This window comes from Rhodanobacter soli (assembly GCF_039523495.1).
GTDB classification, from domain to species: domain Bacteria; phylum Pseudomonadota; class Gammaproteobacteria; order Xanthomonadales; family Rhodanobacteraceae; genus Rhodanobacter; species Rhodanobacter soli.
Map to the genome: position 1 here is coordinate 2,647,116 of NZ_BAAAFK010000001.1, position 112,025 is coordinate 2,759,140.

A 112,025-nucleotide genomic window follows, 5' to 3' on the forward strand; every position below is an offset into this window, starting at 1 on the left:
CATCTTGCTGTCCGGCGCGTTCTTCAGGTGGAACTCCACCGTGTCGCCCTGGCGCACCCGGATGAAGCTGCCCGGCACGGTGCCGCCGAAGGTCCAGAACGTGTAGCTCACGCCCTCGGAGATCGGCATCTCCTTCTCGATCACTTCCAGCTCGACGATCACCTTCGCCGGGTAGTTGCGGTTGACCGGCGGCGGCACGTGCGGCGGGCTGGTCAGCACCGCGTGGATCGGCTCGCCCTGCGGCGGACCGAAGTCGCCGTGGGTGGCGGCGATCGCGGCGGGACTGGCGTCAGCCTGCCCCACCGGCGACATCGCGGATGGCTTGCCGGAGCAACCAGCGAGCGCCAGCGCGCCGGCCGTGGCCAGGACAATGAACAACGAACGTGACATGGGTTTCTCCCTGTGGTTTCTGCGTGCAAGCCTAGGGAGACGTCAGGAAGCGCGCTTGACGTACGTCATTCCTGTCGATGGAAAACGGCGAGTGCGTCAAGCCGCCGCAGCTGCCGCGAAGGCGTTCAGTGCGACAGCAGATTCCTGCCGATCTGGCGCAACCCCTCGGGGTCGCGCAACAGCATTTCGCGCCCCTCGAGTTCGATCAGACCCTGCTGGCGGAAACGGCTGAGCACGCGGCTCACCGTCTCGGCCGCCAGCCGCAGGTAGTTGGCAATGTCGCCACGCGACATGCTGAGATGGAAGCGCGTACCGGAAAAGCCGCGCTCCTCGTAGCGTGCCGCCAGATCGGCAAGGAAAGCGGCCATGCGCATGTCGGCATTGTGGTCGCCGGCGAGCAAGGTGGCCATGCCCAGTTCCTTGCTGATCAGCCGGAACAGTCGCTGCTGTACCGCTGGCATGCGCGTGGCCAGCGCGCTCATCGCGGGAAACGAGAAGCGGCAGAAATAGGCGGTATCCAGCGCGACCGCGTCGCACGGAAACTGGTCTGGGTAGATCGCGTTGAGCCCGATCACCTCGCCGGGCAAGTAGAAGCCGAGCACCTGTTCGTGTCCCTCGGGGTCGACCATGCTGGTCTTCACCGTGCCGGCGCGCACCGCGAAGATCGAGCGGAACGGGTCGCCGGTACGGAAAATGTGCTCGCCGGCATGGAACGGCCCGACATGCTCGACCAGGCAGTGCAACTCGAGCAGCTCCGGCTTGCCGTAGCCTTCCGCGATGCATGCCCCGGAGAACGCGCAGGTGCGACAGAAGTGGGTCTCGTCACCATCGTCGGCTATCGGATTGGGTGGCTCGGGCAGGCGGCCTGCCGGGTTGTTGCGGCGCATGGGGGACCTGTGGGCATCGCGCGGATCAAATCAGGCATGGTTGGCACCGGCCATGGCCGGTACGCCAACGCACGGCGAAATATATCGCGATGATACGCAATGGCGGTGACCGTCGTGGGGCGACCTGCGTGCCATGACGCCGCACCAGGGCATTCGTGCCTGTTTGCACGGCACAAAAAGAACAAGGGCCGGCATTGCTGCCGACCCTTGCTTGCATTTGGCGCCCGAAGCTGGACTCGAACCAGCGACCCCCTGATTAACAGTCAAGTGCTCTAACCAGCTGAGCTATTCGGGCGTGAGCTGCGTAGTTTGCTGAGCGTGCGGCGAACTGTCAAGCCGTCGCGGAACGGTCGCCGCACTTTTTTTCAGGCGTTCAGTACCCGGTAGCACGGCTCGTACGCGGTGCCGCCGGGAAGCTTCATCCGATGCTGTTCGACGAACGCCTGCAGCAGCTTGTCCAGCGCCCGCATGATGTCCGCATCGCCGTCGATGACGAATGGGCCGTGCTGCTCGATCGCCTGCACGCCCTCCTCCTTCACGTTGCCGGCGACGATGCCGGAAAACGCCCGGCGCAGATCCGCTGCCAACTCGTGCCGCGGACGTTCGTGGTGGATCTGCAGCGCGCGCATCGCCTCATGGGTGGGGCGGAACGGTTGCTGGAATTCCAGCGGGATCTGCAGCGCCCAGTTGAAAAAGAATGCGTCCTTGGTGTCCAGCCGGTTGTGACGCACCTTCTCGAGGCCCTTGATCATGGTCCGCGCCACCGTCTCCGCATCGTCCATGATGATCTGGTAGTGCCGGGCCACCTCGTCGCCCAGGCTGAGCCGCAGGAAGCGGTCGATCTGCTCGAAATAGGCGGCCGACTGGCGCGGCCCGGTGAAGATCAGCGGGAACGGCGTACCGGCGTTGTCCGGATGCAGCAGGATGCCGAGCAGGTAGAGGATTTCCTCGGCCGTGCCGACGCCGCCGGGGAACACGATGATGCCGTGGCCCAGGCGCACGAAGGCCTCCAGCCGCTTCTCGATGTCCGGCATGATCACCAGGTGGTTGACGATCGGGTTCGGCGATTCGGCCGCGATGATGCCCGGCTCGGTGACGCCGATGTAGCGGTTGTGCCGGCGCCGCTGCTTGGCATGCGAAATGGTCGCGCCTTTCATCGGCCCCTTCATCGCCCCCGGGCCGCAGCCGGTGCAGATATCCAGCCCGCGCAGGCCGAGCTGGTAACCGACCAGCTTGGTGTAGTCGTACTCCTGGCGCGAGATCGAGTGGCCGCCCCAGCACACCACCAGGTTCGGGTCGACCTGCGGCTTGAGGATGCGCGCGTTGCGCAGGATCTCGAACACGCTCTGGGTCAGCGCGGCGGAGGCATCCAGGTCGTAGCCGATCTGTTCCAGCTGGGTCGACACGTAGACGATGTCACGCACCACCGCGACCAGCAGCTCGTTGATGCCGCGGATGATCTGGCCGTCCACGAACGCCTGCGCCGGCGCGTTCGACAGCTCGATCTTCATCCCGCGATCCTGCTGCAGCACCTGGATGTCGAAATCCGGATACTGCTCCAGGATCGCCCGCGGGTCGTCGCCGATGTTGCCGGAAGTCAGCACCGCCAGCGCACAGCGCCGCAGCAGCGCATGCAGGCCCGAGCCGCTGGCGCCGCGCAGGCGCGCCACCTCGTTGCGGGAAAGAACATCCAGGCCGCCGATCGGCGAGATACGCGCGCTGACGGTGCCGGGCTTTGCCGGCGCGCCGGAATGTGTGTCATTCATTCGAATTGTTCTCCTTGGCCGCTCTTCGCGGATCGTGCGCCTGCGCCGAGCGGGACAGGCCGCGTAGCTTCCCGCGCCGATCGCACATGGTCAAGCGTACGCACAAAAAAACCGGTGCCCGCAAGGGCACCGGCTCCAGGTTTCAAACCACCGATGCGCTCAGAACGTGTAGCGCAGCGTGACCATCGCCGACCAGCGCGACACCACATTGGTCTTGGTGTTGCGACCGGCGTCGTAAATGATCTTCTGGCCTGGCTGGTAGTTGCCGTTCTTGTCGGTGGGCAGCGAGTAGATGTACTTGCCGTCCGCATCCACGCCTTCGTAGCTGGCCAGCGTACGGGTGTACGGGAAGCCCACATAGCTCTGCTGACCCCAGTCGTTGTTCAGCAGGTTCATGAAGTTGTAGATGTCCAGGCGCAATTCGCCCTTGTTGCCCTTGAAGATGCCGGGCACTTCCTGGCGGAAGCTCAGATCCACCTGGTTCACCCAAGCCGAGGTCGCACGGTTGCGGCCCGCAATGGCACCTTGGTGATCCTTCAGGTAGGAATCGCTCTGGATGAAGTTGAAGAACTGATCGATCACGGCCTGGCTGGTATTGGCCTTGAAGCTCACTTCGCCCGCGCGCGGGATATAGACCAGATCGGTGCTGTAGGAGTCGCCGTTGGCATCGTTGCCGAACGTCCAGCTGTACGGCTGGCTGCTGTGACCGTCATAGAACGCGCTGACGCTGGTCACGTAGTCGCCGAAGAAGCGGTGCTGCCAGGTCAACGAGGCATTCAGGCGCTGCTTGATCGCATAGTTCGACGTCGAAGCCACGTCCTCGTTCGGGTTCACCCAGGCACTGTTGGAGTAGTTCGAACTCGCCTGGCTGGAGGTACCCGGGTTCACCTCGGTTGCATTGCCGAAGGTCACGCCCACGCTGCCGAACCAGCTCTCCGAGAACGGCTTTTTCAGCGACAGCGTCAATGCTTCGGCGCGGCCCTTGTGAGTGTTGGTCAGCAGGGTCGACGTGCCGGAGAATGCCGGGTTGGCATTCGTGCGCGCATCGCCCGACTTCGGCGCCTGGCCCAGCATCTTGTAGTAATTATTGCGGCCGTCCGGCAGCGTGCCGTTCGGATCGCCGATGTTGATGTTCTGGTAGAGGATGCCGTTGCGCGTGATGATCCGCTGGTATTCGGCCGAGAAAATCGTGCCCAACCACGGCAGCTCGCGATCGAACGCCAGGCTCACCTTCCACACGGACGGCAGCTGGAAGTTCGGGTCGACCGTGTCGACGTTCATCTTCGAGCTGGCCGGCGGCGGCAGGTTCTGCGCGAACGGATTCGGGCTAAACATCGGCAGATCATTGCCTACGCCCGGCTGCAGGCTGTCGTCATTGAACACCTGGTAGGTAGCCGTGGTCATGCCGTTGTTCTGGTACGGATTGGTCATCCACACGGTCGGCGGGTTGGACTGGAACAGGCCCACGCCACCACGGATCTGCATCATCCGCTCGCTGTCGAAGTTGTAGTTGAACGACAGGCGTGGCTCGATCAATTTCATGCCGTCGATGGTGTTGTCGTTGCGATAGCCGAAGGCGTTGGTGAACGTCGGATTGTAGACAGGCTTGTCACCCGTCTTGTTGAGGTTGACGCGCACGCCGTACTGCACCGACAGGTTGCTCGTCGGTTGCCAGGTGTCCTGCAGAAAGAACCCATACTGGCGCAACGTCCAGGCGGCGGCCACATCGTCCAGCGTGTAGCCCGAGGCCGGCTGGTAGATGTTGTACGAGTTGTAGATACCCTTCTCGAAGTTGTCGATGCCCCAGAATGTGTAGGCGCCAAACTGGGTACGGCCGAACAGGTTGTAGATCTTGTTCTGCTGGAAGTCGACGCCACCCTTGATGGTGTGCTCATCCAGATACAGTGTGCCGGCGAACAGCGCCTTCCAAGTCTTGATGTCCAGCACGTTGTAATGGCTGAACTGGTCCTCGCCCAGATCCACGAACGGCGCCTTGCCGCCAGCACCCAGATTGACAAAGACCTGCGGCTGCTGGGTATCGACCGTCCGCACCTGCGAGAACTGCGAATAGCCGATTTTGGCTTCGGTGGAGAAGTTGCCGGTCCAGTCGTCGAACACCTGCAGCACGGTGTTCTTGGTGTCGCTGTTCTTGGTGTACCAGTAGCTGGTCAGGCCGATGGAGGTGGACGAGTTACCCTGCACGATCGGCTGGGTTTCCTTCGTACGCTGATAGGACAGGCTCGCGCGATGGTTGTCGGCGATGTTCCAGTCCAGCTTCATCAGGTAACGCTTGTCCTCCAGGTCGACGTTGCCACCGCTGAAGGTGCCCGGGGTCAGGCCGAGACTCTTGGCCGTGTCGATGATGCGGTTCAAGTCGCTGGGCGAGACCTTGTTCGATGTCGACGCGCCGGTCAGCGACGGATCCAGGCCGTTGGCCGAGTCGGCACCCAGGCCGACGGTCTTTTCCTTCTCGAAGTTCGCGAAGAAGAACAGCTTGTCCTTGATGATCGGACCGCCCAGCGTCGCGCCGGCGGTCCAGTCGCTCTTGTAACCCTTGTAGCCGCGATCCTTGTCGAGCCAGCCGGCGTTGCCGACCAGCTTGTCGGCATTGCGGTACGCGTAATACACCGAGCCGTGGAACTCGTTTGTGCCGCTCTTGGTCACCGCGTTGATGTTGGCGCCGACGGTGTCGGAAGCCACGTCGAAGTTCGCGGTCGAGATGTTGTATTCCTCGATGGTGTCTGTGGACACTGGCGAGCCGATGTACGGCATGCCATTCGAGTTCAGGCCGAACGGGTCGCCGACGGAGACGCCGTCGACGCTGATGTTGTTGTAACGGCTGTTCTGGCCCATCGTCGACATCGAGCCGTCACCGCGATCGGTGATGACGATGCGCGGATCGAGGCGGGCAATATCCTGGATCGAACGACCCGGCGTCGGTGCGGCTTGCAACTCGCGCTGCGACACGTTGGTCGAGAGACCCTTGTTGTCCGGCGTGAAGGTCTGCGCCAACGCACTGGCCGAAACGGTCACGCCTTCCAGATTCTTCGCTTCCACCGCGCCCATGGTCAGGTTCACCGCGGTGCTCTGCGACAACTGCAGGTAGACCTTGTCCTGCTCGGCCTGGGTCAGACCAGCCTTGGATGCCGTCACGTCGAAGGGACCGCCCACGCGCAGACCCTGCGCCGAGTAACGACCATCCGCATCGGTGGTGGTGATCTTGGTCGTGCCCGACGGCTCATGCACGATCTGCACGGTGGCGCCGGCGACCGGCTGGCCGTTCGCGTCAAGCACGCGGCCGCTGATCGAGGAGGAGGTGTCCTGCGCGAGGGCAGGCACCGACGCCGCCAGCAATGAAGCAATGGCAAATGGCAGGAGTTTGGCGCGAATTCGGCTGTTCATTCTTGATCGACCCTCAGGCTCGCAACGAAAAAAACTCTTGTTTGAGGGCCAAAAACGTGACCTCGCCCGGCGCAAGCCAGGCGCAACATCGACACGATCCGTGACCCCGGTTGTGGTGTTGCAGCGAGTCCATGGAGCCATGGATCCGCAAGACTTCAACTCGCCGGACCTTCCCGCCTGCGGCGATTGTTAAGCCATTTTAACGGCATTGTATGACATTTTTGTAACGTTTACACGTCAACTGGGGTTGCCTACATCCCCCAAAACCACGATACAAACCGTTTGAAATCAGCCGGATGGATGCAAAACAGCCACTTCCATGGCTGCCCCGCTACACCAGATCCGGCACGCCGCCTGATACCGGATCAACCATTCTTGCCGAGATAGCGCGCACGTTTCGCCGGCTTCAGGTTTGCCAGGTCCAGCATCACCAGGCCGTCCACACAACCGGAAAAACCTGGGTCTTCGCCGAAGTCGAGGAACTGCACGCCAGCGGGCTCGACCAGGTCGACATACTGGCGATACAGCACTGGCATGCTGACGCCCAACGCATCCAGATGGTGTTTCAGCTTGCCCAGGCCGGCGGTGGCGTCGAGCCCCTCCAGCGCCGCGCGCACACCTTGCACCACTTCAGGCGAGACCACGAAAGGCTGGCGTGCGGCTGCCAGGCCCGGCGCACCGAAATAATGCTGGTGCGCCGCGGCGATCCACTCGCGCGCCTCGCGCGGCAGGCTCATCGACATGCTGACCGGACCGAACAGGTAACGCAGTTCGGGATGCCGTTGCAGGTACAGGCCGATGCCCTGCCACAGTTGGTCCAGCGCGCGCGAACGCCAGTAGGCCGGCGCGATGAAACTGCGCCCCAGTTCCAGACCCTGCGCCAGCCGTGATTCCAGCGCCGGCGAGTAGTTGAACAGGCTGGAGGTATACAGGCTGGTCATGCCGCGCTCGGCAATCAGCCGTCCGCCGTGGCCAAAGCGGTAGGAGCCGACGATGCGCAAGACCTGCGGATCCCACAGCACCAGGTGCTCGTAATGCTGATCGTAGGCATCCAGGTCACGCCGCGCGTTGGTGCCCTCGCCGACCTTGCGGAAGGTCAGCTCGCGCAACCGGCCGATTTCGCGCATCACCGCGCTGTCGGGCGTGCCCCTGAACAGCCAGGCCTGCTTGCCGTCGCCGAGATCGGCCAGTTTCTCGCAGCGCGCCAGTTCCGCAGCAACCTGATCGGCCGGCTCGGGCAGTGCCAGCGGCGCCTGGCCGCCAAAGACCAGGCCGCGATGCTGGCCGACCCGGTAGACATGCCGGCGCATCAGCTTCGCCGCCTGTGCCGGCGAATCGCCGCTGCGCCGAGCAAGCTCCTGGGCGCCGACCAGCGCGCCGATGCTGAAACCGATTCGCCGCTTGCCCGGCGCCACCGCCTCGCGCGGCAGCATCGCCGTACTCAACGGCCGGGCCAGCATCGACAGGCCATAGAACATCGCCGAATTGCGCGCCGAAATATGCACCGGCAGCACGGGTACCTTGCTGCGCAACGATAGCCGGGCGAAACCGTCCGACCAGTGGCCATCGCGCACACCGTCGGGGCGCACGCGCGAGACCTCGCCGGCAGGAAACACGATCAGCGCCTCGCCATTCTGCAGTGCACGATAGATGCCGCGCAGGCTTGAGGCGGCGCCCTTGCCGAACACGTCCACCGGCAGCAGCAGTTTGCCCAGTTGCGGCACCGTGGCCAGCCAGTCATTGCCGAGGATGCGCACGTCGCGGCGCACCGAACCGATCATCTGCAGCATCGCCAGCGCGTCCTGCATGCCCAGCGGATGGTTGGCCACCACCAGCAGCGAGCCATCGACGGGAATGTTTTCGAGATCGCGCGGATTGACGTGATGGCTGGTGCCGAGCACGTCCAGCACGCGATCGACGAAATCGAAGCCCTCGGCGGTACCGACCCGGTCCAGTACGCGGTTGAAACCGTCTTCGTCGGCCAGGCGCCCGAGCATGCCCGCCATCGGCCGGCGGATGCGCGGGTACTGCGCCAGCCATGGCAATCGTTCGACAAGGGACTGTTCGATACTCAGCATGTCTGCCTCCTCGGATTCCCCCCATCCTGGCGGCCGATTATGACAGCAGCACGATCACCCGAAGCGACGCTTGCGACAATTCGACGACGTCGCCGTTTCAAATGCTCATGTGCAGGAACGACGCCACGCCGGCCATGAACATCTGCACCGACAGCGCGATCAGCAGCATGCCCATCACACGCTCCAGCGCAGTCAGCACGCTCTCGCCGAGCCAGCGGAACAGGTAGGTCGCACTGAGCAGGATCACCGAACTGGCCAGCCACGCCAGCAGCAGCGCGATCGTCCAGTCGGCGGTGCGGCCGGGTTGGGTGTTCGTCAGCAGCAGCAGCGCCGCCATCGCCGAGGGGCCGGCCACGCCGGGTATCGCCATCGGCACGATGAACGGTTCGCCGCCGCCGGACTTGCCGAAGATGCCGCTGCCGTCGGCCGGCGGAAACACCATGCGGATGCCGATCAGGAACAGCACGATGCCACCGGCGATGCTGATCGACTCCTGCTTCAGCTGCAGCAGCTTGAGGATGTACTGGCCGCCGAACAGGAACGCCAGCAACACGCCTAACGCGATCAGCAGTTCGCGCACCATGACATGGCGACGACGCTTCGGCGGCACGTCCTTCAGCAGGCTCAGGAACAGCGGGATATTGCCCAGCGGGTCCATGATCAGGAACAGCAGGATGCCCGCCGACAATGTGGTCATCTGCGATTCCATCTCAACTCCTTTTTAGTTGGGCGGACGCCACGCCGGCGCCGCCGGGCAACCGTTCAGCCGACCCGCAAATCCAGCATCGCGCCACGTGCCGCCGCACCTTGCGCACTGAGCAGATAGACCGCCGCCGTGGCTGCCGCATCCGGCAACGGCCGCTGCAGGATGTCTTCGCCGAAATACGCCAACTGTCGCAGCGCCGTGCGCATCGGCCCGGGCAGCATCGCATGGGTACGCAGCGGGCCGCTATCGGTTTCCTCGTGCAGGATCGACACGAACCGCTCCAGCGCCGCCTTCGACGCGCCGTATGCGCCCCAGTGCGCACGCTGCAGCAGTTCGGGATCGTCCAGCACGAATACCACGGCGCTGTCGCCGGCCTGGGTCAGCAGCGGCAGGCAGGCCTGGGTCAGCGCGAATGGCGCGTTCACGTTGACGTGCATCGCGCGCAGCCAGGCATCGGGCTTGTGCATGCTGATCGGGGTCAAGCCGCCGAAACTGACGGCCGCGTGCACGATGCCGTCGAGCCGGCCGAAGTCGCGCTCCAGCCCCTCGGCCAGCGCGACGTATTCGCGCGGCGTAGCCACCTCCATGTCCAGCGGATGGATCACCGGCTCGGCCAGACCTTCGGCCAGCATCGCGTCGTACAGTTGTTCGAGCTGGCGCTTGCGCTTGCCGGTGACCACCACGGTGGCGCCGGCGCGCGACGCCGCGCGCGCCACCGCGCCGCCAAGCCCGCCGTAGGCGCCGGTCACCAGCACCACGCGATCGGCCAAGGTAGCGGCGGTCGGCTGCCAACCGGCCGGCAGTCGGGCAACCGGCAGCGTCGTCAAGGCGCCACCCCGGCCACGTCGCTGGCCATGCGCGACAACTCGCCGGAGGAGTTCAGGTCCTCGATGATATCGCAGCCGCCGATCAGCTCGCCCTGGATGAACAACTGCGGGAAGGTCGGCCAGTTCGAGAAGTGCGGCAGCGCGGCGCGGATCTGCGGATCGGCCAGCACATTCACCGCGTGGAACGCGGCGCCGGCTTCGGTCAGCGCTTGGGCCGCGCGGCTGGAAAAGCCGCACATCGGAAATTCGGGCGTGCCTTTCATGAAAAGCACGATGGGATGCGCGGCCAGCATCGCCTTGATTTGCTCGTTGATGTCCATAGCTTGGTGATTCATCTTTACAATGCAGGCAGACCGATATTGTATCAGTCACCCGTCGGCTGCCGTCCGCTGCGCCGACACATCTCCCCCAGCCACCGCTAAGGAGCCTCATCATGGCGATCGAACTTCCCCCGCTTCCGTACGAAAAAAACGCACTGGAGCCGCACATTTCCGCCGAAACGCTGGAGTACCACTACGGCAAGCATCACCAGGCGTACGTGACCAACCTCAACAAGCTGATCGAAGGCACCGAGTTCGCGAACGCGCCGCTCGAGGAAATCATCAGGAAGTCGTCCGGCGGCGTGTTCAACAACGCCGCGCAGATCTGGAACCATACGTTCTACTGGAATTCGATGAGCCCGAAGGGCGGCGGTGCACCGAGCGGCAAGCTGGCCGACGCGATCAACAAGGCGTTCGGCTCGTTCGACAAGTTCAAGGAGGAATTCAGCAAGTCCGCCGCCGGCAACTTCGGCTCCGGCTGGACCTGGCTGGTGCAGCGCCCGGACGGCTCGCTCGGCATCGTCAACACCTCGAACGCGGCGACCCCGATCACCGGCAGCGACAAGCCGCTGTTCACCACCGACGTGTGGGAACACGCCTATTACATCGACTACCGCAACGCGCGCCCGAAGTACGTCGAAGCGTTCTGGAACCTGGTGAACTGGGAATTCGCGGCCAGCAACCTGGCCTGATTCTCCGACATCCATGCAAAAAAAACGGAGCCGGCGACGGCTCCGTTTTTTTATCGGCTCTTCAATGCACCACGGCGGGCGCTACTACAGCAGATCCAGCACCTGCAGCACCGGCGCCACCTGCGCCTCGCGCCCGAGGGCACGGGCAATTCCGCCCAATCGCGCTGCCAGCTGGCCGGCATCGGGCGTGCACACGGTGGCATGACCTACCTTGCGGCCCGGCCGGGCCTGCTTGCCGTAGTCGTGCCAGTGCGCGTCGACCGCCTGCAGCACTGCCGAGGTGTCAGGCAGATCACCGATCCAGTTGAACATCGCCGACATGCCGCGCGCACCGGTGTCGCCCAGCGGCAGGCCGAGCACCGCGCGCACGTGGTTCTCGAACTGACTGGTGTGCGCGCCCTCGATGGTCCAGTGGCCGGAGTTGTGCACCCGCGGCGCCATCTCGTTGCCCAATAGCTCCCCGTCCCTGACGAACAGCTCCAGCGCGAACACGCCGACGTAGCCCAGCCGCTCGGCCAAGGTGCGGGCCAGTTCGGTGGCGCGCGGCTGCAGCAGCTCGATGTCCGGCGCCGGCGCCAGGCTCATCGACAGCACGCCGTCGACGTGCCAGTTGCGGGTCAACGGCCAGGTGCGGAAATCGCCGTCGCGACCGCGTACGGCGAGTACCGACAGTTCCCGCTCGAACGGCACGAACGCTTCCAGGATCAGGCCATGCTTCGACGCCTGCACACCGAGCGCAGCCCATGCCGCATCCGCATCCGCCAACTCGCGCAGCCGGAACTGGCCCTTGCCGTCGTAGCCGAGCCGGCGCGTCTTCAGGATCGCCGGCGCGCCGACCGTGGCCAGCGCCAGGTCCAGTTGCTCGCGCGTGTCCACCGTCATGAAGTCCGGGGTGGGCAGGCCGCACTCACGGAACAGGGTCTTCTCGGCCAGGCGATCCTGCGTCACCGCCAAAGCATGCGGTGCGGGGAACACCGCCACCCGTTCGGCCAGCCAGTGCGCCGTCTCGGCCGGCACGTTCTCGAAATCGAAGGTGACCACGTCGACCCGGGCGGCGAATGCCTCCAGCGCGGCATAGTCGGTCCAGTCGGCCACCACCAGCGGCGCCACCTGGCCCGCACAGGCGTCGGCGGAACTGTCCACCGCCAGGGTCTTCACACCCAGCGGTGCCGCCGCCAGCGCCAGCATGCGCGCCAGCTGCCCACCACCGAGCACGCCCAGCACGGGCTGTCGCCGTTCGCTCATCGGCGCGGGTCCGGCTGCTCGATCACGGCCTGGGTCTGGCGTGCGCGCCAATTGTCCAGCGCCGCAGCCAGCGCCGGATCGTGCAACGCCAGCACCGCCACGGCCAGCAGGCCGGCATTCACCGCGCCGGCACGGCCGATCGCCAGGGTGCCGACCGGGATGCCGGCCGGCATCTGCGCGATCGACAGCAGCGAATCCATCCCGTTCAACGCCTGCGACTGCACCGGCACGCCGAACACGGGCAGGCGGGTCTTCGCCGCCAGCATGCCGGGCAGGTGAGCGGCGCCACCGGCACCGGCGATGATCACCTGGATGCCGCGCGCCGGAGCCTGCTCGGCGTAGCTGAACAGCAAATCCGGCGTGCGATGGGCGGAAACCACCCGCACTTCATGCGCCACGCTCAGCTCGGTCAGCACGTTCGCAGTGTGCTGCATGGTTTCCCAATCCGAACGCGAGCCCATCACGACGCCGATGCGCGGTCTGCTTGTTCCAGTCATGGCCGGACCGTCCAAAAACGGCTATTGTACGGGCTTTCCCTGCCCTAGCACACCCAAGCGATCCATGGACAAGCGCCTACTCGATATCCTGTGCTGCCCGGTCAGCAAAATGCCGTTGCGCCCGCTGGGCAAGCGCGAACTCGATGCGCTGAACGATGCGATCGGCGCCGGCAAGGTCGATACCGTGGCCGGCGTCGCCGTGCGCGAACGGATCAGCGAGGGCCTGATCACCACTGACCACAAGGTGATCTACCGGGTCGAGGACGGCATCCCGGTGATGCTGCCCGAGGAAGGCATCGGCACCATCCAGCTGACCGATTTTCCCGCGGCCTGAAGCCGCGCCGGCGGTGGCGGAAGCCCACGCATGACACGGACACCCGCTTTGCCTTATCGTCAACACCTGCGCGGCCCGTCCTGGGTTCAGCTGCGCATCGCAATGTTTCAGGGGTTTGGCGATGAACGAAGCCAGTGATCCATCCCGCGTCATCAACCTGAGCCAGCGCCTGGACCCGACCAGCGAGCGCGTCGGCGAATTGCTGGGTGCCGTGCGCGACATCGCCAGCAAGCGCTTGCAGCAATGGGTCGGCAACGCCTTCGAACGCGTCGATGACGCACTGTTCGACCTGGCCGAGAAGGCCGAGAACAACGCCGCCCAGATGCACTACTTCGACGGCATGCGCGAAGTGCGCAAGCGTCGCCCGGCGGTGGAACGCAGTTTCCTGGGTGCGATCAGTCGCCACATCGGCGAACTGGCCCACCCGCCGCAGCAGGCGGCTGGCCCGTCGATGTCGTTTGGCACTGTCGAGCTGACGCTGGTGGCCGACAACGAGCTGGAAGAGTCGCTGGCGATCACCAGCATGATCGGCAAGAACGAATCGCGGCTGTCGCGCGACCTGTTCGCGGTCAACCAGCGGCTGTCGGTGATCTGCGGCGGCCGCAAGGTCGAGGACGCCAGCAACCCGGTGGCGCCGGCGATCCTGGCACAGGCGTTCCGCCAGGCGCTGCATGAGCTCAGCGCCGACATGCGGGTCAAGCTGATCATCTACAAACTGTTCGACCGCTACGTACTGTCGTCGCTGGAAGAGCTCTACCAGGAGATCAATACCGAACTGGTGCGCGCCGGCGTGCTGCCGCAGCTGCGCCACGAAGTGCTGCGTGGCGACGCGAAGGCCGCAGGCGCCGCCAGCCAGGCGACCGGAACGACGGACGAGGCGGCCAGCGACATCCCCAGCGACCTGTTGCAGACCCTGCATGCGCTGTTCAGCGCGCGCCGCGGTCCTGCCGTCGGTGGCAACGTCGGCATGCACGCGCTGCAAAGCGGCCCACTGCCGTCGGCGAACGAATTGCTGGGCGCGCTCAGCGTGCTGCAGAGCCAGATCGCCAGCGCCGGCCCGCTGCCGTACGCACAGCCGGACGACGCCGCAGCGCTCAGCCGCGAGGTGCTGCAGCTGAAGGGCCAGCTGCTGACCCAGCTTGGTGCGCTGCGCGGCGAGCGGCCCAGCCACGTCGCCACCATCGATGAGGACACCATCGACCTGGTCGGCATGCTGTTCGAATTCATCCTGGAAGATCGCAACCTGCCGGCCACGATGCAGGTGATGCTGGCTCGGCTGCAGATCCCCTACCTCAAGGCAGCGATCCTCGACCGCAAGCTGTTCGCACACCGCCAGCATCCGGCGCGCCGGCTGCTGGACTGTCTGGCCGAACAGGCCAAGAGCTGGTCGGAGGAGTCCGACCGCGACCGCCGCCTGCACGACAAGGTGAAGTCGACCGTCGACCAGTTGCTGCACGACTTCGACGACGACATGGGCATCTTCGAGCGCCTGCTGGTCGACCTGCAGCAGTTCCAGGACGTCAACAAGCGCCGCTCCGAACTGGCCGAGCAGCGCGTGGCCGAATCCACCCGCGGCCGCGAGAAACTCGAGCAGGCGCGCCGCCGCGCCGCCCGCGAGATCCTCGACCGCATCGGCGAACACAAGCTGCCGCCGCTGGTGCACGGCGTGCTGGCCCGAGCCTGGGCCAACCATCTGGTACTTACCCTGCTGCGCCAGGGCGAAACCTCGCCCGAGTTCAAGAGCGCGCTGCGTTTCATCGATGAGTTCATCGCCAGCACCAAGCCAGCGGCCACTTCGGAAAGCCGGCAGGTACTGCGGCAAATGCTGCCCGGAATCGAGCGTGCGCTGCGCCAAGGCCTGGCAAACGTGGCATTTCAGGAACAGGACATCGAGCGCTTGCTGGGTCAGTTGCACACCTATTACCGGCAGCAGCTCGGCGAGACGCTGGATGCCACCGAAGTGGTCACCGTCGACGAAGACGCCGCCATGCTGGCGATCCCCGACAGTATCCAGCCGGTCATCGACCAGAACACCACGCCGCAGGACAGCGTCGAGGAAGACCTCGTCGAAGTGCCGCTGGACAGTCCGGAATGGCACCAGGTACAGGCACTGCAGCCGGGCACCTGGCTGGAGTTCTGCCTGCCTGACGAGCCGATGACCCGCGCCAAGCTCTCATGGATCAGCCCGATGAGCGGCCGCTACCTATTCGTCAATCGGCGCGGCCTGAAGGTGGCCGACTACTCGCCGCAGGAACTGACGACGCTGCTCACCGACGGCCAGGCGCGCGTGCTCGCCGCCAACGCGCTGTTCGACCGCGCGATGAGCGCGATCGTCGACAAGTTGAGCCAGCCAGGCACGGTGCCCGCCGCGAATACAGCCGCCGAATGAGCCCGCCTCCATCGTTCGCGGCGCCGGACGCCGCCCAGATCGCCGTCGATATCGAACGCGCCCTCGCCGAAGACCTCGGCCAGGGCGACGCCACCGCGGGATTGCTGCCAATCGACGCCCAGGCCCATGCCGAGCTGACCTGCCGCGATGCGGCGGTGATCGCCGGCACGGCATGGTTCGACGCCTGCTTCCGCTGGTTCGACCCGGCCGTGCGGATCGACTGGCAGGTCCGCGACGGCGACCGGGTCGCTCCCGGTTCGGTGATCTGCCGTCTGTCCGGACACGCCCGTTCGCTGGTGACCGCGGAACGCTCGGCGCTGAATTTCCTGCAACTGCTGTCCGCCACCGCCACGACGACCGCGGACTATGTCGCTGCCGTTGCCGGCACCGCGGTACGCGTGCTGGACACCCGCAAGACTATCCCCGGCCTGCGCCTGGCGCAGAAGTATGCGGTGCGCTGCGGCGGTGGACACAACCAGCGCATGGGCCTGTACGACGCGATCCTGATCAAGGAAAACCACATCATCGCCGCCGGCAGCATCGCCGCCGCGGTGCAGGCGGCGCGTCGGCTGCACCCGGACCTGCTGATCGAGGTCGAGGTGGAGAGCCTCGACGAATTGGAGCAGGCGCTGCAGGCCGGCGTGGACCGGATCATGCTGGACAACTTCGAACTGGCGCAGATGCGCGAAGCAGTGCAGCACGCCGCCGGCCGCGTGCCGCTGGAAGTGTCCGGCAACGTCGGCCTGCGCACGATCGGCGAATACGCACGCACCGGCGTCGACTTCATCTCGGTCGGCGCGCTGACCAAGCACGTGCACGCCATCGACCTGTCGCTGCGCCTGCAGCTGGACTGAACACCAGCTTGCACCCGGTCGCTTGCGCCCACACACTGCGGGTATGAGCGACCTCTCCAACCTGTTGCTGCTGCTGGCGCTTGGCGCCATCGTGGGGCTGTGGCTGAAGCTCAGCGTGGCGCGCGAACGCGCCGTGCAGGAAGCACGCCAGCAATGCCAGCAGCACGGCCTGCAACTGCTCGACGAAACCGTAGGCTTGCGCGCTGTGCGCCTGCGCCGTGTCAACGGCCTGCGCATGATCGAGCGCTGCTACGGTTTCGAGGTGAGCATCGACGGCCACGACCGCGAACCCGGTCGACTGTGGATGATCGGCAGCGCGCTCAGCAGCCTGAGCCTGCCCACGATCGAGTTGCTGCCGCACGAGGAGGTCGCCGCACGGAACGCCCTGCCCTCGCCGCCCGGCAACGTCGTGCCGCTGCGCCCGCGTCCGCGCGACCGGTTGAACTGAGCACCGCCGGCGTCCGCCGGACCCGGCGGACGCGGCAGCCGACTGCTACTTGACCACCCGCAGATGCGGCGTGCTGCGCTTCGGCTTGTCGCCGCCAGCGTCAGCGGCGCCTGGCGCCGGTGTGGTGCCATCGGGTTCGGGAGCGGACGGCGGTGTGTCGCCCCCCTCCTCCTCGGCCGGAAACATCATGCCCTGCCCGTTTTCCTGCGCGTACAGCGCCAGCACCGCCTGCACCGGGATCTGGATCGCCTGGCTGACCCCGGAAAAACGCGCCTGGAAACTGATCCACTCATTGCCGAGATCGAGGTTCGCCACCGCGCGCATTGCCAGGTTGAGCACCACCTGGCCGTTCTTGACCACCTGCGGCGGCACCCGCACGCCGGCGAACCCGGCGTCGACCAGCACGTACGGGGTCAGGTTGTTGTCGCTGATCCAGTCATAGATCGCCCGCAGCAGGTACGGGCGGTTGGTGGTCATCGGTACTGCTTCATTCTTGCTCATGGACTTGCCGCATCGCCTTTTCCTGATCGGTCATGCTGCGCGCAAAACCCTGACTATGAAACAAACGCTCGCCGTAATCGATCACCGGCTTGCCCTCACGCCCCAGCTCCACGCCCAGCCAGGGCAGTCGCCAGATCACCGGTGCCACCAGGCAGTCGGCCAGACTCATTTCCGGATTGAGGAAGAACTTCGCGGCCTTGAACAGCGGCACCGAGGACAGCAGGTGCCCGCGCAGGCGCTTGCGCGCCGCATCCGCGGGACGGCCGCCGGCGCGGATGATGTCCACCTCGGTCAACCAGTCCTTCTCGATGCGCACCGCGGCCACCCGCAGGCGCGCGCGCGATTGCGGATCGATCGGCATCAGGGGCGGATGCGGATAGCGCTCGTCGAGATACTCGCAGACCACCGAGGTATCGAACAGGGTCAGGTCGCGATCGACCAGAGTCGGCGTACTGGCGTACGGGTTCAGGTCGACCAGATCTTCCGGCGGCCTGGCCGGATCCACCAGTACCCGTTCGTAGCTGACCCCCTTGGCGGCCAGCACCAGCCGGGCGCGATGACATTGCACGTCGTCGGCGGTGGTGTAGAGCGTCAGTACGCTACGCGAGCGAGCGCTTGGGACCATGCGCAATTCCCCATCGGTGAGACGACTGCGGCGGCTCGTGGCCGCCGCAGTCGGATAATGCCATCCGGGCTCAGTGGACGTCCTTCCAGTATTCCTTCTTCAGCATGGCGGCCAGGAAGGTGAAGAACACCAGGAACAGCAGCACCCAGATGCCGTAGTGATGACGCTGCAGGGCAGCCGGTTCGGAAGCGTATTCCAGGAAGGTCGTCAGGTCGCGACTGGCCTGCTGGAATTGCGCCGGGGTCAGCTTGCCCGGCTGCGACAGCACCAGCTTCTCCACCGCCGGATCTTCGCCAGCCTTGGCCGGCTTCATTTCCGCAGTCTGCAGGCCCTGCAGTTCCCACAGCGGGAACGGCATCGACGCGTTCGGGAACACCGTGTTGTTCCAGCCCACCGGGCGGCTTGGGTCCAGATAGAACGAGTTGAGATAGGCGTAGACCCAGTCGGCGCCCTTCGCGCGCACTTCCAGCGACAGGTCCGGCGGAGCCTTGCCGAACCACTTGGCGGCCGACTCTTCGGGCATGTGCGAAACCACGGTCTCACCGAACTTGGCGCCGGTGAAATTGAGGTTTTGCATCACGTCCTGCTCGGTCAGCCCCAGGTCGGTGGCGATCCGCTCGTAACGCATGTACTTCAGTGAGTGGCAGCCGACGCAGTAGTTGAAGAACAGCTTGGCGCCGCGCTGCAGCGAGGCCTGATCCTGCACGTTGGTGCCGGCCTCGGGCAGCCCGCCGCCCTCCGCCGCATGCACCGACACACTGCCGACGATCAGACTGAACGCCAACGCCACCGGGAAGATGTATCGCTTCATTAGCAGCTGCCGCTTAGTCATGCGTCGTCACCCGTTCCGGAACCGGCTTGGTCTTTTCCCAGCCGAAGTATGTGTAGGCCCAAAGGAATGCGAAGAACCCGAAGTAGATTGCCGTCATTACGCGGCCGAACAGGTTCTCCCAGAACGTCACGTCGATGTCGCCGAACCAGACCGGCATCACTTCGGCGGTTATGCCCGCACCCACAGCACCGAGCATGAAGAACGACAGCACGAACAAGCCCAGCGCCACCTTGAAGCCGGTACCGCGATAGCGGATCGACTTGACCTTGCCGCGATCCAGCCACGGCATCGCGAACAGCACGCCGATCGAGCCGAACATCGCGATCACACCCCATACGGCCGAACCGAGGAACGACGGGATCATGCGCACGATCGCGTAGAACGGGGTGAAGTACCACACCGGCTTGATGTGCAACGGCGTCGCCAGGTTGTTCGCCGGAATGAAATTGTCGTGTTCCAGGAACCAGCCACCGAAGGTCGGCGCGAAGAAGATGATGAACGCGGCGATCAGCAGGAAGAAGCCCACGCCGACCAGGTCCTTCACCGTGTAGTACGGGTGGAACGGAATGCCGTCGGTCGGCTTCAGCGCATCCCAGCGGTTGCCCTTGGGCCCCTTCTTGATCTCCACGCCGTCCGGGTTGTTCGAGCCCACTTCGTGCAGCGCGGCCAGATGCAGCACCACCAGCAGCAGCAACACGATCGGCAGCGCGATCACGTGCAGCGCGAAGAAGCGGTTGAGGGTGGCGTCAGCCGGCAGGAAGTCGCCCATGATCCACTCCACCAGCGCATCGCCGATGTAGGGGATCGTGCCGAACAGCGAGATGATCACCTTGGCGCCCCAGAACGACATGTTGCCCCACGGCAACACGTAACCCATGAAGGCTTCGGCCATCAGCGCCAGGAAGATCAGCATGCCGAGCAGCCACACCAGCTCGCGCGGCTTCTTGTACGAGCCGTACATGATGCCGCGGAACATGTGCAGGAACACCACCACGAAGAACAGCGAGGCGCCGGTGGAGTGCATGTAGCGGATCAGCCAGCCCCACTCCACGTCACGCATGATGTACTCGACCGACGCGAAGGCTCCCGCCGCGGTCGGGTTGTAGTTCATGGTGAGGAAGATGCCGGTGACGATCTGGTTGACCAGCACCAGCAACGCCAGCGAGCCGAAGTAATACCAGAGGTTGAAGTTCTTCGGCGCGTAGTACTCGGTCATGTGCTTGCGGTACGCCGGCATCATGCTGGGCGCGCGCTCGTTGACCCAGTCACCGATGCTCGTGAATACGTTGGCCATTAGCCAGCCTCCTTCGGATCCACGCCAATCTGGATGGTGCTGTCATCAATGAAGTGGTACGGCGGCACCGGCAGGTTCTTCGGCGCCGGCACGCCGGCGTAGACGCGGCCGGCCAGGTCGTAACGCGACTTGTGGCAGGGGCAGTAGAAGCCGCCCTTCCAGTCCGGATCGAACGGCTCGGGCTTGATCTCGGGCACGAAGTCGGGCACGCAGCCCAGGTGCGTGCAGATACCGATGATCACCAGCCACTCCGGCTTGATCGAGCGCACTTCGTTCTGCGCGTATTTCGGCTGCTGACTGGAAGATGCGCCGTCGGACTTGGGATCCACCAGGCGCGAGTCCACCATCGGCAGCGTATCGAGCTGCGCCTTGGTGCGGTTGAGCACGAACACCGGCAGGCTGCGCCACGATACGGTCAGCATCTGCCCCGCCTCGATCTTGGCCAGCGACTGGGTAACCGGAGCACCAGCGGCCTTGGCGCGCGCGCTGGGTTCCCACGACTTGATGAAGGGCACAGCCGCCGACACGATTCCGATACCACCAACCACCGCGGTGGTTGCTGTCAGGAAGCGGCGGCGGCCATGATCGACGACTTCGTTCGCCATCAGGCTCTCCGGTACTTGCAATGTCATGCCAGTGGGGTTTGGGGCCCCGCAAAAATCGCGTTAGTGTAGCGTCAGGCCCCGCCCCGTACAATAAACCGCATCGCGGCGAAGTCTAGCCGCCGCTACACTCGCCACGATTGCCGGGACCTCATCGTTCGACATGAAACATGCCGCCGGCACGCTCCTCTTCATCGCGCGCTTCGCCGTCCTCGGCCTGGCCGTGGCCTTCGTGGTCGGGTTGTTCTGGCCAGGTAGCGGCGAACGCCTGCGCGAACGCTTCGGCCTGGCCACGCCGCCGGCGCAGCCCGCCAGTCAGAGCCACGTCGGCAACGGCCCGGTCTCGTACGCCGACGCGGTGGCTGCTGCAGCGCCGTCGGTGGTCAACATCTACGCGAACAAGATCGTCACCGAGCAGGCCGTGCGGATGTACGACAACCCGGTGCTGCAGCAGTTGTTCGGCGGCCAGCCCACCACCTTCCAGCACCGCGAGCAGACTCTCGGTTCCGGCGTGATCGTCAGCGCCCAGGGCCAGGGCTACGTGCTGACCAACAACCACGTGATCGCGCACGCCGCGGACATCCAGGTGCTGCTGTACGACGGCCGCATCGCCAAGGCCAGCCTGGTCGGCGCGGACGAGGAGTCCGACCTGGCGGTGCTGAAGATCGAAGCCAGCAACCTGCCGGTGATCCACATCGCCGAACAGCAGCTGCGTCCCGGCGACGTGGTGCTGGCGATCGGCAACCCGCTCGGCCTCAACCAGACCGTCACCATGGGCATCGTCAGCGCGATCGGCCGCCAGCTCAATGGCTCCAGCGCCGAGGATTTCATCCAGACCGACGCGGCCATCAACCTGGGCAATTCCGGCGGCGCGCTGGTCAACGCCGAAGGCGAACTGGTCGGCATCAATACCTTGCTGATCGGCAAGGCCGCCGGCGCCGAAGGCATCGGCTTCGCCATTCCGGTCACCACCGCCAAGAAAGTGCTGGACCAGATCATTGCCACCGGCCACGTGGTGCGCGGCTGGCTCGGCGCCGACTATGCGTTCGTGCCGGTGGCCGCCAACGGCGGCCTGCCGGCGGCGGCGCGCGGCGCCCTGGTCACCATGGTCTATCCCGGCAGCCCGGCCGCGCTGGCCGGCATCCGGCCGCGCGACATCCTGTTGCGCATCGGCACCGACGATATCCTCGATCCGGCCGACCTGCGCCGCCGCGAAGCCGCGTTCAAGCCCGGCAGCACGGTCGAGGTCTCCGGCCTGCGCAACGGCAGCCCGTTCCACGTCGAGGTCACCCTGACGCAGCGGCCATTGATGAGCGCCAACGCCGCGCTGGACGACTGACTCAACCCGGTCCGCGCGATGCCAGCGGCGGATGGATCGCCGCGCCGTAGCGTTTGCGCAGGGTATCCACCCGTTCCACATAGACCTGGGTCTCGGCGTACGGCGGCACGCCCTTGTAGCGCTGCACCGCGCCGGGACCGGCGTTGTAGGCGGCGGCAGCCAGCCGTTCATTGCCGTCGAAATTGTGCAGCAGCAGGCCCAGATAACGCGCGCCGCCACGGATGTTCTGATCGGAATTGAACGCATCCAGCACGCCCATGTCGCTGGCCGTGCCCGGCATCAGCTGCATCAGTCCCTGCGCGCCCTTGAGCGACAGCGCGCGCGGATTGAACGCGCTTTCGGCGTGGATGATCGCGCGCAGGAACGCCTCGTCGACGCCGTACTCGACGCTGGCGGCGCGAATCGTCTCCGCATATGCGGTGAGGTTGAGCGACACGCTGCCCCAGCGGATCGTCGAGTGCAGGTTGCACGCGGCGCAGGTGGCGATATAGGTGAACAGCATGGTCACCGCATGGCCCTGGCGGCCGGCCGGGCGCAGGTTGGTGTACTCCACACTGCCGTCCGCGCGCACGATGCGATACACCGCGCCGCGCAGGACCTTGTCCGTCGAGTCACCCGCCACTGGCGCCGCCGTTGCCGCGACCGTGTGCGATTCGCGATAGCTCCATTGTCCGGGCACACCGGCAGCAGCCACGGGAAGTTTCTTACGGGTCTCGGCCGAGCCCAGCACCGCCGCCAGCGACGTTTGTTCTGCCTGGGCTTCACCGATGCGCCGCGCACTGGTCTCGACCGTCCCGCGCACGCCGGTCAACGAAATCGATTCGGTACCGCCCGCCGAGAGGTTGCGCGCCGTGGTCGCGACCGAGCTGGTCACCCCGGTCAGCGATACCCGCGGCGGTGGCTCCCGGCGTCGTGGCGTGGGCGCGGCATAGCTGCTGATCGCCTTGCAACCGCGATACCCGACTTTGCTGCTGCTGAATACCGTCTCGCCGCTGGCGCCGGTGCATTGATACAAGACGCCGGCCCGTGCCGCCGGCCACCACAGCAGCGCGCAGCCGAACGCGACCCCGCAGAGGATCGAACGTAATGGGAAGCCCCCGACAGGCCGATCGACGCTTCCCCCATGGCTTGCGACGCCGAACATGGGCGCAGTGTGCCGCCATGTGCCGCCAACGCCAAGTGTGCACTGGTCATTTCGTGCGCCGCGCAACGTTCCGTAGCCACCATGGTCATGGGACGGGTCGCGATCCAGCGCGTTCCCGAGCCGCGTTGACCGCTCTCCTGCTTCCGCGTCGCCGACCGGCGCAAGTCCTTGATCCGTCGCGCATCAGCTGGCGGCCTCGGGGCCGCGCGGGTAGACTGCGCGGTTCAGCGGATTCCGCACGAACCACGGTACCCCACGCCATGAGCGGCAAGCTTTTCATCAAGACCCACGGCTGCCAGATGAACGAGTACGACTCGGCCAAGATGGCCGACGTGCTGAAGGCCTCGCACGGCCTGGAGCTGACCCAGGACGAGTCCGAGGCGGACGTGATCCTGATCAACACCTGCTCGATCCGCGAGAAGGCGCAGGAAAAAGTCTTCAGCCAGCTTGGTCGCTGGAAGCAGCACAAGAAGGACGGCAAGCCCGTACTCATTGGTGTGGGAGGCTGCGTGGCTTCGCAGGAAGGCGCGGCGATCGTCAAGCGCGCGCCCTACGTCGACCTGGTGTTTGGCCCGCAGACCCTGCATCGGCTGCCGCAATTGATCGAGGCGCAGCGGGCCAGCGGCCTGCCGCAGGTCGACATCAGCTTCCCCGAGATCGAGAAATTCGACTGCCTGCCCGAGCCGCGCGCCGAAGGCCCGACCGCCTTCGTCTCGATCATGGAAGGCTGCTCCAAGTACTGCAGCTACTGCGTGGTGCCGTACACCCGCGGCGAGGAGATCAGCCGCCCGTTCGACGACGTGCTGGTGGAAGTGGCCAAGCTTGCCGCGCAGGGCGTGCGCGAAGTGAACCTGCTCGGCCAGAACGTCAACGCCTACCGCGGCCCCACCCACGACGGTGGCATCGCGGATCTCGCCGTGCTGATCCACGCGATCGCGCAGATCGAGGGCATCGGCCGCATCCGCTTCACTACCTCGCATCCGCTGGAGTTCTCCGACTCGCTGATCGAGGCCTACGCCAACGTGCCGCAGCTGGCGAACTACCTGCACCTGCCGGTGCAGGCCGGCTCCGATCGCATCCTCAGCGCGATGAAGCGCGGCTACACCACGCTGGAATTCAAGCAGAAGATCCGCAAGCTGCGCGCGGTGCGCCCGGACATCTGCGTGTCGTCGGATTTCATCGTGGGCTTCCCCGGCGAGACCGACGAGGATTTCGAGAAGACCATGAAGCTGATCGACGACGTCGGTTTCGACCAGAGCTTCTCCTTCATCTTCTCCGCCCGCCCCGGCACGCCGGCGGCAAAACTCGCCGACGACACCCCGATGGCGGTGAAACACGAGCGGCTGGCGCGCCTGCAGGCCGCGATCAACGCGAACGCGAAGAAGATCAACCAGGCGATGGTCGGCAGCGTGCAGCGCGTGCTGGTGGAAAAGCCCAGCACCCGCGACCCCAACGAACTCAGCGGTCGCACCGAGAACATGCGCTACGTGAACTTCGCCGGCCATCCGCGCCTGATCGGCCAGTTCGTCGACGTGGTGATCACCGACGCGATGAGCAACTCGCTGCGTGGCCGCGTGAAACTGGCCGACGAGCCGGTGGTGCCGGCTTCGTGAGTGACTCGGTGATCAGGGAAATCGGCGCGGACGAGTTCGCGCGGGTATGACCACTGTTCCAAGCGGTTCTCGCCGGCGGCGATACCTACATGTACCCACTCGATCTAGGCATCGATCAGGCGTGCGCGATGTGGACCACGTCGCCGTCGCGATGTTTCGTCTGCGAACGCGATGGCGAGGTGCTGGGTTGCTACCGGCTGGCGCCGAACCAGATCGGCCTGGGTGATCACGTGGCCAATGGCAGCTACATGGTGGCGCCGCAAGCGCGCGGCCAGGGCATCGCCTCGGCCATGTGCGAACACTCGCTGGAACAGGCGCGCCAGGCCAGCTTCAGCGCGATGCAGTTCAACTGCGTGGTGGCCAGCAATACCACCGCCGTGCGGCTGTGGCTGCGCCATGGCTTCCGTATCGTGGGCACCGTGCCCGGCGCGTTCCGCCACGCGCAACTCGGCCCGACCGATATCTACGTGATGCACCGCATGCTGTGACCGCAGGACTGCACGCGGTGCGACGGATCAGTCCAGCCGCTTGCGGAAGCGCAATATCGCCAGCGCCATCATCAGCAGCGTGAACACCGCCAGCGCGAGCACGTCGCCCCACATTTCCCCCAGCCCCGCGCCGCGCAGCATCACGCCACGGATCAGGCGCAGGAAATGGGTCAGCGGCAGCACCTCGGCAAGCCATTGCACCAGCTTCGGCATGCCGGCGAACGGGAACATGAAACCCGACAGCAGGATCGACGGCAGGAACACGAAGAAGGTCATCTGCATTGCCTGGAACTGCGACTGTGCGCGCGTGGAGATCAGCAGGCCAAGCGCGAGGTTGGCCAGGATCAGCAGGCCCGAGGCCAGGTAGACATCGAGCACGCTGCCGCGGATCGGCACCTCGAACAGCCACGTTCCCAGCGCCAGGATCACGCTGGTCTGCACCAGCCCGATCACCACATACGGCAAGACCTTGCCGACCATCAGCTCGGCGCTGGTCAGCGGCGTGGCGATCAGCAGCTCCATGTTGCCGCGCTCGCGTTCGCGCACGATCGCGATGGCGGTGAACAGCACCATCGTCATGGTCAGGATCACGCCGATCAGGCCGGGCACGATGTTGACCGCCGAACGCCGTTGCGGGTTGTAGAAGCCGACCACGCTGATCCGCCCGTCGGTCGGCGTGCTGGTCAGCGGCGCGCGCGTGTCGGGCACGGCGCTGTCGATCGGCACCTGCATCAGTTGCGCGGCGGCGGCCTGCACCGCCGTGTCGCTGCCGTCGACCAGGATCTGCGCCACCACGCGACCATCGATGCGGCGGCGTTCGAAATCCGGCGGCACCACGATGCCGATGCTGATCCGGCCGCGCCGGATCATCGCCATCAACTCCTGCGGCGTCTCCGCCCTGGCCACCGGCGCCACCACGCCGGTGGCCAGCATGTCCATGACCAGCGCGCGCGATCCGGCGGTATTGGCCTGGTCGACGATGCCGGCGTCGAGCCCACGCAGGTTGGTGTTGATCGCATAGCCGAACAGCACCAGCTGGATCACCGGAATGCCCACGATCATCGCCAGCGTGATGCGGTCGCGGCGCAGCTGGCGCAGCTCCTTGATCACGATCGCCCACAGCCGGCGCCAGTTCATGCGACGCACACCTCGTCGCCGTCGCCCCTGCGGGTGGCGGCAACAAACACGTCTTCGAGATTCGGTGGCGCCGGGGCGACCTCGGCCTTTTGTCCAGCCTCGGCCAGCGCCTGCCCCATGCGTTGGGTCACCTCGCCAGCGTCGGCGGCGGTCAGCACGCGCAAGGTATTGCCGACCTGGGCCACGCCGAGCACGCCGGACACACTGCCCAGCGCGCGCTGGGCTCGACGCGGATCAACCGTCTCGACGGTGAAGGTGTGCCCTTCCAGCTGTGCGGTCAGCTCATGCGGCGTGCCGTCGGCCACCAGTGCGCCGCGACCCAGGATCGCCAGTCGATGGCAGCGCTCGGCCTCGTCCATCAGGTGGGTGGAGACCAGCAGCGTGGTGCCGGCATCGGCCAGCTCGAACAACTTCTCCCAGAAGTCACGGCGCGATTCCGGATCGACCGCGCTGGTCGGCTCGTCCAGGAACAGCAGCTCCGGTTCGTGGATCACCGCGCAGGCCAGTGCCAGTCGCTGCTTCTGGCCGCCGCTCAGGGTGCCGGCCAGCTGTTTCTGCCGATCGCCGAAGTGGTATTGCCCGATCAGCTCGTCGATGCGGCGTTTCGTCTTCGCCTTCGGCACACCCTGGATCGCGGCGAGGAACTCCAGGTTCTCGCGCACGCTGAGGTCCTCGAACAGCGAGAACTTCTGGGTCATGTAGCCGATGTGCGGACGCAGCGCGTCGGCCTGCGCCGGAATGCGCAGGCCGAGCACCTCGATCTCCCCGGCGGTCGGCGTCAGCAGCCCGCACAGCATGCGGATGGTGGTCGACTTGCCCGAGCCGTTCGGGCCGAGGAAGCCATAGACGCGTCTGGCCGGTACTTCGAGGTCGACATGATCGACCGCCACCAGCTTGCCGAAGCACCGGGTCAGGCCGCGTGCGCGGATGGCGACAGTGTCGGCGCCGGTTGTCACTTCGCGGACTCGTGGAACTCGACGCGTACCGGCAGGCCGGCAGGCAGTTCCGCCGCGTCCGCGCCCAGTGTGATTTCGGCCAGATAGCTCAGTCGCGCCGCGTCATCGCCGATCAGCGCGTAGTACGGAGTGAAGTCGGGCTCGCTGCGGATCATGCGCACCTTGCCGGCATACGGCTGGCCGCGACCGCCCACGAAGACCTGGATCGCGTCGCCGACACGCACCCTGGCGCGCTGCTGCTCGGGCACGTAGATGCGCGCATACGGCGCGTCGCCGGCCAGCAGGATCGCCACCGGCGCACCAATCGGCGCCTGGTCACCCAGCTTGTACGGCAGGCTGTCGATGCGTCCGGCGCGCGGCGCCACGATGGCCAGCTTGCCCAGCAGCACCTGCTGCGCGCCGGCCTGCGCGGTAGCCGCTGCAACGGCAGCCTGCGCCTGGGCGATCTGTTCCGGGCGGGTACCGTGCAGCAGCTCGTCGAGCGCAGCCCGCGCCGCGGCCACCTGGCCCCCTGCATTGCCCGCCGCGGCGCGGGCACGATCGAGATCGGCCGCGGCCACATAACCGTTGCCCTTCAACGGAACCAGACGGTCGTAATAGGCACGCGCCTCGCGCACCTGCGCCTGCGCGGCAGCCAGGTTTGCGCGCGCCCGTTCGATGTCCTCGCCGCGTGGTCCGGCCTGAAGCTCGGCCAGCACCTCGCGTTGCTGCTGCGCCTGCGCCTCGGCGGCAGCGAGCTCGGACTGCGTATGCGTGGGATCCAGTTGCAGTAATGCTTGCCCGGCCTTGACCCGTTCGCCCTCGCGCACGTCGATCGCCACGACGCGTTCGGCGGCCGGCGCCGGCAAGGTGATGCGATCGTATTCGAGCGTGCCCAGCGCCTGCGGCGGTGGCTTGCTGCAGGCGGCGAGACCGGCCACGGCGAGCAGGACGAGCGGCGACAGGCGGCGCAACGTGCGTGCAACCTTCATGCGATTTCTCCTGATCCTGCCGTGCCCACGCCCCGGCCCAGCAGCGCAAGCGTGTGTTGCAGCATGTCCTCGGGCCCCAGCGCCTCGGCACCAAGCGCACGCCGCCAGATCGGCGCACCGGCGGCGGGAAACAGGGTCAGGCCGACCAGCGAGACGACCAGCAGGCGCGGGTCCAGGCCGGCGCCCAGCCGTCCATCCGCCTGTGCCGACATGAAGCGCTGCGCCAGCATTTGCGGCAGGTTGGGAACGCCCTGCCGGAACAGCACCTCGCGCAACGCGCCACCTTCGCACAGCACCTCGCGCACCCACAGCGACGGCAGCCAGGGATGGCACGCCACCACCGCGCTGATGCCGCGCACGAAGCCTTCGATCAACACCGCAGGGTCGTCGCCGGCGTGCTCCAGTTGCGCGCGCAGCGGCCCGAACACGGGCAGCAACCGCTCGTCGATCATCGCCTGGACCAGCCGCTCCTTGTCGCCGAAGTAGTAGTGCAGCATCGCCGGCGTGACCTGCGCTTCGGCGGCAATCGCCCGCAGCGAGGTCGCGCCGATCCCCACCCGCGCAAACTGCACGATCGCGGCATCCAGCAAATGCGTGCGCAGGTCCAGATCGTCGCCGCTGGGGCGTCCGGCACGGCGCCCGGCTTTCGCATGCTTGTTCGAGGTAGCCATGCAGATAAATTAATTCAACATTTAATTATGTGCAAGCGGGGAATCGCGATCGTCGCACCGGCCGCCACCATGGCTCTTCCAGCAGCGGCGCGCTACTCTCGCGCACCTATGAGCGACCTCAATCAACGCGACTTCACCCTCGACCCCGAAGACAACGCCCGCCTTGCCAACCTGTGCGGGCCGTTCGACGAACACCTGCGCCAGGTCGAGCTGCGCCTCGGCGTGGAGATCAATCACCGCGGCAGCATCTTCCAGGTGATCGGCGAGGACGCTCCCGCCAAGGCCACCGAGAAGGTACTGCGCGCGCTGTACGCCACCACCAACGACGAGGCGCTGACCGGCGCGAGGATCAACCTGCAACTGGCCGAATCCGGCATCGACGCGATCACCGAGGCGGCCGCCGAAGGCGCCCAGGAAGTGGTGATCAAGGTCAAGCGCGGCGTGATCAAGGGCCGCGGTCCGAACCAGGCGCGCTACCTGCACGCGATCGCCAGCCACGACATCAACTTCGGCGTGGGTCCGGCCGGCACCGGCAAGACCTACCTGGCTGTCGCCAGCGCGGTCGAGGCGCTGGAGGCGAACCGGGTGCAGCGACTGATCCTGGTGCGCCCGGCGGTGGAGGCCGGCGAGAAGCTGGGCTTCCTGCCCGGCGATCTCAGCCAGAAAGTCGACCCCTACCTGCGCCCGCTGTACGACGCGCTGTACGAGATGCTCGGCTTCGAGAAAGTGGCCAAGCTGATCGAGCGCAACGTGATCGAGATCGCCCCGCTGGCCTACATGCGCGGGCGCACCCTGAACGATTCCTACGTGATCCTCGACGAGGCGCAGAACACCACGGTCGAGCAGATGAAGATGTTCCTCACCCGCATCGGCTTCGGCACGGTGGCGGTGATCACCGGCGACGTCACCCAGGTCGACCTGCCGCGCACCACCCGTTCGGGCCTGCGCCAGGCGGTGGAAGTATTGCGCGGCGTCGGCGGCATCAGCTTCACCTTCTTCACCTCGCGCGACGTGGTGCGCCACCCGTTGGTGGCGAAGATCGTGCGCGCCTACGAGGCGTTCGAACAGAAGGACGAGGACGGCGAATGAGCGGCCCGGTGACGCTCGCCGTCGGCTATGCCGTGCCGCGCGCCGGCCTGCCCGCACCAGCCAGCTTCCGCCGCTGGGTCGAGGCGGCGCTGCGCGGGGCGAAACGGCGCAAGAGCGCCGAACTGGCGATCCGCATCGTCGACGCCGACGAAGGCCGCGCGCTCAACCGCGACTACCGCGGCAAGGACTACGCCACCAACGTGCTGTCGTTCCCCGTCGAACTGCCGCCCGGGGTGGCCCTGCCGCTGATCGGCGACCTGGCGATCTGCGCCCCGGTGGTGCTGCGCGAGGCCGCCGAACAGGGCAAATCGCCGCGCGACCACTGGGCTCACCTGACCATCCACGGCGTGCTGCACCTGCTCGGCTACGACCATAGCGAAGACGCCGAGGCCGAAGCGATGGAAGCGCTGGAAACCCGCATCCTGGCCGGCCTGGGCATCGCCGATCCGTACCGGTAGGGGTGTTTGTGCCCTGAACCGTCACGATTTTTCCGCTAGAATCGGCCTTCCGCCCGGTTTCGGGCAGAATCCCAACGAGTAATGAGCGACGACCCTGGCAGTACCAGCGGCCCGGCCCACCGAACCTGGTGGGATCGACTGGGCCACATGTTTTCCGGCGAACCGCGCAACCGCGACGAACTGATCGAGGAGTTGCGTTCCGCCCAGAGCAACGGACTGCTGTCCGTGAACACCCTCACCATGGTCGAGGGTGCGATCAAGGTCACCGAACTGAGCGTGGACGACGTAATGGTTCCGCGCGCGCAGATCGTGATGCTGGCGGCCGAGTCGCCACTGACCGACATTCTCGCTGCGGTGGTCGAATCCGGCCACTCGCGCTTTCCCGTACACGGCGAAGACAAGGACGAGATCCTCGGCATCCTGCTGGCCAAGGACCTGCTGAAATTCTTCGGCGCCGCCGAGCACTTCGATATCCGCGCGATCATGCGCCCGGCCGTGCTGATTCCCGAGTCGATGCGCCTGAATGTGCTGCTGGAGGAATTCCGGCTCAGCCGCAATCACATGGCGCTGGTGGTCAACGAGTACGGCGGCGTCGCCGGCCTGATCACCATCGAGGACGTGCTGGAACAGATCGTCGGCGAGATCGACGACGAGCACGACGACGGGGAGGAACCCGAGTTGATGCACGAACAGCCCGGCGGCGACTGGCTGGTCAGCGCGCTGACTCCGATCGAGGATTTCAACGAGCAGACCGGCGCCGATTTCTCCGACGAGGAATACGACACCGTGGGCGGCATGGTCACCTCCGAATTCGGCCACCTGCCCGAGGTCGGCGAAGAGGTCGGCATCGGCGACTACCTGTTCCACGTCACCGAGGCCGACGACCGCCGCGTGCAGGCATTCCGCGTGGTCAAGCAGTAAGGCGGCATGAACCTGATCAGTCGCAACCTCCTGCTGCTCGCGCTGCTGATGCTGGCCCTGCTCCCGCCCGCCCATGCCAGCGTCGCCAACGCCCCGGGCGCCAACCTCGAAGTCTCGCTGGTTACCTATGGCCCCGGCGAAACCTATTGGGAGCGCTTCGGCCACGACGCGATCGAACTGCGCGACACGGCCTCGGGCGAGGCGATCAACTTCAACTACGGCGTGTTCGATTTCAGCGAGAAGAACTTCCTGCTGAACTTCGCCCGCGGCCGCATGCATTACCTGATGGACGCAGCACCGAGTGACCTCGACGAGCGCTACTACGTTGAGGCCGGCCGCTCGATCATCCGCCAGCGGCTGGCGATGACCGCCGACCAGGCCGCCGCGCTGCGTGACTTTCTGCTGTGGAACCTGCGCCCGGAAAACGCCGGCTACGTCTACGACTACTACGTCGACAACTGCACCACCCGCGTGCGCGATGCGCTGGACAAGGCACTCGGCGGCGTACTGGAAAGCCGCCTTGAGGCGCGCACCGGCGGCATGACCTACCGCCAGCAGACCGACCGGTTGATGAGCGCACAGCCCTGGCTGATGCTGGTGCTCGACCTGGGCCTGGGGACGTATGCCGACCGGCCGCTGGATGCCTGGCAGGAAAGCTTCCTGCCCGAGGTGCTGCAGGCGCAACTGCGCGAGGTGCACGTCGACGACGGCCACGGCGGCCTGCGTCCGCTGCTGCAGGCCGAGCAACTCGTCTCGCCGAACCGGCTCGAGGCACCCCCCACAGCCGCGCCCGACCTGCGCCTGCCGCTGGCTCTGGCCGGGCTGCTGCTGGCCGCGCTGATCGTGCTCGCCCGCCGCTGGTGGCCCGCCGGTTACGCCGTGTTCGGCACGCTGTACCTGCTCGCGGCCGGCCTGGTCGGTCTGTTGCTGCTGGTGCTGTGGACGCTGACCACCCACCACTCGGCGTGGGCCAACGCGAACCTGTTGTTGTTCAATCCACTGGCCTTCCTGCTGCTGCCGACGCTGTGGCGCTCGCGCCGCGGCTACGCCGCCTCACGCTTCATCGACGGCGTGATTGCAGTACAACTGCTCGCCTGCATGATTGCCGTGCTGCTGCACCTGCTGCCCGGCACCGTGCAGCAGAACCAGCCGTGGCTGCTGTTCGCCCTGCCGTGCTGGCTGGCGCTGGCCTGGAGCGTGCGTCGCCATCGCTGATGCCTTGCCACGCGCAATTGCCGCGCCCCTCGGCGCGGGGCATGATGCGCGCATGAATCCGATCACGCCGTCGAGCGCACTGTCGACCAGCGACCAGCCCATGGTGGTCAACTGCATCGCCTACCGAAAGGACGGCAGCCGGGTCGGCGACGTCACCATCGACGCGATCAGCGACGTGCTGGCCGAACCGGACACCTTCGTCTGGGTCGGCCTGTACGAACCGGACGAGGAACTGCTGGAAAAGATCCAGGGCGAATTCGGCCTGCACGACCTGGCCATCGAGGATGCGCACGCCGCGCACCAGCGCACCAAGCTGGAAGCCTATGGCGACTCGCTGTTCCTGGTGGTGCAGACCGCGCAGCTGATCGGCGGCGAACTGGCGTTCGGCGAAACGCACATCTTCTTCGGCCCGCGCTACCTGGTCACCGTGCGCCACGGCGCTTCGCAGTCCTACGCGCCGGCGCGGCGCACCTGCGAACACGCGCCGGAACTGCTGGCGAACGGCCCCAGTTACGGGTTGTACGGCGTACTCGATTTCATCGTCGACAACTTGTTGCCGATCGTGCGCGACTTCCGCGAGGAGGTGCAGCAGCTCGAACACGACATCTTCGGCGAGACCTTCAAGAGCAGCACGATACGCCGCCTGTATGACATGCAGCGCGACCTGATGACGCTGCGCCTGGCGGTGGCGCCACTGCAGGACATCATCAACCAGCTGATCCGGTTGCACCCGAACCTGATCCCCGAGGTGCTGCACGCATACTTCCGCGACGTCTACGACCACGCCTTCCGCGTCAACGAGGCGATCGGCGCGATGCGCGAGATGCTCACCGCCGCGATCAACGTGAACCTCTCGCTGGTCAGCCTGCGCCAGAACGAGGTGATGAAAAAACTCGCCGGCTGGGCCGCCATGCTCGCCGCGCCGACCCTGCTCACCAGCTGGTACGGCATGAACTTCGCCCACATGCCCGAGCTCAGCCGCCCCTGGGCTTATCCCGCGATCATCGTGGTGATGGCCAGCGTCGTCAGCGGCATCTACATCGGGCTCAAGCGCGCGCGGTGGCTGTAGGACCACGCGCCCCGGCACGACCGACCGGTTGTCGCTGCCGCCGGGAACGGTCAACATGTCGGTGGGTTTTCCCTGCACGCGATGACCGATGAACGACTCCGCAAGGCACATCCCCACCGACGCCGACGCGCCGGTGGAAACCCTGCATGAAGGCCGCTGGCTGAGCCTGCGCAAGCGCGGCCGCTGGGAGTACGCCGAACGCAACAATCCCGGCGGCGCGGTGATCATCCTGGCGGTGACGCCTGCGGACAAGGTGCTGTTCGTCGAGCAGTACCGCGTGTCGATCCTGCAGAACACCATCGAGATGCCGGCCGGCCTGGTCGGCGACCTGGCCGGACAAGCCGACGAAAGCGCGCTGTTGGCCGCCCGGCGCGAACTGGAGGAGGAAACCGGCTGGCGCTGCCAGCGGGTGGAATTCGTCCATCGCGGCCCGTCGTCGTCGGGCATGAGCACCGAGATGATCACCTTTGTGCGCGCGTGGGAATTGCAAAAGGTCGGTCCCGGCGGCGGCGACGAAACCGAAAACATCGTGGTGCACGAGGTCCCGCGCCGTGAGGCGGGCGCCTGGCTGTTCGCGCGCGCCGCGGATGGCTACTCGATCGACCCGAAACTGTTCGCCGGGCTGTGGTTCATCGAGCACACCAACCGGTAGCCTCCCGCCGCGCAACAGGCGGTGCGTTGTCGTGCACCGCCCGGCACGAACGGGCCTTCCTGGCGAAGCCTAAAGATTCCGGAGTCCCCGCCGACATCTGAGGGTGTGGATCGTTGTCGCTCCCCGGCCGATCCCCAATCTGGCCTCCCTGGACCTACGGATTCGTGCCCATGAAAACGCTACTTCTCTCCGCCTCGCTGATCTTCCTCCCGATGGCCGCCCAAGCCGCCTGCGCGCCCACCGATTTCGCCATCAGGGACTTCAAGCCCGCTGCCAGCCGTTTCGGTTCGGAAGCTCGACTAAGCTTGAGCGGCGAGCTGGTCAACAACTGTGCCGAACCCGCCGCCGCGCAGATCAGCATCGAAGCCAAGGATGCCGACGGCAAGGTGATCCAGGCCAAACAGGGCTGGCCGGCCGGCACCACCAACATCGCCCCGGGCGCGGCAGCAAAGTTCGACCTTGGCAGGCGGTTCCGCTATCAGTCGGATATGGCCAGTTACACCGTCTCCGTGATTGCCGTGCGCGCCTGGTAATCCCGGCGGCCGCGACTGCTGCACCAGGAAAGGCCCCGCGAGGGGCCTTCTTGTTGTCTGGCTTTCGGGACCGTCGACCCCGCGGCACCTTCAATGCAGGACGAACAACTTGTCGAAGCCGGCCACGCGCAGCGTATTGCGCAATTCGTTGCCGGCATTGACGATGCGGATCTCGGCGCGGTCGGCGCCGGCATGCTCGCGCAGCAGCAGCAGCATGCCCAGCGCCGAGCTGTCCATGCTGGTCACCTCGCCCAGATCGATGACATAGCTGCGGGCCGCCTTGCCGCTGTCCAGGCAGGCCTCGTGGAAATCGCGATGGATACTGAAGTCGAAGCGCTGGCCCAGCTGCAGGGTCAGGCAATCGTGCTCGCTGTCGTGATGGACGATCATGCTGTGCTCCTCAAAACAATTCGATTTCGCCGGCGTCCATCGAGCTCTGCAAGGCCGGCCCGCGTGAACGCAGGCGCGCCTTTTCGCGCTGGATCGCCAGCCGGCTACGCACCCGTTGAGCGCGTCCTGCCAGCGTGTCGGCATCGACCGGGCCACAGGCCAGTTCCTCGATGTCGCGCGTGCACTCGCCCACGACTTCCTGCAGCTCGACCAGCCGGGTGCGGGTCTGCCGCAGCAACTGGCTGAGGATGTCCTCGAACTGCAGCGAGCGGATGGTGGTGGAAACATCGCTGCCGAGGCCACGGTTGATCTCGACCACCTGGTCGGCGACCGCGCTGGTGCGTGCGTCGCTCTCGGTGACGTGGGCCATCATCGCGTCGATGCCGCCCTTGGCCGACAGCGCCACGTTGAGATCCTGCGAGGCCATGGCGCCGACCAGGCCGCGCAACTGCTCCATCGCCGCACGGGCACGCTCGACGTGGCTGCCGATCTGTTCGTTGAACTGGTTGGAGTTGCTGGCCAGGCTGCGGATCTCGCCGGCCACCACGGCGAAGCCGCGGCCGGATTCACCCGCGCGGGCCGCCTCGATCGCGGCGTTGAGCGCCAGCAGGTTGGTTTCCTCGGCGATCGTGCTGACGTTCTTCAGCAGGCCGAACACCGCGTCCATTTCCTTCGCCATGCCGTCGATGCGGTAGACGATACGCAGGCTTTCGCGCGACATCTGCACGACCATGCCCACGAAATGCTGCAACAAGTCGCTGGTGCGGGAGGCAAAGTCCTGCACCGACACGCCGCCATTCTGCACGTCGATGATCTGTTTCAGCAGCGACTGCTGCAGCCCCGTCTTGTGCGACAGGCCGTCAAAACCGCCACCCAGTTCGGACACTGCATCGCGCAACAGGTCGAGTCCCTGGTGCAGCTCGCGGGTGGCATGGCCGAGTTCGTCCACCAGCGCGCCGCGGACGTCTTCCAGTGCCTCGCGCACGGGCGCGTTGTTGCTGGGCGCGACTGCCGGCGGCGGCGCCTCCCGCTGGTGCCGGCTCTCGACAATCCACACGGCGGTGACCGCGGCGATCAGCAAAGGTGCCAGCCACCCCGGATGCCAGAGCAGCGCCAGCACCAGGGCCAGCGTGCTGGCGAGCCAGCCGTAGGGCGGACGTTGGGCGAAATGCCGGGCCAATTGAGACAGGACAGCCATGAGCCGATATCCGTAGGTCAGGTGCGCGAAGCGCCGTCGCGAGGTTGGCGCGCCAGCGTGAGCAGGCGCGCCGCCATGTGATCCAGCGGCAGCATCTCGGCTGCCGCATCGAGTTTCCAGGCGGCACCGGGCATGCCCCATACCACCGAGCTGGCTTCGTCCTGCACCAGGGTCGCGGCGCCGGCCTGGCGCAGCTCGAGCAGGCCGCGCGCGCCGTCGTCGCCCATGCCGGTCAGCAGGGCGGCAATGGTGCCGGCCCCCGCACTGGCCGCCATGGAACGGAACAGCACATCCACGCTGGGCTTGTGCCGGTTCACCGGCGGGCCATCATGCAAACGGCACACGTACTTGGCGCCATCCCACATCACCAGCAGATGCTGGCTCCCCGGAGCGATGTAGGCGTGCCCGGTCTGGATCGGCTGGCCATCCTGGGCTTCGCATACCCGCATCGCCGAACACCGGTCCATCCGTTCCGCGAACGGGCCGCTGAATGCGGCGGGGATATGCTGGGTCACCAGGATCGGCGGCGCGTCGGGGGGCATCGCTTCCAGCACCACGCGGACCGCTTCGGTACCACCGGTCGAGGCACCGATCACGATGAGCGGGCTGCCGCCGCGCGTGCCCACCGTCTGCGCGCGAGGCAACACCGCATCGGCCGAAAGACGCGGCGCCACTTCCAGCTTGCGCACCGCCGTGCGCGCACGCGGCCGGGCCTTCGCAGCAAGCTTCACCTTGGCACAGATCTCCTGCGCCTTCTCGCCGAAACTGCTGGCCAGGTCACTGCTGGGCTTGGCCAGAAAATCCACCGCGCCCAGCTCAAGGGCGCGCAGCGTCACCTCGGCACCCTGCACGGTCAGCGACGACACCATCACCACCGGCATCGGCCGCAGGCGCATCAGGTTTTCCAGGAACGTCAGGCCGTCCATGCGTGGCATCTCGACGTCCAGCGTCAGCACGTCCGGGTTGAGCTGCTTGATCTTTTCGCGCGCGATCAGCGGGTCGGCAGCGGTGCCGACCACTTCGATCCCGGGATCGCAGGCAAGCATCGTCGTCATCAGCTTGCGCACCAACGCCGAATCGTCGATCACCAGAACACGCACTTTTTCCATTGCCATCCATCTCACCTGCCAGAAAACTCAAGCCGCGCCGTAGCGACGGCGGCTCCGTCGGACTTCCGTGGAGCCGAAGCCGCCACTAGAAAAGCTCGACCTCACCCTTTATCGGGTCATTTGCCAAACGCTTGAGGTAAATGCGTTCGTCGGCCACCAGCGCCACGTCGTCATGGCGGCGCAGCATGCGCACGCGCACACGGCCGCTGGTGGGGAAGAACTGCAGTTGCCGGGGGTACACGTCGCCGAGGTCCGATGCGCACAGGTTCAGCTTTTCGGCGGCGATATAGCGCTGCACGAAGTCGATATTGCGCTGGCCGATGTCGGTCAGCTGGGACAGCACGCGACCACCGCCGAATATCTTGACCTGCATGTCGACGCGCTGGCCGCCGGCAACAAGGATGGCGTTGATCAACTGCTCCATCGCGTCGCTGCCATAGCGTGCCGCGCGGCCGGCGGTGGACGTCCAGCTGTCGCGCTCGCCGCGCGGCTCGGGCAGCATGAAGTGGTTCATGCCGCCGATGCCGCGGCGCACGTCGTGGATGCAGGCCGACACGCACGAGCCAAGCACGGTGGTGACCAGCTCGTCCTGGGCGCTGACATAGAATTCGCCCGGCAGCACCTTCACGGTCACCCGCGATTGCACCGGATCCCAGTACCGATGCAGGTGCTCGAAACCCGGCAGTACCGCGGCCTCGCCCAGCCTCCTGTCGGTCACCGCGGCCATCAACCAAGTTTCCGGTAGACGGTGCGCCCGATCAGTTCGAATTCGTCGTTGACGCCATGCAGCGATTCGGAATGGCCAAGGAACAGATAACCGCCCGTCGGCAGCAACTCCGCGTAGCGATGGAACAGGCGCCGCTTGGTCGGCTGGTCGAAGTAGATCACCACGTTGCGGCAGAAGATCGCATCGAACGGTCCGCGCATCGGCCACGGGTGCAGCAGATTCAGCGGTTCGATGGTGACCAGCTCGCGCAGACGTGGATGGACGCAGGCCAGCCCTTCGTACGCGCCGTCGCCGCGCAGCATCCAGCGCCGGCAGCGCTCCGGACTGATGCCGGCGATGCGCTCCAGCGAATACACGCCCTTGCGCGCGGTTTCCAGCGCCTGCGGCGACAGGTCGGTGGCCAGGATCTTCGCATCCAGCCGGCTGCCACTCTGCTCGATCGCCTCGGCCAACACCATCGCCAGCGCGTAGGGTTCCTCGCCGGTGGAACAGCCCGCCGACCAGATCCGCAGGCGGTCGCCATCGCGACGCTTCTCGCCAAGCCAGCGCGGCAACAGTTCATTGGCCAGCAGGTCGTAGTGATGCACCTCGCGGAAGAACGCCGTCACATTGGTGCTGATCGCGCTGGCCAGTTCGCCCAGCTCACCGTGCGGATCGCGCCGCAACAACTCGCAGTAACTGCTGAAGTTCGACAAGCCCAGCGCACGCAGTCGCCGGAACAGACGGCCCTGCACCAGCTGCCGCTTGTGCTCGCCCAGCGCGATGCCGCAGTGCTCAAGAACGAACGCACGCAGGTACTGGAAGTCGGCATCACCCAGCTGCGGGCCGCCGTCGCCCAGGGCAGTGGCGTTGTGGTCGAACGTGCCGGGCACCGCGCTCACTTCAGAATTCCTTCCATCCGCCCGCTTCGCTGCTGACCTCAGCGGCCGCGCGCGACGGGCGGGCCGGTGCCGGCGCCGTGCTGCGCACGGCAGCGAACACCGCTTCGGCTTCGGCCGCCGCGGTCTTCGCCCGCGCCGACGCGGACGGCGCAACCGGCGCCGCGCCGCTGTCGTTCAACTGGAAAAAGCCCACCTGCTGGGTCAGTTCGCCGGCCTGCTCGTGCATGGCGCGGGCTGCCGCTGCGGCTTCCTCGACCAGCGCGGCGTTCTGCTGGGTCATCTCGTCCATCTGCATCACCGCGTTGTTGACCTGGTCGATGCCGGCGGATTGCTCGTGGCTGGCTGCGGCGATCTCGGCCACGATATCGGTGACCTTCTTCACGCTCTCGACGATTTCCGCCAGCGCCTTGCCCGACTGGTTCACCAGCTCCGAGCCGCAGCGCACTTTCTCGGCGCTGTCGTTGATCAGCTCCTTGATCTCCTTCGCGGCGCCGGCACTGCGCTGGGCCAGGCTGCGCACCTCGGTGGCCACCACGGCGAAGCCGCGACCCTGCTCGCCGGCTCGCGCCGCTTCCACGGCCGCGTTCAGCGCCAGCAAATTGGTCTGGAAGGCGATCTCCTGGATCAACCCCACGATGTCGGCGATCTTGCCGCTGGACGCGTTGATCTCGCTCATCGCGACGATCGCCTTGCCGGCCACCTCGCCGCCGCGCTCGGCCTGTTCGCGGGCACCCCGCGCGAGCTGGTTGGCATGGCTGGCGTTTTCCGCATTCTGCTTGACGGTGGAAGTCATCTGCTCCATCGACGAGGCGGTTTCCTCCAGACTCGATGCCTGCTCCTGCGTACGCTGGCTGAGGTCATCGTTGCCGTGGGCAATCTGCTGTGCCGCCGTGCTGACCGCATCGGAGCCGCGGCGCACTTCGCCGACGGTCAGGGTGAGCCGCTCGTCCATCAGCCGGAACGCCTCCAGCAGGCGGCCCAGCTCGTCCTTGCGGTGGGTGACGATGTTGTGCCCCAGCTGCCCCTGCGAGATGGCGTTTGCCACGCGCACCGCCCGATTGAGCGTGCCGACGATCGAACGGATCATGAAGAACGCCATCAATACGGCCAGCAGCATGCCGGCGCCGAGCGCACCGAACGTCATGACACGGATGCGCTGGTAGCTGTTCACGGCCGATTCGTATTGCTGCCGGCTTTCGTCGACCTGCATGGCGATGAGCTTGTTCATCTCCGCGCTCATGATCGTCACGTTCGGCAGCACGTCGGAATAAAGCAGCGCATTGGCGCCGTCGTCGGCCTGGTTCAGCGCATCGGTGATCTCGGTCATCGACGAAGTCACGTCGCCGCGGGCGCTCTCGAATGCGCTCCATTGCTTCTTGACCGCCGGCGACATCTTGCTCGCACCCAGTTTCTTCAGCAGCGCCGCACCCGCGAGCTGGGCCTTGGCGACCTCGTCGAGCTTCTGCTGGACGATGGCCTTGTCATCCTTGTGGAAAGCCGCCTCGCTCAGCGAGATGAAGCTGTTCAGCGACCCGCGCGCCACCTCGTTGATGCTGGTCAGCGGAAGCAGCTCTTCCTGGTAGATCTGGCGGGCACTTTCATTCGCGCGGGCCATGCCACCGAGCCCGATCCAGGCGCCCACCAGCAGCATCGTGCACAACAGGCTGAGCACGCCGATCAGGCGCGCCTTGACGGTCAGCGTGGTCAGTCGGGCCAGGTGGGCCTTCAAATTCTTCATCTTCATCTCGATTTCCCGGGTCAGACGGCGACTTCAACTTCCTGGACGGCCGGCAACGCCGCATCCAGTGTTTCCACGTCCTCTGGACGCATCAGCTTTTCCACGTCCAGCAGCATCACCATGCGCTCGACGTGGGTGGCAAGCCCTTTCAGATAGCGGGTGTCCACCACCGCGCCCATGTCGGGCACCGGCTTGATCGCCGCCGGGTCGATGTCGACCACGTCGGATACCGCGTCCACCACGATGCCGAACAGACGCTCGGCGATGGCCACGACGATCACCACGGTGTTGTCGCCGTAGTTCTCCCGCTCCAGTCCGAAGCGCAGGCGCAGATCCATGATCGGCACGATCGCGCCGCGCAGGTTCAACACGCCCAGCAGGTACGCCGGCGCCTGCGGAATGCGCGTGACCCGGGACCAGCCACGGATTTCACGCACGGCAAGGATGTCGATTCCGTACTCCTCGTCAGCCAGGCTGAAGGTGAGTTGCTGCAAGGTCGGTACCGCATCCTGGTTGTTTTCGTACATGTGCCTGCTACCTAGTGACGGACGCCTGCAGAGGTCCTGCTTCCATGACTTTGTCGGCGCTCCCGGCGGAAACTTGAGCGGCCGCGGGGCCGCCCGGCCAGCGGATGGCGCGCCGCAATTGCCCCGGAACGAGCGTCGGTGGCACGACGGCCGGGCGCCGCAACACGTCCGCTGCAGCCGTCGTGGCATCAAGGGGATGACGGGTTCTTTTTCAGGCGGCCTTGCTGCGCCGTCCCAGCCGTACCACGCCGCCCACGTCGACGATCAGGGCCACCGAGCCGTCGCTGAGGATCGTGGCGCCGGAGACGCCCTGCACGCGCCGGTAGTGCGCTTCCAGCGACTTGACGACCGCCTGCTGCTGGCCCAACAGTTCGTCGACCAGCAGGCCTACGCGCCGGTTGTCGTCCTCGATCACCACCACGATGCCGCGCTCGACATCGGTGATCGCATCGGCGCAGTCGAAGGCGCGGTGCAACCGCATGATCGGCAGGTATTCGTCACGGAAGTGGAACACTTCGCCGCCGCCGGCGATCCTGCGCACCGCCTCCGGACGCAACCGCAGCGACTCGACGATCGAAATCAACGGCACGATGTAGCGCTCGTGACCCACGGCTGTCACCAGCCCGTCGATGATCGCCAGCGTCAGCGGCAAGGCAATGGTGAACACGCTGCCCTTGCCGCTCTCGCTGCGCACGCCGACGCTGCCGCCGAGATCGCGCACGTTGCGCCGCACGACGTCCATGCCGACGCCGCGGCCGGAAAGGTCGGTGGCCTGCGCGGCAGTGGAGAAACCCGGCTGGAAGATCAGCTCCGCCACTTCGGCGTCGCTGAGTTCCTGGTCGGCGCCGACCAGCCCGCGCTGCTGCGCCTTGGCCACGATGGCGGCACGGTTGAGTCCCGCACCGTCGTCGCTGATCTGCACCACGATATTGCCGCCCTCGTGGTACGCATTGAGCTTGAGGACGCCGGTTTCCGCCTTGCCGGCCGCCTTGCGCTGGGCCGGCATCTCCAGGCCGTGATCGATCGCGTTGCGCACCAGGTGTACCAGCGGATCGCCGATTTTTTCCAGCACCGTCTTGTCCAGCTCGGTATGTTCGCCGTGCAACTCCAGCTTGACCTGCTTGCCGAGCTTGCGCTCCAGGTCGCGGACCAATCGCGGGAACCGGTTGAACACCGAGCCGATCGGCAGCATGCGGATGCGCATCACGCTTTCCTGCAGTTCGCGCGTGGTGCGCTCGAGCTGCAGCAGTCCTTCGCGCAGGCGTTCCAGCTGCGACAGCTGGAAATTCTCGCCGATGTCGCTGAGCATCGACTGGGTGATCACCAGTTCGCCCATCATGTTGATCAGCGCGTCGACCTTGTCGATGCCCACGCGAATCGAGCTGCCCTCGCTGGAGGCCGCGGCGGTTTCGCGTACCGGGCGCGGGCCGGCGGCGGGCGCCGGCGTTGCCGCAGGCACGCCGGCCGGTGCCGGCTCCACGGCAGCCGCCGGGGTTGCTTCGGCCATCGCCTCGATGGCCAACTCGCAGTCGCCGTCGAGCCAGTCGAACACGGCGTCGACGTCGCCGCGCGCTACCGCACCGTGCAGGCGCAGCTCCCAGCCCAGATGGCACTGGCTGGGGTCGAGGTCGGCCAGCCGTGCCGGCGCGCGGTCGGCAACGAAGGCACGCCGCACCTCCAGCCGACCCAGCTGCTGCAGTTCGCGGAACAGCCGCAACGGATCGTTGCCGGTCTGCAGCAGATGCGGCAGCGCGATGAAACGGATATCCCAGCCGTTCACCGGGGCGGCCTTCGGCGCAACCACGGTCGCCACCGCCACCTCGCCGCTGGCCAGACGCATCAGTTCGCTGCGCAGTGCCTCGCTGTCGGCATCGGCCACCGGCTGGCCGCTGCTGGATCGCGCCAGCATGGCGCGCAGGCAGTCGACCGAACGCAGCATCAGGTCGATCAGCTCCGCATCCACCGCGCGACGCTCACTGCGCACTTCCTCCAGCAGCGATTCGGCCACGTGGGTGAACGCGGCGACGTCGGCAAAGCCGAAGGTCGCCGCGCCGCCCTTGATCGAATGCGCCGCGCGGAAAATCGTGTGCACCAGCTCGTGGTCGGTCGAGCCCGAGTCCAGCGCCAGCAACGCCGCCTCCATCGCATCGAGCCCTTCCAGGCTTTCCTCGAAAAAGGTCTTGTGGAATTGAGTCAGGTCGACCGCACTCATCAGTGTTTAGCCCAGCACGCGCTTGACGGTTGCCAGCAGTTGCTCCGGATCGAACGGCTTGACCAGCCAGCCGGTGGCGCCGGCCGCCTTGCCTTCCATCTTCTTCTCGGTGTGCGATTCGGTGGTCAGCATCAGGATCGGCACGCCCTTGTAGGCATCCATCGCGCGCAGCTCGCGCACCATCGCGATGCCGTCCATCACCGGCATGTTGACGTCGGCCAGCACCAGGTCGAACGAGCTGCCGCGCGCGATATCCAGCGCCAGCTGCCCGTTTTCGGCCTCGGCCACCTCGTGCCCGGCGCCGCGCAGGGTGAACGCCACCATGCCGCGCATCGAAACCGAATCGTCTACTGCAAGAATCTTTGCCATGCTGCCACCTCGTTCAGGCCAGCCCTGCGGCCGGCAGTTCCAGTATCTGTGCCAGGCCGAGCAGGCCGGCCGCTTCGTTGAGAGCCTCACTCGCGCCACGCCAGTCCAGCGTGCCGCCGCGTGCCTGCAGTTCGCGCCGGAACAACACCAGCAACTGCAGGGCCGCGGTGTCGGCGCGCTCCACCTGGCTGCCGTCCAGCACCACGATGGCGCCTTTTTCCAGCACGCCCAGCAGCTCTGCCTTCAACGCGGTCTGGGCGGCGATGCGGCAATCCGGCGGGAGCACCACCACGGCCGCGTCATCCGCCGCTGCGGGCGCCGCCGGCTGCTGTCCACCCTCGTTCTGCCTCGCCGCCCGTTTGCCGGCCATGCCGCCACTCCCTTCGCGCCGTCTGCGCTGACGAGGACTTATCGGCTGCCGACGCGATCGCTTTAGGGCGTCGTGATGCAATCTGCCGGCGCCGGCGCCGCGCGTCCGGCCGGCCGCGGCTCAAGTTCGCCCGCGCACGGCCGATGTCCTTCTGGACGAACCCATTCGCACCTACGGCCCGCGTGCAGGAACCGCCTTGATCATCCAACCGACCAGCCTGGCCGCCCTTACCTGGGCCGGTGCCGCTTCCGGCACCACCGCGCAAAGCTGGCGCATCGGCACCGTGCTGTCGGCGCGCCCCCTGGGCGTGAACCCGCAAGGCCTGTTGATCCTGCAGGTCGGCGCGCTCACCGTGGAAGCGGACGTGTCTGGCAGCCACCTGCCGGCGCAGTTCCAGGTCCGTGTATTGAACCTGGGCGCGCAACCGCAACTGGAAGTGCTGTCGCATCCTGCCGATGCCGCATTCCAGCGCGTCCTGCGCGAACGCCTGCCCCAGCAGAATGGCTATGCGCCCTTGCTGGCCACGCTGGGCGCACTGGCCCAGCGGCCGGTATTGCGCCAGTTGCCGCCGGATCTGCGCACGGCGCTGGCCCTGCTCGAACAATCGCTGCGCACTCCCGCCGAAATCACCCGCGGTGAAGGTCTGCGCGAGGCCATCAGCCGCAGCGGCATGTTCTTCGAGTCCAAATTGGCCAACCCGCACGGCAACCTGGCGGCACTGGCCGAGGATGACTGGAAGGGCGCCCTGCTGCGCCTGGCCGGACTGCTCGACCGACGTGCGCCGGCGCCGCCGGCACCGAACCGCAGCGATGCCGCGCCGCCGCTGTTGCAACGTGGCGTGCAGGCACAGCCGCGCTTACCGCTGCCGCTGGCGCCCGCCGACGATGTCGTGGACCCGTTGCTGGATCGCCTGCATGGCGACGTGAAAGCGGCATTGGCGCGGGTGGAAGTGGCCCAGTTGGAGGCCAGCGCCAGCCCGTTGCCGGCCTGGATGATCGAGATTCCGCTGCAAGGCGAGGACGGACGCGATGTATTGCAGATCCAGCTGGAGTTCGCCGCCGACCTCGCCGACGGCACCCACGGCTGGACGCTTGGCTTCGCGCTGGACCTGCCCGCACTGGGCCCGGTGCAGGGCGAACTGCAACTGCGCGAGCCGCGCTTGGCGGTGCGCCTGTGGGCCGAACAGGCAGAGACCGCGCAGCGGATGGAACGCCAGTTCGGCCCGCTGCGCCAGCGGCTGGCTGCCTGCGGCGTCCTGCTCGATCAGCTGAGCTGCCAGGTCGGCTTGCCGCAACCACTGGGCCGGCACAGTTCCGTACTGCTGCAGGCCACCGCATGAACACGCCGCCAGCCCCACGCCGGATCAGCCTGCGACTGGCCAGCGGCAACCATGCAGAGACCAGGGCGATGCCGCCCGAGTCGCTGGAAGTCCTGCTGGCACGCGCACAGGCAATGGGCCTGCCGCTGCATCACGATCCCCAGATCGCCGCCTTGCTGGCATCGCTGCGACTGCGCGACGACGTGCCGGTGCTGCTTTACGCGGCCGCCGCCTCGGTGTTGGCGGCCGTCTACGACGCGGCGGAAGAGTGACGGCTTCCAGTGTCAGTTGGCTGCCACACGACACGCCCGGATATATCGCATCTAGAGACTGGCCGGATGCATCTGCAGCACCAGCCTCGCCTCGTCGCGCGACAAGCCGCAGCGGCTGACCAGCTGTTCCACGTCGGCGCCCTCGCGCGCCAGCTGCTGGGCCAGTTCGTAGGACTGCCGCGTCGGCGGCGGTTGCTGCTCGATCCGGCCCAACTGGCGCTGCAGCTGCCCCAGCGCCGTCACCAGCATCGAGGTCGGCACATCGGTGCAAGCATGGGTCGCGTCGTGCGACAGTGCCGCGACCTGCCGTTGCAATTCGCGCAGCTGGCGCCAGCCGTGGAACAGCAGCGCCGACTGCGCCAGCGCCAGCAGCAGCAGGATGCCCACACCGACCTCAAGCCACATGGCCGTTCCCATCGCCCGCCCGGCACAGCCGGCGGATATCGAGCAAGGCCACGAAACCACCTTGCCAGGGCAGCACACCGCTGACCGGGTCGTCATTGCGGTGGGCACGTCCCGGCGGCGGCGGCGCGATGTCGATGCCGTCGCTGCACAGCAGCTCGCCAACCGCGTCCACCAGCAGGCCGACCCGCTGGCCCGCGTGCGCCAGCATCACCACGCGCACCGTTACCGGATTCGCCGCCGGCAGCGCCGGCAGGCCCAGCCGGCGGCGGCCGTCCATGACCGGCACGATGCGCCCGCGCAGATGCCGCACGCCCAGCAGGTCGGGGGCGGCGCCCGGCACCGGCGTCAGGTCGCCATCGCGGATGACCTCGCTGACATCGTCCAGCGGTGCCGCATACAGCTGTGTCCCGATAAGGAACGACAGCCAGTGCTGAGCGCGTGCTTCGGACGCAGGGGCGGCGGCACTCATGCTTCTACTCCGTGGTCAAAGGATGCGGTCATCGGTTTCACTTGCTCGAGTTGGTCCGGTGAGCTGTTCCACCAACGTGGCCGGCGGCGACATCCGGCAGCGCAGGGCCTTCAATGTCGTCTGTCGCGTGGCCCGGCGTGCCGTTGCCACCGCTGGTGACGCGCACGGTGGGCATCATCTCGACGGCCGGCGCCGGCGAAGCCGCCAACCCGGTTATCCCACCGACATTCTCGGGGGTGGCGTGGTCGCGCTGCGCGGCCGGGCGATCACTCATCACCACCACCAGCACGCGCCGATTCTGGTTGCGGCCTTCCACGGTGGCGTTGTCGGCGATCGGGCGCATCTCGCCCCAGCCGATGATACCGAGCCGCGCGGGGGCGATCCCGCTGTTGGAAAACAGGCGCGCCACGCTGGCCGCCCGCGCCGCCGACAGCTCCCAGTTCGACGGGTACAGCGCATTGCTGATCGGCAGATTGTCGGTAAAGCCCTCCACCCGCACCGGATTGGTGAACCGGGCCAGGATCGCCGCCAGGTCGCGCAGCACCGCGTTGGCCGGATCCGACAGCTGCGCCACGCCGCTGGGGAACAGGATGTCGGTGCGGATCTCGATCTCCAGCCAGTCCGGATTGTGCCGCACCACCACCAGTTTGCGGTCGATCAGCGGCTGCAGCGCCTTGCGCACCTGGTCCTCGATGCGTCCCAGGTTTTCCTGCTGCTTCGACTGGCGGCCCGCTTCGCGTCCGGTGCCGCCGCTCGCCGGCACCGGATGCGGCGGAATCGGCACCGCGATCGGCACGAGCGACGAACCCGACTGGCCAGCCGGCGCGGCGATCGCCGGCGCGATGTTGTGCGGCCGGATTTTGGTCGGCGGCAGCGGCGCGATCGCGTGGCTGGAACCGTTGAACGCCTCGATCAGCGACTCGGACATCACCCGGAACTTGCCTTCGTTGACCACCGACACCGCATACATCACCACGAAAAATGCGAGCAGCAAGGTCATCAGGTCGGCGTAGGGAATCGCCCAGGCCTCGTGATTGGTGTGTTCCTCGTGCTTGTGCCTTCTCATGCCACGTAACCTTGCAGGCGCGCCTCGATCTGCCGCGGGTTGTCGCCCTGGGCGATCGACACCAGTCCCTCGATCAGGATCTCGCGCATCTGCGTCTGCTTGCTGATCAGGCCCTTCAGGCGTGCCGCCATCGGCAGCATGAACAGGTTGGCCAGCGCCACGCCGTAGATGGTGGCCACGAAGGCCGCGGCGATGCCGTGGCCGAGCTTGCTCGGATCGGCCAGGTTCTGCATCACCGCCATCAGGCCCATCACGGCGCCGATGATGCCCAGCGTGGGCGAGTAGATGCCGGCCATTTCGTACACCTTGGCGCCAGCCAGATCGATGGATTCGCGGGTCTCCAGATCCACCTCCAGCACACTGCGGATCGCCTCCGGCTCGCCGCCGTCGACCAGCAGTTGCAGCCCCTTGCTGACGAACGGATCGATCTCCGCCTCGATCTGCGGCTCCAGCCCGAGCAGGCCCTGCCGGCGCGAGATCTCGCTCCAGCCGACGATCCGGCTGATCAGATCGCCCGGCTGGTGCTGCGGCGGCCGGTAGACCATCGAGAGCATCTTGAACGCATGCTTGAGCACCTTGCCCTGGGTCTGCACCAGCAAGGCGGCGGCCGTGCCGGCAAAGACGATCACGAACGCCGCGGCATTCCACAATGCGCCAACGGTGGAGCCCTTCAGAATGGTGCCGACGATGATGACCACGAAGGCCAGAATGGTGCCGATGATGCTTACCAGATCCATGGCGGTCAGCCGGTCAGTTGCAGTGAAGTGGAAAGTTGCCGGTCACCGCTGGCCAGGCCGGCCAGGTCCATCACCAGTGCCAGCCGGCCATCGCCGGTGACGGTGGCCCCGGCAATACCCGGCACGCCGTCGAACAGGGGACCGAGCGGCTTGACGATGACGTCCTCGCGACCGAGCACCTCGTGCACCAGGCAGCCCATCCGCTGGTGGCCGATATGCAGCACCACCACGTGCCGGCCGGCGGTCGCCACCGCTCCGGCCCAGCCGACCAGGTTGACCAGCGGCAGGGCGCGGCCGCGGTGCCGGGCGACCAGGCGGCCGTCCAGCAGGCAATCCTGATCGTCGTCGAGTTCGAAGACCTCCTCCACGTTGCCCATCGGCAGCGCGAGCAGGCGCGTGTCCACACGCACCATCAACACGCGCAGCACCGCCAGGGTCAGCGGCACGGTCAGCTCCAGCTCGCTGCCATGGCCCAGGCGCGAGTGCACCTGCAAGGTGCCGCCGAGTTCGGCCACGCGCGTCTTCACCACGTCCATGCCGACGCCGCGGCCGGAGATGTCGGAGACCGCCGCGGCGGTGCTGAAGCCGGGACGAAAGATCAACTCGTAGCACTCGCCTTCGCTCAGCCGCGAGGCCTGCACGGCGTCGATCACGCCCTTCTCCACCGCCTTGCGGCGCAGGATGTCCGGATCCATGCCGCGCCCGTCGTCGTGCACAGCGATCACGATGCGTTCGCCACGCTGGCTGGCCGACAGGCACACTCGGCCCTTGCGCGGCTTGCCGGCAAGTTCGCGTTCGTGGGGCATCTCCACGCCGTGATCGAGCGCATTGCGCAGCAGGTGGATCAGCGGATCGGCCAGCGCCTCGACCAGGCTGCGATCGAGGTCGGTGCCTTCGCCTTCCAGCACCAATTCCACCTCCTTGCCGAGCTGGCGTGCCAGGTCGCGTACGATCCGCGGGAAGCGCTGGAACAGCCGACCTACCGGCTGCATGCGCATGCCCATGACGGCGCTCTGCAATTCGTCGGTGACCCGGTCCAGCTCGTTGGCCGCGGCGACCAGGGCCTCGCTGCCGTTGCGCGCGGCCAGGCTGAGCAGCCGGTTGCGCACCAGCACCAACTCGCCGGCGTGGTTGACCAGCACATCCAGGCGCGCGGTATCGACCCGCACGGTGTTCTCTGCCGGCGCCGCATGATGCGTCGCCGCGGGCGCCGCGGCGGGTGTTGGCGCAGCCGTTTCGGCGACAGCCGCTGGCGCAGCCGCGGCCGGCTGGCCGGTCTTGCCGTGCAAGGTGTCCAGCAACGCCTCGAACTCGTCGTCGTCGATCGTCGCGGCAGCGACCGGCACAACCGGCGGCGCTGCCGGTGTGACGGTACCGGGAGCGGCGGTGCCGTACATGCTGTCCAGCAGAGCCTCGAATTCGCTGTCGTCGATCGCGCCGCCGTCCGTCACAGGCAGCGCTGACGGAGCCGGGGTGGCGATCGAGGTGACCACCGGCGCCGGCCGGACTCCCGGCAACAGCGATTCCAGCAGCGCCGGCGGCGGCATGCCCAGCGGCGCCTCGGCGCTCACCGCCGCCATCATGTCGTTGAGCAGGTCGAGCGCCTCGAGCAGCGCATCCATGTGAACGGCGCCGAGCACTACCTTGCCGTTGCGGGCTTCGTTGAGCAGGTCCTCGGCGTGGTGGCACAGCAAGACCATCGGTTCGAGTGCCAGGAATCCGGCGCCGCCCTTGACGGTATGGAAAGCGCGGAACACGGCATTCAGCAGTTCGCTGTCGCCCGGCGCCGCTTCCAGCCCGACCAGCTGCTCGCCCAGACGCTGCAGCAGTTCACCCGCCTCGACCAGGAAATCCTGGCGCAGCTCGCTGTCGAATTCCGCATTCATGCCGGGCCTTCCGTCAAAACCCGAATTCGCTGAGCAGGCGGTCGGCATCTTCCTGGCTGGACACCTTGACCGCACTGGCCGGCGCCTCGCTGCCGGCCAGCGCGCCGGTCAGGCGCACCAGCTCCAGCAGCGACGATTCGACCGTGCCGATGAAGCTGGCGACCTTCTTGATGCGCTGTCCGGTCAGGTCCTGCCACGACTGCGCCAGCACCATGTCGGCGAGGCCATCGCGGCAGCTGTCGGCGAAGGCCACGGCCTCGCGCGCCAGCACGGCGGCGGCATCGTTGCCGTTCGTCCACTCGAGCACCTGGCCGGCATTGCGCGTCAGCGATTCGGCCTGGGGCCGCATGCGCTCGGCAAAGTCGAGACTGCGATGCGCGGCCTGCGCGCTCATCTCCAGCGCGTCCTGCAGGTGCTGGCGCGCGTCGGCCACGATGCCGGGCACACCGTCCTGGGTCAGTTCGCCGCCGAGCCGGCGCACCGCATCGTGCAGGTCGCGGGCCAGCTGGCCGAGCGCGCGAAACAGGCGCTGCTCGCGCTGGCGCACCATCACGTCCAGCGCCTGCTCGAACGCCGGGCCGTCGGGACTGTTCAGCAGGTCGCGCAGTTCGGCAGGCAGCGTATCGTCGATCGCGAGAGGAGAAGTGAGGTTCATGCGCTGACTCCGCTGGCGGCGATCCGTTCGAAGATCTTGGTGAGCTTTTCCTTGAGCGTGACCGCGGTGAACGGCTTGACGATGTAGCCGTTCACGCCGGCCTGCGCGGCGGCGATGATCTGGTCGCGATTGTTCTCGGCCGTGACCATCAGCACCGGCATGCCTTTCAGCGACTCCTCCGCGCGGATCGCGCGCAGCAGGTCGATGCCGGTCATGTTGGGCATGTTCCAGTCGGTCACCACCAGGTCGAACGGCTGGCTGCGCAGCAGTACCAGCGCGTTCTCGCCGTCATCGGCTTCCTGGATCAGCGGGTTGCTGAAACCCAGCTCGACCAGCAGGTTGCGGACGATCCGGCGCATGGTGGAAAAATCGTCCACCACCAGGATTTTCATGTTCTTGTCCAAACGCTTTCTCCACGTGCGGTACAGGCCGAGGTCCGGCCGCGGGGATTCAATGGGTTACTGGATCAACTGCGCCAGCCGGTAAGTCGGGCGCGAAGCCGGATGACCGCCTGTCCGTGGATCTGGCAGACGCGCGATTCGCTCACGCCGAGCACGGCGCCGATTTCCTTGAGGTTCAACTCCTGCTCGTAGTACAGCGACATCACCATCTGCTCGCGCTCGGGCAAGCCGCCGATTGCCTCGGCCAGCGCCTCGCGCATGCCGTCGCGCTCGATGTTCTCCGATGGCCCCAGGCTGCTTTCGTCGACCACGTCGAGCACCGTGCTTTCCTCACCGTCATCCGACGCGGTAAGGCTGAGCAGGCGCACGCAGGCCGCGTCGGCGAGTACCTGGTGGTACTCCTCCGCGCTGATGCCCAGCCGCCGCATGACTTCGGCGTCGTCGGCCTCGGCACCGGTCTCGGTCTCGATCTGGCGGATCACCTCGGCCACTTCGCGGGTCTTGCGATGCACCGAACGCGGGGTCCAGTCGGTGCGGCGCAACTCGTCCAGCATGGCGCCACGGATGCGGATGCCCGCATACGTCTCGAAGCTGGCCCCGCGATCGAGGGCAAAGTGACGTGCCGCCTCCAGCAAACCGATCATTCCTGCCTGGATCAGGTCGCCCACGTCGACGCTGGCCGGCAATCGCCCCATCAGGTGATAGGCGATCCGCCTGACCAGCGGCGCGTGCCGACGCACCAGTTCGTCGGCACTCTCGCGGGAAAGTTGCAGATATTCCGAAGCCACGCTCATCTCGGCACCCCACCCACCGGTGTTGCCCGGCCACCAAAAAAAGCAATCCGGTCGAGACCCGCGCGGTCGGGTTCCACCCACTTATCGACCGCACCGGCCAATTGCTTGAATGCCAGCGCGGAATGGCTGGACGGCCACAGGTCGACGACCGCGCACTGCCGGCGGATGGCCTGGCGCAGGCGCTCGTCATGCGGCACCCAGCCGCCGAATTCGATCACCACCTCGAGGAAGCGGTCGCTGACCCGCGCCAGTTTCTGATGCAGCGCTCGCGCGTCGCCCTCGTTGCGCACCATGTTGGCGACCATGCGGATGCGTCGCACGCCGAAATCGCGGCTGAGCACCTTGATCAACCCGTAGGCATCGGTCAGCGACGCCGGTTCGTCGCACACCACCACGATCACTTCGGCGGCGGCCGCGGCGAACATCGTCACGTTGTCCGAGAGCCCGGCGGCGGTATCCACCAGCAGGTATTCGGGCGGCTGCACCAGCTCGTCGAACGCGCGGATGATCGCCGCGTGCTCGCCGTTGTCCAGTTGCGCCAGCCGGCGCGCGCCGGAACCGGCCGGCACCACCCGCAAGCCGCGCGGCGCGGGCAGCATCAATTCTTCCAGCGTGCACTCGCCGTCGAGCAGATGACCGACGTGGCGCGACGGCGTGAGGCCCAGCATCACGTCGACATTGGCCAGACCCATGTCGGCATCCAGCAGCACCACGTCATGTCCGGCCACCGACAGCGCCATGCCCAGGTTCACCGCCACCGTGCTCTTGCCGACGCCACCCTTGCCGCCGGCCACGGCGATGGTGCGGCAATGCCGGCGGACGGCAGGTGCGGCGGTCAGCAGGCTGCTGGCCTGGTGGGCGGACGGCACGTCCGCCGCGGGCCGGCTGCTCATGGCCGACAACATCTGCTTCAGTCCGGAAGCCTGGTCCATTGCCAATACTCCACTCATGCGCTGGCCACCGCGAAGCCGAAGCGCTCGGCCATCAGGCCGTCGTCAGGCATCTGTGTTTTCAGCGACTGCGCGGCGCGGCATACCAGCACGCGCGCATCCGCCGTGGCGATGTCTTCGGGCACGCGCTGGCCGTCGGTGGTGTAGTCCAGCGGCAGCCGGTGGCGGATCAGCACCGACAGTGCGCCGCCCAGCGCGGGAGCTTCATCCAGCTTGGTCAGGATGCAGGCATGCGGCTTCAGCGGCAGGTAGGCGCGCACCGCTTCATCCAGTGCCTGCGACTGCGCGTTCGCCGCCAATACCAGGCAGGCGCGCAGGCCGTTGGCATCGGCAAGAATTTCCAGTTGCTGGGTGAGCCGCGGATCGCTGCCCGCGACACCGGCGGTATCGATCAGCACGGTATGGCTGCCGCGCAGCATCTCCAGCACCTTGCGCAGGCTTGCCGCGTCGTAGGCCGGATAGACCCGGGCACCGAGCAGCCGGCCGTAATGTTCCAGCTGCGCGGCGGCACCGATGCGGTAGTGATCGGTGCTGACCAGCGCCACCTGGTCGGCACCGTGGCGCATCACCGCGCGGGCCGCCAGCTTGGCGATGGTGGTGGTCTTGCCCACTCCGGTCGGCCCCACCAGCGCGATGACCCCGCTGTCGTCGCCGCACAGGTCGCGACCGCTCACCGTCAGGCTGCGGCTGAGCATGCCCAACGGCAGGTAGCGGGCCTGCTCGGCATTGATCTGGTCGGGCAGTTCGGCCACCAGCGCCCGCGCCACGTCGGGTTCGATCCCCAGCCGCGTCATCTCGCGCAGAATCCGCGCGCGCAGTGGCTGGCGCCGTTCCATGTCGTTCCAGGCCAGGCTGGACAGCTGCATCTCCAGCATCTCGCGCAGGCTGCCCAGCTCGCTGCGCATCTGCGCGGTGTCCTGGGCGGCCTGCTCCATCAGCGGGCGCATCGCCGGCATGTCGTTCGCCGGGGACAAAGGTGGCGGCACCACCACGGTGGCGGGCGCGCGCGACATGGGTGCGGCAGGCGCGGTCGAGGCGACATGCAGTTTCGATGCCGTCGTTTCCGCGTCGGCAGACGCCACCGCGAGCAGTGCGCCGTGCCGGGCCGCCTCACGTATCAGCGACTCGTCGTAGTCGATCGCGGCAACCAGTTCGATACCTTCATCCAGTCGACGCGTGGACAGGATCACCGCTTCCGGCCCTTGATCTTCGCGTACTTCGCGCATCGCCTGGCGCATGTCTGGCGCCACGAAACGTTTGATCTTCATTGCTTGCTCCGCGAGCGGGATTCGAGATTCGGGAGGGTGGATTCGTCAAGAGCGCAAGCGCCGCAAGCTCGCCGCGCCGCCGGCTTTTCCGAATCGCCCTTTCCGAATCCCGTCATCCCGGTTCTCATCGTCCCAGCGCCTGTACCAGTCGCACCCGACGGTTGTCGGGCACTTCGTTGTAAGCGAGTACGTGCAGGTTTTGTGCCACGTGGCGAGTGAAGCGTGCGAGCCATGGCCGCAGCAGCGGCGCGACCAGCAGCACCGCCGGTTCGCCGCTCAATTCCTGGCGCCGCGCGGCGTCGGCCACGCTCTGCTGCAGACGGTCGGCCAAGCCCGGCTCCACCGCCGCACCGGCCACGCCACCGCCGCCGGACAGCGAGCCGAGCAGGATCTGTTCGAGCTCCGGCGCCAGCGTGATCACCGGCACTTCGGTGCCCAGCCCGGTGATCTCCTGCACGATCTGCCGACCCAGCGCGACGCGCACGGCGGCGGTCAGAACGCCGGGATCCTGACTCTGCCCCGCGTGCTCCGCCAAGGATTCGACGATGCTGCGCATGTTGCGGATCGGCACCCGCTCGGCCAGCAGGTTCTGCAACACCTTGACCACCACGCCCAGTGGCAGCCGCTTGGGCACCAGATCCTCGACCAGCTTCGGCGCGGTGGCGGCAAGCCGGTCCAGCAGCTGCTGCACGTCCTGATGACTGAGCAGCTCGTGCGCATGGCCCTGCAGGATGTGCGACAGGTGCGTGGCGATCACCGTGGCCGGATCGACCACGGTATAACCGTAGCTCTGCGCCAGCTCGCGCTGGCCGCTCTCGATCCACACCGCCTCCAGCCCGAACGCCGGGTCCTGCGTGGCGATGCCCTGCAGGGTGCCGTGCACCTGGCCCGGGTTGATCGCCATCAGGCGCTCGTTGTGCACCTCGGCCTCGCCCATCGGCACGCCCATCAGGGTGACCCGGTAGGTGTTCGGGCCCAAGTCGAGGTTGTCGCGGATATGCACCGCCGGCACCAGAAAGCCGAGCTCTTGCGACAGCTTGCGGCGCACCGACTTGATCCGTCCCATCAGCTCGCCGCCCTGATGCACGTCGACCAGCGGGATCAACCGGTAACCCACTTCCAGGCCCAGCGGATCGACGCTGGCGACGTCCTCCCAACCCAGCTCCACCCGTTCGGCCGGAGCGGCGGCGGCCGGCTTCTCGGCGATCGACTCGGCCAGCTTGGCGCGGGTATCGCGCTCGCGCTTGAGCAGCATCCACGCCGCGCCGCCGCAGCTGGCGCCGAGCAGCAGGAACGCCACGTTCGGCATGCCCGGGATCACGCCCATCACGATCAGCACCACCGCCGCCACGCCGAGCGCGCGCGGCTGGCCGAACACCTGGCCGATCACCTGCTTGCCCATGTCCTGCGACTTCGACACGCGGGTGACGATGATCGCCGCGGCCACCGACAGCATCAGCGCCGGCACCTGTGCCACCAGGCCGTCGCCGATGGTCAGCAAGGTATAGGTCCTGGCCGCCTCGCCGGCCGACAGGCCATGCTGCATCACGCCGACGAAGAAGCCGCCGACGATGTTGATGATCAGGATCAGGATGCCGGCGGTGGCGTCGCCGCGCACGAATTTCGAGGCGCCGTCCATCGAGCCGTAGAAGTCCGCTTCCTCGCGCACTTCCTGGCGCCGTTCGCGCGCCTGCTCCTGGGTCAACAGGCCGGCATTCAAGTCGGCATCGATTGCCATCTGCTTGCCGGGCATGGCATCGAGGGTGAACCGCGCGGTCACTTCGGATACGCGGGTGGCACCCTTGGTGATCACCACGAAGTTGATGATGGTGATGATCGCGAACACCACCAGGCCGACCGCGAAATTGCCGCCGATGACAAATTCGCCGAACGCCTCGATCACCTTGCCGGCGGCGCCGGGGCCGTCATGCCCGTGCAGCAGCACCACGCGGGTGGAGGCGATGTTCAGCGCCAGCCGCAGCAGGGTCGCCATCAGCACCACGGTGGGGAACGCGGCGAACTCCAGCGGGCGCATCACGTAGACCACCGCCAGCAGGATCACCAGCGACAGCGCGATGTTGAAGCTGAACAACATGTCGAGCAGGAACGGTGGCAGCGGCAACATCAGCATCGCCAGCATCACCAGCATCATCACCGGTGCGCCAATGCCACGTCGCGCCAGGTGTTTGAAATTGCCTAGTACATCTGCACCCGTCATGGATTTGACTCGTCATTGATCGCGGTAAGGCCCCATCAGGTCGGGATCGACCTCGGGGGTTGGCGCTGCCGGTGGTGTCTCGCCCTGCGCCGTGGCTTGCTTCAGCTGGTAGACGTAGGCCAGGACCTGGGCCACCGCCACATACAGCGCCGCGGGAATTTCCCGACCCAGTTCAGTCGTTGCATACAAGGCGCGTGCCAACGGCGGCGCCTCGACCAGCGGGATGCGATGGGCGCCCGCCACCAGGCGGATCTGCTGGGCCAGCACGTCGACGCCCTTGGCGATCACCCGCGGCGCGCCCATGCGCCCGTCGTCGTAGCGCAGCGCCACCGCAAAGTGGGTCGGGTTGACCACCACCACGTCGGCCTTGGGCAATTCCTCCATCATGCGTCGGCGTGCCTGCGCCTGCTGCACTTGGCGGATGCGCCCCTTCATCTCGGGGTTGCCCTCGCTCTCCTTCATCTCGTCCTTGATCTCCTGCTTGGTCATGCGCAGGTTCTTCGCGTGGTCGAACTTCTGGTAGAGCGCATCGATGCCGCCGATCAGCGCCAGCATGGAGCCGAACCACAGCGCGGCGCGGCCGAGCAAGCCGATCGACTGCGCGATCCCGGCCACGACCGAGCCACGGCCGGTGGCCTGCAATTCGCCCTGCCAGTGGCGCAACAGCAAGGCCAGCACTGCGCCGATGAACAACAGCTTCAGCAACGCCTTGCCCAGTTCGACCAGACCGCGCATCGCGAAAATCTTGCCCAGCCCCTTGATCGGGTCGAGCCGCTCGAACTTCGGCTGCAACGCCTGCGCACTGAAATTCAGCCCGCCCAGCAGCAGCGGTGCGACCAGGGTGGCCACCATCGTCGCCACCGCCACTGGCGCGAACAGCTTGAGCGCCTCATGCATCGCCGCGTGCAGCGCACGCCCCGGCAGCGCATCGGTGAACAGCGCTTCGCGCGAATAGCCCAAGCCCAGCGAGAAGATCTGCCGGGCATGCGCGAACGCGCTCTCGCCGCTGTTCATCAACGCGGCAACGCCAGCAAGCACCACCATCGCACCGGACAGATCGCGCGATCGCGGAACCTCGCCCTTCTCGCGCGATTCACGCTGCTTTTTTTCGGTAGGTTGTTCGGTTTTTTCCTGGTCGCTGTCGTCCGACATCGCGGTCAGCTCCCCAGCAGGTTGCGCATCAGCGACCAGGCGTCATCCTGCAACGCCTCGAACGCGCCCGGCAGGCTGCGCAGCGACAGCCACAAGGCGATGAAACCCAGCGACACGGTGATCGGAAAGCCCACCGCAAACAGGTTCATCGATGGTGCCGCACGACTGATCGCGGCGAAGCCGATGTTCACCACCAGCAACGAGGTCATTGCCGGCAGGGCGACGCGCACGGCACCGGAAAACAGCTCCGCCGCGAAGCCGACCACCGCATGCAAGCCGTTGGCGTTGATCGCCGGGACGCCTGGCGGCAGGCTGCGGAAGCTGTCGGCGAGCAGTGCAATGAGGCGCAAATGGCCGTCCATCGCGAGGAACAGCAAGGTCACCAGCAGCAGATAGAACTGGCTCAGCACGTTCGAACTGCCGCCGGCCTGCGGATTGACCACCTCGGCAAAACCCAGGCTCATGCTCTGCCCCACCAGTTCGCCGCCGAACGAGACCGCCTCGAACACCAGCTTCAGCACGAACCCCACCGCCGCGCCGATCAAGACCTGCCCGGCCATCGTCGCCACGCCGTCGCCGCTGAGCGGGTCGATCGTCGCCGGCGCCAGCGGCGCCAGCACCAGTGCCAGCACCACCACCACGCCAACGCGGATCCGCGCCGGTATCACCGTCGCACTGAACACCGGTGCCACCAGGCACAGTCCGCTCACCCTGCCGATCGCCCAGAACAGGCTGCCCAGCCACAGCGGCAACTGCGCCAGGTCCAGCGCCGTCATCTGACCGCGCCCGGCAGGCTCTCGATCAATTGCGTGGTGTACTGCACCAGCAAGCGCAGCATCCACGGCCCGGCGATCAACGCCACCAGCGCCATCGCGATCAGCTTGGGGATGAAGCTGAGCGTCATCTCGTTGATCTGCGTGGCCGCCTGGATCACGCCCACCAGCAGGCCCACCGCCAGCGCGGTAAGCAGCAGCGGCGCGGCCACCAGCATCGCCACGTACAGCGCGTGCTGGCCGATTTCCATGATGGATTCGGGGGTCATGCGAACGTACCTTCGTTGCGGTTCGCCGAAGGAATGGCGAAGGGCGTTCGCCGTCCTGCACCTGTAGGAGCGCACTCTGTGCGCGATGCTCTTGCCACATTCAAAGCGAAGAGCGGTCGATCGTCTGCGGCGACCGAGTCACTTTCTCTTTGCGTGCTCAAAGAGAAAGTAACCAAAGAGAAAGAGCACCCCGCTTGGCGCTTGCCGGGCCTCCTGCCCGGCAAGTCCGTGAGCCGGGGCCGGGCTTTTCGACAGGGCATCCTGCCCTGGCGAAAAGGAGTCGACATCCCTGTCGACTCCCGCTGCGCGGCCTGTCGTCCCCGACTCACCGCCGCGCAAGGGACCCCGGTAGAGCAGCGGGCCATCGTGGCCCGCACTCGATGATGAAGCTGGGAAGCAAAAGCCACAGAGCAAAGTCCAGCGCTGCTGTTGCACCGCTGTTGATCTGGCTGTTGCTTTGGCTTTTCTGAAGAGTGCGGGCCACGATGGCCCGCTGCTCTACCCGGGCCCCCTCTGCAGCGGCGGGCGGGCGAAGGAAAGCCCGCAGGATGGCCGGCATGGATGCCGGCCAGTTTGGCGTCAGGGCAGGATGCCCTGTCGACAAACCCCGTAGCCCGCACGCGAACTTTCCGGGCACGATGCCCGGAAAGCGCGGAAGCGGGGTGGCCTTTCTCTTGGGTTACTTTCTCTTTGGCCACGCAAAGAGAAAGTGACTCGGCTGCCGAAGGCAGACGAAAGCTCTTCGCTCTGAAGCTCTTCGCTTTGCACGCGGAAAGAGCAAGAGCATCGCGCACGACCGAGGGAGGCCCTTCATGGAGAGGGTGTCCTCCTACAGCTGCACGCGGACGAAAGCTCCCCGCCCCGAATGCGGGGACAAGCGAGAGCATCGCCCGCGAGCGGGCTCTCACGAAGGCTTCGGCCAGTCGATGCGCGGTCATGTGTAGAAACTCCCGGCCAGGGTGCCGAGCAGCAGCGTCCACCCATCCACCAACACGAACAGCATGATCTTGAACGGCAGCGAGATGATCATCGGCGAGACCATCATCATGCCCATCGACATCAACACGCTGGCCACCACCAGGTCGATGATCAGGAACGGGATGAACAGCAGGAAGCCCATCTGGAACGCGGTCTTCAGTTCGCTGGTGAGGAACGCCGGCATCGCCACCTTGAACGGCACGTCGGCCTTGTCCGCATAGGGCTTCTCGCCGGCCAGCCGGGTGAACAGCGCAAGGTCGGCCTCGCGCGTCTGGTCGAGCATGAAGTGCTTGAACGGCGCCGACGCCGCCGGCAGCGCCAACTCGGCGGCAAGCTGGCCGTCCATGTACGGCTTCACGCCATCGGCATAGGCGCGGTTGAGCACCGGCGACATCACGAACAGGGTGAGGAACAACGCCAGCCCCAGCAGCACCTGGTTCGGCGGAGTCGATTGCGTGCCCAGCGCCTGGCGCAGGAAACCGAGCACGATGATGATGCGGGTGAACGAGGTCATCATCAGCGCGATCGCCGGCAGCAGCGTCAGCGCCGTCATCAGCGCCAGTACCTGCAGCGACAGCGTCCAGCTCTGCCCGCCACCGGGCACGTTCTGCACGTTGACCAGCGGAATGCCCGGCGGCGGCGCCGCCAGCGCCGCCAGCGGCAACAGCAGCAGTGACACCACAACGATCCAGCGCCACGTCCTCATGAACTGCGCTTCCAGCGTGCCAGCAGCTCGCCGAACGCGGGCAGCGATGGAGCGGCGGGTTGCTCGATCGAAACAGGCTCGGCCGGTGCGCCGTCGTAGACGTGCAGCGTGCGCATGCCGCCCGGCCCCATGCCGATCAGCAGACGCTTGCCGTCGGCATCGAGCAGCAGCAGCCGCTCGCGCGCGCCCACCGCAAACGTCTCCACGCAACGGATGCGCCGCCCGGCCACGCCATGGCGACGCTGCATCCGCCGGGTGAGCCAGCCGGCCGCCAGGATCAGCCCGATGATGCCCAGCAGGCTCAGCACCACGCGCACGAGTTCGCCGGCGGCGTTGAACTCCGGTGTGGCCGCCGGCACGGCAGCGAGCATGAGCGCCAACGTGCTCATCAGCGCAGCTTTCGCACGCGTTCGGCCGGGCTGATCACGTCGGTCAGGCGGATGCCGAACTTCTCATTGATCACCACCACCTCGCCATGCGCCACCAGGGTGCCGTTGACGAACACGTCCAGCGGCTCGCCGGCGGCGCGGTCCAGCTCCACCACCGAGCCCTGGTTCAGCTGCAGCAGGTTGCGGATGCTGATGCGGGTACGCCCGACTTCCATGGCCAGGGTCACCGGCACGTCGAGGATCATGTCGAGGTTGACCTCGCCGCCGTCCGCGGCGGCGCCGTGCAGGGCGTCAAGTTCGACGCGGGAGGCGGTGTCGGCGAACGCGCTATCGCTGTGCTGGCTCATGCGGGATTCTTCTCTGTGGAATGGTCGCTGGTCGCGTGTCTTTCGCGACGACCGGCCTGGACATGGAAACGTACGGCGTTGCGGCCGTTGGATTGGCCGTAGCGGCCGCGAAATACCGGCACGTCCTCGGCGTAGACGGTGGCCAGTTCCGGCAGCTGCACCGGGATCACGTCGCCGGGACGCAGGTGCAGGAACTCGCCGAGGCTCAGCTGCGCTTCGAGCAGCAGCGAGCTCAGGTCCACCTCCGCATCGAGCACCTCTTCCTGCAGCAACTCGGCCCAGCGGTCGTCGCGGTCGACCCGGTCGCTCTGCACGCCTGCGTCCAGCAGGTTGCGGATCGGCTCGACCATCGCATACGGCAAGGTCAGGTTGATGTCGCCGCCGCCGCCGTCGAGCTCGACGTGGAAGCGCGACACCACCACCGTCTCGGTCGGACTGACGATGTTGGCGAACTGGGGGTTGATCTCCGAGCTCTGGTACTCGAACTGCAGGCCAAGCACCGGCGCCCATGCCTCGACCATCGCGCCGAACAGTGCGTCCAGCATGATCTGGATGACCCGGTTCTCGGTGGCGGTGAAATCACGGCCCTCGATGCGGGCGTGGTAACGGCCGTCGCCGCCGAAGAAGTTGTCGATCACGGTGAACACCAGGCGCGGCTCGAACAGCACCAGCGCGGTGCCGCGCAGCGGCTTGATGCGCACCAGGTTCAGATTGCTCGGCACGGCCAGGCCGTGCACGTACTCGGCGAACTTGACCATCTTCACGCCCAGCACCGAGACCTCGCAGGTCTTGCGCAGCACGTTGAAGATCGCGGCGCGGAAAAACCGCGCGAAACGGTCGTTGACCATTTCCAGCGTGGGCAGGCGTCCCCGCACGATGCGGTCCTGCTGGGTGAAGTCGTACGTGATCACCGCATCGCTCGGCAACGGCTCGTCACTGCCGGTGGCCACCGAGCCGCCGCTTACACCGTCCAGCAGCGCATCGATTTCATCCTGGGAAAGCAGATCGCTCATGCGCGCGTCATCCCGGTCACTGCATCACGAAACTGGTGAAGTACAACGCGTCGATGCCGGGCCGGCCAAGCCGCGCCCGGACGATCTTGCGTACCGCATCGAGCGCCTCGCCCTGCAGCTTCTGGCGCCCGGCGGCGTCGCCGATGATCGCGAAATCCTGATTGCTGAACAGCGCCACCAGCGCATCGCGGATCACCGGATCGGCCGCCTTGGCCACTTCGATCGCATTGGGATCGTGCGACATCAGGGTGACCCCGACCTGCAGATAGCGCAGCGATTGGGCGTCGCGGAAATTCACCACGAAAGCCGGGTCCAGCGGCAGATAGAGTTCGGCCTTGGCGATCTTCGGCGTCGACTTGCCGGCTCCGGCCGACGTGGACTGGCCTGACTGCCAGACATAGCCGCCGATGCCTAGTGCCAGCAGCAACGCCGCCGACACCGCAATCACCAGCAGCTTGCGGCTCTTGCGCTCCGGCGGGGCATCGACCACCTCACCGGTTTGTCCGTCATCAACCATGGAAACCTCGATCTGCAATTGTTGAAAGGCACGCGCGCTGGCGTGCTTGCCATTGCAAAAGCAAACCGCGTGCCATCAACGGGAAACGTTGCCCCAGCTGGATTTGCAGCGGGTGAATTCCGCTGGCGGCGCTTTCTTGACGCCTGCCATCGCATCGTCGCGACGCGATCACGGCGGCTCTTCCGCCAGCGCAAAAAATCTCTTCCCATCCTGTCCGAAGCAGGAACCCGGGAACGACAGGCGGTGCCGGCGTGCGTGCCGGCGAATGAAGTGACCCGGACGGACTCAGGCGAACGCGTCGAGCAGGCCGACCCGGCCCAGCGCCACCGGCAGGACATCGCCGATCTCGTCCACCGCCGCCGTGCCGGCATCTTCGGCATGCCCCTGACGGCCGCCGCGATCGTGCTGGCCAACCTCGGCATGCCCGAGCGAAAGACCGTGCTGCGCCAGCATCTGATCCAGCTGCGGCAGGCTCTGCTGCACGGCCGAGACAGCCGCGGGGTGCTGCGCGCTGAACACCACATCGACACGCCCGTGCATCACGCTGACGCTGACGTCGAGCGAGCCCAGTTCCTCCGGATGCAAGCGGATCCGCGCCTGCTTGATGTTCTGCCCGCCCAGCCAGGCCACCTGCTGGCCCAGGTCCTGGGCGAACGACTGGCTCCCCAGCGGCGACTGCAGTTGCAGTTGATGCGCTGCCACCGGCGCGGCGGCAGCGGCGGGAGGAGCCGACAGCGCAACCGCCAGGCCACGTCCCTCCGATGAATCCTTGTCGACAGCGGTCGACGCCGGCAACGCGGCCTGCGCCATCGCCAGCAGGCTGGCCGCCACCGGCATGGTGTTGACCGGCGCGATGGCCTGGCTGATGGCGGTACCGAGCTGGAGCAAGGTAGCGGCCTTGGCGTCGCCGGCCACGGTCTTGCCAGCCTGCACCAGCGCAGCGGCGGCCGCACCGGCATGGCCGGCAGCCGGCTGCAACGCAGCTGCCACCGACGACCCCAGCAAAGCGAGCATGGCACCCGCCATGGCGGATGCCGGCTGGTCATCCGGCTCGCTCTTGTCCACCGGCTCACTCGCCGCCGCCACAACCGTCTCGGCGGCCTGTGCAATGACCGGCGTCGCCGGCGGCAATACCGGCACGACACCCGGAGCGACCGGCGCAGCGGCATCCGGCTGCTGGCCGGGCGATGGCTGCGCTGCCGGCATGCGCCCGCGATCATCCTGATTGTTCGGCGCGTCGTCCATGCTCCTGGCGTCATGCTGTCGCCGCGCGGCATGCAGCTGACTGTCGAAGCCGGTCGCCGCGTCGGCGCCGTCGCGCGGTTCGGCTGCGGCGGTGGATCGCGACCCTGCCGTGGCAGCGACGTTGGGTACGGCAACGGTGACGGAAGCGGTCATGGCGAGGGCAATCCTTCAGCGATAAAAGCGCGCGCGACTGGCCGCGGCGCATGCGGCGAGGCCGCACGGGTGCGGATCGGTAACGACAAGGCGACCGAGGCCTTCATCGCTGCCGCCGGTATTGCATGCGTTCGTCGACCTCGGCCTGTTCGTGGCGGTCCGCGGCCCGGCGTTCTTCTTCGCGGTGCTGTGCGACCACGCTGACCAGCGCGCTTTCGCGGGCATGCGCCCGTCGCCAGTGATCACGCACCTGCGCCAACTGACGATTCTGCCGGGCAACCTCGGCCTCCTGCTGCACGATCGCCTGGTCGATCCGTTCCACGAATTGCTGCCGGTTGAGCAGCGCCGTCACGCTCTGCGCGCCATCGCCGGCAGTCGCGTACTCCAGCCGATAGCGCTGCAGTTCACTGAGCTGGTGCTCGGCCCTGGCCAGCGCCTGCTGCTGTACCGCCAGTTGCGCCAGCGCGTCCTCGCTGCGCTGCCTGGCCTGCTCCACCGCGGGCTCCAATTGTTTCGTGCGCGAATTCATTCGGCCACCTGCCCGGAGAGAGCATCGAGCTTCTCGATCGCCGCTTCGAGCGTCATCGGCTCGTCCACTTCCTGCTGCAGGAAGACGCGCAGCTGTGGCCACATCTCGATCGCCTGGTCGACCTGCGGATCGGAGCCCTTCTGGTACGCGCCCACCGCAATCAGGTCGCGCTGCTGCCGGTACGCGGAATAGACCTGGCGGAAGCGCTGGGCCGCGCGCAGGTGTTCACGCGTCACCACCGCCGGCATCACGCGGCTGATCGATGCCTCGATGTCGATGGCCGGGTAATGGCCGGCTTCGGCGAGGTCGCGCGACAGCACGATATGGCCGTCCAGGATCGCCCTGGCGGCATCGGCAATGGGATCGTGGCGATAATCGTCGCCCTCGGTCAGCACGGTGTAGAACGCAGTGATCGAGCCGCGGCCGTCGGCATCGTTGCCGGCACGCTCGACCAGCGCCGGCATCATCGCGAAGACCGACGGCGGGTAACCCTTGGTGGCCGGCGGCTCGCCGATCGCCAGCGCGATCTCGCGCTGCGCCTGGGCGTAGCGGGTCAGCGAATCCATCAGCAGCAGCACGCGCTGGCCGCGGTCGCGAAACCACTCGGCGATCGCGGTGGCGTACTGCGCGCCGCGCAGGCGCTTGAGCGGTGGCGCATCGGCCGGCGCGGCGACGATCACCGCACGGCGCCGCCCTTCCTCGCCCAGCGTGTGTTCGACGAACTCCTTCACTTCGCGGCCGCGTTCGCCGATCAGGCCGACCACCACCACGTCGGCGTTGGTATAGCGGGTCATCATGCCGAGCAGGGTCGACTTGCCGACGCCGGAACCGGCGAACAAGCCCAGCCGCTGGCCGCGGCCGACGGTAAGCAGCGCGTTGATCGCGCGCACGCCGACATCCAGCGGCGCGTCGATCGGCTTGCGCGCCATCGGATTGATCGGCTCGCGCTTGAGCGCGGCGTGCTCGTCCGACTCCAGCGGGCCGAGCCCGTCCAGCGGCACGCCATCGGCGCCGACCACGCGGCCCAGCAGGCCCAGGCCCACCGGCAGGCCGCCGTTGCGCGCATACGGGCGGACCCGCGCATTCGGCAACACGCCGTGCATGTCGCCCACCGGCATCAGCAGCAGGCGTTCATCGGCAAAACCGACCACCTCGGTCTCGAGCGTGGCGCCGTCGGCCGTATCGACCAGGCAGCGCGCCCCCAGCGCGGCTTCGCAACCTTCCGCCTCCAGCGTCAAGCCGACCACCCGGCGCAGGCTGCCTTCCACCACCAGCGTGCGCTCCGCTTCGGCGCGGGCGCTGCAGCGCGCCAGCTGCCGTTGCCAGCGCGTCTGTCGGGCAGCGAGGACGGCGTCGATGCTCACGTGCCAGCCACTCCGCCGCCGGCCTCGTCGCCCAGCACGGCGTCGATCATCGCCGCCAGACGGGTTTCCACCCGCGCATCCAGCCGCGAACGCTCGCTCTCCAGACGGCAGTCGCCGCGGCTCAGCGCGGGATCGGCCAGCAGTTGCCAATGCCCCTCGACGGCACCCGAGTCGCGCAGCAAGGCCAGGTCGGCCGGATGCAGGTGCACGCGCAATTCGCGCGTGGCGGCCGGCAAGGCAGTGGCGGCCTGGCGCACCGCCCGGACGACCAGTTCGGGCGACGACTGCAGCTCGTGCGCAATCACCCGCTGCGCCACGATCATGGCCAGGCGTGCCAGTTCCTGCCCGGTCTGTTCGTCGAGAACCTGCAATGGACGCGCCGCCGCGTCATACAGTGCGTCGAGTTCGGCCATGCGCTGTTGCAGCTGCTGCTGCGCCGCGGCCAATCCTTCGGCATGGCCCGCCGCATAGCCTTCCTCGCGCGCCTGCTGTTCGAGTGCCGCCAGCTCGCGCACGGTCGGTTGCGGCGACGTATTGGCCGCCTTCGACGCCGTCGGCTGGATGCCCACGTTCGGCAATTCCCACCGCCGGAAATCCGCTGCCGCGTTGTGGGTCGTGGCGGTCATCAGACGAATTCATCCCCGCTGGAGGCCAGGCTGAGCTGCCCGGCATCGGAAAGTTTCCGGGCGATGGTCAGCACTTCCTTCTGCGCCGCGTCGACCTCGCTCAGGCGCACCGGTCCCTTCACCTCCAGGTCGTCGCGCATCATGTCGGCGGCGCGCTTGGACATGTTCGCGAAAATCTTCTCGCGCACCGCCGGCTCGGCACCCTTCAGCGCCGTGATCAGGGTTCCCGACGGCACCTCGCGCAGCAGGACCTGCATGCCGCGGTCGTCTAGCTCGGCCAGGTCCTCGAACACGAACATCAGGTCCTCGATGCGTCCGCCCAGGGCCTCGTCCAGGCCACGGATGGCCGTCATCAATTCGGTCTCGCGGCTGGTTTCCATCGCGTTGAGGATGTCGGCAGCGGCCTTCAGTCCGCCGACGTTGGCGGACTTGAGTTTCTTGGTGTTGCCGGAGAACTGGCGCTCCATGATCTCGTCCAGTTCGTTCAACGCATGCGGCTGCACGCCATCGAGTGTGGCGATGCGCATCACCGCGTCGGAACGCACGCGCGGCGGCAGGTAGCCGATCACCTCGGCAGCCTGGTCCGGTTCCAGATGCGCCAGCACCAGCGCGATGATCTGTGGGTGCTCCTGGTTGATCATCTCGGCGATGGCGCGGCTTTCCATCCACTTCAGCGACTCCAGCCCCTTGCTGCTGCGGCCGAGCAGGATGCGGTCGATCAACCCGCCGGCCTTGTTCTCGCCCAGCGCGTTGACCAGGATCTTGCGGATGTACTCCTCGGTGCCGACGCCCAGCGAGGTCTGCCGGCCCATGTCTTCGTTGAGCTTGGTCAGCGCGTGTTCGACATGCTCGCGCGACACGCTGGTGAGCGCCGCCATCGCCGTGCCGACCGCCTGCACGTCGCGGGCGCTTAGGTGCTTGAGCACTTCGGCAGCGTCCTGCTCGCCCAGCGTCAGCAGCAGGATCGCCGCACGCTGCGCACCGTTGATGGGCGCATCGGAACGATTAGTTGCCATCTTCGCTCACCCAGTTCTTCACGACTTGCGCCACCTGTTTGGAGTTTTCACCGACCATCCGCCGGGCCTGGCCGACACGTTGCTCATATGAGAGCGTCGGCATGGCCCCGCCAAGTCGGGCCGGCTCGTTGCCCGCCGGATCGTCGTCGACACGCACCGAGATCTGCGGCATCGGCGACGGCAGCGCGCGCGCTGCCGTTTCGCCACGCAGCAAACCCTTCAGCAGGGGACGCAACAGGCCGAACGCCACCAGCAGCGCGATCAGCACGCCGATCCCCTGCTTGACCAGGTCCATCACGCCGGGCCGACCCCACAGCGGGGTTTCGGGCAGCGCCTCGGCCGCCGGGCCGCGCTGGAACGCCTGATTGATCACGCTGACGCTGTCGCCGCGAGCGGCGTTGAAGCCCACGGCGTTCCTGGTCAGGTCGGTCAGGTGCTGCAGTTCCTGCGCGCTGAACGGCACGTTCTTGGGCGTCGCCACCGGGTCGCCGGTCGAATTGTCCGGGTTGTCGGGATTGACCAGTTTGTCGTCCAGCACCACCGCCACGGTAAGCCGGGCCAGCCGCCCCGCCGGATCGCTGACATGGCTGATGGTGCGGTCGAGCTCGTAGTTGCGGGTGGCGCTGCTGGAGCTGTCTCCCGCCGAACTGGCGGTCGTCGCCGTGGCCGTGCCGGCCGCGGCGGCCTTGCCGGCATCCGGCTTGGCCGCCGTGGGCTGCGCGACCAGCGTCGGCGGCTGGTTGCTGAGTGCACCGGGCACGCCACCGGCAGCGGTATCCGCGCCGCGCCGCTCGCTGCTGGTCTGCTCGCTGCGCAGTGCCGGGTGTTCGTGGCCAAAAGTCTCGGTGGCCTTCTCGGTCTGGCTGAAATCCAGATCGACATGAACCTGCGCGTGCACCCGGCCGGGGCCGACCAGCGGCGTCAGCAGTTCCTCGATACGCTGGGCGTAGGTGTTCTCGATCCGCGTGGCGATGCGCAGGCGGTTGTCGCCCACTGCGCCCGGGCTTTCCGGGTCCGTGGTCAGCAACTGGCCCTGCTGGTCGATCACGGAAACCTGGCGTGCTTCCAGGTTCGGCACACTGGCCGCCACCAGGTGCACGATCGCCGCCACCTGGCCGGCATCCAGCTGACGGCCCGGATACAAGGTGACCAGTACCGATGCGCTGGCCTCCCGATTGTCGCGGATGAATGCGGAGGGTTTCGGCAGCGCCAGGTGCACGCGCGCGGCGCGCACCGACTGCAGTCCACCGATGGTGGCGCCCAGATCGGCTTCCAGCAGCTGCTGGTAGCGCGTACGTTCGGCCAGGTCACTCATGCCGAACGGCGAGTCGACGGCCGGCAGCGCACTGCTGGCGGCACTGCCCTGGGGCAGGCCCTTCGCGGCCAGCTTCAGCCGCAGGGCAGCCAGGTCGGCGGCTGGCGCCATGATCGACGCGCCGTCGCTGCTCAACTGGTAAGGCGTATTGCCCGCCTGCAACTCCTGGGTGATCGCCGAGGCGTCCTTCTGTTCCAGGCCGGCATACAGCAACCCGTAGTTCGGGCCGCGCGACCACAGCACCACGGCCACGCCCAAGGCCACGGCCGCAGCCACCGCGACCAGCAGCAGGAGCTGCCGCGTCGCCGGGTTGCGTGCGAGCTGCTTGAAGGGGTCCAGGCGCGAACCGTTGTCTCCGGTCGTCGCGATGGCGTTGTCTGCCATGGTGTTGCTCTTTGGCTAGGGGGCGAAGTCGGATCGACGCGTACGCGTCAGACCGGCATGTTCATGATTTCCTTGTACGCATCGACCAGCTTGTTGCGTACCTCGACTACAGTGCGCAGCGAGAGGTCGGCCTTCTGCACCGCGATCATCGTGCGACCGAGGTCCGCGCCGGGATCGCCACGCTCGAAACTCGCGGCCATGCGGCCGGCTTCCAGCTGGTTGCGGCCCACGGCGGAAAGGGATTGTTTGAGAACGTCGGAAAAATCAGCTTGCCCAACGACGGCCGCCGGCTTGACCGCGACTTCCGGCGGACGCACCTGCGCCGTCATCTGGCGCATCTGGGAAAGCAGGTTGTTGACGTCGATGGTGCTCATGTCGGTTGACCCTTGACGATTGACTCATGACGGAATCCCGGCGCGTGACGGGTTTACCAGGGACAAAAGCACGAGCCGTGCCACGTGGCCATCCGTCCCTCCCCCGGCCATGCCCGTGAGGGCTATGCCGCCAGGCTGTTTTGCAACCCGTACTTGCGCAGTTTTTCCACCAGGGTGGTGCGTTGCATGTGCAGCAGGCGCGCGGCATGCGCCACCACGCCGCCGGTGGCATCGAGGGCCTGACGGATCAGCCCCACTTCGATGTCGGCCAGGTGATCCTTCAGGTCAAGACCCTGCTCGGGCAGGATGCGCTGCGACTCGGGCACCGGATGCACGCCGGCCTCGCCCGACGGCAGCTCGTCTTCCATCAGCGCCAGCAGCGCCGCACCATGCACTTCGTCGTCGGCCTGCTGGTCGCGGTACTTCTTCGGCAGGTCGCTGCCACGCACTTCGCCGTGCGGGAACAGGATCGCCATGCGCTCGACCAGGTTGGAAAGCTCGCGCACGTTGCCCGGCCATGCATGCGCACGCAGCGATTGCATCGCGCTGGCACTGAAGCGCACCACGCCCAGCCCGCGGCGAGCGAGGCGCTGGTTGAACTCGCCGATCAGGATCGGCAGATCTTCCAGCCGCTCGCGCAGCGACGGCAGCTCGAGCGGAAACACGCTGAGGCGATAGAACAGGTCCTCGCGGAAGCGGTCGCTGGCGATCGACTGCTCCAGGTTGCGATGCGTGGCGGCAATGATGCGCACGTCGCAGCGCATGGTCTTGCTGCCGCCTACCCGCTCGTAGGCGCGTTCCTGCAGCACGCGCAGCAGCTTCACCTGCATCGGCAGGCTCATGTCGCCGACCTCGTCGAGGAACAGGGTGCCACCCTCGGCCATTTCGAAACGGCCCTTGCGCGCGCTGATCGCGCCGGTGAAGGAACCCTTCTCGTGACCGAACAGCTCGCTCTCCAGCAACTCCGCCGGAATCGCACCGCAGTTGATCGCCACGAAGGGCTTGTCCCGGCGCGGCGAATGCTCGTGGATCGCGCGCGCCACCATTTCCTTGCCGGTACCCGATTCGCCCAGCACCAGCACGGTGGAATCGAACGGCGCAACCTGGTGGATCAAGGCGTTGACGCGGGTCATCGGCGCCGAGTTGCCGACAAAGCGCAGGCCGCTGGATTGGCCGCCGAGCAGGCGCGCATAGATGTTGCGCATGGCCTCGGCCATCTTCTCGTAGCGCAACGGGAACGCCAGCGTGGCCACCCGCGCGGCAAACGGCGAGGTCGGCGCGCTGAAGCGCTCGACCCAGGCCGAGTCGCTGGCCAGCAATACCGGAGCGTGTGACGCGGCGGCACCCAGCAGGGCGAACTGACGTTCCGCCTCGACGGCATCGTCGACGCTGCCGATGTACACCGCGCGCCATGCATGGGTGGATTCGTCCGTCTCGCGGCAAGCGGCGCCGTGCTGTGGCCGGTAACCGAGGAAGTGGAGCGCCGAGAGCACGGACTCCACACGCGTCTCATCGGACTCGATGACCAGGAAATCGAATTTCTGCATCGCTTTCTCCTTACCACACTGCTCATTTGGCGGCCCCCGCTTCCAGCGGAGTCACTTTTTCATCGGCGCCGACTTTCCGTCGCCGGCCTGATGAACCATGAGCAATAAGGGGGCCAATTTTTCAGGCCATCGCGACGACAAAACGTCGCGTATCAGGAAAGCTGACGCTCCTGCGCCGGCGAACATACGCGGGCGTTCCTTGTAACTGCATGAAACAAGAAACGTTTGCGTGGCGTTCGCGGCGTGACAGGGCACGCGTGGCAGGTGTGACCGGCGTCGGAGTAACCGCGGACCGAATTTCGTAAATGCGAACCACGTCACACCGCGTCTGCCGACCAAAGCGCGCTTCAACCGATCAGCTGACGCGCCCCTGCCACTTTGCGTCGGTGATGGCGAAAAACCAAGCGCTCAATTGCGTCACCCAGTGCATCGCCGAGCGGCGCAAAAACCACGAAGACCCGACCATCGTCGAATTGACGTTCCACTCGCGCGGGGAGTTCCAGCGGCAAGCTGCGGCAGAGATCGAAGCGGATGCGCAGCAACAGTCCGCCGCCGGCCGGCGCCAGGCCCGCAGGCAGAATCGCGCCGGTCGCATTGAAGCGAAGCAGCTGCCGTGGCGGCAGCATGCTGCCGGGCACCAGCAGGTTGTTGACGATCTCCACGAGCACGGTGAGCTTGGCATCCATCCGCAGTATTTCCTGCATCAGCGGAGTGTCGTCCTCGCCGGTATCGGCGCGGCGCTCTTCCAGCGCGGCGATCGCCGCCAGCGTGTTTGCGTTGCGTTCGGAAAGCTGCTGCAGCTGTGCCTGCGATGGCGGCCAGGCAAGCGGCTCGCAGTCGGCATGCAGACTCTCTTCGCAGCTGACCCGTTGCTCGAAATCGTCCCAACTGGTTGGGGTCAGGCCGCCCGGGGGCATACTGTCTGAAGTCATGGTGCGGCTCCGCGACGCGGTAATCCCGAAACCGCCACGCCGGCGGTTTTCGGAGATGGAACTCAGCAGCCGCGGCCCGTCACGGCTGTACGTAGGCAGCGATCGCGCGGGCGCGATCGGTTTCCCGCTGCCATTGTCCGGCGGCCAAATCCCGTGCACTGCCGACGATCGCCTGCAACTCGCGATCGTACGCCAGAATCTCGTCCAGCCGGGCGAGGCTGTCCGGATCGGATGCATGCTTACGCAGCAGCAACGGCTCACGCTCGGCCTCCAGCTCGATCAGCCGCGACCACTCCTGCGCGTGCGCGGCGGCCAGCATGCCGCGGGTCAGCTGCAGTGCTCGATCCAGGATGTCCGTGCTCACGCGCTGGTCGCAGGCTGGGCCGCGGCGGGGGCAATTTTCACCCAGCTGTCGCGGATGGGTTGCAGCAGGTTGCTGACCTCGTCGATCAGGCTGGCGTCGTCGCGCAGGTTGGCCTGCAGCAGACGGCGGCTCATGTAGTCGTACAGCGAATCCAGCCGCTCGACCAGCACCGGATCGGCCTTGCGATCGAGGCTACCGCGCAATCCACCGAGGATCTCGATGCAGCGCGAGATCGCTTCGCCCTTGGCGGCGACCTCGCCACGGACCATGTGCGCGCGGGCCTTCACCAGCCGCTCCAGCGCGCCATCCATCAGCAGCGTGATCAGCCCATGCGGGTCCGCCGACTCCACCCCGCCATGCGAGCGAACTTGTTGATAGGCGCCTGCGCCGTAGCCGAATGCCATGACCCTCTCCTCCTACTTCTTGTTGCTGTTGTTGAGCGCGTCGAACTGCTGCTGCAGGTAACTGCTGGTGCTGTTGAGCTTGCTCATCAACGTGTCGAGCGCAGTGAACTGCGCTTGGTAGCGTGCCGTAAGGTCGTCCATGCGGCTGTTCAGCGTGGTCTGCTGGTTCGACAAATCCTTCAGTTGCTGGCTGAGGCTGGTGGTGCGCCCCGCCAGCAGACCGGAATCGCCGACCCAGTTGCCCAGTGATGCATTCAGTTTGGCGGCGAAGCCGCCGGTGCCGGCGAACAGGTTGCCGACGGTCTTGCCGCCGTCGGACAGCGCCGTAGCCAGCTTGCTGCTGTCCAGCTTCAAGGTGCCATCCACCTGCAACGAGATGCCGATGGATGACAACGTTGCACCGTTCGCGGTGCCGCCGACGATGCCCGACAAGGTGCTGTTGATGCTGTTCAGCGTGGCATCGCCAATCATCGCGCCGGCGGTGCCACTGGTGACGTCGTACTTGGTGAGGTTCTGGTAGATGCCCACGAAGCTGTTGTAGGTATTGACCAGGTTGGTCAGCGCGCCGGTGGCCTTGGAGGAATCGTTGGACACGCCGAGCGTGCTGCTGCCGACCTTGGTGAGATTGAGCGTAAGCCCGTCGATCGCCGTGCTGACGGTATTGCTGGCGCTGTTGCCGGCGAGTCCGTCGATGGTGTAATTCGCATCGCTGGCCGCGGTGATCACGCTGAGCGCATTGCCGCTCGGGGCAGCCACGTCGTAGTTCAACGCGGCCAGGCCGCCGTCGCCGCCGCTGCTGCTCACGGTAAAACCATTGGCCGCGCCGGTTTGCGTGCCGCTCAGCACCAGATGCGCGCCGTCGGTGCCGGTGACGATGGTCGCCGACACGCCGGGGTTGTCGCTGGCCTTGTTGATCGCGTCGCGTATTGCGGCGAGCGAGTTGTTGGTGCTGTCGAGCGTGAGGCTCATCGACTTGCCACCGACCGCGAGGGTGAGCGTGCCGGTTCCCACCGCGGTGCTGGCGCTGGCGAATGCGCCGGAAGACGCCTTCAACGCGCTGGCCAGCTTGCTGACCACGATGTTGTAGCTGCCGTTGACCGCGGTGCCGTCGCTGCCTGCGCCGAGGACGGTGGTGTCGCTGCTGGTCACGGTGCGGCTGGCGAACGCGCTGCCGTCGGTAAGCGGCGCCATCGCCGACTGCAACGCGGAAAGCGCGGCGCCGATCTGGCCCAACGCGGACAGCTGGGTATTGGCGGCAGCTGCCTGGCTGGCGATCTGGTTCTGCTGCGGCGCCTTCTTGGCAGCCACCAGCTTGTCGACCAGCGAGGACACGTCAAGCCCGGAACCCACGCCCATCGAAGTCAGCAAACCCGTGGTTGGTGTGGTGGAGCCTACGGTGATTGCCATGAGCGGAGTTCCTCAAAATGGGGAAACGGCCGCCATGCCTGGCGGCCGTTCCGGGTCAAGCCATCAACCCAGCAGCTTCAACACGCTCTGGGTGGAGGCGTTGGCCTGCGCCAGCACCGAGACACCGGCCTGTTGCAGGATGTTCGCACTGGACATGTTCGCGGTCTCCGCGGCGAAGTCGGCATCCTGGATCTGGCTGCGCGACGAGCTGAGGTTCTGCGAAATGGTCTGCAGGTTGGCGATGGTGGAGCTGAAGCGGTTCTGCACCGCGCCGAGGTTGCTGCGCATGCCGCTGACCGTGGACAGCGCCGCGTCGATGCGGTTGATGGTGGAGTTGGCGCCATCCACGGTCAACACGTTTGCCGATGCCAGGGTCTTGGTGGTGTCGAGCGCGATATTGGCCGAGAAGCCGATATCGGACGACTGTGAACCGGAGAACGTGATGGCGGATGCGGCACTCAGCGTGAGCGTGCCATGAGTATTCGTAACCATGCCCGCGGCGAGGCCGCCCGTAGCGCCGCCGCCCAGCGTCTGGGTGACGTTGATATCACGGCCATCGACAGTCGACAGGGTCATGTTGCCGCCCGCATCCACGGCGGCGGTCACGCCGGTCTGGGTGGAGTAGGCATTGATCTGCGCAACCACCTTGTCACCCGTCAATGCACCGAGCGTGAGATCGGCCGCGGCGTAGATGTCCTGCCCGTTGATGTTCAACGAATAGGTGTTACCGGCAGCAGAACTGGTGGTGGTGAACGCACCGCTGACCGAGTTGCTGGCCGTGGCGGTCAGGCCCGAGACATTGGATGCATTGATCGCCGCCGCTTTGGCGTAAGCACTGGCGGCGCCCTGGCCAGCAGTGGCGCCAGCGGGGCCAGCCACCGAAGCCGCGATATTGGTGATCGCACCGGTGCCCACCTGGATTTTCAGGTTGCCGGCCACCAGTGCGCTGGTGGTTACGGCAGTGCCGGTGCCGGTGGCGAGCGAACCCATCTGGTCGGCACGCGCGCCCTGGCTGAGGTTGACCGAAATCGTTTCGCCGACGTTGGCGCCGACCTGGAACGCGGCGTTGCCGAAGCTGCCGTCAAGCACGTGGCGACCGTTGAAACTGGTCTGGGTCGAAATACGGGTGATTTCCGCCAGGCGCTGCTGCACTTCGGCGTCGAGCGCGGCGCGATCGCTGTCGGAGTTGGTGGCGTTGGCGGACTGCACGGCCAGCGTACGGATGCGCTGCATGTTGTTGGTCACCTCGTTCAGCGCCGACTCGGTGGTCTGCGCCAGCGAGATGCCGTCGTTGGCATTGCTGACGGCCTGGTTGAGGCCGTTGATCTGGGTGGTGAAACGGGTCGAGATGGCGAGGCCGGCGGCATCGTCCTTCGCGCTGTTGATGCGCATGCCCGAGGACAGACGCTCGATCGCGGTGGCGAGTTTGCTCTGCGACGTGGCCAGGTTCTTCTGGGCATTCAGCGAGCTGATGTTGGTGTTGACACTCATGACCATGGGAATTCTCCGAATCGGGGTGGTGTGCCGACTTGAGGTCGGCTCAGACAATCCGGCGGGGATTCACCATTGAATGCATCCGCCTTGTGAACTGTTTCGACCCCCAACACCGAAACTTGAGCCTTGTCAACGCAAATAATCGAACAATTTTGAACCCTGGATTTTGGTGAATGTCTGCTGCGCCGCCTGCAGCGCGGTGGTCTGCGCGCCGAGCTGGCTGATCGCGTCGTAGTAGTTCAGATCCTGCACGTCCGACAGCGCGCTCTTGTATTGCAGAGTCAGATCGTCATTGAGTCCGCGCTGCTGATCGAGCGCGTTCATGCGCGCACCGACCATGCCGCGCGTGCGGCTGATGTTGTCGATCGCCTGGTCGAGATTCGCGAACTGCGTGTTGATGTTGTTCTGCATGTCCGCGCCGCCGCCATTGGGCTGACGCAGCGCGCTGATGATGTTGTCCAGCGTGGTGAACACGTCTTGTTTGGCGGACGCGCCCAGCGCGAAGGTGTCGCCTGCGTCGGGCACGCCGCTGAACGCCACCTGCGCGCCACGGAAGGTGACGCTGCCGCCGTTGCCTGCATCGTAGGTGCCGCTGTCCAGCACCGTGCCGGTGCCGTCGCGCACTTCATACGTATCGGCTGCGGTGAACACGATGGCGTAGCTGCCGCCATCCCATGCCGAAGGATTCGCGTTGGGGTTGCTGACGCTGCTGGCGCCGGCTACCGCACTGCCCGTATTGGCCGCATTGGCGCTGACTGCGAACGTGCCGTTGCCGGTGCGAATGTCGGCGAATACCGCGCTGCCGGGATCGCCGGTGGCTACCTGCAAACCGGGGCCGGCAGCGACCATGCGCTGGCCGTCGTCGCCCAGGTAGCTGATGCCATTCTGTGCAACGAACGGCATCGTGCCGGTACGGTTGCCGGCAAAAATATAATCGCCCTGGCCATCCTTGCTGTTGGCCTGGCCGAGCAACTGCTGGCGCAACTGCGCCATCTCGGCGGCGATGTCGCCACGGGTCGCGTCGGTCTGCGAGCCGTTCGCCGCCTGCAGCAGCAGCGTACGCACGCGGCCCAGCACGCCACTGACATTGGACAGGGTCTGATCCTCCAACCCCAGCCGCGCGTTGGCCGTGGTGATGTTGCGCTGGTACTGCGCGCTGTCGGCGGTGAGATGGGTCAGATCCAGCGCGCGCGCCGCGCCCACCGGATCGTCGGACGGCTGATTGATGCGCTTGCCGGTGCTCAACTGGATGTTGAGGTCGGACAGGTCGCTCTGCCGGTCCATCATGCTGCCGACGGACTGCTGCTGCATCCAGCTGGTGGAGACTCGCATGGCTTACCCCCTCACGGCGCTGAGCAGCGCGCTGAAGATGTTGTTGGCGGTGCTGATGACCTGCGCGGAAGCCTGATACGCCTGCTGGTAACGCAACAGGTTGGCAGCCTCCTCGTCCAGGTTCACGCCGGAGACGCTCTGCTGCGAACTCATCGCCTGGTGGTACACCGCGGTCTGCGTGGTCAGGTCGTCGCTGGCCAGCGCACCGGCGCTGCCGACCTGGCTGACCAGTTGGCCATAGGCGCGGCCCGCGCTGGTGACGCCGCCATCGAGCACGCCCAGGTTGGCGACCTTGCCCAGCATCAACGCGTTGCTGTTGTCGCCCTGTGCGTTGCTGTTGGCCTGCACGCCGAAGCTGTCGCCGGCCTGCGGCGCGCCGCTGAGTTGCATGCTCCAGCCGTTGTGGACGATCGGCTGGCCGGGGGTGAAGACCTGCGCCGGGCCGCCATCGACGCTGTAGCTGGTGGCCGAGGCGAACACGACGGAACTGCTGTTGAACAGGTTGGCGTCGCTGCCGTCGCTGATGCTGATGGTGGGCGCTGCCGTACCGGTGTTGCCGGCCGCGGCAGTGGCCTTCAGCGGCGCGGCGGCGGCGATCTTGTCGGGGTCGTCGATCGCCACCGAAAACCCGGCGGCGGCGTTGCGGCTGGGCTGCACGCGGAAACTGTCGCCGACGTTGGCGCTGCCGCCCACCACCAGGCTCAGCCCGGCGGCGATGAACGGATCGACGCTGGTGCCGCTGCCGCTGAGCGCGACGCTGCCGCCGTTGGTATCGCGCATGCTCCAGTTGCTGCCGTCGTAGCTCAGCACATAGTCCTTGCCGGTCAGCGCACCGATATTGCCGATGCTGGCATCCAGCGTGCCGCTGCCGCTGTTGGTGGCGGCCGCCTGCACGGTCGGGCCGGCGACATCGAAGAATGTGCCGCCGAGCTTGCCCTGCAGGTCCGCGCCCTGCGCATGCTGCGCATTGAATGCGCTGGCCAGCGCCTGCGCGGTGCGGCCCAGCTGGTTCTGCGCGGGATCCAGCACGTTGCTGCGGAAATCCAGCAACGCACCCAGGGTGCCGCCGCCGAGGCGACCGCTGAGCACGTTGCCCGAAGCCGCACCCACCACCTCCCGGCGAGTAGCGTCGTAAACGTTGGGCGCGGTGCCCAGCGCGTGCGCCTCGGTACCGGTGACCAGCGCCTGGCCGTTGCCGACGAACACACTGATGGTGTTGTCGTTCTGCGGCACCACGCTGATGCCGACCTGGCCGGCGAGCTTCTTCACCAGCGCATCGCGCTGGTCGAGCAGGTCGGCCGGCGGCGTGCCGTCGGTGGCCTGCGAGGAGCGGATCAGCCCGTTCAATCTGGCGATCGACTGGCTGTCGCTGTTGATCGAATCGACGGTGTCGCCGATCTGCTGCTGCACCTGGCCGGAAAGCTGGTTGAACTGGCCGGACAACGCCCGGAACGTGCTGGCGAGCCCGCCGGCCCGAGCCAGCAGCACCTGGCGCGAAGCCGCGTCCGACGGCGCGTTGGCCATGTCCTGCACCGCGCCGTAAAAGCTGTCCAGCGACGTCTGCAGATTGCTGCTGCCGGACAGCTGGTTGTTGAGCTGGCCGGTGAGGCTGTTCATGGCACTGGCGCGGCCCTGCCCCGAGCTGGCCGACCACAGCGAGCTGTTGAGGAACTGGCTGTAGGCGCGCTGCACTGCCACGGTGTTGACGCCGGTGCCGACGTAATAGTTGGCCTGCCCTTCGGGCAGCCGGGCGCCGAACGACACCAGCTGGCGGCTGTAGCCGTCGGTGTTCGCGTTGGCCACGTTGTGGCTTACCGTACTGAGCCCGATCTGCGCGGCAAGCAGTCCGGACACGCCGGTCGAAAGCATGTCAGCCATGGAACATCCTCAACGCCAGGAGCACCGCGGGAATGACGCGGTGCATGGATACGGTAACGGCCGGACCGATATTCACTTGAGTGCCCCGGGCTGCTGGAGCGCCGCCAGCGCCTCGCGCATCTGCGGGCTGTTGGCGATCGCGGTGATCTTGGCCGCGTACGACGGGTCGGTCGCATAGCCACCGCGCACGAGGGCACGCGCAAAGCCGGCGATGTTCTCGCCCTGGCCCAGCACCTGCGCGTAACGCGGGCTGTCGGTCAGCAGGCGGGCGTAGTCGGAAAACGAATCGGACGGTGAGTCGTAGGCGCGGAACTGGTCGCGCCGGCGCACCGCCACACCGTTCTCGTACTCCAGCGTGGGCACGCTGACCTTGTCGCCATCCCAGCTGCTGCCAGCCTTGATGCCGAACAGATTGAAGCTGCTGCTGCCGTCGCCATGGCTGGGCAGGTGCTTGCCCCAGCCGGTTTCCAGCGCCGCCTGCGCCAGCAGAGCGCGTACCGACACGCCGAGTTTCTTCGCGGCCACTTCGGCATGCGGCGCGAGCGCGCGAACGAAGCTCACCGGATCGCCACCCGGCAGCAGCTTCGCCGCCGTGCCGGCCACATCCAGCGCACCCTGCGCGATGCGATCGAGCGTGTCGCGCCACGGTGAGCCGGCGTCGGTCGTGGAGGGCATGGCGATGCCGAAGGCATCGTCCGCCGCACCGGTGCCGCCGGCCGCGTCGCGATTCGCGCCCAATTGCAGCAAGGCGCGGACGTTGGCATTGAGCACGCCGGCGCTGGACGCCGGCAAGCCATGCGCATCGGCAGCCGTTGCCTCGACGGCATCCGGCTTGCCGCCAAGCTGGCGCACCAGCATCTTCGCGATGCCGAGGCCGTTGCGGCCATTGGCCAGGCTCAGCGACAGCTGCTGGTCGAACATGTCGCGGTACGAATTGACCTGCTCGCTGCCGGCGAGGTCGCTGCCCATGCTGGCGTTCGCGTCGCGCATCGACTTCAGCATCATCTGGGTGAAGATCGCTTCGAACTGTTTCGCCACCGCCGGCAGCGCACTCTTGCCGTCGTCGCTGCGTGCCTGCGCGCGCAACTGCTGGAAGCCGGACAGTTCGGTCCAGGTATCGAGGGCGGGCGACGTGCTGTTGATCGGCGTCATGGGCTGGTCACCGGGTCAGATGACGACCAGATCCGCATGCAGCGCGCCGGCCTGCTTCAGCGCCTGCAGGATCGAGATAAGGTCATTCGGCGTGGCGCCGACCTGGTTCACCGCGCGCACGATGGTGTCCAGGCTCACGCCCGGACCGAACTTGAACATGTGCGCGCCTTCTTCGCTGACCTGCACGCTGCTGCTCGGCACGATCGCGGTCTGCCCCTGGCTGAACGGCGCCGGCTGGCTGACCTGCGCCTGCTCGCCGATGGTCACCTGGATCGCGCCGTGCGCCACCGCGGCGGCGCTGACCCGTACGTCCGAACCGATCACCACGGTGCCGGTGCGCGAGTTCACCACGATCCGCGCCGGAGCATCGCCCGGCTGCACGTCGAGGTTCTGGATCGCACCCAGCCACGCCACCTTCTGCGCCGGATCCTGCGGCCCGCGCACAGACACCGAACCGCCGTCGAGCGGCTGCGCGGTGCCGGCGCCGTAAGCCTGGTTGATCGCCGTGGCGATCCGCGTGGCCGTGGTGAAATCGGCGGTGTTGAGGTTGAGCATCAGGTCGCCGCCGCCGGCAAACGACGAGGCCACGACGCGCTCCACCGAGGCGCCGTTGGGGATGCGCCCGCTGGCGGAAATGTTCACCTGCACGCTGGAGCCGCTCTTGCCCTGCGCACTGATGCCGCCGACCACCACGCTGCCCTGCGCCACCGCGTAGACGTTGCCGTCGGCGCCGCGCAACGGCGCCATCAGCAACTGGCCGCCGCGGATGCTCTTGGCGTTGCCGATCGAGGCGACGGTGACGTCGATGGTCTGGCCTGGCTTGGCGAACGGCGGCAGGTCCGCCGTCACCATCACCGCGGCGGCGTTCTTCAGCTGCGGCCGCGCGTTGGCCGGCACGGTGATGCCGAACTGCTGCAGCATGTTCTCCAGGCTCTGCGTGGTGAACGGCGCCTGCGTGGTCTGGTCGCCCGAGCCGTCCAGGCCCACCACCAGGCCGTAGCCGATCAGCTGGTTGCTGCGCACACCCGCCACCTGCACCAGGTCGCGGATCTTGTCGGCGTGGGCCGGGGCGACCGCCAGAACCCCCAAGGCAAGCAGAAACCCTCGTAGGAGCCCGCTTGCGGGCGATGCCTTTGTCTTTGTCGAATCCCGGCCGAAGAGCATCGCCCGCAAGCGGGCTCCTACGGTGAGGCGGAGCGACGTGTTCATCAGAACGGCATCCACTTGGAATTGAAGAAGCGCGAGAGCCAGCCGCGTGTGTTCGCGTCGGCCAGCGTGCCGCGGCCGGTGTAGCTGATCCGCGCGTCGGCGACGCGGGTGGACGGCACCACGTTGTCCTGGCCGATGTCCTGCGGACGCACGATGCCGGAGATGCGCACCAGCTCCTGGCCCTGGTTGATGGTCAGCCACTTTTCGCCGCGTACGACCAGATTGCCGTTGGTCAGGCGCTGCGCCACGGTGACGGTGATCTGCCCGACCAGCTGGTTGCTCTGCGTGCTGGAGCCGGCGCCGTCGAAGCTGCGCTCGCCGTCCAGCCCGATGTTCGCCACCTTGCCGCCGATTGAGAGTCCCTGTCCGAGAATCGTCGGCGAGGCGATGTTGGCCTTGTCGGTCTTGCTGGTGCTGGTGGTGGCCTTCTTGCTGGCTTGGGTGCTCTCCACCAGCGCCACGGTGAGGATGTCGCCGACGCGGTGCGCGCGCGGGTCGGCAAACAGCTCCATGTTCTGCTGGTCGTGGTAGATCGAGCCGTCGGCCTGCGCCGGTGCGATCTGCTGCGCGGGCGGCGGCGTCGGCGCCCATTCGGCATCGTCGTGCGTGCGCGGGCCGCTGGCGCAGCCGGCCAGCAGGGCCAGCGCGCACAGCACGAGGGGAAAACGGCAACGGTCCAGCATCACGGTGTGCCTCAGGTCTTGTTGGTGAGGAACTGCAGCATCGAGTCGGCGGCGGACACTGCCTTGGAGTTCATCTCGTAGGTGCGCTGGGTCTCGATCATGTTGACCATCTGCTCCACCACGTTGACGTTGGAGCTTTCCAGCGCGCCCTGCGCCAGCGTGCCCAGGCCGTTCAGGCCCGGCTGGCCGATCTGCGGCGAACCGCTGGAGGCGGTTTCCAGGTAGAGGTTGTCGCCGTTCGGCTGCAGGCCGGCGGGGTTGATGAAGTCCGCCAGCTGCACGGTGCCGATCTGCTGCGTCGCGGCCTGGCCCGGCACGCTCACGCTGATGGTGCCGTCACTGCCGATGGTGATGCTTTGCGCATTCGCCGGAATGCTCACCGCGGGGTCCACCGCGTAACCGTTGGCGGTGACGAGCTGGCCGTTCTGATCCATGTGCAGTGAGCCGTCGCGGGTATAGGCGATGCTGCCGTCGGGCATCGTCACCTGCAGGAAGCCGCGGCCCTGGATCGCCACGTCCAGCGAGTTGCCGGTCTGCTCGATGTTGCCCTGGGTGAACAGCTTTTCGCTGCCGACCACGCGCACGCCGGTGCCCAGCATCAGGCCGGCCGGCGCCTGGGTCTGCTCGGTAGTCTGGCCGCCGGGCTGGCGCAGGTTCTGGTAGACCAGATCCTGGAACGAGGCACGCGCGCTCTTGTAGCCGGTGGTGTTCGCGTTGGCGAGGTTGTTCGAGATCACGTCCATGCGCGTCTGCTGCGCATCGAGGCCGGTCTTGGCTACCCACAAGGATGAAAACATGTCGATGGACTCCGTCTGGACGTCTGGATGTCTTTATGAAAGAGGGTGTTGATCAGGTCATCTGCAGCAGGCGCGAAGCCGACTGCGCGTTTTCGTCGGCGCTGTGGATGGCGCGGATCTGCAATTCGTACTGGCGCGAGAGCTGGATCATCTGCACCAGCGTCTGCGACGGGTTGACGTTGCTGGACTCGAGCACGCCGGACTTCAGGGTGACCGCCGGGTCCGTGTCCACCGTGCCGCCAGCGTTCAGGTGCATCAGCCCGTCGCTGCCCAGCGCGAGCTGGTCGGTTGCCGGGTTGACCAGCTTGATGCGGCCGACCGCGGCAATGGTCTCCGGGCCCTGCCCCATCGGCACCACCGACACGGTGCCGTCGGCGCCGATGTTCATCTGCGCGCTCTGCGGCACGCTGATCGGGCCACCGTCGCCAAGCACCAGGTTGCCGCGGGCGTCGGTGAGCAGGCCATCGGGGGTCAGCCGCAGCTCGCCGGCACGGGTATAGCCTTCGCTGCCGTCGGCACCCTGCACCGCGATCCAGCCTGGCCCCTGCACCGCGACATCCAGCTGGCGGCCGGTCTCGATCTGGCCGCCCTCGCGCATGTCCACGCCCAGGCCCTGCGCCACGCCGTTGATCCGCGTGGGCATGCCCGGGCCCTGCACCGCCAGCGGCTGGAAGGCCGACAGCTGCGCCTTGAAACCGACCGTGTCGGCGTTGGCCAGGTTGTGTGCCACCTCCGACTGCTCGCGCATCATCTGCGTGGCGCCGGTCATGGCTACGTAAAGCGAACGATCCATGGAAAGCCTCGATGCGGTTCATCCCGGCTCGCCGGGATCGCGTGTTGCGTCAATTGCGGATGTTGATGATGGTCTGGGTCAGCTGGTTGTCGGTGGAGATCACCTGCGCATTCGCCTGGTAGTTGCGCTGCGCCTTGATCATGTTGACCAGCTGCGCGGTGAGGTCCGCCGTGTTGGAGGCCTCAAGCGCACCGGCTTGCACGCTGCCGTAAGTGCCGTTGCCGGCGGCGCCCATGACCGGCGTGCCGGAATCGAAGGAAGCGGCCCAGTTGGTGTTGTCCAGCTGGCGCAGGCCCTGCTCGTTGGAAAACTGCGCCATCGCCAGCTGGCCCAGCGAGGTGGTCTGGCCATTGGAATACTTCGCCTGCACCACGCCCTCGCGCGACACGTCGATGCTGGAAAGGATGCCGGTCGGATAGCCGTCCGTATTGATCGCACTGGCGGCGTAGGTGTTGCCGAACTGGGTTGCCTTGCTCATGTCCAGAGTCAGCTGCATGGGGTTGGAGCCCGGGCTGACCGTCACGGCCGGAAAGGCCAGCTTGCCGTTGGCGGGCGCAACCAGCGCACCGCTGCTGTTGAACGTGACTGACTGCGAGGGTCCGGTCGAGACCCCGTCGACGTACAGGTTCGCGTTCCACACGTTGGCGGCCGGATCCTTGACGAAATACACGGTGCCGCCGTGGGTGGCGCCGAGCGAATCGTAGGCAGTGAACGGCGTGGCCTGGTTGTAGCTGGTCGGATCGTTGAGCGGGTCGAACGGCGTGGCAGGTGCCACGGCATCGGAGGGCAGGTTCAGCGACATCTGCACGGCGCTGGTGGCCTTGGCGGCGTTCTGCGAGGTGAGCAGCTGCAGATCGGTCAGCGTGCTGTTGTCGAACGTGCCGTTGGACAGCGCCGGGAACACCTGCAGCCGCTGGCCGTTGGCGTTCGTCACGAAGCCGGCCTGGTCCTTCTGAAAGGCACCGGCGCGCGTATAGGAATAGCCCTTGCCGTCGTGCAAGGTGAAAAAGCCGTCGCCGCTGATGGCGAAATCCAGGCTGTTGTTGGTCGTCTCGACGCTGCCGGCGGTGAATTGCTGCGCCACGTTGGTCAGTCGCACGCCGCTGCCGGTCTGGCTGGAGCTGAGGTTGGGACCGGCGGCGCTGAACAGTTCGGCGAACTGGGCGCGCGCGCCCTTGAAGCCGGTGGTGGCGGTGTTGGCGATGTTGTTGGCGGTGACCTCGAGATCCTTCGAGGCCGCGTTGAGACCGCTCAATGCAATGTTGAAAGGCATCGGAGTAATTCCTCTATGTGAAGCCCCGTGGGGCCGTCAGTTGATTTGTGCGACCTGGCTCAGCAGGGCCCCGCCAAAACCGTCCACATCCAGATAGGCGCCGTCGCTGCCTGTCATGCCCACGCCGTTGACCTTGCCGCTGACATAGGTGGCCACGGCGGTGGTGCCCGCCTGCGCCTTCAGTCCGTAGGTTCCCGTCGGCAGCGCCGTGCCGTCGTCGCCCCTGCCATCCCAGTGGAATGCCACCAGTCCCGACGTGGGCGTGCCCAGGTTCAGCGTGCGCAACACGTTGCCGTCGGCGTCGGTGACCTGCACCAGCACCGTGCCGCCGTCGGCGGGTACGTTGACCGCGCCGTCCAGGCCACCGGCCTGAAGGTGGCCCGCCGCCGAGGGCACGGTGACGTTGCGCCCGACCATGCTGCTGGCCTGCAGCAGCTGATTGCCCTGCAGCGATTGGCTCAGGCTGTCGAACGAGGTCTGCAGCGACTGCGTGGCCGAGACCTGGCTGATCTGCGCCAACTGGCTGAGCATCTGCGACGAATCCATCGGCTTGGTCGGATCCTGGTTGCGCATCTGCTGCGTCAGCAGGCTCAGGAAGTCGGCCTGGCTCAGGGTCTTGTCCTTGCCCGCGCTGGCTGCCTTGGCAGCACTCGAACCGATGCCTGCGATACCCATGTCGCTCATGCCGCGCTCCTCGTCTGCCGGGGTTTCATTCGCATGCGCCTCACTGGTGCGTGCCTCACTTGCCGAGATCCAGCGTCTTCTGCATCAGCTGGCGCGTCGAATTCATCACCTCGACGTTGTTCTGGTACGAACGCGAGGCGGAGATCATGTTGACCAGCTCGTCGACCGGGTTGACGTTGCTGCTGTAGACGTAGCCGTCGGCGTCGGCCAACGGGTTGCCGGGTTCGTAGCGGCTCGGTATCGCCGCCTGGCTCTCGGTGACGCCGAGCACCTGCACGCCTTCGCCCGGGGCATCGCCGTTGCCGGCCAGCGAATTTTTCACCGCGGCAAACAGCGGCTCGCGCGCACGGTAGGCGGCCTCGGGCGTGCTGGCCACGCTGTCGGCATTGGCCAGGTTGCTGGCGACGGTGTTCAGGCGCAGCGACTGCGCCGCCATGCCGGAACCGGCCACGTTGAAAATCGAGAAGAGCGACATCAGCCCTGACCTCCGCTGATGGCGGTGCGCAGCATGCGGATCTGCGCGGTGATGAAGGACAGGCTGGCCTGGTAGTGCACGCCGTTGGCGGCAAAGGCGGCTTGCTCGGCCTGCGCATCGACGGTGTTGCCGTCCATGCTCGGCTGGGTCGGCACGCGGTACGCCAGCCCGTCCACCGTCTGTCCGGCGGCGCCGATCTGGCCGGCAACGGTCGTCTGTAGAGGCAGGTTGTCAGCACCACCACTGGCGTCCGCCAGCACCTTGCGAAAATCGACGTCGCGGGCCAGATAGCCCGGGGTGTCGGCATTGGCGAGGTTGTTGGCCAGCACTTCGGTACGGCGCTGCCACAGGTCCAGTGCCCGGGTATGAATGCCGAAAAGGTTGTCAGGGGTCAGACTCATCGCTTCGCTCCACGTGCAATTGCCGCACGGAGCTGGAGGCAAATTGCATGCCACCATGGGAAAAGCGTTGCTGCTGCTGGGCTGCCGCGGCCGCCGCCGGCTCGCCGCGGGCACCGGACCCGGGCAAAGACGGATTGTTGACGCTACCCGTAGCGGGCGGCGACGGACGTCAGTCCGCCGGCGTTTCCACCGGTTCCGGCAACAGTTCCAGCACCGCCTGCGCCAGCAGGTCCGGCTGGAACTTGGCGACGAAGCCGTCGGCCTTGACCTCCTTCACCATCGCCTCGTTGAAGATGCCGCTGAGCGAACTGTGCAGCACGACCTTGAGCTGGCGCAGGCTGGGCGCCTCGCGGATCGCGCGGGTCAGCGCATAGCCGTCCAGCCGCGGCATCTCGATGTCCGAGACCACCAGCCTGATCCCGTCGGCCGGATCGCCCGCGGCAAGTTCCAGCAGGCGGTCGAGCGCCTCGCGGCCATCCGTCGCCACCACGCATTCGATATTCATCTGTTTGAACAGGTTGACCAAGCGGCGACGGACAATCAGCGAATCGTCGACCAGCATCACCCGTCGCGGAGCCAGCGAACGGGCGCCGGCCACACGCTGCATCTGCACGGACAACTCGGCCGGCGCCGCATCGATGCTGGCCAGCACATGCTCCACGTCGACGACCGCCATCAGCGCGCCGTCGATCCGGGTCACCGCATTGACCCGCGCGCCGAAGCCCAGGTTGCTGGGCGGCGCCACCAGCGTTTCACCCGCGCAATGCACCATGCGCTGCAGGTCCGCCACCAGGAAGCCCTGCACCGAACGACTGAACTCGGTCACCATCAGGTGCGCCGACTCCACATCGCGCAGCGGCGCGTAGCCCAGTGCGGCGGCCAGGTCGATCACCGGAATGGTCTGCCCGCGATAGTCGCAGCTGCCGGCCAGCAACGCGTGCACGCCCGGCATGCGCTCCAGCGGCGGGCGGCGCAGCACCTCGCGCACCTTGAACACGTTGATGCCGAACAACTGCTCGTCGCCCAGCCGGAACAGCAGCATCGCCACGCGGTTGTGCCCGGCCAGCCGGGTGTGCTGCTCCACTTTTTCCAGCAACGTGCCGCCCATGCAGACTCCTCGAGTGCGTTGCCGCCGTGACGGCTGTACGCGATGGCTATCGGCCGGAACACGGCGCGCTTGAGCGACCATTGCCGCGCAGTCTCCATGGCATGCGACTTGCTTCCTCAAGTTTCGAAGGTTTTTGTCGATGCAGCGGTTGCACTCCCGCGCCATACACAAGGTGATGTCCGCCCCATGAGCTTGATCTGGAACCAGCACCTCACTGCCCTGGTGGAGGCCGCTGCCGCAGGCGACGATGCCCAGGTCGCCGCGCTGCGGCGCAGGTACCCGCGCGCAGCGCAGGCGCTGGCGCCGCTGCTTGCCCGCGTCGCCGCCCACCCGCCCGCCTCCGTGGCACTGCAGACCGTGGAACAGCAGAGCCTGGTGCTCGGTGCGGTACAGCAGCTCTCGCGCGAGCAGACGGCGCTGGAGAAGGCCGCCAGCGAAGGCCGCGGCAGCGTCGATCGTTTGACGGATGGCAGCGCCGGTATCTCGACGGCGCTGCAGCAGATCGGCGCCGACCTGGACCAGGCCAGCCAGGCCGGACAGGCCGGCGAACACAGCGTCAGCGAGCTCGACGGCCAGTTGCGGCTGCTGCGCAGCGCGCTGTCGGCCATGAACCGCAACCAGAGCAAGCTGGCCGAGCAGGTCGCGCAGATCCGCAAGCTGACCGGCGTGGTGCAGGAGATCGCGCACCAGACCAACCTGGTGGCGTTGAACGCGGCGATCGAGGCCGCGCGTGCCGGCGAAGCGGGCCGCGGCTTTGCCGTGGTTGCCGACGAAGTCAAGCAACTGGCGGAAAAGACCACGCTCACCACCACTGAAATCGAGGCTGTCACCGGTTCGATCGGCGACTTTTCGCTGCAATTGGACGGCGACGTGCAACACGGCCTGCAGCAACTCGAGCGGGCGCAGGCCGGCGTCGGCCAGTCCGGCGTCACCCTGCGCGAGGGCAGCGAAGTGCTGCGCGCGGCGAGCGGACGCATCCACAAGCTGCAGCAGAACCACGACGTGCAACATGCGCGCGCCACCGCAGCCCAGGCCGCGCTCGGCGCCCTGCAGCGCCGCGGCAACGAGGCGCGCCGCCAGTCCGACTCACTGCACCGTGCCGCCTTGCTGGCGCACCGGTTGGGGCTGGACTGGCTGGAAGGCGAAAGCGGCAGCGACCCGGCCAGCCTCAGCCTGACCCTGCGCGAGGCGGCGCTCAACCTGCGTCAGGCGATGGAACTGGCGCTGCTGGAACCGGGTGCGCTGGACCGGCGCTGGTTCGATACCCATACGATCAACCGCAGCATCGACCGGCTGGGCGCCCTGTACCAAGGCCATCCCGCCAGCGCCGGCCTGAACGACAGCGGCTCCCGCCTGTGCGAACAGGGCAGCCGCTTTGTCACGCTGCTGTGCGATGGCCAGCTCGAACAGGCCACCGAGCTGTCGCAGCAGATGGAGTCCGGGCGCGAGGCCCTGCTGGGGCAACTCGGCGCCCTGCTGGCGGACGCATGAAGGAACGCTGCAGCATCGCCACCGGGTTGCTGACCGCCATGCTGTGGCTCGGCGCGCCATGGTCCGGAAGCGCCCACGCTGACAGCGCAACGGCCACGACGCAATCGCTCGACAGCGTGCGTACCGCGGCCGAACAGGCCGTGCGCGAGCACTATGCGCTGCCGGGCAGCCGCGTCGTGGTCAGTTCCGCGCCGCTCGACCTGCGCCTGCACTTGGTCGCCTGTCGTGAGCCGCTGCGTGCCGCGATCCCCCAGTCCGCAACGGCCTCCTCCCGCATGACGGTCCAGGTGCAGTGCCCACAAGCCGGCGGCTGGACCGTGCGGGTGCCGCTGAAGCTGCAGCTGTTCCGCAGCGTGCTGGTGGCCAGCCGGGCGCTGCAGCGTGGCGACGGTCTGAGCGCCGCGGATGTGCGCGCCGAAGAGCAGGACGTCACCCGGCTCGGCTACGGCTATATGGAGAATCTCGCCCAGGTGGCCGGCCGTACGCTGACCCGCTCGCTCGCCAGCGGCAGCGTGCTTTCGCCCGGCGCCCTGGGCGGCCGGCGCATGGTGCGCGCCGGCGACCGCGTGGAAATGGTCGCCAGGCTCGACGGCATCGAAGTGCGCGCGGCCGGCGTGGCGATGGGCAGTGGCGACAACGGCGCCCGATTGCGGGTGCGCAATGAAAGCTCGGGCAAGGTGGTCGATGCGATGGTCAGCGCCCCCGGCATGGTGGTCGCGCTGCCATGAGCCCACAAATCGACGCCACTACTTTCGCCAATCGCCGCTAAAGTTTCCGCGAAACCGGCCGATCTGACAGATACAGGGCCACACCCCAGCGAGAACGGACCCATGAATACAACCATTCCCAACAACAGCTTGCCGAAATTCACGCAGGCCACCGGCAGTTCGGGCAACGGCAATGGCACGGCCACGACCGCCGCCAGTCCGGCAGATTCCGCCGCCACCGCGCCCAAGACCGACGACCAGCTCAAGCTGACCGACTCGGCCCTTGCGCTGCAGGAAGCCGCCCGCACCGGCGACACTTCCGCGATTGATTCGCAGCGGGTGGAGCAGCTGCGCCAGGCAGTCGCCGACGGCAGCTACAAGGTCGATGCCGGCCGCATCGCCGATCGCATGCTCGCACTGGAGCAGCAGCTCGGCGGTACAGGCAAGGCATGAGCCGGCCACTGCAGCACGAACTGAACGATGCGCTCGCCGCCGTGCTGGGCGACATGCAGCAAGCGGTCGATCAGCTCGCCCAAGTGCTTGAGGCCGAACGCGCGGCACTGGACACGCGCGACAGCGACGCACTGGATCAGGCCGGCACGCGCAAGCAGGCGATCATGCTGCAACTGGAATCACTCGACGCCGAACGCCAGCAGCTGGCGGGCGAACAGCCGGCCGTAGCGGCTGCGTCGACGTCGGTCTGGAGCAAGGTCGTGCAGAAGCTGCAGTATTGCCACCTGCTCAACCAGCGCAATGGCAGCGTGGTCAGCCAGCGGCTGAGCCAGACGCGCCGGGCGCTGGCGGTGTTGACGGGGCATGCCGGCGAAAGCGAGCTGTACGGCCGCTCTGGCGAGTTGCATGCCAGCTTGCGCTCACAGGTCCTGGCTGCGGTATGACATCGAAATGAGAGACGGCACCGCCACCTGCCCGCGCAGACGATCTTCCCACTGACCGCGAAGCAGCCGCCCCCTGGCATGCCTCCGCGTTAACCGCGACGACTGATCATGAGCAACCTCAACGCCTCTACCGCTGCCGCTCCCTCCACCGGCGCACCTAGTCACGATGGCATGCCGACGTCGGTCCCGCTGCCGGTATTGCGCGTACCGATGCTCGACCGCGAGCGCCAGCTGTTCGCCTACGAGATCGTGTTCCATCGCGAAGCCGGTGACGAACAGACCCTGCTGCAGTGTGTGCTGTCGACCATCACGGACGGCGCGCTGACCCGGCTGGTGCGCGGCAATCGCGCGTTCCTGAACATGCCGGCCGAACTGTTGCCGGAAGATTCCGACGTGTTGCTGCACCAGCCGCGGCTTGGCGTGGTGCTGCAGCCGCACGTGGCCACCGACGCGCCGCTGATGAAGCGTCTGCAGCAGATGGCGCAGCGCGGTTGCCAATTCATGCTCGACGCGACCGGCGCCGATCTGGAAAGCAGCCTGCCGCTTGAAATGCTGCTGCAAATGGTGCAACTGGTCCGTCTGGATGCCAGTCGCCTGACACCGGAGCGGCTGAAAGAACATGCCGAGCACCTGCACCTGCGCGGGATCCAGGTGATTGCCGGCCAGGTCAACGACCACCCGACCTACGAACGCTGCATGGAACTGCCGCTCGAGGCGATCCAGGGACGCTACCTGCTGATCCCGCAACCGGTTGCGGTGCCCGTGCTTACCGCCAACCGGTTGAGCATGCTGCGCCTGATGCGTGTCCTGCAGGAGAGCAATCCCGGGCCGGTGGAATTGGGCAACATCATCCGCGACGACGCGGTACTCAGCTACAAGTTGCTCAGCTGCGTCAACTCGGCCTACTTCGCCCTGCCACGGCAACTGAAGTCGGTGCAGCAGGCCGCGATCTTCTTTGGCGTCACGCGCATGCGCAACTGGATCGACACCATGTCCATGTGCGGCATGGACGATCGCCCGCCGGAGCTTCTGCGCGCCGCGCTGATCCGTGCCCACATGTGCGAGAAGCTGGCCAGCGGCATGCCCAACGGCCATCCGGAGATGGCCTTTACCGTGGGCCTGTTCTCGTTGCTCGACACCTTGATGTGCGCACCGATGGAATTCCTGCTGACCCATCTGCGCCTGGTGCCGGAAATCAGCGACGCGCTGACGGGCCGCGGCGGCCCGTTTGCGCCATTGCTGAAACAGATCCTCGCCTGGGAAGCCGGCGAACTGACCAGCGAACACGCCATGCCGCAGCGCATCCAGCGGATGGCCACGATCTACCTGGGGGCCACGCAATGGGCCGATCAGGTCTTCGCCTCTGCCAGTGGAAAGCCGGCTACGGCGTAAAAGGAAGTGTGAAGCCGGACTGCCGGTCGGTCGCTCAGCGTGCGCGGCGCAGCCGCCATCCGGTGAGCAACAAGCTGAGTACCGTCAACGCCAGCCAGCCGCACATGGTCCGCGTATCGTCGCCAAGCCACAGCACGCTGGCCACGATGCCCACGGCCAGCGCGCCCAGTCCAAGGGCCAGCAACGGATCGCGCCGGTCGCGCTGGGCCGAGAGCAGCAGGAACGCACCCAGCGACGCCAGCAGCACGGCTAGGATCCGCCAGCTCAACACGAACTCGGGCGGGACCGGCAGGTCCGGAAAGAGGTCCAGCACCGGCACGTCGCCGACCTGCACGACGAAACCCTTGCCGTCGGCGGCATCGGAGGCGGCCACCAGCCGGTCGCCGTCGATACGTCCGACAATGGTCAGCTCCTGCAGGGGCACTTCGTTCCAGATCACCCGCACGTCGCCCAGCCTTGGATCACCCGGCTGCGCGCTGGTCACCAGGTAATCCTGGTAACGGCTGAAACTCGCCGCGAGGTTTTCCGGCAAGGCGACTGGATCCGGCGTGATCCGCTGCGTACCCGGTATCGCGTGCAGCAGCACGGGCCCCAGCTTGAACCCGCCGATCTGCACCAGGCCGGCGTCGAACTGCTTGCCACTGATCGGGAAGCTGAGCGGGTTCGCGTGCCCCTTCGGGTCCTCGAAGTGACTGGCATCGAGCAGGTGGTCGACCCAGTCCAGTTCGTAATGCACGCTGCTGCCGAAACGCACCTCGCGCCACTGGAACATCTCCACGTGACGCACCAGCACCGGGGTATTCGCCCGCAAATTGAAATCCGGGTCGTGCGGCGCCTCCACCACGGTCGGCGTGCCGAGCACGCGCACCATGGCGCCGTGCTGGCCGGCACCCGGCTGCGCATTCGCCCCCAGGTCGACCACCTCGCCACCATGCAGGCTGGCGACCGCCCGGTAGTTCAGCAGACTGCGGGCGGTCACCGCCGCAAGGCCGATCCCGGCCAGTATCAGCAGGGCGCCGATGATATTCAGCACCAGCCCATGCACGGACACTCCCTTGCGCAAGTCCATCAAGCCGCCTCAGCCTGGTGATACGGCGGAACACCGCGCAGGACACGCTGCTCGTCGGCAGTGCCGAAACGGCCACGTTCGTCGCGCGTCACCCGCGCCAGTGCGCAATCGTGATCGTGGGTGAAGAACAACCGCACGTCGCGCGCCAGCTTGTCTTCCAGGAACACGCGCTTCTCGTCGATGAGTTTTTCCGGCCAGCAGTCGTAGCCCATGGTAATCGGCAGGTGCACCCAGAAGCGGCCCGGGATCAGGTCGGCGCAGAACACCACGCCGCCGACTTCGGCCAGCATCAGGCCCGGTGTATGGCCGTCCGAAAAGAAGAAGCGCACCGACTCGCCCAGGGTCCGCGAATATTCGCCGTCGACCAACTCCAGCCGACCGCTGGCTTCCAGCAACGGCTGCAGCTCCGGCACGAACGACGCACGGTCGCGCGGATGCGGCTTCAGCGCACGACGCCAATGCTCCGCGCCCACCACGAAATGCGCGTTCGGGAACAGCAGTCGCGGCGGCTGGCCTTCTTCCCACGCCGCCAGCAGGCCGCCGGCATGGTCGAAGTGCAGATGCGACAGCACCACCACGTCGATGTCTTCATGCGACAGGCCGACCTCGGCCAGCGAATCCAGCAGCACATGCCGCGACTCGACCACGCCATAACGCTCGCGCAGCGCCGGCTCGAAGAACGCGCCGATGCCGGTCTCGAACAGCACGTTGCGCCCGTCCAGATCCTTCACCAGCAGGCAACGGCAGGCCAGCGGAATCCGGTTCTCCGCATCCGGCTCGATCCAGCGCGACCACAGCGCCTTCGGCGCATTGCCGAACATGGCGCCACCATCCAGTTGCTGCGAGTTGCCGAGTAGCGAGAACAGTTCCATGGCGTGGCCTATTGCACCTTGCCCAGCCCCGACGGCCGGCGCGGATCACTGGCGGCGTCGAGCTGGTTGGTCTTGCGATCCCAGGTCACCACGTTCATGAAACCCCACGATGCGCGCGGCTTCAGCGTGTAACCCATCTTCGTCAGCGTCTCGCTGGTGGCGGCGTCGAAGGTGCCCTCTTCCACATTCACCACGTCCGGCAGGTACTGGTGGTGGAAACGCTTGTGCGCGGCGATCTGCTGCGCGCTCTCGCCGTCGATGAAATGCAGGATGCCTTCCAGCACCTGGGTGATGATGGTCGAGCCGCCGGGCGAGCCGATCACCGCGGTGCGGTCGGCGCCGATCACGATGCTGGGCGTCATCGACGACAGCATGCGCTTGCCGCCCTTCGGGGCGTTCGCCGCGCTGCCGAGCAGGCCGTAGACGTTCGGCTCGTTCGGCACCAGCGCGAAGTCGTCCATCTCGTCGTTCAGCAGCACGCCGGTGCCGGCGGCGACAAAGCTGGAGCCCATCGTGTAGTTCACCGTCGAGGTCACCGCGGCCATGTTGCCGTCGGCGTCGATGATCGAGAAATGGGTGGTGTGCATGCCCGGCTCGGGCGCCTCGGCGCGCGGCAGCATCGACGACGGCGTGGCCTTGTCCGGCAAGATGCCTTGGCGCAGGCCGTCGGCGTAGTACGGCGACAGCAGCATGTCCAGCGGCATCTTCACGAAATCCGGATCGCCCAGGTAATCGTTGTGGTCGCGGAATGCGCGGCGCATCGCCTCGACGATGTAGTGCACGCGCGTGGCGGCATCCATCTTCGTCAGGTCGTAGCCGGACAGGATGTTGAGGATCTCGGCGATGGCCACGCCGCCGGACGACGGCGGCGGTGCGGTGACGATCTTGTAGCCGCGGTAGTCGATCGTGATCGGCGTGCGTTCCTTCGCCTGGTAGTTGGCGAGGTCGGCCAGCGTCCAGTTGCCGCCGGCCGCCTGCACTGCGGCTACGAGTTTCTGCGCGGTCTCGCCGTGATAGAAGCCGCCGTCGCCATGCGCGGCGATCAGTTCCAGCGTGCGCGCCTGGTCCGGGTCACGCCAGATCACGCCTTCCGCCAGCGGCTTGCCGTTCGGCAGGTACTTCGCAGCCGACGCCGGCCAGCGCTGCAGGTCCTTGTGTTCTTCGGCGATCGCATTGCGCAGGCGCGCATCCGGTTCGAAGCCGTCACGGGCGATGCGGATTGCCGGCGCCAGCGATTGTTGCAGCGACAGACGGCCGTAGCGCTTGGCGATCAGCACCAGACCGGCCGGCTGACCCGGGATGCCGGCCGACAGCGGCCCCTTCAGCGCGGTGTCGCGATTCGGGCTGCCGTCGGGGTTGAGGTAATCCTTCGGATTCACCGCCGCCGGCGCGGTCTCGCGCGCGTCGATGAAGATGTTGCGACCGTCCTTTGCCCGATGCAGCACGGCCATGAAGCCGCCGCCGATGCCGGAACTCTGCGGCTCCACCACCGACAACGTGGCCGCCACCGCCACCGCCGCGTCGAACGCATTGCCGCCCTTGGCCAGCACTTCGAGGCCGGCTTCGGTGGCATGGAAGTTCGCACTGGCGATGGCCGCATGGCCGGGACGCTGCTGCGTAGCGTGGGCCGCGGCGGCCGGTGCCGCCTTCGGCGCGCCGTCGGCGGCGAACGCGAGGCCGCCGCCCAGCAGCAGGCTCAGCGACAAGACACCCGACAACGGCCGCCGCCAGCTCATGGAAAACCTCATGCCGCGGACTCCTTCGCCATCAGATGGTGGTACTTGAGCTCAAGTTGTTCGCGGGATTCGACGTGGTCCGGGTCGCTGATGATGCATTCGACCGGGCATACCACCACGCACTGCGGTTCGTCATGATGACCGACGCACTCGGTGCACAACGCGGGGTCGATCACGTAAAACTCCTCGCCCAGCGAGATTGCCTTGTTCGGGCAAGCCGGTTCGCAGACGTCGCAATTGACGCAGGTGTCGAGGATTTTCAGGGACATGGCGGTCGATACTACATGCTGGGGTGCGACGCCCGGGAAGAGCGTACCGGTGCACCGGGGGCCTCGCAGCGACCAGGCATCCAGCGCCCTCGTGCATCGGGAGGGCGCTGGTGCAGATCCGCGCCGGCGCTGCCGGCGCGGCGATCACGCTTACATCGCGACGAAACGGACCATGGCGCCGGTCGGCTTCAGCACGTCGTCGACACGCTGCTGGTCGGCCTGGTCGCCGATGAACAGGATGATCACGTCCTTGAATGATCCGGGTTTGGCGTCCTTGAACGCCTCGGTCACCAAGTCGGCGGTCTTGGCCGAATCCGGACCGGCGAACACCAGCATGTTGCCCGGCAGCACGCCGCGCGCCACGGTGTCCTGCACGTTCGACAGCTGGCGGCCACGGCCGGCCACGGCTTCCTCGGAATCACCGGCCGGCACCAGGTACGGGTACGGACGGTCAGCCTTCATGCCCTGCATGTTGTTCTGCACGATCTGACCGAAATAGGCGTTCCACGCCTTGGTGTCGTTCGGATCGGTCGGCCTGGTCGCCTTCTGGCTGGTTTGCTGGTCGGCCTGCTGGCTGTCCTCGTGTTTGCCACAGGCGCTCAGGGCCAGGCTGGCAATCAGTGCGACGGCAGCAATGAGAGCGAACTTACGCATGGTTATCACCTTCCGTTTCGGGTTGCTTGTTGTGGCCGGTCCGGCCCTTCTGCCAGCGCTGCCGCATGGCCTGTTGTACCGCCGGATGCACGAAACCGGAAATATCCCCGCCGAGGCGACCGATCTCGCGCACCAGCGACGAGGAGATGAAACTGTATTGTTCCGCCGGCGTCAGGAACAGCGTCTCCGCCTGCGGGATCAGATGCCGGTTCATGCTGGCCAGCTGGAACTCGTACTCGAAATCCGACACCGCGCGCAGCCCGCGGATGATCACGCCGGCACCGATCTGCTCGACGAAGGTGGCCAGCAGGCAGTCGAAGCCGCGCACCTCCACGTTCGGCAGGTCGGCCAGCGCCAGCCGCGCCAGGGTGATCCGCTCGCCGATGCTGAAGCCGGGCCCCTTGCTGGAACTGTCGGCCACCGCCACCACCACCCGGTCGAACAGCGGTGCGGCCCGCGTCACCAGGTCGGTATGCCCGTTGGTGATCGGATCGAAGGTACCCGGATAGACGGCCAGGCGCGAATTGCCCAATGGTTTGCTCACAAGACGGAAGCGGTAGTGGTTGTGACCCTAGCTTAACGGAAGCGCGCGCCGATAGAGTGCAAAGCGCACTTCGCCGGCCTGCCCTTCGCGGTGCAGCTGCCAGTTCGGCGGCAGCGCCGGCGCGTTGCCGCGCGGCGATTCCACGTAGACCCACCCCCGCGCGGTGAGCCAGCCGCCCTGTTCCAGCTGCCGCGCCAGCGCCGACCACAGTTCCAACGCGAACGGCGGGTCGAGGAAGACCAGGTCGTACGGCTGCGCCGTGCCCTGCAGGAACAGGCCCGCGTCGAGCACCGCCACTTGGTCGGCATCGGCCTTGAGCCGTGCCAGGTTCACGCGCAGCGCCTGCGCCGCGCGCACGTCGCGCTCGACGAATTGCACGCCGGCCGCGCCACGCGACAGCGCCTCGATGCCGAGCGCGCCGGTGCCCGCGCACAGGTCCAGGCAACGTGCGCCGTCGATCACCGGCGCCAGCCAGTTGAACAGGGTCTCGCGCACCCGCTCGGAGGTGGGCCGCAGACCCGGCAGTTCCGGCACGTCGAGCCGCGAATTGCGCAGGCTGCCGCCGATGATGCGGATCCGTCCCGCCGCGGTCTTGCGCCTGCCATTCATGCCGCCGGGCCCTCAGCGGCCAGTACAGGTTGGAGTGTTAGCATGCCGGCCATTGTCTTTGAATCACGGCCGCAATGCTCAAATTCTGGAAGAAAAAGCCCGCCGACAAGGAGGCGGAGCAAGCCGCCGCCAAAGCGCCGGCCGACGCTGTCGCACCGGAAAGCGGCGACCCGATGCTGCACGAAGCACTGGCGGAAATTCCCGCGCCCGCCGAAACCCAGTCCGAAACCGAGCGCTTCGTGGCGCCGGTCAGCGAACCCATCGCCGAAGAACCGGCGCCGACCAGGCGCGGCTGGCGCGAACGGTTGTCCGGCAATGTATTCGCGCGCAGCCTCGGCTCGCTGTTCGTGCGCAATCCCAAGCTCGACGACGACCTGCTCGACGAATTGGAAACCACCTTGATCACCGCCGACGTCGGCGTCGAGGCCAGCACCGAGCTGGTCGAGAACCTGCGCAAGCGCATGCACAAGCGCGAGTTCGCCGACGCACCCGCCCTGTTGGCCGCATTGCGCCAGGCGCTGGTCGCCCTGCTCAAACCGGTCGAGCAGCCGCTGGACGTGCGCGGCAAGCAGCCGTTCGTGGTCCTGGTAGTCGGCATCAACGGCGCCGGCAAGACCACTACCATCGGCAAGCTGGCACGCCGGTGGCGGGATGAGAAACGCGCGGTGATGCTGGCAGCCGGCGACACCTTCCGCGCCGCCGCGGTCGAGCAGCTGAAAACCTGGGGCGAGCGCAACCAGGTACCGGTGATCTCGCAAGGGCAGGATGCCGACTCCGCCAGCGTGATCTTCGACGCGCTGCAGGCGGCACGCTCGCGCGGCATCGACGTGCTGATTGCCGATACCGCCGGCCGCCTGCACACCCAGGGCGGCCTGATGGACGAACTGGGCAAGATCGCCCGCGTGCTGAAGAAGCTCGATGCCGACGCGCCGCACGAGGTGCTGATGGTGATCGACGGCACCACCGGCCAGAACGCGATCAGCCAGGTGCGCCAGTTCCGCCAGATCGTCGGCGTCACCGGCCTGGTCGTGACCAAGCTCGACGGCACCGCCAAGGGCGGCGTGGTGTTTGCGCTGGCGCGCGAGTTCGGCCTGCCAATCCGTTTCGTGGGCCTGGGCGAAGCCGCCACCGACCTGCGCACTTTCGAGGCCGAGGCCTTCGTCGACGGCCTGCTGCCGGCCAGCCTCGGCGGCGAGACGCAGGGCCATGACTGAACCGTGCAGGCGAGGTTGAACGAATGTCGCGCCGACTGCGGCTGATCCTGCTGGTACTTGGTGGCTTCGCACTGGCGGTGTTGCTCGCTGCGGTGGTCGCCGTCTACCTGCTGCTGCAGCCGGAGCGCTTCACCCGCATGTTGCAGACCCAGGCGCGCGCCGCCGGGCTCGAACTGAACCTGGCCAGCCCGGCCAGCCCGACCCTGTTCCCGCGGCCGGCGCTGGATCTGGATGGCATCACGCTCAATGCCGAAGGCGCCGGCGCGCCGATTCTGCTGGCCGCGCACGGCCAGTTGGTACTGCCATGGCATACCGTGCTCGGCGGCCCCACGGTGATCTCGCAACTGCAGATCGAATCGCCCCGGGTCGACCTCGACGCGCTGCAGGAGTGGCTCGCCGCCCTGCCCGCGCAACCCGAGGGCACGCCGCCGAACATCCCGCGCATCGACACCGGCGTCAGCATCAGCCGCGGCAGCGTGGTGCGCGGTAACGAGGTGCTGCTCGGCAACGTCTCGCTCGAAGCCGGCAGCCTGATTTCCGGCCAGCCATTTCCGCTCGGCCTGTCCGCCGTCACCGCCGCGGGCACGCCGCTGCAACTGCGGCTGTCCGCCACTCCGCGCATCGAAGGCAACGCGCTGCAGTTGAACAACATCACCCTGCACCTGTCGCAGGGCAGCGCGATGACGCTCGCGCTCACCGGCAACGCGCACTGGCACGGCGCCGCCGACGCCGCCGCCAGCCTTGCCGGCAAGCTCGACCAGGCCAACGCCGGCCAATACGACATCTCGCTGCTGCTGACCCCCGCCGACCAGAGCAACCCGCTGCTGCTCGCGCTGAAACTCGACGGCCCCGCCAACCACGCCGATCTGCGCCTGCCGCCACTGGCGCTGGCCCACTGGTGGAGCCAGCTGGGCGATCCGCAAGGGCCGCAACTGAGCGTGCCGCCGGGCAGCGGCCACGCGGAAATCGCCCAGCTCGAAGCCGGTGGCATCAGCATCGAAGGCCTCACCATCCGTGCCGGCGACGCCGTACCCGCGCCAGCCGGAACTGCGGCCGCACCGGCGAAACCCGCCGGCAAGAAGCAGCCATGACCGCGTCCCTGGCCACCCGCCTGCTGCGCTGGTTCGACCGGCACGGCCGCAAGGATCTGCCCTGGCAACACGCGCTCGATGACGGCCGGCGCGACGCCTATCGCGTCTGGCTGTCCGAAGTGATGCTGCAGCAGACCCAGGTCGCCACCGTGGTCGGCTACTTCGAGCGCTTCGTCAACGCGCTGCCCTCCTTGCGCGACCTTGCCGCCGCCGACGAGGACACCGTGCTGGCGCTGTGGTCGGGGCTCGGCTACTACCGCCGCGCGCGCTTCCTGCATCGCGCCGCGCAGCTCTGCGCCGAACAGCACGGCGGCGAACTGCCGCGCGACTTCGCCGCGTTGAGCGCGTTGCCCGGCATCGGCCGCTCCACCGCCGGTGCGATCCTGGCGCAGGCACACGGCCTGCGCTTTGCCATCCTCGACGGCAACGTCAAGCGCGTGCTGACCCGCTACCACGGCATCCACGGCCACCCCGGCGAAAGCGCGGTGGAGAAGCAACTGTGGCAGCACGCCGAGGCGCACACGCCGACCAGCCGCGTCGCCGACTACACCCAGGCGATCATGGATCTCGGGGCGACGCTATGCACACGTTCGCGCCCGCGCTGCGAGGACTGCCCACTGGCCGCCGACTGCGTCGCCTATCGTGACGATCTCACCACGCAACTGCCCAGCCGCAAGCCGCCCAAATCCATTCCCACCCGCGCCACCGTGATGCTGATCCTGCGCGACCGCCACGGTCGCGTGCTGCTGGAGCGGCGCGGTCCGCAAGGCGTGTGGTCCGGCCTGTGGAGCCTGCCCGAAGCAAGCGACCCGGATGGCGCCTGGCGCATCGCACAGCAGCACGCGCAGATCGACGACGCGCAGGCACTCGCCCCGTTCACCCACGTGTTCAGTCATTACCGGCTCGACATCGAGCCGCTGCTGTTCGACCGCGCGACAGCGCAGCGCGGCATCGCCGATAATCCGCAGTTGCGCTGGTGCAGCGCCGGCGAACTCGGCGCACTCGGCCTGCCCGCACCGGTGCGCAGCCTCCTGCTGCAGATCAACGACAACGCCTGAGCAGATCCGCAAGCTGTACCCATCATCGTGACAGCCCCACCAGGATTCGAACCATGAGTCGTACCATCCACTGCACCAAGCTCGGCATCGACGCCGAAGGCCTCGACTTCGCCCCCTGGCCCGGCCCGCTCGGCCAGCGCATCTACGCCGAGATCTCCAAGCCCGCCTGGCAGCAGTGGCTGGCCCACCAGACCACGCTGATCAACGAATACCGGCTCAACCCGCTCGACCCGAAGTCACGCAAATACCTCGGCGAACAGATGGAGAAATTCCTGTTCGGTGGCGACTTCGACCAGGCCACCGGCTTCACCCCGCCGCCCTCCGAGTCTTGACGAAACGCCGCGCATTCGGTCTAATGCGCGGCTCCACGCATCATCGACAGACCTCGCGGTCGTCCCTGATTGCCAGGTTCCCGGCCGGGTAGCTCAGTTGGTAGAGCAGGGGATTGAAAATCCCCGTGTCGGCGGTTCGATTCCGTCCCCGGCCACCATTTACAGCCACGAAAAAGCCCACTTTCTCAAGTGGGCTTTTTCGTGGGTTGCACCGAATCTGCACGTATTTCATCCCGCGCAGCAAGAACAAGTATGGCCACGGGCCATCTTCGACAGATCTGGTTGTCCAGGACGGCCCAAAAAACAATCCCCTTTACGGGGATTGTTTTTTGGGAAAATCGAAAGCCTCCAAGAGCCCTCAGTTGTAACGCCGGCGCAAACCCAGGAACAGTCCGGCAAACAACAGACCGAGGCCGAACATGCCCAGCTTGCCAGGCTCCGGCACCGTCACGTTAGTGCAGGGCCCGCTGCCATCGGCACCGGTTCCATCTCCCGACACAATCCAGCCGCTGCAGCTACCGGCAATGTTCTGGACGTGTGCCACCGATGACCAGTTGCTGTCGTTCTCCACAAACGGATTACCCGTCAGCGGGCTCAAGAACGTCAGATCATAGGTTGCTGTATCGCCGGCCATGAATCGGCCACTGGGCGACCAGCCGAAGGCAAGGTTGAACGTACCCGGCACCGGACCCGTATTGAAACCGCTCGCGCTGTATAACGCGCCGTTGCCCGCGCAAGTACCTGCGGTGCATATGATCCCAGAGGGAGAGAGCGCCTGATTGAGATAGAAGGCCCAGCCGACGGTGGATTTTATACTGCTCAACCCCTGTTCAAAATCCGGCCCGGTCATAAGGGAGGACAGCAACAGCGTTCCCGTATTCGAACCCACGGAGGAGGTGAATTGAGCTCTGAGCCAAGGCGCACTGCCATCCGGCGTACTGCCAGCAAAAACGATGTTTAGATCGATGGTGGTCGAGATGGGGGTCGCGGCGACCTGCAAGGGCAGCAGGGTTAGTGCGGCCAGGGTAATACTCGTCAGAATCAGGATTCTTTTCACGGTGTTTGACCTCCGTTGAGACTTGTCACCATCCGGCACCAAGCAGCCAGGGCCTTTCAAACTCCTGGCGTCCCTCGTTGCCAGCAAGCACATTTTGCAAGCAGTTCCGATGCACATTTCGAGCCAAATTTACAAGTTACTGATTTAATTATATTTGTTCCTGTCTCCGATCAATAATATGCTGCAATTTTGTAAAATCTTCCGACATTGAAGTTCGGACCTGACCAGGACCCAGATTGTTTTCACGTTGCCCCGGGGCTGACGGACGAACCGTTTCACGGGTTGATTTGCGTCGTCGCCAAAGATCGCGTCCGGACGGGTGGGCCAAGGGCGTGGCCCCGTTGCATGGCAGCAAGGTGTCGATATCACGGATCAAGGGTGGTCGGCAGGCGGGGCGTCACCCCTGCTCCGGCTTGCTGCGGATGCGCCGTGCGCCCAGCGGCGGGGCGGCCACAGTAGTCATGCGCACCATTACCCACTTCCTGAATCCCGCTTTGGCAGCGCAGGACCAACGAAACCTCCAACGGGCGATATGGCAGTCCTACCCAAGAAAGGCGATCTGAGCGTTTACGCTGACGCCGCGATCCAGACGATTGAGAACAAGCTTATTCGACGACCGCGAAAACGATCGGGCTACCGGATGCACTTCATAGTTGAATCCGCCGCGTACCCTGCGGTTGGTTGAGCTCTTCAAGCAAGCCCATTCCAAACCGGTACGCCACCTTCCTCAACTCACCCGTACACCAACGCGCCGGAAGGACGTTTGGCCTGATAGGGTCTGTCGGAAAAGCCTAGGCTGAGCAGGCGAGACCGCGGCCGGCCAGGCCGCCGGGGCCGGCTATCCGGCACGGATCAATGCCATAGCGGGCTTTCAAAAAGTCCGCTATCAGGGAGCCGCGCAGTTGCTCGGGCTCAAACGTGAAGCGATGCGAGAACTTACTGCCGGGTAGTGGGTTGTCGCGCGCCTCAGCGAGCCCTCGTGGCAATTCGTCTTTCGCCAGTCCCTCGAGCAGACGAAGGCGCAAGGGCACCACCGGATTGTTTCGCACCATCGGGTAGCTTGCCGGCGGCGCGAATTGCTCGAAGCCGTAGCAACGTACGTAGAACTGGGCATGCCGCGGATGCACACCGATAACGATATCGGTCAAACCGGTGTGCAGTCCGTAGTGTATGGCCCAGCGCATCATGCCGAACAGGGCCCTGATGCCACGTGACGCACCCCGGCGACGATCTGCCAGCATCCCCACCTCAAGCAGGCGGCGCCCCTTTCGTCGCAGTTCGTCCAGATATCCCGCATATACGCTATCCAGCGCGAGCCCCATGGGATTGTCGCGGAATAGTGTCATCGTATAACCGACTTCCGGTCCTTCCGGTCCCCATATCACGCATGCATGCTGCCCCACGGCAGAGGGAACGGCATGCATGCCAAACGGGTTTTCCTCAATCAGCCCTATTTCGGAGTAGCGCTCGTATACCAACCGCCAAGCCGATTCCACCTGTTCAAGGCTGGTCGCGCAGAAACAAGGCGGTTCGCTGTCGCGTACCGCCGAACGACTGAGACGCGCCGCCGCAATGTCGATGACTGTCTCGGGTACTTCTACCGATCTCATTAAATTCATGCTTCAACCGCCGATCTAGGACATGTTGCTTCAAGGCATGCTGTCCTCCTGACCACATGGGGTTGGCCCCGACTTTGCCACGTCAGACAAAAGGGGGTCTGTCGGTGCTGCAATGTGATGTTTCATCACCACGCGACGTGCAACACAACGTAGCGCGCGCGTTCCGGCGTGAGTCTACAACGCTGCACGCAGTGATTGTGTGAGCGGCGTCGCCATACGCATGAAGCGTTCAGAAACGCTGTGATCGTGTCCCGTTTCGAGTCGCACGCCGCATCGATACGCTATGCCGCGCGCAGCGCGCTCATGGCGGGCAGCAGACAGCCGCCAGCAGGCCTCGCACCCTGACTTCCGGTTCTTGAAAGGACGTGTTTCGGTGCAGGCCTTTATCCCCGCGTATAGTGCCGCATGGGCGAGCTGATTGCCGGGCACACAGGCAAGCGTAACCGGCTGGAATCGGCTCCAATCCAGAGGCGGACGCGGACCGTGGATCGGCATACGAAAGCAGGCATTCTGTGCGCAGGCATCGCTGCGCCCTCGGCGGATAATTCGCAGCCGTGGCGGTTTGCATGGAGCGGCGACGACCTGGACCTTCGAATCGATGCGGGCCGTAGCGGCGGCGTATCCGATACCCGATATGTCCTCAGCGACCTGGCCGCTGGTGCGTGCCTGGAAAACATGATCATCCACGCCCGGTCGCTCGGTTATGTGGCGGACCTGCAAACATTCCCGCGCCACGAAGACGAACTGTGGGTCGCCCGCATCCGTTGGCGCCGCGATCCCGAGTGCGATCAGGTCGAGCCGCTGGCTGGTGCCATCGAGCAGCGCCACACCGACCGCAGCTTCCCCTGGAGGGGCCCGATCACCACCGCTACGCAGGCACGCCTGGATGCCCAAGCCCGGGAGATTCCCGGGCAGCGGCTTTATTGGCCACAGGCACCGCGTGAGAGAAAAGCCGCACTAGGCGTCATCAGGCAGGCCGAGACGCTGCGTTTCAGGAGCCCCACTCTGCACGCGGAACTGTTTTCGAGTATCCGCTTTGCCACTGGCTGGCACACCGCCTGCGAGGAAGGCTTGGCTCCGGCGACGCTCGCCGTGGAGCCACCGTTGCGCCCGGTGTTTCAGGCGATGCGTCGTCCTGCGGTAATGACCATGCTTAATCGACTGGGCGCGGCTTCGGTTCTGGGGTGGCGCTCCGCCTGGTTGCCAATTCGACTGTCGCCAGGACTCTGTCTGCTCGTCATTCCGTCCACGGCGCGATCCGATGTACTCGCCGGTGGCCGCGCGTTGCAGCGCGTGTGGCTTGAGGCCACCCTCAACGGGCTGTCGGTCCAGCCGTATGCGGCGGCGGGAGTTCTCAGCCTGGGGTTCGTACCCGTCGAGCCGGCCTTTCAGCAGCCGCTCTCGCGTCTGGGCTCGGCCATGCACGACCTGTGTGCGCCGGGGTATGGGCTGGTGTTTTTGCGGTTTGGCTATGCGCGGTCCGCACTGCGCGCTCGCAGTGGGCGACGAGCGCCCGCAAGTTTCGGCGCTTCCCCATAATAAGGCCACGCGATACGCGTTTGTGCGCGATCGCCTTCAGGCACTGCATGACCTTAGCTCTGCGCCCATCCGCTGCGGCCTGCCGCAGGCACCCGGCAATGGAGCATCGAAACAGAAGCACGTCGGCCGCCCCTTCCTTCGCCCTGGCGGTTTCAGGCCGCGAGGGCGAAAGGCATGTGATTTCCACCCTGTGTCGAAATCCTTTACAAACGCGGATTGCGGTCGATTCCTTTGGACAAACCGCATATGAAACAAATCGTTACATCCATGCTCGGGGTTGTGCGAACACTCGGTGGAATAGCCGAGCAACTGGTTCCGCTGTCGGCGGCCAAGGGCCGGCTTCTTGATGAAAAACGTTTTAATTCAACAAGTTAAATCAATGATGAGGGAGCGGACGCCGGCGGCACGTGGCGGAAAGATCCGGTTGAAACACAGCGGCCTTGCGCATGGCCGGCGCGGCGTGGCGCCGGAATGTCTTACAAATACTGAGTGAATCCGATTGCCTTGCATGAAAAATAACATATAAAACAGCATGTTATATGCATGGCATGTCTGTTGCTTTTGAGAAACCTGCAGGGCAACGTCAATCGGGCGCCACTGCCGTTGCGATTGTCTGGGTTGGTTCTCGATGGAGGAAAAAATCATGTTGAAGAAGAAAAGCATCGGAGTCGCACTCGCATGCGCACTGGCGCTGGGTGCGTGGAGTGGATCGGCGCTGTCGACGCCCGTGAATGTGAACGGCGTCCACTGGGATACTAGCGACCCGTTCTACCTGACCATCGATTCGTTCAATCTCCGCGAAACGCAGGTTTCGAATGTCAATGACGTGCTGATCGGCTACGGGCAGATCGGCTCGATCGACGGCAACAACAGCTTCTGCTCGAGCTGCGACCTCACGTTCACGTTCACCTACAAGGTGCAGAGCATCAACGGCAACGAAGTAGTATTCAATACTGGAAGCTTCCAGTTCTACACTCAGGCTGCAGGCAGCTTCAACGCTACCAATCCAGCCTCGGTGAATACTAGTACGCCGTGGGTCACCCTGGCCGGCCATACGAGCAAGAGCGCCACCTTTACGGATGACATAGGGCAGCTTTTTGCAAGCATCCAAGGCACCGTCGCCGATCCAACGAACGGCTCCAATGGCTTCGGTCTGGTGGATGCAACCGCGGGCCCGGCGTGGACTTTTCTCGACTTCAACAACGTCAACGACGGACTGGGCGGTTTTGCGGACCTCAACCTGAATTCGTCGTTCCTGACCAAACCGGCCAGGGGGTGTACGTCGATTTCGCCCAACCCGGCGAATGTCTGCCACTACCCGATCACCGGTACCGGTGAATTGACCGCCACGGTCCCCGAGCCGGGCACGCTCGGTATGCTGGGCCTTGGCTTGGGTGCGCTGGGCCTCGCGATCTGGCGGCGCCGCAAAGAGATTGACGAGCGCGCCTAAGCAGTCAGTTGGCGTGGTTTGATGAACAGTGGCGCCGCTTCCCGAAGCGGCGCCACTTTTATGCACCGTTTTCGTTGAGTCGCTCGGCCTCAGGTGCGATGGTGACATGTACAGGTATGCAACCGGGTGCCACGGTGCTGACACGCCAAGTGCTGACGCGATAAGCCGAAGGTGGGCGTCTCATGATGACTGAAGCACAGGTCCAGACTGGGCCGTTCGACTACGCCACGGCATTCAGCCGGACGATCGGCTGGATCACCAAGGCCGAGCAGGCGAAGCTTCGTTCCAGGCGCGTGGCGATCGCTGGGCTCGGCGGTGTTGGCGGCAGCCATCTGCTGACCTTGACCCGACTCGGCATCCAGTCGTTCAACCTCGCGGATCTCGACCGATTCGGCACGGAAAATTTCAACCGCCAGGCTGGGGCGTTCCTGTCGACCGTGGGTCAGCCCAAGGTTGACGTGGTATCCCGGATGGCGCGGGACATTAATCCGGATCTGGACATCAACAAGTTCCCCGGCGGCGTCACCGTCGACAACATGGAGCAGTTCCTGTCGGGGGTGGATCTGTACGTCGACGGACTGGATTTTTTTGTGCTCGATATCCGCGCCAAGCTGTTTGCCATGTGTGCCGGGCACGGCATCCCGGCGATCACTGCGGCGCCATTGGGCATGGGCGCCGCGGTGCTGGCGTTCTTGCCAGGTCAGATGACATTTGAAGAGTATTTCCGGTTGGAAGGGAGAACGACCGACGAGCAGTTGCTGCGCTTCATGGTGGGGTTGGCACCTGCGGTACTGCATCAAGGCTATCTGGTCGACCCGTCTGCGGTGGACTTGGTCAACCATCGGGGACCATCGACGCCCATGGCATGTGAAATCTGCGCAGGGATAGCCGGTACCCAGGCATTGAAGATCCTGCTTGGCAGGGGCAAGGTGCTCGCGGCACCTCATGGCCTGCACTTCGATGCCTACCGCAACAAGCTCGCACGCACGTGGCGACCGGGGGGCAACGACAACCCGCTACAACGACTGCTTCTGGCCGTGGCGCGCCGCCGCTTCATGCGCCACTAAGCTGTATGCACAGACAAGGGGGGCGAAGAAGAGAACCTGGTGGAGGGTGCCTCTACCGGCCGACGGATCCGGGGTTGCAGCGGTAGCTCCTCATGCCCGACTCGTGTGCTTCGCCGCACCCGTAACGCTTGCCAGCTTCAAGATATTGCCGGCCTCCTCGGAGTGTCCGGACCCGATAACCCGTCGCTCCTGAACAAAGCGCCGAGTAATGCACCCATGTGCGTGACAGAGTCGGGTCCGGAACCCGCGGCGCCTGGCATGTCGGTTTGATTGAAGTGACTCGCCAATTGGCGGATCACATTTTGGGGTTCTCCGCACAGACCGACGAAAGGGGATCACCACTATTGACTCGTCCTACCAGCCTGCGAAGTTGCGATGGATTGAGGGCCGAAAGCACGCAAATACCAAAAACAAGCCGGTTTTTCCCTATGCGCCAGCAGCGACATGAATGTCGGGTTCTCGTACCGTGAAGGCGGCAAAATCCCGTAATGACAGCGCTAAACTCTCGCGGGGCCACGCCGGAATGCACGTAACGTCTTGCTACACTCAGCCCACCTTGGGAACCGAGGGGTGTCTCGTCATGCAGCGGCTCAGGATTGATTTGATCGCGGCCGCGCGGCCCAACTTCATGAAGGTCGCGCCGCTGTTCCATGAGTTGCATGAGCAGCCATGGTGCCGCTCGCGGGTGGTGCACACCGGCCAGCATTACGACCAGAACATGTCGGAGGCTTTTTTTCGTGACCTGAAGTTGCCGCCGCCAGATCTGCACCTGGGCGTGGGCAGCGGCAGTCACGCGAAACAAACCGCCAATGTGATGCTCGCCTACGAAGAGGCCTGCACTGCGGATCCACCGGACCTGGTCGTGGTGGTCGGGGATGTCAATTCAACGGTGGCCTGCGCGCTGGTCGGCGCGAAGCTGAACATCCCGGTCGCGCACCTGGAGGCCGGGTTGCGCAGCGGCGACCGCCGGATGCCCGAGGAAATCAACCGGCTGGTGACCGACACGCTGGCGGACATCCTGTGGACGCCATCGCCGGACGCGGACGAGAACCTTGCCGCCGAAGGCGTGCCGCCGGAAAAGATCACCCGCGTCGGCAACATCATGATCGATTCCTACGAACTCATGCGCGAGCGCATCGATGCCGGTGGCGAACGGCGCCGACTCGGGCTGGAGAATCGCCCATACGCGGTGGTGACCCTGCACCGTCCCTCCAACGTGGACGCACCCGCGCCGCTCACGGCGCTGGTCAATCAACTGACCCGCATGGCGGTCAGATTGCCGCTGGTGTTTCCGGTGCACCCACGCACCCGCAAAAACCTGGAAGCCTTCGGCCTGTGGGCGAGACTGGCCGACGCCCCCAATCTGCAAGTGATCGAGCCGCTCGGTTACGTGGACTTCATGAACCTGGTGTGCGGTGCGCACCTGACCATCACGGATTCGGGTGGTATCCAGGAAGAAACCACCTATCTCGGCATACCCTGCCTGACATTGCGCACCACGACCGAGCGGCCAATCACGATCACGGAAGGCACCAACCGTTTGGTGACTGCCACCGAGCTGGTGCCAGCGGTGGACGAGATTCTCGCCGGTCGCTGGCCGCATGGTCGCAAGCCCCAACTTTGGGACGGACATACCGCGGCACGCGTTGCGGCCGACATTCGCCGTCGCCTGCTGAGCGTACCGCCACGCGTTGCCGAAGCGACGGCGGTTCCCGCACCGCCAACCAGCGTACGCTGGGCAATGCCTGAACCCGGGAGCGGGCAGATGCCCGGTTGAGCGCAGACAACCGCGTTGCACGTCAGGAATCGTCCAGATATGCACGTCATCATCATCGCCAGTTACTTGACCGCCGCCGCGGCGTTCCTCGCCGGTACGGCGCTGCTTGGCGTCAGTTGGCGCGGTCAACGCACCGGTGCCCTGCTGATCCTGGCCACGATGGTCTCGGTCCTGTGGGGCGTGTTTCTGGCTTACGCCGAGTGGCAGCGTACGGTGGCGGTCAACTGGATACTGCTGGCCGAGGTTCTGCGCTACGGCGCCTGGATCGTTTTCGTGAGCGCCCTGTTCAGCGCGTGGCCGATGTCCGGCCTGCTCCGCGGTTTGCACCTCGTTGCGCACGCACTCTGGGTCGCGCTCGCACTCTACTGCCTGGGGCCGGTGACGGGTTTCCCGCAACCGACCTGGTTGCCGTTCAGCACCAACGTGCCGCTGGTCGGCACGCTGCTGCTCGCCCTCACTGGTGTGGTGTTTCTCGAACAGATCTACCGCAACGTGCAACGGGAACAACGCTGGGCGCTCAAGTTTCTGGTGATCGCGCTCGGCCTGCTGTTCGCCTACGACATCTTCCTGTATTCCTACGCGGTGCTCTACCGGCAGTTCAACGCCAGCGCGTGGGCGGCGCGCGGCTTCATCGATGCCTTGCTGGTGCCGCTGTTGCTGGTGGCGGCGGCGCGCAACCCGCAGTGGTCGCTGGATGTGGGTGTGTCGCGACGCGCGGTGTTCTATTCCACGAGCCTGCTGGTGGTCGCGCTTTATATCATCGCCACGGCGATCGGCGGTTATTACGTGCGCCTGTATGGCGGCGACTGGGGCCGGGTGGCGGAAATCACGCTCGTCTGCTTCGCGCTGCTGCTGGTGCTGCTGATCGCATTCTCCGGTCAGGCGCGCTCGCGTCTGCGGGTGTTCCTGCACAAGAACTTCTTCAGTTTCCGCCACGACTATCGCGAGGAATGGCTGCGGCTGACCGCTACGCTGTCTGCCAGCGATATGGAGTTGTCGCAGCGCGCGGTGCGCGCGATCGCGCAGATCATGGACAGCCCGGCCGGCGCGCTGTTCATGCGCGGCGACGCCGACGAATTCGTGCCGGAAGCGCGCTGGAACATGCCGACGCCAGCCGGCCTGAGGCTTCCGGCCGGCGTGCCGGCGTTCGGGCTCATGCGCACGCGCCGGTGGATTTATGACTTGAGCGAACCGCCGCCGCTGGGCGACGAACAACTGCGGGCGCCGGCCGAATTGACTGACCTGCCGCGCGCCTGGCTGCTGGTGCCACTGGTGCTGGAAGACCGGCTCGTCGGCTTCGTGGTACTGGCGCAAGCGCGCGCGCGCCGCGCGTTCGACTGGGAGGACATTGATTTGCTCCGGGCAGCCGGTAGTCAGGTGGCCGGCATCATGGCGCAGGCGGCCGATGCCCGGCGCCTTGCCGAGGCGCGCCAGTTTGAAGGCTTCAACCGGCTCACCGCGTTCCTGATGCACGACCTCAAGAACCTCGCAGCCCAGCAATCGTTGCTGCTGCAGAACGCCGAACGCCACAAGCACAATCCGGCGTTCGTGGACGACATGCTCGCGACCGTGGCAAATTCAGTGCAGCGCATCT

The 112,025-nt window shown here is 66.3% G+C and carries 114 protein-coding genes and 2 tRNA genes (1 of these 116 only partly in view); 32 read left to right on the forward strand and 84 right to left on the reverse strand.

From position 1 onward, the window contains the following. The 9 genes from ABD024_RS12095 to grxD all read right to left on the reverse strand — a co-directional run. Positions 1 to 390, reverse strand: a 390-nt coding sequence (locus ABD024_RS12095) for a cupredoxin domain-containing protein (RefSeq protein WP_486374861.1), incomplete at its 3' end; no start/stop codon positions are given. Positions 391 to 515: 125 nt separating this feature from the next. Further along, a complete protein-coding gene (locus ABD024_RS12100; protein WP_343852946.1) occupies positions 516 to 1,277 on the reverse strand; it encodes a helix-turn-helix domain-containing protein in 762 nt (253 codons plus the stop codon). Positions 1,278 to 1,495: 218 nt separating this feature from the next. Further along, a tRNA-Asn gene (locus ABD024_RS12105) sits at positions 1,496 to 1,572 on the reverse strand. Between the two features lie 70 nt (positions 1,573 to 1,642). Beyond that, positions 1,643 to 3,043 carry a nucleotide 5'-monophosphate nucleosidase PpnN gene (gene ppnN, locus ABD024_RS12110; RefSeq protein WP_343852948.1) on the reverse strand — a complete coding sequence of 467 codons (1,401 nt, stop codon included), beginning with the start codon at positions 3,041 to 3,043 and terminating at the stop codon, positions 1,643 to 1,645. Positions 3,044 to 3,202: 159 nt separating this feature from the next. Then, on the reverse strand, positions 3,203 to 6,445 hold the full coding sequence (locus ABD024_RS12115; protein WP_343852951.1) for a TonB-dependent receptor: 3,243 nt from the start codon (positions 6,443 to 6,445) through the stop codon (positions 3,203 to 3,205). A 365-nt stretch (positions 6,446 to 6,810) separates the two neighbouring features. Beyond that, positions 6,811 to 8,523, reverse strand: coding sequence for a bifunctional ornithine lipid synthase OlsF (gene olsF, locus ABD024_RS12120; RefSeq protein WP_343852953.1), 1,713 nt, complete (start codon positions 8,521 to 8,523; stop codon positions 6,811 to 6,813). 97 nt (positions 8,524 to 8,620) lie between these two features. Beyond that, positions 8,621 to 9,220, reverse strand: coding sequence for a YhgN family NAAT transporter (locus tag ABD024_RS12125; protein ID WP_343852954.1), 600 nt, complete (start codon positions 9,218 to 9,220; stop codon positions 8,621 to 8,623). Positions 9,221 to 9,285: 65 nt separating this feature from the next. Beyond that, the gene (locus tag ABD024_RS12130) at positions 9,286 to 10,056 is read right to left on the reverse strand and encodes an SDR family NAD(P)-dependent oxidoreductase (RefSeq protein ID WP_343852956.1); all 771 of its coding nucleotides are present in this window, start codon (positions 10,054 to 10,056) and stop codon (positions 9,286 to 9,288) included. Next, positions 10,053 to 10,376: a Grx4 family monothiol glutaredoxin gene (grxD, locus tag ABD024_RS12135; RefSeq protein WP_343854679.1), complete on the reverse strand. Its 324-nt coding sequence runs from the start codon at positions 10,374 to 10,376 to the stop codon at positions 10,053 to 10,055. The genes ABD024_RS12130 and grxD overlap by 4 nt, the downstream gene beginning before the upstream one ends. Before the next feature lie 113 nt (positions 10,377 to 10,489). On the opposite strand from grxD, the gene ABD024_RS12140 reads away from it, so the two are divergent. Next, entirely contained in the window at positions 10,490 to 11,068 is a 579-nt protein-coding gene (locus ABD024_RS12140; protein ID WP_343852958.1) for a superoxide dismutase, read from the forward strand. An 84-nt stretch (positions 11,069 to 11,152) separates the two neighbouring features. Here the strand turns inward: ABD024_RS12140 and ABD024_RS12145 are convergent, their stop codons facing one another. Both ABD024_RS12145 and purE read right to left on the reverse strand, forming a co-directional pair. Beyond that, positions 11,153 to 12,313, reverse strand: a complete 1,161-nt coding sequence (locus ABD024_RS12145; RefSeq protein ID WP_343852960.1) for a 5-(carboxyamino)imidazole ribonucleotide synthase — start codon at positions 12,311 to 12,313, stop codon at positions 11,153 to 11,155. Beyond that, positions 12,310 to 12,810: a 5-(carboxyamino)imidazole ribonucleotide mutase gene (gene purE / locus ABD024_RS12150; protein WP_343852962.1), complete on the reverse strand. Its 501-nt coding sequence runs from the start codon at positions 12,808 to 12,810 to the stop codon at positions 12,310 to 12,312. Before purE ends, ABD024_RS12145 begins: the two co-directional genes overlap by 4 nt. A gap of 64 nt (positions 12,811 to 12,874) precedes the next feature. On the opposite strand from purE, the gene ABD024_RS12155 reads away from it, so the two are divergent. The 4 genes from ABD024_RS12155 to ABD024_RS12170 all read left to right on the forward strand — a co-directional run bounded on the left by ABD024_RS12155 (position 12,875) and on the right by ABD024_RS12170 (position 16,835). Next, positions 12,875 to 13,144 carry a Trm112 family protein gene (locus ABD024_RS12155; protein WP_343852964.1) on the forward strand — a complete coding sequence of 90 codons (270 nt, stop codon included), beginning with the start codon at positions 12,875 to 12,877 and terminating at the stop codon, positions 13,142 to 13,144. A 121-nt stretch (positions 13,145 to 13,265) separates the two neighbouring features. Beyond that, on the forward strand, positions 13,266 to 15,533 hold the full coding sequence (locus ABD024_RS12160; RefSeq protein ID WP_343852966.1) for a DUF1631 domain-containing protein: 2,268 nt from the start codon (positions 13,266 to 13,268) through the stop codon (positions 15,531 to 15,533). After that, on the forward strand, positions 15,530 to 16,387 hold the full coding sequence (gene nadC / locus ABD024_RS12165) for a carboxylating nicotinate-nucleotide diphosphorylase (RefSeq protein WP_343852969.1): 858 nt from the start codon (positions 15,530 to 15,532) through the stop codon (positions 16,385 to 16,387). Before ABD024_RS12160 ends, nadC begins: the two co-directional genes overlap by 4 nt. Before the next feature lie 43 nt (positions 16,388 to 16,430). After that, on the forward strand, positions 16,431 to 16,835 hold the full coding sequence (locus ABD024_RS12170; protein WP_343852971.1) for a DUF3301 domain-containing protein: 405 nt from the start codon (positions 16,431 to 16,433) through the stop codon (positions 16,833 to 16,835). 45 nt (positions 16,836 to 16,880) lie between these two features. Here the strand turns inward: ABD024_RS12170 and ABD024_RS12175 are convergent, their stop codons facing one another. From ABD024_RS12175 to petA, 5 genes are all read right to left on the reverse strand, one after another. After that, complete coding sequence (locus ABD024_RS12175; RefSeq protein WP_343852974.1) at positions 16,881 to 17,336, reverse strand: ClpXP protease specificity-enhancing factor; 456 nt, start codon at positions 17,334 to 17,336, stop codon at positions 16,881 to 16,883. Further along, entirely contained in the window at positions 17,323 to 17,961 is a 639-nt protein-coding gene (locus tag ABD024_RS12180) for a glutathione S-transferase N-terminal domain-containing protein (RefSeq protein WP_343852976.1), read from the reverse strand. Before ABD024_RS12180 ends, ABD024_RS12175 begins: the two co-directional genes overlap by 14 nt. 70 nt (positions 17,962 to 18,031) lie before the next feature. Next, a complete protein-coding gene (locus ABD024_RS12185) occupies positions 18,032 to 18,772 on the reverse strand; it encodes a cytochrome c1 (protein ID WP_343852979.1) in 741 nt (246 codons plus the stop codon). Positions 18,773 to 18,785: 13 nt separating this feature from the next. Next, positions 18,786 to 20,087 (reverse strand): cytochrome b, encoded by a 1,302-nt coding sequence (locus tag ABD024_RS12190; RefSeq protein ID WP_343852981.1) that lies wholly within the window; start codon positions 20,085 to 20,087, stop codon positions 18,786 to 18,788. Beyond that, complete coding sequence (gene petA / locus ABD024_RS12195) at positions 20,087 to 20,692, reverse strand: ubiquinol-cytochrome c reductase iron-sulfur subunit (RefSeq protein WP_343852983.1); 606 nt, start codon at positions 20,690 to 20,692, stop codon at positions 20,087 to 20,089. Before petA ends, ABD024_RS12190 begins: the two co-directional genes overlap by 1 nt. 160 nt (positions 20,693 to 20,852) lie before the next feature. On the opposite strand from petA, the gene ABD024_RS12200 reads away from it, so the two are divergent. Next, a complete protein-coding gene (locus tag ABD024_RS12200) occupies positions 20,853 to 22,028 on the forward strand; it encodes a S1C family serine protease (protein ID WP_343852985.1) in 1,176 nt (391 codons plus the stop codon). A 1-nt stretch (position 22,029) separates the two neighbouring features. Here the strand turns inward: ABD024_RS12200 and ABD024_RS12205 are convergent, their stop codons facing one another. Beyond that, entirely contained in the window at positions 22,030 to 23,172 is a 1,143-nt protein-coding gene (locus ABD024_RS12205; protein ID WP_343852987.1) for a lytic transglycosylase domain-containing protein, read from the reverse strand. A 260-nt stretch (positions 23,173 to 23,432) separates the two neighbouring features. Here ABD024_RS12205 and miaB point away from each other — a divergent pair, with 260 nt between their 5' ends. Continuing rightward, complete coding sequence (gene miaB, locus ABD024_RS12210; RefSeq protein ID WP_343852989.1) at positions 23,433 to 24,785, forward strand: tRNA (N6-isopentenyl adenosine(37)-C2)-methylthiotransferase MiaB; 1,353 nt, start codon at positions 23,433 to 23,435, stop codon at positions 24,783 to 24,785. 89 nt (positions 24,786 to 24,874) lie between these two features. Further along, complete coding sequence (locus ABD024_RS12215) at positions 24,875 to 25,273, forward strand: GNAT family N-acetyltransferase (protein WP_343852991.1); 399 nt, start codon at positions 24,875 to 24,877, stop codon at positions 25,271 to 25,273. Between the two features lie 27 nt (positions 25,274 to 25,300). Here the strand turns inward: ABD024_RS12215 and ABD024_RS12220 are convergent, their stop codons facing one another. Genes ABD024_RS12220 through ABD024_RS12235 form a run of 4 tightly spaced genes read right to left on the reverse strand, consistent with a single transcriptional unit; the run spans position 25,301 to position 29,008 of the window. Further along, positions 25,301 to 26,410, reverse strand: coding sequence for an ABC transporter permease (locus ABD024_RS12220; RefSeq protein ID WP_343852994.1), 1,110 nt, complete (start codon positions 26,408 to 26,410; stop codon positions 25,301 to 25,303). Further along, positions 26,407 to 27,339: an ABC transporter ATP-binding protein gene (locus tag ABD024_RS12225; RefSeq protein ID WP_343854681.1), complete on the reverse strand. Its 933-nt coding sequence runs from the start codon at positions 27,337 to 27,339 to the stop codon at positions 26,407 to 26,409. Before ABD024_RS12225 ends, ABD024_RS12220 begins: the two co-directional genes overlap by 4 nt. A 23-nt stretch (positions 27,340 to 27,362) precedes the next feature. Then, positions 27,363 to 28,337 carry an HlyD family secretion protein gene (locus ABD024_RS12230; RefSeq protein ID WP_343852996.1) on the reverse strand — a complete coding sequence of 325 codons (975 nt, stop codon included), beginning with the start codon at positions 28,335 to 28,337 and terminating at the stop codon, positions 27,363 to 27,365. Further along, complete coding sequence (locus ABD024_RS12235) at positions 28,334 to 29,008, reverse strand: TetR/AcrR family transcriptional regulator (RefSeq protein ID WP_343852998.1); 675 nt, start codon at positions 29,006 to 29,008, stop codon at positions 28,334 to 28,336. The genes ABD024_RS12230 and ABD024_RS12235 overlap by 4 nt, the downstream gene beginning before the upstream one ends. Before the next feature lie 108 nt (positions 29,009 to 29,116). Here ABD024_RS12235 and ABD024_RS12240 point away from each other — a divergent pair, with 108 nt between their 5' ends. The 7 genes from ABD024_RS12240 to ABD024_RS12270 all read left to right on the forward strand — a co-directional run bounded on the left by ABD024_RS12240 (position 29,117) and on the right by ABD024_RS12270 (position 34,945). Continuing rightward, the gene (locus ABD024_RS12240; RefSeq protein ID WP_343853000.1) at positions 29,117 to 30,097 is read left to right on the forward strand and encodes a PhoH family protein; all 981 of its coding nucleotides are present in this window, start codon (positions 29,117 to 29,119) and stop codon (positions 30,095 to 30,097) included. Next, positions 30,094 to 30,555, forward strand: a complete 462-nt coding sequence (ybeY, locus tag ABD024_RS12245; RefSeq protein ID WP_343853002.1) for an rRNA maturation RNase YbeY — start codon at positions 30,094 to 30,096, stop codon at positions 30,553 to 30,555. Before ABD024_RS12240 ends, ybeY begins: the two co-directional genes overlap by 4 nt. Positions 30,556 to 30,636: 81 nt before the next feature. Continuing rightward, entirely contained in the window at positions 30,637 to 31,476 is an 840-nt protein-coding gene (locus tag ABD024_RS12250) for a CorC family transporter (protein ID WP_343853004.1), read from the forward strand. A 6-nt stretch (positions 31,477 to 31,482) separates the two neighbouring features. After that, a complete protein-coding gene (locus ABD024_RS12255) occupies positions 31,483 to 32,691 on the forward strand; it encodes a lipoprotein N-acyltransferase Lnb domain-containing protein (protein ID WP_343853006.1) in 1,209 nt (402 codons plus the stop codon). 52 nt (positions 32,692 to 32,743) lie between these two features. Next, a complete protein-coding gene (locus ABD024_RS12260) occupies positions 32,744 to 33,760 on the forward strand; it encodes a magnesium and cobalt transport protein CorA (protein WP_343853008.1) in 1,017 nt (338 codons plus the stop codon). Between the two features lie 88 nt (positions 33,761 to 33,848). Beyond that, entirely contained in the window at positions 33,849 to 34,412 is a 564-nt protein-coding gene (locus ABD024_RS12265; RefSeq protein ID WP_343853010.1) for an NUDIX hydrolase, read from the forward strand. Between the two features lie 170 nt (positions 34,413 to 34,582). Further along, the gene (locus tag ABD024_RS12270) at positions 34,583 to 34,945 is read left to right on the forward strand and encodes a hypothetical protein (RefSeq protein WP_343854683.1); all 363 of its coding nucleotides are present in this window, start codon (positions 34,583 to 34,585) and stop codon (positions 34,943 to 34,945) included. 90 nt (positions 34,946 to 35,035) lie between these two features. Here ABD024_RS12270 and ABD024_RS12275 read toward each other — a convergent pair whose 3' ends face one another. The 10 genes from ABD024_RS12275 to ABD024_RS12320 form a co-directional block, all read right to left on the reverse strand. After that, positions 35,036 to 35,335: an STAS domain-containing protein gene (locus ABD024_RS12275; protein ID WP_343853012.1), complete on the reverse strand. Its 300-nt coding sequence runs from the start codon at positions 35,333 to 35,335 to the stop codon at positions 35,036 to 35,038. 10 nt (positions 35,336 to 35,345) lie between these two features. After that, complete coding sequence (locus ABD024_RS12280) at positions 35,346 to 36,533, reverse strand: methyl-accepting chemotaxis protein (protein WP_343853014.1); 1,188 nt, start codon at positions 36,531 to 36,533, stop codon at positions 35,346 to 35,348. 17 nt (positions 36,534 to 36,550) lie between these two features. Beyond that, on the reverse strand, positions 36,551 to 37,642 hold the full coding sequence (locus ABD024_RS12285) for a protein-glutamate methylesterase/protein-glutamine glutaminase (RefSeq protein WP_425543161.1): 1,092 nt from the start codon (positions 37,640 to 37,642) through the stop codon (positions 36,551 to 36,553). An 85-nt stretch (positions 37,643 to 37,727) separates the two neighbouring features. Next, a complete protein-coding gene (cheD, locus tag ABD024_RS12290) occupies positions 37,728 to 38,369 on the reverse strand; it encodes a chemoreceptor glutamine deamidase CheD (protein WP_343853018.1) in 642 nt (213 codons plus the stop codon). Next, positions 38,369 to 39,250, reverse strand: a complete 882-nt coding sequence (locus ABD024_RS12295) for a CheR family methyltransferase (protein WP_425543145.1) — start codon at positions 39,248 to 39,250, stop codon at positions 38,369 to 38,371. The genes cheD and ABD024_RS12295 overlap by 1 nt, the downstream gene beginning before the upstream one ends. Before the next feature lies 1 nt (position 39,251). Then, positions 39,252 to 40,994: a methyl-accepting chemotaxis protein gene (locus ABD024_RS12300; RefSeq protein WP_343853020.1), complete on the reverse strand. Its 1,743-nt coding sequence runs from the start codon at positions 40,992 to 40,994 to the stop codon at positions 39,252 to 39,254. 14 nt (positions 40,995 to 41,008) lie between these two features. Then, positions 41,009 to 41,515, reverse strand: coding sequence for a chemotaxis protein CheW (locus ABD024_RS12305; RefSeq protein WP_343853022.1), 507 nt, complete (start codon positions 41,513 to 41,515; stop codon positions 41,009 to 41,011). Between the two features lie 211 nt (positions 41,516 to 41,726). Next, the gene (locus tag ABD024_RS12310; protein ID WP_343853024.1) at positions 41,727 to 43,727 is read right to left on the reverse strand and encodes a chemotaxis protein CheA; all 2,001 of its coding nucleotides are present in this window, start codon (positions 43,725 to 43,727) and stop codon (positions 41,727 to 41,729) included. 6 nt (positions 43,728 to 43,733) lie between these two features. Beyond that, complete coding sequence (locus tag ABD024_RS12315; RefSeq protein WP_056390495.1) at positions 43,734 to 44,096, reverse strand: response regulator; 363 nt, start codon at positions 44,094 to 44,096, stop codon at positions 43,734 to 43,736. 13 nt (positions 44,097 to 44,109) lie between these two features. Beyond that, entirely contained in the window at positions 44,110 to 44,466 is a 357-nt protein-coding gene (locus ABD024_RS12320) for an STAS domain-containing protein (protein WP_343853028.1), read from the reverse strand. A 196-nt stretch (positions 44,467 to 44,662) separates the two neighbouring features. On the opposite strand from ABD024_RS12320, the gene fliK reads away from it, so the two are divergent. Together fliK and ABD024_RS12330 are read left to right on the forward strand one after the other, a co-directional pair. After that, positions 44,663 to 45,805, forward strand: coding sequence for a flagellar hook-length control protein FliK (gene fliK, locus ABD024_RS12325; RefSeq protein WP_343853031.1), 1,143 nt, complete (start codon positions 44,663 to 44,665; stop codon positions 45,803 to 45,805). Further along, positions 45,802 to 46,056 (forward strand): flagellar biosynthesis protein, encoded by a 255-nt coding sequence (locus ABD024_RS12330; protein WP_343853033.1) that lies wholly within the window; start codon positions 45,802 to 45,804, stop codon positions 46,054 to 46,056. Before fliK ends, ABD024_RS12330 begins: the two co-directional genes overlap by 4 nt. Before the next feature lie 51 nt (positions 46,057 to 46,107). Here ABD024_RS12330 and ABD024_RS12335 read toward each other — a convergent pair whose 3' ends face one another. From ABD024_RS12335 to ABD024_RS12550, 44 genes are all read right to left on the reverse strand, one after another. Beyond that, the gene (locus ABD024_RS12335; RefSeq protein WP_343853035.1) at positions 46,108 to 46,461 is read right to left on the reverse strand and encodes a DUF2802 domain-containing protein; all 354 of its coding nucleotides are present in this window, start codon (positions 46,459 to 46,461) and stop codon (positions 46,108 to 46,110) included. Beyond that, positions 46,451 to 46,930, reverse strand: a complete 480-nt coding sequence (locus tag ABD024_RS12340; RefSeq protein ID WP_343853037.1) for a chemotaxis protein CheW — start codon at positions 46,928 to 46,930, stop codon at positions 46,451 to 46,453. Before ABD024_RS12340 ends, ABD024_RS12335 begins: the two co-directional genes overlap by 11 nt. A gap of 37 nt (positions 46,931 to 46,967) precedes the next feature. Then, positions 46,968 to 47,996 (reverse strand): flagellar motor protein MotD, encoded by a 1,029-nt coding sequence (gene motD / locus ABD024_RS12345; protein WP_343853039.1) that lies wholly within the window; start codon positions 47,994 to 47,996, stop codon positions 46,968 to 46,970. After that, positions 47,993 to 48,733 carry a flagellar motor protein gene (locus ABD024_RS12350; RefSeq protein WP_343853041.1) on the reverse strand — a complete coding sequence of 247 codons (741 nt, stop codon included), beginning with the start codon at positions 48,731 to 48,733 and terminating at the stop codon, positions 47,993 to 47,995. The genes motD and ABD024_RS12350 overlap by 4 nt, the downstream gene beginning before the upstream one ends. 5 nt (positions 48,734 to 48,738) lie before the next feature. Then, complete coding sequence (locus ABD024_RS12355; protein ID WP_343853043.1) at positions 48,739 to 50,619, reverse strand: chemotaxis protein CheA; 1,881 nt, start codon at positions 50,617 to 50,619, stop codon at positions 48,739 to 48,741. Between the two features lie 13 nt (positions 50,620 to 50,632). Then, entirely contained in the window at positions 50,633 to 51,274 is a 642-nt protein-coding gene (locus tag ABD024_RS12360; protein ID WP_343853045.1) for a protein phosphatase CheZ, read from the reverse strand. Further along, the gene (locus tag ABD024_RS12365) at positions 51,271 to 51,678 is read right to left on the reverse strand and encodes a chemotaxis response regulator CheY (RefSeq protein ID WP_343853047.1); all 408 of its coding nucleotides are present in this window, start codon (positions 51,676 to 51,678) and stop codon (positions 51,271 to 51,273) included. The genes ABD024_RS12360 and ABD024_RS12365 overlap by 4 nt, the downstream gene beginning before the upstream one ends. Positions 51,679 to 51,740: 62 nt before the next feature. Continuing rightward, the gene (locus ABD024_RS12370; RefSeq protein ID WP_343853098.1) at positions 51,741 to 52,469 is read right to left on the reverse strand and encodes an RNA polymerase sigma factor FliA; all 729 of its coding nucleotides are present in this window, start codon (positions 52,467 to 52,469) and stop codon (positions 51,741 to 51,743) included. Continuing rightward, positions 52,466 to 53,401 carry a P-loop NTPase gene (locus tag ABD024_RS12375; RefSeq protein ID WP_343853099.1) on the reverse strand — a complete coding sequence of 312 codons (936 nt, stop codon included), beginning with the start codon at positions 53,399 to 53,401 and terminating at the stop codon, positions 52,466 to 52,468. The genes ABD024_RS12370 and ABD024_RS12375 overlap by 4 nt, the downstream gene beginning before the upstream one ends. Before the next feature lie 14 nt (positions 53,402 to 53,415). Then, the gene (gene flhF / locus ABD024_RS12380; protein ID WP_343853100.1) at positions 53,416 to 54,687 is read right to left on the reverse strand and encodes a flagellar biosynthesis GTPase FlhF; all 1,272 of its coding nucleotides are present in this window, start codon (positions 54,685 to 54,687) and stop codon (positions 53,416 to 53,418) included. Between the two features lie 124 nt (positions 54,688 to 54,811). Further along, a complete protein-coding gene (flhA, locus tag ABD024_RS12385; protein WP_343853101.1) occupies positions 54,812 to 56,905 on the reverse strand; it encodes a flagellar biosynthesis protein FlhA in 2,094 nt (697 codons plus the stop codon). A gap of 12 nt (positions 56,906 to 56,917) precedes the next feature. Next, a complete protein-coding gene (gene flhB, locus ABD024_RS12390; RefSeq protein ID WP_343853102.1) occupies positions 56,918 to 58,057 on the reverse strand; it encodes a flagellar biosynthesis protein FlhB in 1,140 nt (379 codons plus the stop codon). A gap of 5 nt (positions 58,058 to 58,062) precedes the next feature. Further along, positions 58,063 to 58,833 carry a flagellar biosynthetic protein FliR gene (gene fliR, locus ABD024_RS12395; RefSeq protein ID WP_343853103.1) on the reverse strand — a complete coding sequence of 257 codons (771 nt, stop codon included), beginning with the start codon at positions 58,831 to 58,833 and terminating at the stop codon, positions 58,063 to 58,065. Further along, positions 58,830 to 59,099: a flagellar biosynthesis protein FliQ gene (fliQ, locus tag ABD024_RS12400; RefSeq protein WP_007506969.1), complete on the reverse strand. Its 270-nt coding sequence runs from the start codon at positions 59,097 to 59,099 to the stop codon at positions 58,830 to 58,832. The genes fliR and fliQ overlap by 4 nt, the downstream gene beginning before the upstream one ends. 934 nt (positions 59,100 to 60,033) lie before the next feature. Next, entirely contained in the window at positions 60,034 to 60,783 is a 750-nt protein-coding gene (gene fliP / locus ABD024_RS12405; protein WP_343853104.1) for a flagellar type III secretion system pore protein FliP, read from the reverse strand. Beyond that, positions 60,780 to 61,172, reverse strand: coding sequence for a FliO/MopB family protein (locus ABD024_RS12410; RefSeq protein ID WP_056390449.1), 393 nt, complete (start codon positions 61,170 to 61,172; stop codon positions 60,780 to 60,782). Before ABD024_RS12410 ends, fliP begins: the two co-directional genes overlap by 4 nt. Then, complete coding sequence (gene fliN, locus ABD024_RS12415) at positions 61,172 to 61,519, reverse strand: flagellar motor switch protein FliN (RefSeq protein WP_425543146.1); 348 nt, start codon at positions 61,517 to 61,519, stop codon at positions 61,172 to 61,174. Before fliN ends, ABD024_RS12410 begins: the two co-directional genes overlap by 1 nt. Further along, positions 61,516 to 62,532 (reverse strand): flagellar motor switch protein FliM, encoded by a 1,017-nt coding sequence (gene fliM / locus ABD024_RS12420; protein ID WP_343853109.1) that lies wholly within the window; start codon positions 62,530 to 62,532, stop codon positions 61,516 to 61,518. Before fliM ends, fliN begins: the two co-directional genes overlap by 4 nt. A gap of 16 nt (positions 62,533 to 62,548) precedes the next feature. Next, positions 62,549 to 63,049, reverse strand: coding sequence for a flagellar basal body-associated FliL family protein (locus ABD024_RS12425; RefSeq protein ID WP_343853111.1), 501 nt, complete (start codon positions 63,047 to 63,049; stop codon positions 62,549 to 62,551). A gap of 285 nt (positions 63,050 to 63,334) precedes the next feature. Further along, the gene (locus ABD024_RS12430) at positions 63,335 to 64,447 is read right to left on the reverse strand and encodes a flagellar hook-length control protein FliK (RefSeq protein ID WP_343853113.1); all 1,113 of its coding nucleotides are present in this window, start codon (positions 64,445 to 64,447) and stop codon (positions 63,335 to 63,337) included. A gap of 103 nt (positions 64,448 to 64,550) precedes the next feature. Beyond that, positions 64,551 to 64,976, reverse strand: a complete 426-nt coding sequence (fliJ, locus tag ABD024_RS12435) for a flagellar export protein FliJ (protein WP_343853116.1) — start codon at positions 64,974 to 64,976, stop codon at positions 64,551 to 64,553. Then, positions 64,973 to 66,340, reverse strand: coding sequence for a flagellar protein export ATPase FliI (fliI, locus tag ABD024_RS12440; protein WP_343853118.1), 1,368 nt, complete (start codon positions 66,338 to 66,340; stop codon positions 64,973 to 64,975). Before fliI ends, fliJ begins: the two co-directional genes overlap by 4 nt. Then, positions 66,337 to 66,966: a FliH/SctL family protein gene (locus tag ABD024_RS12445; protein ID WP_343853120.1), complete on the reverse strand. Its 630-nt coding sequence runs from the start codon at positions 66,964 to 66,966 to the stop codon at positions 66,337 to 66,339. Before ABD024_RS12445 ends, fliI begins: the two co-directional genes overlap by 4 nt. After that, positions 66,966 to 67,955, reverse strand: a complete 990-nt coding sequence (fliG, locus tag ABD024_RS12450; RefSeq protein WP_343854691.1) for a flagellar motor switch protein FliG — start codon at positions 67,953 to 67,955, stop codon at positions 66,966 to 66,968. Before fliG ends, ABD024_RS12445 begins: the two co-directional genes overlap by 1 nt. Positions 67,956 to 67,971: 16 nt before the next feature. After that, positions 67,972 to 69,681, reverse strand: a complete 1,710-nt coding sequence (fliF, locus tag ABD024_RS12455; RefSeq protein ID WP_343853122.1) for a flagellar basal-body MS-ring/collar protein FliF — start codon at positions 69,679 to 69,681, stop codon at positions 67,972 to 67,974. 47 nt (positions 69,682 to 69,728) lie between these two features. Further along, positions 69,729 to 70,055: a flagellar hook-basal body complex protein FliE gene (gene fliE / locus ABD024_RS12460; RefSeq protein ID WP_343853124.1), complete on the reverse strand. Its 327-nt coding sequence runs from the start codon at positions 70,053 to 70,055 to the stop codon at positions 69,729 to 69,731. 122 nt (positions 70,056 to 70,177) lie between these two features. Further along, on the reverse strand, positions 70,178 to 71,602 hold the full coding sequence (locus ABD024_RS12465) for a sigma-54 dependent transcriptional regulator (RefSeq protein ID WP_343853126.1): 1,425 nt from the start codon (positions 71,600 to 71,602) through the stop codon (positions 70,178 to 70,180). Between the two features lie 347 nt (positions 71,603 to 71,949). Continuing rightward, a complete protein-coding gene (locus ABD024_RS12470; protein WP_343853128.1) occupies positions 71,950 to 72,693 on the reverse strand; it encodes a PilZ domain-containing protein in 744 nt (247 codons plus the stop codon). Beyond that, positions 72,614 to 72,898, reverse strand: coding sequence for a flagellar protein FliT (gene fliT / locus ABD024_RS12475; protein WP_343853130.1), 285 nt, complete (start codon positions 72,896 to 72,898; stop codon positions 72,614 to 72,616). The genes ABD024_RS12470 and fliT overlap by 80 nt, the downstream gene beginning before the upstream one ends. Beyond that, on the reverse strand, positions 72,895 to 73,302 hold the full coding sequence (gene fliS, locus ABD024_RS12480) for a flagellar export chaperone FliS (protein WP_343853132.1): 408 nt from the start codon (positions 73,300 to 73,302) through the stop codon (positions 72,895 to 72,897). The genes fliT and fliS overlap by 4 nt, the downstream gene beginning before the upstream one ends. A 12-nt stretch (positions 73,303 to 73,314) precedes the next feature. Continuing rightward, complete coding sequence (fliD, locus tag ABD024_RS12485; protein WP_343853134.1) at positions 73,315 to 74,709, reverse strand: flagellar filament capping protein FliD; 1,395 nt, start codon at positions 74,707 to 74,709, stop codon at positions 73,315 to 73,317. Positions 74,710 to 74,772: 63 nt separating this feature from the next. Next, positions 74,773 to 76,206: a flagellin N-terminal helical domain-containing protein gene (locus ABD024_RS12490; RefSeq protein WP_425543147.1), complete on the reverse strand. Its 1,434-nt coding sequence runs from the start codon at positions 76,204 to 76,206 to the stop codon at positions 74,773 to 74,775. A 126-nt stretch (positions 76,207 to 76,332) separates the two neighbouring features. After that, the gene (gene flgL, locus ABD024_RS12495) at positions 76,333 to 77,535 is read right to left on the reverse strand and encodes a flagellar hook-associated protein FlgL (protein WP_343853138.1); all 1,203 of its coding nucleotides are present in this window, start codon (positions 77,533 to 77,535) and stop codon (positions 76,333 to 76,335) included. Between the two features lie 3 nt (positions 77,536 to 77,538). Beyond that, positions 77,539 to 79,413, reverse strand: a complete 1,875-nt coding sequence (gene flgK, locus ABD024_RS12500) for a flagellar hook-associated protein FlgK (RefSeq protein WP_343853140.1) — start codon at positions 79,411 to 79,413, stop codon at positions 77,539 to 77,541. Between the two features lie 72 nt (positions 79,414 to 79,485). Continuing rightward, the gene (gene flgJ / locus ABD024_RS12505) at positions 79,486 to 80,565 is read right to left on the reverse strand and encodes a flagellar assembly peptidoglycan hydrolase FlgJ (protein WP_343853142.1); all 1,080 of its coding nucleotides are present in this window, start codon (positions 80,563 to 80,565) and stop codon (positions 79,486 to 79,488) included. A 15-nt stretch (positions 80,566 to 80,580) separates the two neighbouring features. Further along, positions 80,581 to 81,654, reverse strand: a complete 1,074-nt coding sequence (locus ABD024_RS12510; protein WP_343853144.1) for a flagellar basal body P-ring protein FlgI — start codon at positions 81,652 to 81,654, stop codon at positions 80,581 to 80,583. A 119-nt stretch (positions 81,655 to 81,773) separates the two neighbouring features. Beyond that, the gene (gene flgH, locus ABD024_RS12515) at positions 81,774 to 82,457 is read right to left on the reverse strand and encodes a flagellar basal body L-ring protein FlgH (RefSeq protein ID WP_343853146.1); all 684 of its coding nucleotides are present in this window, start codon (positions 82,455 to 82,457) and stop codon (positions 81,774 to 81,776) included. Between the two features lie 11 nt (positions 82,458 to 82,468). Next, a complete protein-coding gene (gene flgG, locus ABD024_RS12520) occupies positions 82,469 to 83,254 on the reverse strand; it encodes a flagellar basal-body rod protein FlgG (RefSeq protein WP_343853148.1) in 786 nt (261 codons plus the stop codon). 52 nt (positions 83,255 to 83,306) lie between these two features. Further along, complete coding sequence (gene flgF / locus ABD024_RS12525; protein ID WP_343853150.1) at positions 83,307 to 84,047, reverse strand: flagellar basal-body rod protein FlgF; 741 nt, start codon at positions 84,045 to 84,047, stop codon at positions 83,307 to 83,309. Between the two features lie 49 nt (positions 84,048 to 84,096). Further along, positions 84,097 to 85,320: a flagellar hook protein FlgE gene (flgE, locus tag ABD024_RS12530; protein WP_343853152.1), complete on the reverse strand. Its 1,224-nt coding sequence runs from the start codon at positions 85,318 to 85,320 to the stop codon at positions 84,097 to 84,099. A 36-nt stretch (positions 85,321 to 85,356) separates the two neighbouring features. Next, positions 85,357 to 86,004: a flagellar hook assembly protein FlgD gene (locus ABD024_RS12535; RefSeq protein WP_343853154.1), complete on the reverse strand. Its 648-nt coding sequence runs from the start codon at positions 86,002 to 86,004 to the stop codon at positions 85,357 to 85,359. A 55-nt stretch (positions 86,005 to 86,059) separates the two neighbouring features. Next, positions 86,060 to 86,479 (reverse strand): flagellar basal body rod protein FlgC, encoded by a 420-nt coding sequence (gene flgC / locus ABD024_RS12540; protein ID WP_343853156.1) that lies wholly within the window; start codon positions 86,477 to 86,479, stop codon positions 86,060 to 86,062. Beyond that, positions 86,479 to 86,880, reverse strand: coding sequence for a flagellar basal body rod protein FlgB (gene flgB / locus ABD024_RS12545; RefSeq protein ID WP_343853158.1), 402 nt, complete (start codon positions 86,878 to 86,880; stop codon positions 86,479 to 86,481). The genes flgC and flgB overlap by 1 nt, the downstream gene beginning before the upstream one ends. Positions 86,881 to 87,049: 169 nt before the next feature. Next, positions 87,050 to 87,988, reverse strand: a complete 939-nt coding sequence (locus ABD024_RS12550; RefSeq protein WP_343853160.1) for a chemotaxis protein — start codon at positions 87,986 to 87,988, stop codon at positions 87,050 to 87,052. A 186-nt stretch (positions 87,989 to 88,174) separates the two neighbouring features. Between ABD024_RS12550 and ABD024_RS12555 the strand changes: the two genes are divergently transcribed. The 5 genes from ABD024_RS12555 to ABD024_RS12575 all read left to right on the forward strand — a co-directional run bounded on the left by ABD024_RS12555 (position 88,175) and on the right by ABD024_RS12575 (position 92,474). Next, complete coding sequence (locus ABD024_RS12555) at positions 88,175 to 89,479, forward strand: methyl-accepting chemotaxis protein (RefSeq protein WP_343853162.1); 1,305 nt, start codon at positions 88,175 to 88,177, stop codon at positions 89,477 to 89,479. Further along, positions 89,476 to 90,207, forward strand: a complete 732-nt coding sequence (gene flgA, locus ABD024_RS12560) for a flagellar basal body P-ring formation chaperone FlgA (protein WP_343853164.1) — start codon at positions 89,476 to 89,478, stop codon at positions 90,205 to 90,207. Before ABD024_RS12555 ends, flgA begins: the two co-directional genes overlap by 4 nt. 102 nt (positions 90,208 to 90,309) lie before the next feature. Continuing rightward, on the forward strand, positions 90,310 to 90,639 hold the full coding sequence (gene flgM / locus ABD024_RS12565; RefSeq protein WP_343853166.1) for a flagellar biosynthesis anti-sigma factor FlgM: 330 nt from the start codon (positions 90,310 to 90,312) through the stop codon (positions 90,637 to 90,639). Next, positions 90,636 to 91,082, forward strand: a complete 447-nt coding sequence (locus tag ABD024_RS12570; protein WP_343853168.1) for a flagella synthesis protein FlgN — start codon at positions 90,636 to 90,638, stop codon at positions 91,080 to 91,082. Before flgM ends, ABD024_RS12570 begins: the two co-directional genes overlap by 4 nt. Positions 91,083 to 91,190: 108 nt before the next feature. Continuing rightward, entirely contained in the window at positions 91,191 to 92,474 is a 1,284-nt protein-coding gene (locus tag ABD024_RS12575) for an EAL and HDOD domain-containing protein (protein WP_343853170.1), read from the forward strand. Positions 92,475 to 92,508: 34 nt separating this feature from the next. Here the strand turns inward: ABD024_RS12575 and ABD024_RS12580 are convergent, their stop codons facing one another. The 7 genes from ABD024_RS12580 to rsmD form a co-directional block, all read right to left on the reverse strand. After that, a complete protein-coding gene (locus ABD024_RS12580) occupies positions 92,509 to 93,543 on the reverse strand; it encodes a TMEM43 family protein (RefSeq protein WP_343853172.1) in 1,035 nt (344 codons plus the stop codon). Next, positions 93,543 to 94,415: an MBL fold metallo-hydrolase gene (locus tag ABD024_RS12585; RefSeq protein ID WP_343853174.1), complete on the reverse strand. Its 873-nt coding sequence runs from the start codon at positions 94,413 to 94,415 to the stop codon at positions 93,543 to 93,545. Before ABD024_RS12585 ends, ABD024_RS12580 begins: the two co-directional genes overlap by 1 nt. Positions 94,416 to 94,423: 8 nt before the next feature. Beyond that, on the reverse strand, positions 94,424 to 96,163 hold the full coding sequence (ggt, locus tag ABD024_RS12590; RefSeq protein WP_343853176.1) for a gamma-glutamyltransferase: 1,740 nt from the start codon (positions 96,161 to 96,163) through the stop codon (positions 94,424 to 94,426). Beyond that, positions 96,160 to 96,420, reverse strand: coding sequence for a YfhL family 4Fe-4S dicluster ferredoxin (locus ABD024_RS12595; RefSeq protein ID WP_343853177.1), 261 nt, complete (start codon positions 96,418 to 96,420; stop codon positions 96,160 to 96,162). Before ABD024_RS12595 ends, ggt begins: the two co-directional genes overlap by 4 nt. A gap of 150 nt (positions 96,421 to 96,570) precedes the next feature. Beyond that, positions 96,571 to 97,074: a hypothetical protein gene (locus ABD024_RS12600; RefSeq protein WP_343853179.1), complete on the reverse strand. Its 504-nt coding sequence runs from the start codon at positions 97,072 to 97,074 to the stop codon at positions 96,571 to 96,573. After that, positions 97,067 to 97,606 carry a pantetheine-phosphate adenylyltransferase gene (coaD, locus tag ABD024_RS12605; protein WP_343854694.1) on the reverse strand — a complete coding sequence of 180 codons (540 nt, stop codon included), beginning with the start codon at positions 97,604 to 97,606 and terminating at the stop codon, positions 97,067 to 97,069. Before coaD ends, ABD024_RS12600 begins: the two co-directional genes overlap by 8 nt. 39 nt (positions 97,607 to 97,645) lie before the next feature. Further along, positions 97,646 to 98,227, reverse strand: coding sequence for a 16S rRNA (guanine(966)-N(2))-methyltransferase RsmD (gene rsmD, locus ABD024_RS12610; RefSeq protein ID WP_343853181.1), 582 nt, complete (start codon positions 98,225 to 98,227; stop codon positions 97,646 to 97,648). Between the two features lie 74 nt (positions 98,228 to 98,301). Between rsmD and ftsY the strand changes: the two genes are divergently transcribed. From ftsY to ABD024_RS12635, 5 genes are all read left to right on the forward strand, one after another. Then, positions 98,302 to 99,441 (forward strand): signal recognition particle-docking protein FtsY, encoded by a 1,140-nt coding sequence (gene ftsY, locus ABD024_RS12615; RefSeq protein WP_343853184.1) that lies wholly within the window; start codon positions 98,302 to 98,304, stop codon positions 99,439 to 99,441. A 23-nt stretch (positions 99,442 to 99,464) separates the two neighbouring features. Continuing rightward, positions 99,465 to 100,532, forward strand: coding sequence for an AsmA family protein (locus ABD024_RS12620; RefSeq protein WP_343853186.1), 1,068 nt, complete (start codon positions 99,465 to 99,467; stop codon positions 100,530 to 100,532). Then, positions 100,529 to 101,590, forward strand: coding sequence for an A/G-specific adenine glycosylase (mutY, locus tag ABD024_RS12625; RefSeq protein WP_343853188.1), 1,062 nt, complete (start codon positions 100,529 to 100,531; stop codon positions 101,588 to 101,590). Before ABD024_RS12620 ends, mutY begins: the two co-directional genes overlap by 4 nt. A 53-nt stretch (positions 101,591 to 101,643) precedes the next feature. Beyond that, positions 101,644 to 101,922, forward strand: a complete 279-nt coding sequence (locus tag ABD024_RS12630) for an oxidative damage protection protein (protein WP_343853191.1) — start codon at positions 101,644 to 101,646, stop codon at positions 101,920 to 101,922. An 82-nt stretch (positions 101,923 to 102,004) separates the two neighbouring features. Continuing rightward, positions 102,005 to 102,080: transfer RNA gene (locus ABD024_RS12635), tRNA-Phe, on the forward strand. A gap of 200 nt (positions 102,081 to 102,280) precedes the next feature. Here the strand turns inward: ABD024_RS12635 and ABD024_RS12640 are convergent. Beyond that, entirely contained in the window at positions 102,281 to 102,979 is a 699-nt protein-coding gene (locus ABD024_RS12640) for a PEP-CTERM sorting domain-containing protein (RefSeq protein WP_343853194.1), read from the reverse strand. A gap of 791 nt (positions 102,980 to 103,770) precedes the next feature. After that, on the reverse strand, positions 103,771 to 104,589 hold the full coding sequence (locus ABD024_RS12645) for an N-acyl amino acid synthase FeeM domain-containing protein (RefSeq protein WP_343853196.1): 819 nt from the start codon (positions 104,587 to 104,589) through the stop codon (positions 103,771 to 103,773). Between the two features lie 414 nt (positions 104,590 to 105,003). On the opposite strand from ABD024_RS12645, the gene ABD024_RS12650 reads away from it, so the two are divergent. From ABD024_RS12650 to prsK, 5 genes are all read left to right on the forward strand, one after another. Then, positions 105,004 to 106,137 (forward strand): nitroreductase family protein, encoded by a 1,134-nt coding sequence (locus ABD024_RS12650; protein WP_343853198.1) that lies wholly within the window; start codon positions 105,004 to 105,006, stop codon positions 106,135 to 106,137. A 643-nt stretch (positions 106,138 to 106,780) separates the two neighbouring features. Beyond that, positions 106,781 to 107,587: a PEP-CTERM sorting domain-containing protein gene (locus tag ABD024_RS12655; RefSeq protein ID WP_343853200.1), complete on the forward strand. Its 807-nt coding sequence runs from the start codon at positions 106,781 to 106,783 to the stop codon at positions 107,585 to 107,587. Positions 107,588 to 107,769: 182 nt separating this feature from the next. Then, positions 107,770 to 108,654, forward strand: a complete 885-nt coding sequence (locus tag ABD024_RS12660) for a ThiF family adenylyltransferase (protein ID WP_343853202.1) — start codon at positions 107,770 to 107,772, stop codon at positions 108,652 to 108,654. Positions 108,655 to 109,234: 580 nt separating this feature from the next. Next, positions 109,235 to 110,431 carry a non-hydrolyzing UDP-N-acetylglucosamine 2-epimerase gene (wecB, locus tag ABD024_RS12665; protein ID WP_343853204.1) on the forward strand — a complete coding sequence of 399 codons (1,197 nt, stop codon included), beginning with the start codon at positions 109,235 to 109,237 and terminating at the stop codon, positions 110,429 to 110,431. 39 nt (positions 110,432 to 110,470) lie between these two features. Further along, on the forward strand, positions 110,471 to 112,025 hold the 5' portion of the coding sequence (prsK, locus tag ABD024_RS12670) for an XrtA/PEP-CTERM system histidine kinase PrsK (RefSeq protein ID WP_343853206.1). Its footprint extends 527 nt past the window's final position; only the first 1,555 of its 2,082 coding nucleotides appear in the window; it begins with the start codon at positions 110,471 to 110,473; its stop codon lies off the right edge, out of view.

Coding starts and splice junctions, on each gene's coding strand:
- ABD024_RS12100 (WP_343852946.1), bottom strand. CDS start 1,277: ATGCGCCGCAACAACCCGGCAGGCCGCCTGCCCGAGCCACCCAATCCG.
- ppnN (WP_343852948.1), bottom strand. CDS start 3,043: ATGAATGACACACATTCCGGCGCGCCGGCAAAGCCCGGCACCGTCAGC.
- ABD024_RS12115 (WP_343852951.1), bottom strand. CDS start 6,445: ATGAACAGCCGAATTCGCGCCAAACTCCTGCCATTTGCCATTGCTTCA.
- olsF (WP_343852953.1), bottom strand. CDS start 8,523: ATGCTGAGTATCGAACAGTCCCTTGTCGAACGATTGCCATGGCTGGCG.
- ABD024_RS12125 (WP_343852954.1), bottom strand. CDS start 9,220: ATGACCACATTGTCGGCGGGCATCCTGCTGTTCCTGATCATGGACCCG.
- grxD (WP_343854679.1), bottom strand. CDS start 10,376: ATGGACATCAACGAGCAAATCAAGGCGATGCTGGCCGCGCATCCCATC.
- ABD024_RS12140 (WP_343852958.1), top strand. CDS start 10,490: ATGGCGATCGAACTTCCCCCGCTTCCGTACGAAAAAAACGCACTGGAG.
- ABD024_RS12145 (WP_343852960.1), bottom strand. CDS start 12,313: ATGAGCGAACGGCGACAGCCCGTGCTGGGCGTGCTCGGTGGTGGGCAG.
- purE (WP_343852962.1), bottom strand. CDS start 12,810: ATGACTGGAACAAGCAGACCGCGCATCGGCGTCGTGATGGGCTCGCGT.
- ABD024_RS12155 (WP_343852964.1), top strand. CDS start 12,875: ATGGACAAGCGCCTACTCGATATCCTGTGCTGCCCGGTCAGCAAAATG.
- ABD024_RS12160 (WP_343852966.1), top strand. CDS start 13,266: ATGAACGAAGCCAGTGATCCATCCCGCGTCATCAACCTGAGCCAGCGC.
- nadC (WP_343852969.1), top strand. CDS start 15,530: ATGAGCCCGCCTCCATCGTTCGCGGCGCCGGACGCCGCCCAGATCGCC.
- ABD024_RS12170 (WP_343852971.1), top strand. CDS start 16,431: ATGAGCGACCTCTCCAACCTGTTGCTGCTGCTGGCGCTTGGCGCCATC.
- ABD024_RS12175 (WP_343852974.1), bottom strand. CDS start 17,336: ATGAGCAAGAATGAAGCAGTACCGATGACCACCAACCGCCCGTACCTG.
- ABD024_RS12180 (WP_343852976.1), bottom strand. CDS start 17,961: ATGGTCCCAAGCGCTCGCTCGCGTAGCGTACTGACGCTCTACACCACC.
- ABD024_RS12185 (WP_343852979.1), bottom strand. CDS start 18,772: ATGAAGCGATACATCTTCCCGGTGGCGTTGGCGTTCAGTCTGATCGTC.
- ABD024_RS12190 (WP_343852981.1), bottom strand. CDS start 20,087: ATGGCCAACGTATTCACGAGCATCGGTGACTGGGTCAACGAGCGCGCG.
- petA (WP_343852983.1), bottom strand. CDS start 20,692: ATGGCGAACGAAGTCGTCGATCATGGCCGCCGCCGCTTCCTGACAGCA.
- ABD024_RS12200 (WP_343852985.1), top strand. CDS start 20,853: ATGAAACATGCCGCCGGCACGCTCCTCTTCATCGCGCGCTTCGCCGTC.
- ABD024_RS12205 (WP_343852987.1), bottom strand. CDS start 23,172: ATGTTCGGCGTCGCAAGCCATGGGGGAAGCGTCGATCGGCCTGTCGGG.
- miaB (WP_343852989.1), top strand. CDS start 23,433: ATGAGCGGCAAGCTTTTCATCAAGACCCACGGCTGCCAGATGAACGAG.
- ABD024_RS12215 (WP_343852991.1), top strand. CDS start 24,875: ATGTACCCACTCGATCTAGGCATCGATCAGGCGTGCGCGATGTGGACC.
- ABD024_RS12220 (WP_343852994.1), bottom strand. CDS start 26,410: ATGAACTGGCGCCGGCTGTGGGCGATCGTGATCAAGGAGCTGCGCCAG.
- ABD024_RS12230 (WP_343852996.1), bottom strand. CDS start 28,337: ATGAAGGTTGCACGCACGTTGCGCCGCCTGTCGCCGCTCGTCCTGCTC.
- ABD024_RS12235 (WP_343852998.1), bottom strand. CDS start 29,008: ATGGCTACCTCGAACAAGCATGCGAAAGCCGGGCGCCGTGCCGGACGC.
- ABD024_RS12240 (WP_343853000.1), top strand. CDS start 29,117: ATGAGCGACCTCAATCAACGCGACTTCACCCTCGACCCCGAAGACAAC.
- ybeY (WP_343853002.1), top strand. CDS start 30,094: ATGAGCGGCCCGGTGACGCTCGCCGTCGGCTATGCCGTGCCGCGCGCC.
- ABD024_RS12250 (WP_343853004.1), top strand. CDS start 30,637: ATGAGCGACGACCCTGGCAGTACCAGCGGCCCGGCCCACCGAACCTGG.
- ABD024_RS12255 (WP_343853006.1), top strand. CDS start 31,483: ATGAACCTGATCAGTCGCAACCTCCTGCTGCTCGCGCTGCTGATGCTG.
- ABD024_RS12260 (WP_343853008.1), top strand. CDS start 32,744: ATGAATCCGATCACGCCGTCGAGCGCACTGTCGACCAGCGACCAGCCC.
- ABD024_RS12265 (WP_343853010.1), top strand. CDS start 33,849: ATGAACGACTCCGCAAGGCACATCCCCACCGACGCCGACGCGCCGGTG.
- ABD024_RS12270 (WP_343854683.1), top strand. CDS start 34,583: ATGAAAACGCTACTTCTCTCCGCCTCGCTGATCTTCCTCCCGATGGCC.
- ABD024_RS12275 (WP_343853012.1), bottom strand. CDS start 35,335: ATGATCGTCCATCACGACAGCGAGCACGATTGCCTGACCCTGCAGCTG.
- ABD024_RS12280 (WP_343853014.1), bottom strand. CDS start 36,533: ATGGCTGTCCTGTCTCAATTGGCCCGGCATTTCGCCCAACGTCCGCCC.
- ABD024_RS12285 (WP_425543161.1), bottom strand. CDS start 37,642: ATGGAAAAAGTGCGTGTTCTGGTGATCGACGATTCGGCGTTGGTGCGC.
- cheD (WP_343853018.1), bottom strand. CDS start 38,369: ATGGCCGCGGTGACCGACAGGAGGCTGGGCGAGGCCGCGGTACTGCCG.
- ABD024_RS12300 (WP_343853020.1), bottom strand. CDS start 40,994: ATGAAGATGAAGAATTTGAAGGCCCACCTGGCCCGACTGACCACGCTG.
- ABD024_RS12305 (WP_343853022.1), bottom strand. CDS start 41,515: ATGTACGAAAACAACCAGGATGCGGTACCGACCTTGCAGCAACTCACC.
- ABD024_RS12310 (WP_343853024.1), bottom strand. CDS start 43,727: ATGAGTGCGGTCGACCTGACTCAATTCCACAAGACCTTTTTCGAGGAA.
- ABD024_RS12315 (WP_056390495.1), bottom strand. CDS start 44,096: ATGGCAAAGATTCTTGCAGTAGACGATTCGGTTTCGATGCGCGGCATG.
- ABD024_RS12320 (WP_343853028.1), bottom strand. CDS start 44,466: ATGGCCGGCAAACGGGCGGCGAGGCAGAACGAGGGTGGACAGCAGCCG.
- ABD024_RS12330 (WP_343853033.1), top strand. CDS start 45,802: ATGAACACGCCGCCAGCCCCACGCCGGATCAGCCTGCGACTGGCCAGC.
- ABD024_RS12335 (WP_343853035.1), bottom strand. CDS start 46,461: ATGTGGCTTGAGGTCGGTGTGGGCATCCTGCTGCTGCTGGCGCTGGCG.
- ABD024_RS12340 (WP_343853037.1), bottom strand. CDS start 46,930: ATGAGTGCCGCCGCCCCTGCGTCCGAAGCACGCGCTCAGCACTGGCTG.
- motD (WP_343853039.1), bottom strand. CDS start 47,996: ATGAGAAGGCACAAGCACGAGGAACACACCAATCACGAGGCCTGGGCG.
- ABD024_RS12350 (WP_343853041.1), bottom strand. CDS start 48,733: ATGGATCTGGTAAGCATCATCGGCACCATTCTGGCCTTCGTGGTCATC.
- ABD024_RS12355 (WP_343853043.1), bottom strand. CDS start 50,619: ATGAATGCGGAATTCGACAGCGAGCTGCGCCAGGATTTCCTGGTCGAG.
- ABD024_RS12360 (WP_343853045.1), bottom strand. CDS start 51,274: ATGAACCTCACTTCTCCTCTCGCGATCGACGATACGCTGCCTGCCGAA.
- ABD024_RS12370 (WP_343853098.1), bottom strand. CDS start 52,469: ATGAGCGTGGCTTCGGAATATCTGCAACTTTCCCGCGAGAGTGCCGAC.
- ABD024_RS12375 (WP_343853099.1), bottom strand. CDS start 53,401: ATGGACCAGGCTTCCGGACTGAAGCAGATGTTGTCGGCCATGAGCAGC.
- flhF (WP_343853100.1), bottom strand. CDS start 54,687: ATGAAGATCAAACGTTTCGTGGCGCCAGACATGCGCCAGGCGATGCGC.
- flhA (WP_343853101.1), bottom strand. CDS start 56,905: ATGACGGGTGCAGATGTACTAGGCAATTTCAAACACCTGGCGCGACGT.
- flhB (WP_343853102.1), bottom strand. CDS start 58,057: ATGTCGGACGACAGCGACCAGGAAAAAACCGAACAACCTACCGAAAAA.
- fliR (WP_343853103.1), bottom strand. CDS start 58,833: ATGACGGCGCTGGACCTGGCGCAGTTGCCGCTGTGGCTGGGCAGCCTG.
- fliQ (WP_007506969.1), bottom strand. CDS start 59,099: ATGACCCCCGAATCCATCATGGAAATCGGCCAGCACGCGCTGTACGTG.
- fliP (WP_343853104.1), bottom strand. CDS start 60,783: ATGAGGACGTGGCGCTGGATCGTTGTGGTGTCACTGCTGCTGTTGCCG.
- ABD024_RS12410 (WP_056390449.1), bottom strand. CDS start 61,172: ATGAGCACGTTGGCGCTCATGCTCGCTGCCGTGCCGGCGGCCACACCG.
- fliN (WP_425543146.1), bottom strand. CDS start 61,519: ATGAGCCAGCACAGCGATAGCGCGTTCGCCGACACCGCCTCCCGCGTC.
- fliM (WP_343853109.1), bottom strand. CDS start 62,532: ATGAGCGATCTGCTTTCCCAGGATGAAATCGATGCGCTGCTGGACGGT.
- ABD024_RS12425 (WP_343853111.1), bottom strand. CDS start 63,049: ATGGTTGATGACGGACAAACCGGTGAGGTGGTCGATGCCCCGCCGGAG.
- ABD024_RS12430 (WP_343853113.1), bottom strand. CDS start 64,447: ATGACCGCTTCCGTCACCGTTGCCGTACCCAACGTCGCTGCCACGGCA.
- fliJ (WP_343853116.1), bottom strand. CDS start 64,976: ATGAATTCGCGCACGAAACAATTGGAGCCCGCGGTGGAGCAGGCCAGG.
- ABD024_RS12445 (WP_343853120.1), bottom strand. CDS start 66,966: ATGACCGCCACGACCCACAACGCGGCAGCGGATTTCCGGCGGTGGGAA.
- fliF (WP_343853122.1), bottom strand. CDS start 69,681: ATGGCAGACAACGCCATCGCGACGACCGGAGACAACGGTTCGCGCCTG.
- fliE (WP_343853124.1), bottom strand. CDS start 70,055: ATGAGCACCATCGACGTCAACAACCTGCTTTCCCAGATGCGCCAGATG.
- ABD024_RS12465 (WP_343853126.1), bottom strand. CDS start 71,602: ATGCAGAAATTCGATTTCCTGGTCATCGAGTCCGATGAGACGCGTGTG.
- fliS (WP_343853132.1), bottom strand. CDS start 73,302: ATGGCATTCGGCTACGGCGCAGGCGCCTATCAACAAGTTCGCTCGCAT.
- fliD (WP_343853134.1), bottom strand. CDS start 74,709: ATGGCAATCACCGTAGGCTCCACCACACCAACCACGGGTTTGCTGACT.
- ABD024_RS12490 (WP_425543147.1), bottom strand. CDS start 76,206: ATGGTCATGAGTGTCAACACCAACATCAGCTCGCTGAATGCCCAGAAG.
- flgL (WP_343853138.1), bottom strand. CDS start 77,535: ATGCGAGTCTCCACCAGCTGGATGCAGCAGCAGTCCGTCGGCAGCATG.
- flgK (WP_343853140.1), bottom strand. CDS start 79,413: ATGGCTGACATGCTTTCGACCGGCGTGTCCGGACTGCTTGCCGCGCAG.
- flgJ (WP_343853142.1), bottom strand. CDS start 80,565: ATGACGCCGATCAACAGCACGTCGCCCGCCCTCGATACCTGGACCGAA.
- flgH (WP_343853146.1), bottom strand. CDS start 82,457: ATGCTGGACCGTTGCCGTTTTCCCCTCGTGCTGTGCGCGCTGGCCCTG.
- flgG (WP_343853148.1), bottom strand. CDS start 83,254: ATGTTTTCATCCTTGTGGGTAGCCAAGACCGGCCTCGATGCGCAGCAG.
- flgF (WP_343853150.1), bottom strand. CDS start 84,047: ATGGATCGTTCGCTTTACGTAGCCATGACCGGCGCCACGCAGATGATG.
- flgE (WP_343853152.1), bottom strand. CDS start 85,320: ATGCCTTTCAACATTGCATTGAGCGGTCTCAACGCGGCCTCGAAGGAT.
- ABD024_RS12535 (WP_343853154.1), bottom strand. CDS start 86,004: ATGAGCGACATGGGTATCGCAGGCATCGGTTCGAGTGCTGCCAAGGCA.
- flgC (WP_343853156.1), bottom strand. CDS start 86,479: ATGTCGCTCTTCTCGATTTTCAACGTGGCCGGTTCCGGCATGGCGGCG.
- flgB (WP_343853158.1), bottom strand. CDS start 86,880: ATGAGTCTGACCCCTGACAACCTTTTCGGCATTCATACCCGGGCACTG.
- ABD024_RS12550 (WP_343853160.1), bottom strand. CDS start 87,988: ATGGGCGGCACGTTGCTGGAAAAAGTGGAGCAGCACACCCGGCTGGCC.
- ABD024_RS12555 (WP_343853162.1), top strand. CDS start 88,175: ATGAGCTTGATCTGGAACCAGCACCTCACTGCCCTGGTGGAGGCCGCT.
- flgA (WP_343853164.1), top strand. CDS start 89,476: ATGAAGGAACGCTGCAGCATCGCCACCGGGTTGCTGACCGCCATGCTG.
- flgM (WP_343853166.1), top strand. CDS start 90,310: ATGAATACAACCATTCCCAACAACAGCTTGCCGAAATTCACGCAGGCC.
- ABD024_RS12570 (WP_343853168.1), top strand. CDS start 90,636: ATGAGCCGGCCACTGCAGCACGAACTGAACGATGCGCTCGCCGCCGTG.
- ABD024_RS12575 (WP_343853170.1), top strand. CDS start 91,191: ATGAGCAACCTCAACGCCTCTACCGCTGCCGCTCCCTCCACCGGCGCA.
- ABD024_RS12580 (WP_343853172.1), bottom strand. CDS start 93,543: ATGGACTTGCGCAAGGGAGTGTCCGTGCATGGGCTGGTGCTGAATATC.
- ABD024_RS12585 (WP_343853174.1), bottom strand. CDS start 94,415: ATGGAACTGTTCTCGCTACTCGGCAACTCGCAGCAACTGGATGGTGGC.
- ggt (WP_343853176.1), bottom strand. CDS start 96,163: ATGAGGTTTTCCATGAGCTGGCGGCGGCCGTTGTCGGGTGTCTTGTCG.
- ABD024_RS12595 (WP_343853177.1), bottom strand. CDS start 96,420: ATGTCCCTGAAAATCCTCGACACCTGCGTCAATTGCGACGTCTGCGAA.
- ABD024_RS12600 (WP_343853179.1), bottom strand. CDS start 97,074: ATGCGTAAGTTCGCTCTCATTGCTGCCGTCGCACTGATTGCCAGCCTG.
- rsmD (WP_343853181.1), bottom strand. CDS start 98,227: ATGAATGGCAGGCGCAAGACCGCGGCGGGACGGATCCGCATCATCGGC.
- ftsY (WP_343853184.1), top strand. CDS start 98,302: ATGCTCAAATTCTGGAAGAAAAAGCCCGCCGACAAGGAGGCGGAGCAA.
- ABD024_RS12620 (WP_343853186.1), top strand. CDS start 99,465: ATGTCGCGCCGACTGCGGCTGATCCTGCTGGTACTTGGTGGCTTCGCA.
- mutY (WP_343853188.1), top strand. CDS start 100,529: ATGACCGCGTCCCTGGCCACCCGCCTGCTGCGCTGGTTCGACCGGCAC.
- ABD024_RS12630 (WP_343853191.1), top strand. CDS start 101,644: ATGAGTCGTACCATCCACTGCACCAAGCTCGGCATCGACGCCGAAGGC.
- ABD024_RS12645 (WP_343853196.1), bottom strand. CDS start 104,589: ATGAGATCGGTAGAAGTACCCGAGACAGTCATCGACATTGCGGCGGCG.
- ABD024_RS12650 (WP_343853198.1), top strand. CDS start 105,004: ATGGGCGAGCTGATTGCCGGGCACACAGGCAAGCGTAACCGGCTGGAA.
- ABD024_RS12655 (WP_343853200.1), top strand. CDS start 106,781: ATGTTGAAGAAGAAAAGCATCGGAGTCGCACTCGCATGCGCACTGGCG.
- ABD024_RS12660 (WP_343853202.1), top strand. CDS start 107,770: ATGATGACTGAAGCACAGGTCCAGACTGGGCCGTTCGACTACGCCACG.
- wecB (WP_343853204.1), top strand. CDS start 109,235: ATGCAGCGGCTCAGGATTGATTTGATCGCGGCCGCGCGGCCCAACTTC.